We start from the raw sequence: 115,343 nt of genomic DNA, 5'->3' as shown, positions 1-115,343 counted from the left end.
AAATGTCTTTATTATTTAATTATATAAATATTATAACAAACGATTTATTCTAGTTCAAGAAATTGAACTGGGAAATACAGACTTGCACTCACAAAGACAGCAGATCTTTCTTTGGTTAGATCCATACCTATTGTTCACTCATTTCTCGAACAGTTTTTTCTATATTTTTTGCATATGATATTGCTGAAATTATTGAAACGCCGTCAACATTGGTCTTCATAATGTCTTTAATATGTTTCGTCTGTATCCCACCAATTGCAACTAAGGGCAGTTGTGGCAATAGTTTTCTCATCAATTTAAGACCTTCATAACCTATAGCACCACCAGCATCATCCTTTGACTGGGTATCAAATACAGGACCAACACCAACATAATCTACATATTCAACTTTTGATTGTTGAAATTCTTCCTCGTTTTTTATAGAAAGACCAATTATTTTTTCTGGCATCAATTTTCTAATTTCATCAACTCCAAGGTCATCTTGTCCTACATGTACGCCATCAGCGTCAATTTCCATCGCCAAATCTATATCATCATTAACGATAAATGGAACATTGTATTTTTTACAAAGATTCTGTAGTTTAATTGCTAATTCGACTTTTTCTTTACCTTCTAAGGATCCCTCACCTTTTTCACGGAATTGAAATAAGGTTATCCCACCTTTTAAGGCTTCCTCAACGACTGTATATAGATCTTTTCCTTGGCAAGTAGTCGTTCCACAAATAAAATATAGTTTTAATAATTCCTTATGAAACATTTTACTTCACTCTTTTGAATTCCTTTACATCTTCATCTGTAATCTCATATAAGGCATTTATAAATTCCACTTTGAATGTTCCAGGAAGATGTCCATTTGGACATTTTTCTGCCATTTCTCCAGCGATATTATAAACCAACATTGCTGTTTCTAATGATTTCAATTCTTGACCTTTTTCTAGTCCGATAAAGCTTGCTACTACAGCACCTAACAAGCATCCTGTCCCAATAACTTTTGGCATCATGGCACTACCATTATGAATCGTTACCACTTCTCCATTTACCGCAATAGCATCCACTTCACCTGTTACTACTATTGGAATATGAAACTTAGCGTTTGCTGCTAGAGCAATTTCGTCAATATTATCTACGCCCGCACTATCTACTCCTTTAGATGCCACATTTATCCCTACTAAAGAGGCAATCTCTCCAGCATTTCCTCTAATCGCTGCTAGTTTGTAATTGTTAATTAGATCATCTGCTACTTTTTTTCTATATTCTCCTGCTCCACAGGCTACAGGATCTAAAACTGCTGGGACATTATATTTCTCTGCAATTTTCAGAGCAGCTTGGTATAATTTCCAATTTTCATCTGTCAATGTTCCTATGTTTATTAATAAACCTCCAGCATACTTTAACAAATCCTCTAAATCTGCAGGAAATTCACTCATGGCTGGTGATGCACCCAGTGCTACTAATCCATTTGCTGTGAAATTTTTTACTACATCATTGGTTATGCAAATGACCAAAGGTGCTTTTTCTTTTAATAATTTTAAACTTGTCATATTGAAATTCTTCCTTTTCCCTTTATACGATATACTGATTCCGATTTATTTCTATCTTTCGTTAAAAAATTTTTTTATTTACATTGAATGATTTATGCTCACTGAAAATCAAAGAGCAAACTAGGAATCTAGCCTCAGGTTGCTCAAAGCACTGCTTTGAGGTTGTAGATAAGACTGACGAAGTCAGTCACATATATAATCTAAGGTGAAGCTGACGTGGTTTGAAGAGATTTTCGAAGAGGATTATCTCATCAAATTTGTAAATATCCTAAACCTTCTCTATGCGTCATAACCAATATCAAAAAAGGCTAATTCTAAAGCGACCGCTTGATTCCAGCGTTCCTGAAGTTCTGTCAAATCTTCTCGACCTTTCCCAACACGATTGAGTTCGTCAACAAGAAATTGAACCCACTCTGCAAAGAAAGGACCTCTGTGGAGATTGATCCATTCCGAATGAATATAGGCTTCAGGTAGAGCCAAATCTTTAGAACCCCAGTCTAAATAGAGACCTTCTGCAATAACCAGCATGACCAAAAGATGGGCATAATCTGATGATGACACAGCAGAATACATAAGCTCCTGAAAGGCTTTTGTTACAGGATGCAAGGTCACTTCCAGATAGTCATTCTCAGATACTTTTAACTCTTTGAAAGCCTTTTGGAAATAACCATCTTCATCTGCTTCAAGAAAGCCTAGTTGCTTGGCAAAACGAAGCTTGGATTCAAGCTGGTCTGCGTGGGCTACGCAAGCACCCAGCATGGATAAGAAGGCATCAAAGAAGTGATAATCTTGAATCAGGTATTCTTTTAAGACCTTATTCTCAATTGTCCCCGCAAAAAGTTCCTGAACAAAACGATGATTGATTGCATCCTGCCAATCCTTCTGACTGCTTTTTAATAATTCTCCAACGGTCAAACCTGGCTCAAATGCATAGTCTTGTGTTTCCATATTTATTTTTCCTTTCTTTACTCCTTAGTAATCAATAAAATATCAATAGATACCAAGCAAAATCGTAATTCCACCTGATACTTTTAAAGAACATCGAGGGCATTTGCAGAGAGCTACCTAAACAAGCCTATCCAGTTTGTATAAACAAAAAAAACTCCAATTACAATCGAGAATTAGAGTTGACTTACAAGATCAGATCGTTCATTTCGCTATACGAAAAAAACTGTTCACATTTCCCTTCGCCAGTCTTAACTGTATCAGGTTCAATGGGTATCATCTCAGCTTAAAGCACCCCAAATGTCTTTATTATTTAATTACTGCACCAGTATAGCAAAAAATGAAAGCCCTAGCAAGATATTTGATTGAAAAATATATTTATATAGACTTTTATATGATTTTCCTTTATTCAAACGTTTAAAACACAAACAAAAACCTCCACATTCAGTGGAGGCAATATTTTTATCAATACAATTTTAAGTCGCGTGGGTCAACTGGGAAGGTTGGGTTGTATGGGTTGTGACGGAGTTTGAAGTGTTTGACATCTTCAATAGTCTGAGTTCCAGATAACTGCATAACTGTCTTCAATTCTGCATTCAAGTGTTCAAAGACTTGGCGTACACCGACACTACCACCAAGGGCCAAGCCATAGATAACAGGGCGACCAATAGCTACCAAGTCTGCTCCTGAAGCCAAGGCTTTAAAGACGTGTTGACCACGACGAATACCTGAGTCAAAGACAATTGGTACGCGTTTGTCAACTGCTTCTGCTACTTCTTGAAGTGAGTCAAAGGCAGCTGGTCCACCGTCGATTTGGCGACCACCATGGTTGGTTACCCAGATACCAGAAGCTCCCGCAGCAAGCGAACGTTCAACGTCCTCACGGCATTGTGGTCCCTTGACATACACAGGAAGTCCTGAGTATTCAGCAATAAATTCTACATCACGTGGAGACAAGCGTTGTTTAGCTGATTTGTAAACAAAGTCCATTGATTTACCAGCACCTTCTGGCAGGTATTCTTCAACAATCGGCATGCCAACTGGGAAGACAAAACCATTACGCTTGTCCACCTCACGATTGCCTCCTACAGTCGCATCTGCTGTCAAGACAATCGCTTTGTAGCCTTCAGCCTTCACACGGTCCATAATGTGGCGGTTAATGCCATCGTCCTTACTAAAGTAAAATTGGAACCAGTGAGGTGTCCCTTGAAGGGCTTCTGTAATTTCTGGAAGATCTACAGTAGAGTAAGAACTAGTTGTATAGAGGGACCCAAACTCATGCACGCCACGCGCAGTCGCCACTTCACCCTGTTCATTTGCCAATTTATGAGCCGCAACAGGCGCCATAATGATTGGTGAAGACAATTTTTCACCAGCAAATTCAATCTCTGTACTTGGATTTTCTACATTGCAAAGCGTATGCGGAACAATGAGCTTGTGGTTAAAGGCACGAATATTCTCACGTAAAGTGAAAGTATCTTCCGCCCCACTAGCGATATAGCCAAAGGCTGCTTTAGGAATAACTTGTTGCGCCATTGGCTCCAAATCATAGGTATTGATGAAATCTACATGACCTTCTGCATTGCTTGTTTTGTATGACATAAAATGTCCTCCTTAATAAGTAAGCGTTTACTTTGTATATTACAAAAATATCTTAACTCTTTTTTCAAAACTTTTCAAATATTTTGTTTGGAAATTTCAGAAATTTTATGTCTATGATAAAAAATCCTTATAACGGCAATAAAAAATAGATATTATCCAAAGAAGATTTTAAGTGCTACAATAACTGTATTATTTCTAGATGGGAGGTTCTATTTTTGGATTGGTCCATTGTTGAACAATATCTACCACTATATCAAAAGGCATTCTTTCTGACCTTGCATATTGCAGTTTGGGGAATTCTGGGATCCTTTCTGCTCGGTTTAATCGTTAGTATCATCCGACATTATCGAATCCCTGTTTTGGCGCAAGTAGCGACAGCCTACATTGAATTGTCACGTAATACGCCCCTTTTGATTCAACTCTTCTTTCTCTACTTCGGTCTTCCTAGAGTAGGGATTGTCCTATCTTCAGAAGTCTGTGCCACTTTAGGACTGGTCTTTTTAGGAGGCTCCTATATGGCAGAATCTTTCCGAAGTGGGCTGGAAGCCGTCAGTCAAACCCAGCAGGAGATTGGATTAGCAATTGGTCTGAGACCTGTACAGGTCTTTCGCTATGTGGTTCTGCCACAAGCAACAGCGGTGGCACTCCCCTCCTTTAGTGCCAATGTCATTTTCCTCATCAAGGAAACCTCTGTTTTCTCAGCAGTGACTTTGGCCGACCTCATGTACGTCGCCAAGGACTTGATTGGGCTCTATTATGAGACAGACATTGCGCTGGCTATGTTAGTAGTTGCTTACCTTATCATGTTGCTACCCATCTCTCTGCTCTTTAGTTGGATAGAAAGGAGGCTCCGCCATGCAGGATTCGGGAATCCAAGTACTCTTCCAGGGAAATAATCTCCTGAGAATCTTACAGGGATTAGGTGTCACAATTGGCATTTCTTTCCTGTCTGTCCTCTTATCCATGATGTTCGGAACAGTCATGGGAATCATCATGACCTCCCATTCTAGAATCATACGATTTTTAACACGATTGTATCTGGAATTTATCCGTATTATGCCCCAACTAGTGCTGCTCTTCATCGTTTATTTCGGCTTGGCTCGAAACTTTAATATCAATATCTCAGGTGAGACTTCAGCTATTATCGTTTTTACCCTCTGGGGAACAGCTGAAATGGGGGACTTGGTCCGTGGAGCCATCACTTCCCTCCCTAAGCATCAGTTTGAAAGTGGACAGGCGCTAGGTTTGACCAATGTTCAACTTTACTACCACATCATCATCCCACAGGTTTTGAGAAGATTACTTCCACAAGCCATCAATCTTGTCACTCGGATGATCAAAACCACTTCCTTGGTTGTTTTGATTGGGGTTGTTGAGGTTACCAAGGTTGGACAACAAATCATTGATAGCAATCGCCTGACCATCCCAACCGCTTCCTTCTGGATTTATGGAACCATTCTTGTCTTATATTTCGCAGTTTGCTTTCCTATTTCCAAACTATCCACTCACTTAGAAAAACATTGGAGGAACTAAATGTCTGAAACTATCTTAGAAATCAAGGAACTAAAAAAATCCTTCGGAGACAATCCCATCCTCCAAGGACTTTCTCTAGAAATCAAAAAAGGGGAAGTTGTCGTCATTCTAGGACCTTCTGGTTGTGGGAAAAGTACCCTGCTTCGTTGCCTCAATGGCTTAGAAAGTATTCAAGGAGGAGATATCCTGCTGGATGGTCAGTCTATCGTTGAAAATAAAAAAGACTTTCACCTAGTTCGCCAAAAGATTGGCATGGTCTTTCAAAGCTATGAACTCTTTCCCCATCTGGATGTCCTACAGAACCTCATCCTAGGTCCTATCAAGGCTCAGGGAAGAGACAAGAAGGAAGTAACGGAAGAAGCTTTGCAACTACTTGAACGTGTCGGTTTGCTAGATAAACAACATAGCTTTGCTCGTCAATTGTCTGGTGGACAGAAGCAACGGGTTGCAATTGTCCGTGCCCTACTCATGCATCCAGAAATTATCCTCTTTGACGAAGTGACGGCTTCACTGGACCCAGAAATGGTGCGTGAAGTTCTGGAACTGATCAATGATTTGGCCCAAGAAGGGCGCACCATGATTTTAGTAACTCACGAAATGCAGTTTGCCCAAGCCATTGCCGATCGGATTATCTTCCTCGACCAAGGGAAAATCGCTGAAGAAGGAACGGCTCAAGCCTTCTTTACCAATCCTCAAACCAAACGAGCCCAGGAATTTTTAAATGTCTTTGACTTTAGCCAATTTGGCTCATATCTATAAAGGAGATTTTTATGAAACTACTCAAACCACTCTTAACTGTTTTAGCACTTGCCTTTGCCCTTATCTTTGTCACAGCTTGTAGCTCAGGTGGAAACGCAGGTTCATCGTCTGGTAAAACCACTGCCAAGGCTCGCACAATCGATGAAATCAAAAAAAGCGGTGAGCTACGAATCGCCGTATTTGGAGACAAGAAACCGTTTGGTTACGTTGACAATGATGGTTCTTACCAAGGTTACGATATTGAGCTTGGGAACCAACTGGCACAAGACCTTGGTGTCAAGGTTAAATACGTTTCCGTCGATGCTGCTAACCGTGCTGAATACTTGATTTCAAACAAGGTAGATATTACTCTTGCCAACTTTACGGTAACTGACGAACGCAAGAAACAAGTTGATTTTGCCCTTCCTTACATGAAAGTTTCACTTGGTGTCGTATCGCCTAAGACTGGTCTCATTACAGATGTCAAACAATTAGAAGGTAAAACCTTGATTGTTACAAAAGGAACGACTGCTGAGACTTATTTTGAAAAGAATCATCCAGAAATCAAGCTCCAAAAATACGATCAATACAGTGACTCTTACCAAGCCCTTCTTGACGGACGTGGAGATGCCTTCTCTACTGACAATACTGAAGTCCTAGCTTGGGCGCTTGAAAATAAAGGATTTGAAGTCGGTATTACTTCCCTCGGTGATCCAGATACCATCGCAGCAGCAGTTCAAAAAGGAAACCAAGAATTGCTAGACTTCATCAATAAAGATATTGAAAAATTAGGCAAAGAAAACTTCTTCCATAAGGCCTATGAAAAAACACTTCACCCAACCTACGGTGACGCTGCTAAAGCAGATGACCTAGTTGTTGAAGGTGGAAAAGTCGACTAAGTTTTAAAAAGAAAAACGGACAAGACTAGAATTCTGATAATCAGAATCTTATCTTGTTCGTTTTTTATCTAGTCCATCATAGATGCAATCTCCATTATTGCAACAACGTTTGTTGGATTATCAGAAGTCAATGAATGATTTGCGAACCCAAGAGCAACACGGAATTGTACATTCTTGTTTGCTGGGCTATAACCATCTCCCATCATCATAGCTGCATAGTGACCTTTAGAGTGTTTCCATACAGTATAGAAGTAGTGAGCTAACGCTTTTTCATTTGTAAGACTTACAATATCCCAAACAGTTGTTGTTTCTGCTGTATTTTCAGTCATTGCATTTGTTTGTTTGTAGAATTCTGAATCATAAGCAGTTGACCAACGAGAACCATCAGGCCGTTTATGCTTACCTTCCTCCTTACCTTGGTAACGCAATGAACCGTGATCTGCCATTTCATTAGCACGAATATTGGCAACTCGAGTTAGTTCGCTATCATCTGCTGCGATGGTTGCAGGAGTCAAACCTTTACGAGTGCGTTCTTCATTAAGAAGCTCCATGAAGTGTTCATTAAGTTTACGATTATCTACAATTTGTTCAAGCTTATCAAGTTCTGCTTGAGAAAGGCGTGATACTTTCCAAACTGAGATAAGTCCCATGTCTCGAGGAAGTTCATCTCCGTCATCTGTTTCATCAACAGCTACACGGTCTTTATCAGCTTGAGAAAGATTGTCATGTAGATACTTAGCGCTACGGTGATCTTCATTGTTTGGATCCAAACCGTTTTCACCTAGACTCTTAATGTCTTTCCATGTACCATCAATGTCATAGTTATCATCAGTTGTTGGAACTACAACATCTGTTGGATCAGCGATACGTTTTTTCTTAGTACCATTATAGGTAATTGTGTCAACTGCATCCTTAGTTTCAACTAGCTCACGACTTTTAACAGTTCGTTCACCAGTTTTATTGTTTACTGAAATAATTTTGCGGTAACGCTTGAATCCGTCACGACCATTTTCAGTACGAGTTTCACCTTCGAAAAGGTTAGAATCATTTTCAGTACGAGAACCATGAGAAATTGTTTCAGTTTCTTCTTCAGTAACTTCAGACATCAATTTCTTAGTTCCATAATGAACAACTTTTTGTTTTGCTGGAACAGTGTTAATCAGTTCACGACTTACTTCCGTACGGTTTTGATTTTCATCATTGATGTACTTAACTTTATAAGTTTCCTTACCATTTACCGCATCTTCAACTCGCTCATCACCTTCAAAAAGTTCAGGATCAGCAACTCGTTTTTCACCTTCAGCAGTAATAACTTTGTCTTCATTAGCATAAGTGTAACGTTCTTTAGTTCCAACTTCGACTACTTCATCCACTGCTGGAACAGTTTCAGTATTGATTAGCTCACTCTTAACAAGTTTGCCATCTTCATAGTAGTCTTTGTAGTTTTCGATGATTTCACCGTTTTTACCTTTAGTTTTAACAACTCGTTGATCGTTGAAAAGTTTATCGCTTTTAACTTCAAGAGTATTGAAGTTTTCTCCAGCTTTGCGCTCAACTCGAGTTTTATTTTCTGTTAAAACTTTATGAGTTCCAACTCGAACAACCTCTTTAACCGGTTTTACTTCATCACTTTTAACCACAGATGAACGACCATTTCCGTAAACAATTGTAGTTTCAGTATAAGAACCTTTTTGACCCTTAGTTTCTACTACACGTTTTCCTTCATTTAATGTCTCATCTTTAACTTCTTCAGTTTCGTAATTTACTTCAACTGTTCGAGAAGTGCGACTTGTTTCCAAGTTTTCACCAGTTCCAATTTCTACAATTTCATCAACTGCTGGAACTTCATTTTCTCGTTTTTCATCACGAGAAACTTCCGTACCGTCTGGAGTGGTTACAACTGTAGTAACAAGTTCATAAGAACCATCTTTACCAGCTTGAATTACTTTTTTCTCACCTTTCGGAAGGTCTGGATTTGTGTTGCTAGTAACTTTATGTTCAACCTTGTGGTTTTCACGAGTTACAGTTTCAATATTTTTCTTAGCAACTTTTATTCCGACATGAACAACTCTATTTTTTGCCTCTTTTTGAGTAGATGAAACAAGAGTACGACCAGTTTCAACACCATCTTCAAGTGTTACAGTGAAAACTTCAAGTTTTTCACCATTTTGTCCGGTTTCTACCTCTTTTTCTACTCCAGCATCTAAGTTTTCATCTGGAACGTATTCTGTACCAGGAAGAATAGGAGTGCGAACCACCTCTTCTTTTGTAGTACGAACCACTTCTTTAGAAGTTTTAGTCCCAACATGGATAACTTTATCAACTGCAGGAGTTGTTTGAGTTCCTGTTGCTACACGACTAACTTCTACACCATTTTCAATGGTAATTGTGTAAGTTGTTTCTGTTTTTCCTGCAACACCTTCTTGAACAACTTGAGTTTCACCAACATTAAGATTTGCATCTGGGACATGTTGGACTCCAGGTTCAATTACAGAAGTTTCTACTTCAGTTCGAGTAGTTACAACTTTTTTAACTTCAGGCTGAGCTGGAATGGCTGGCTGAGTTTCTACAGCTGGTTTTCCATCTTCTGCTGGTTTAGCAGGCACTTCTGGTTTTGCTGGAGTAGCAGGTTTAATAACTTCTTCAGTTGTTTTTTCACCAACTACAGTATTAGTTTTACCAGTTTCAACTTGTTCTTTGTTTCCTGGTAAAGTTGCTTGGTTATTACCTTCAACCTTATCTTTTTTCTCTTCTAAAGTTTTTTCTTCTTTAGTTGGAGTACCAGTTGTTTGGTCTTTGTTTTCTGGAACAGTTGGAGTTGTAACTTTAGTTTCAACTTCTTTTTTCTCTTCCTTTTTATCTAAGACCTTATCTTTTTCTGGTTTAGCTTCAGGCAATGCAGGCTGAACTTCTGGAGTGCCTTTTTCGATAATTACCAATTCTGGCAGTTTAGGCTGAACTGCTGGGATGCCTTTATCATCTTTAACTTCAACCTTTTTAGTTAGGTTATCAGATTTTTTCAATATTTTATTATCTTTATTAGCTACTTCTAATCTAGAAACTTGCTCAACTGCGTCTTCACCCTCAGTTCTTACCTGTGACTTAAGCTTTTCCTCTACCTTCTTTATTTCTGATGATTTTTCATATGATTTATCGAGAGATTTAATCGAATCTTCAGAACCAACTTTTTTAGTAGCTACAAATGCTTTAGCCAATTCCTCTTTGGCATCTACTTTAGGTAGAAAACTCTTCTCTGTTTCTTTAATAGTATCAGTTGTTGTGTATTCTTTTTCTTTTGAAGAAGAGTCTGAAACGGTAACACTTTCACATTGTCCTTGATTTTGACTCGATTGATTTTGCAACACAACTGTTCCAACTGAAATTCCTAAAAGCGCTACAATTGCTGCTGAGATTACCCAACCTCTTCTACCTTTTTTCAAAGTCTTTTTTTCATTAGTATTTTGTCTATCCATCTTTATTTTCCTGACTTCTCAATGATTATACTTTTACATACTTACACTATCTAATATATTTTTTTGAAAAAAGATAATTTCTAACAGTACCTATAATGCCTCCTAGGCTACATGTAAATAAAATCAAAATAAAAATGGAAAAGCTATCGCCAATTACTTTAATACTATATAGATAATTAAAAATTAAAAATAAAGGTAGCGAAATCGGCAGTATAGTACAGCTCACAGCAGCTCGTCTCATTTCTTTGGTCTCTCCACTCATAAACCAAGTCAAAGGTAAAAATCGCATCCAGTTTAGATATTCTTTCTGTTGGACTTTTTCTTCAAACAAATGAGTAAATAAAGTATAAAACGGCAATGCGACATAGTAAGTTGCTTTGACTAAAAAGTACATTACAGTTATAAAAATGGCAAAACCCCACCACATATCTCTAACTGTTTGATCAATATCACTCTCATATTTCGGTTTTCCAAACATCTTATTTCTCCTAATCTATTATTTCATTAAATTTGTAAATGTATTAATTGTTGTCATTTTGTTATTGTAATCAACTTTTCTTTGTAATTCTTGAAACTGATAATTTAATTGCTCTGTCCTCATCATGTCTTCATACATATTTTGCGCTTGTCCTACGTCATAGGCTCTACCTTGATCAATTACATTAACCATATAAGCAAAAGCATCAAAATGAATATCTAACCCTGCTTGTTGCCTTGCATAAACAAATGGAATACTATTCAATTTCTCCATACAATAGTTTCTAGCTTGAGCAACTTCATCCTTATGTTTTTTTACTTGATCTGCTATTGGTTTTTCATGCTTCACTCGTTGATAAGCAAAATAAATTGGAGACCATAGCAGAACCCATGCTCCCACCCAAAGGGAGTATTCAAAAGGTTTACTTAAGATTCCTAAACCAGAACTAGAAAATTCACCAAGTCTATCTATATAGGCAACTAAGAACAATGAACCTAAAATTCTGAAAATCCATCCCAAAACACTTAATTTCGGGTTGATAAGAGAAACATGTTTTCCATCTACTATATAAAAATACTTAGTCAGATCTTCTACTCTTTTAGACCAAATAGCAGCTTCAACTATTAAGTTTCTACTACGTTTAGGCTCTTCTATTGTCGAAAGATATTCTTGTAAAACAGTCTGGTATGATTGCGGATTAACGATAGGATAATATTCATATTTTTTGCCTTCTGCAGTAATGACATCAAGAGAATGGTATGCACCATTATCAAAAACTTCAGACCAATGTTTATTTGGTAACCTCCCTTTTACATAGGCTTCCCAAATAGTCCATTCATCAAACAAATCTGACTTAGATTCATCCGGAATAATTCCTAAAAAATAATCTAACTCATTCTCCTCTTGAGAAATAATTTCACTCTTATTCATTTATAACTCTCCTTTCCTAGTTATTTTATCATATTGTGGATATATACACAATATGAAGTCAGATACTTTTTTCTTATAATTAAATAAAAGGAGTTGATGACGATAATCAGTTTTAACCCACTCTGGGCTACAATGAAGAAAAAAGAAGTTTCTCAATACAAGTTATTAAAATCTGGAGTTGATAACAAAACTCTTGACAGCTTAAAGAAAAATAAAAACATAACTTTACTAACTCTAGAAAAGCTATGTCACATTTTAGATTGTCTTCCAAATGATATCGTTGAATTTATCGAAGAAACTCCCGATTCTAATATTCGTAACACATTTACCTAGTTCTAATATTTATTCTTATGTCATAATATCTACGTTATCTACCCTCCCTACCATTGTTCACAATATAAAACAAGTAATACTCTTCAAACCACGTCAGCTTCGCCTTGGATTATATATGTGACTGACTTCGTCAGTCTTATCTACAACCTCAAAGCAGTGCTTTGAACAATCTGCGGCTAGCTTCCTAGTTTGCTTTTTGATTTTCATTGAGTATAAGATCCAATAACATCACAAAAAGAAATCAGGTAATCCTAGTGACTACCTGATTTTCTATGTCTTAAGCATTTTGCCAATTTTCTTGGTCTTCTTTAAAGCTTTTTAGAAGGTCGAGCCCTTCTGGTGTGATGTAACCTTCTTCTTGAGCTAGGTGAATGAGTTCACTGTAGTTAGAAAGTGTTAACAGCTTAACACCTGCGTCTGAGAAATTCTTATCTGCTTTTGGTAATTGGTAGCTGAAAATCGCGACCACTCCAAGAACGTCAGCTCCTTCTCGCTTGGCTGCTGCCACGGCATCGAGAACAGAACCACCTGTTGAAATAAGGTCTTCAACCACTACCATCTTTTGTCCCTCAGCTACGCGGCCTTCGATTTGATTACCAGCACCGTGGTCTTTTGGTTTGCTACGGATGTAGGCAAAAGGTAGATCCATCTTATCAGCAATAATAGCTCCGTGTGGAATCCCTGCTGTTGCAGTTCCTGCAATCACCTCAACCTCTGGAAAGGTCTCTTTGATAGCATCTACAAAGCCATTTTCAATTAGGCTACGAGTTTCTGGATAGGCAAGAGTCACACGATTATCAGTGTAAATCGGTGACTTGATACCAGATGCCCAAGTGAAAGGCTCCTCTGGTTTGAGGTAAACGGCTTGGATTTTCAAGAGGTGGCTAGCGATATCTTTAGCAAGTGTCATGGTATTCTCCTTTTATTTTTCTAATCTATTTCTTTAATTCCAGTCCTGTGTCCATTCATCCTTGATGGCATGATAAGCTGCAACAGGATCTTTAGCTTGGGTAATGGGACGTCCCACTACGATATAGTCACTACCGATTTGATAGGCATCAGCAGGGGTCATCACACGTTTTTGATCTCCAACTGCAGCTCCTGCTGGACGAATACCCGGTGTCAGACAGATAAAATCTAGTTTGGTAGCCTGTTTGATGACTTGCACTTCCTGAGCCGAGCAAACAACACCATCTAATCCCGCTTCAGCTGTCTTCTTAGCATAATGAATCACAGACTCTTGCAGGCTGGTTTGGATATTTTGAAACTCCTGCATCTGAGCTTCTGATGTTGATGTGAGCTGAGTGACAGCGATCAATTTGGCTTGACTTCCAAGACCTTCACGCGCAGCCTTCATCATCTCTACACCACCAGCCGCATGAACATTGGTCATGTCTACACCAAGCTGAGACAAGATCTTCATGGCTGACTTGACTGTATTGGGAATGTCATGAAGTTTAAGATCAAGAAAGACGCTATGTCCCAAGTTTTTTAAATAGGAAATAATCTCAGGCCCCGTTGCGTAATAAAGCTCCATCCCTACCTTTAGATAAAGGCTTTCTTCTACTGGGAAAAGAGCTAAAAATTCCTTGACCGCCTCAAAACTAGGAAAATCAAGAGCAATAACTGGACGATGTTCTCGCATAGGTTTCTCCTTTTACCTTTGCTAGTGAGAGAGTCTGGCCACAAGAAGCCACGAAAAAAGGAACCTGCCAACAGCAAGGTTCCACGAAAAATGGGTAGTCTCCACCCTTTCACCGTCTAACCTTAGCTGCCTCTCTGGACTGCTTTAAAGGTTTTTTACTATTCTATTATTTCTACTAGCACTTGTCAAGTAAAAACATGGTCACTAAAGAGCTATAGAAAAAAAGCTAAACCTAGCGACGCGATGAACGCTGACTTGTTTGATTTCGATTGCTCTCTTCCTCCAATTTTTTCTTCTCTTCTTCCAATTTATTCTGCTGTTCTTCCAGTCTTTTCTTCTCTTCCTCTTTTTGTTTCTTCTCAGCTTCCTTAGCCTCTTGTTTGGCTTTTTCTTCTGCCTCCATAATTAATTTATCCGCCACAGTGTAGCTGTAAATTCCAGCTTCCATGTCAATCACACTCGGTTCTGACAATTGTGGCTTAATCTTACTGTAATATGGCAGTTTCTTACTCATTTCAGAAAGGGGAACCAAGACTTCGTCCGAATCATTCATGGTCAATCGAATTAAATCGGAAGTCACCTTGCTTGGGGCTAATTCCACCTTTTGGATAGCCGCCTTGAGTTCTGGGCTAATTTGAGCAAGCTCTGACGTAAAGGTCTTGATTTGTTCGCTGTCATTAAAGAGAACTGATAAATAAGTTTCTGGCAGACTCACCAAACTCACCGCACTGCTCTCAAGCTGACCACTTGAAAGGATTGGATAATGACTTTCTCCAGAAACATAGTAGGCCACAATATCATATTCCTTGACCTTGATAGTAAACTTGGTTGGAAATTGATAGACAAGCTGAGCTGATTCAACCCAATAGTTAGACTTGATCTGCTCTTCATATTTTGCCTTATCTAGCAGAAGGTTAATTGTATAATCCGAATCCTGAATGCCTGAAGCCTGTCGAATATCATCAGCTGTAGTTTGCACTGTTCCCTCAACACGAATATCCTTCATGGTCGCATAAGGGCTGAGCAAGTAGGCAGAGATAACCAATAAAAGCAGACTGAGAAACAAAATCGAGATAGCCCGCCAGATATGAACTCCTGGAATTTTCGGTTTGACCGGTTTTTCCTTCACAGGCTTTTTCTCTATTTTTTTATCCCGTTTATCCTCTTTCTCTGTCTTTTTAGACTTTGGTTCTTCTTTGGATGCTTCTTTTTTGACGTCTTCTGACTCTTCTACTTTTTCCTTAGCATCTTCCTTAGCTGATTTTGGGTCTTTTGGATCAGATTCACTCTCTTGGTCCTCAGTTGCATCTGACTTTTCAGATTTTGAAGCCATTCGAGCTTGTCTTTCCTTTTCCTTCTTCTCAGCTAGGGCCGCCTCTTCTTCAGCCTTCTTTTTTAGATATTCTTGGTTTCGTTTCTGCCATTCTGATAACTCTTTAAATTCTTCGAGGATTTCTTTGCCCTCATTTTTCTTATCTTTTGACATTTACTTTCCTTATGATAAATCTTTTTTCAACAATTGGTAAAAATCTGCTAGAGATTTCAATTCCTTAGAAGCCTTCATCTTAGCCTGGTAATCTTCCTTGTGACTTAGTAAGTGAGAAAGCTTCTCTTCCAAACTATCCAAGGTCAAATCACTTTCTTGAAGCTCTTCTGCATATCCTTTCTTAACAAAGTAGGCTGCATTTTCAATTTGGTCACCACGACTTGCCTCACGACCAAGTGGCACTATGACATGTAATTTTGCCATCGCCAAGAGCTCAAAAATCGTATTAGCACCACCTCGTGTCACAACAATGTCAGCCAATTCCATCAAGGGTTGATAGAGATTGGTCACATAGTCAACACGAAAAAGATTTTGGCTCAACTCGTTCAGGCTAGAATCTCCAGTTAAATTGACAATATTGTATCGCTCTGTCAGTTCTTTCTTATGGTCTGTCACCAATTGGTTAAAGACACGAGCGCCTGCAGAACCGCCGACAAACAGCACTGTTGGCAATTTTGGATTAAAGTGGGTTTGGATATCCACCAATTCATCTGGTTCTGGAGTTTTTTGGTCTGAAACCTTGGTCACTGCCCCTACATGCTCGACCTTAGACAAACTTGAAGCTTGCTCAAATGTTGAATACATCTTCGTCGCAAATTTATAGGCTATTTTATTGGCCAAGCCCATAGATAGGTCCGATTCGTGAATAAAGACAGGCACTCCTGAAACACGTGCTGCGATAACTGGCGGCACTGAGACAAAACCTCCCTTTGAAAAAAGGGCCTGTGGACGAAGTCGCAACATGATAAAGAGCGATTGAACAATTCCCCAGCCAACTTTAAATACATCCAGCATATTTTGCCAAGAGAAATAACGACGCAATTTTCCAGTCGCAATGGAATGGAAGGTGACATCTAGACCCGACTTGAGGATTTCTTGGTGTTCGATACCACGTTTATCCCCAATATAGTGGACTTCCCAGCCATCTTCGATGAACTTGGGCATTAACAAAAGGTTGAGGGTCACGTGTCCAACCGTCCCCCCACCTGTAAAGACAATTTTTTTCATATTATTCCTTTAACTCCGCTACTGTGTCGATAAAGAGGTCGCCACGTACTTCAAAGTTAGCATACATATCCCAGCTGGCATTGGCAGGACTGAGAAGGACTACATCTCCTTGAGTCGCAAGTTCATAGGCCTTGCGGGTCGCATCTGCAATATCAGTCGCATCTACATAAGTCACACCAGCCTTATCTGCTGCCCGTTTGACACGTTCTGCTGACTGACCGAGGATGACCATCTTCTTAAGTCCAGTAATATCTGGAACCAATTCGTCAAACTCATTGCCACGGTCCAAACCACCTGCAATCAAGACTACCTTGCTGTTGTCAAATCCTGACAAGGCTTTTTGAGTAGCCAAGATATTGGTTGACTTGCTATCATTATAGAACTTGACACCCTTGATTTCATCCACAAATTGGAGACGGTGTTTAACACCACCGAAGGCTGAAAGAGTTTCCTTGATGGTTTGATTGTCTACACCACGAAGCTTAGCAACAGCAATCGTCGCAAGGGCATTTTCAACATTGTGGCTACCTGGAACACCGATTTCACTTGCGGCCATGACTACTTCCCCACGGAAGTAGAGCTGACCATCTTCCAGATAAGCTCCATCAACCTTTTCCTGTGTTGAGAATGGTACAACTGTAGCTTCTGTTTTAGTAGCCAATTCTTTTGCCAAGTCTTGGTTAAAGTTCAAGACAAGGAAATCAGCCGCTGTCATCTTGTTCTGGATATTCCACTTGGCTGCTACATATTCCTCAAAAGAACCATGATAATCAATATGAGTTGGCATGAGGTTGGTAATAACTGCAATCTCAGGATGGAATTCTTGAACGCCCATGAGTTGGAAAGAAGAAAGTTCCATGACAAGAGTGTCCTTGTCTGACGCAGTTTGGGCAACTTGACTAGCTGGATAGCCGATATTTCCTGATAAGAGACCATGTTGGCCAGCAACAGTCAAAACTTCCCCAATCATGGTCGTTGTGGTTGTTTTACCGTTCGAACCTGTGATACCGATAATTGGCGCTTCTGAAATCAAGTAAGCCAATTCCACCTCAGTCAAGACTGGAATTCCCTTGGCCAAAGCCTTTTCAATCATGGGATTGCTGTAAGGGATACCTGGATTTTTCACCATGAGGGCAAACTCTTCATCCAAGAGTTCCAAAGGATGGCCGCCTGTGATAACCTTGATCCCTTCTTCCAGCAAACTTTGCGCAGCTGGATTGTCCTCGAAAGGTTTTCCGTCATTTACCGTCACAATGGCACCCAGCTTATCCAACAAACGAGCTGCAGATTCACCAGACTTGGCCAAACCTAAAACAAGTACTTTCTTATTTTTAAATTGATCTATTACTTTCATGTCGCAAACTCCATTTCTACTCTTACTATTTTACCATTTTTATGGAAATAATTCTAAACGAAAATGCTCATATTCAGCATTCTAACAAGCAAAAAGAGAGCCGAAACTCTCTTTTATCTTCTTTTACTTTTACTGACCGACATGAGGGTAATATCTCGCAAGCTAAAGTATGCTAGGAAGAGCATAGCGATTGCGATAAAGAATTCTGTAGGTAGCTGAAAGATTTGCAGAACTGACAGCATAAGCAAAATCAAGAGTGCTACAAAAGCAAAGACGACAAGGACAATATTGACTGTCCCTTTAATGCTTTCTGGTGTCGCAAATACATAGAGTAGTAATAAGAGGAGTCCTATGATTAAATAAACCATCTTTATCTCTTTCTAGCTCTTATTCAGCTGATTTTTTCTTCTTGTTAGCTTTCTCACGCTCTGCCTTATTAAGGATTTGTTTACGCAAACGGATAGACTCAGGCGTTACTTCCATGTACTCATCGTCGTTCAAGAACTCAAGAGACTCTTCAAGTGTCAAGATACGAGGCGTCTTAATAACAGCTGTTTGGTCCTTAGTAGCTGAACGGACGTTGGTCATTTGTTTCGCCTTCGTGATGTTAACTGTCAAGTCGTTTTCACGAGAGTTTTCACCGATGATCATTCCTTCGTAAACTTCAGTACCTGGGTTGACAAAGATCGTACCACGTTCTTCGATAGACATGATTGAGTAAGTTGTAGCCTTACCAGCATCGATAGAAACAAGGGCACCACGGTGACGACCACCAATTTCCCCTGGAATCAATGGCAAGTATTGGTCGAAGGTATGGTTCATGATACCGTAACCACGAGTCATTGACAAGAACTCAGTTGAGTACCCAATCAAACCACGCGCAGGAACAAGGAAGACCAAACGAGTTTGACCGTTACCAGTTGAAATCATATCCAACATTTCACCCTTACGTTCAGAAAGGCTTTGGATAACAGACCCTTGGTATTCTTCTGGAGTGTCGATTTGTACACGCTCAAATGGCTCACATTTAACACCGTCGATTTCTTTTACGATAACTTCTGGACGAGATACTTGAAGTTCATATCCCTCACGACGCATTGTTTCGATAAGGATTGACAAGTGCAATTCTCCACGTCCTGAAACAGTCCATTTATCTGGTGAATCAGTTGGGTCAACACGAAGGGAAACGTCTGTTTGCAATTCTGCCTGCAAGCGTTCTTCTACCTTACGAGAAGTTACCCATTTACCTTCTTTACCAGCAAATGGTGAGTTGTTGACCAAGAATGTCATTTGAAGAGTTGGCTCATCGATGTGTAGGATTGGAAGAGCTTCAACTGCATCTGTTGGAGTGATGGTTTCACCGACAAAGATATCTTCCATACCTGAAACGGCAATCAAGTCACCTGCTTTTGCTTCTTGGATTTCACGACGTTCCAAACCAAAGAAACCGAAGAGTTTTGTAACACGGAAGTTTTTAGTTGTGCCGTCAAGTTTAGAAAGGGTAACTTGGTCCCCAACCTTAACAGTACCACGGAAGACACGACCGATACCGATACGTCCAACAAAGTCGTTGTAGTCCAAAAGTGATACTTGGAACTGTAAAGGCTCATCTGAGTTATCTACTGGAGCTGGGATGTGGTCGATAATCGTGTCAAAGATTGGTGCCATAGTAGCTTCTTGGTCAGCTGGGTCATCTGACAATGAAGAAGTTCCGTTGATCGCTGAAGCATACACCACTGGGAAGTCAAGCTGGTCGTCATCTGCACCAAGCTCGATGAAAAGTTCCAAGACTTCGTCCACTACTTCTGCTGGACGAGCTGATGGTTTATCGATTTTGTTAACAACAACGATTGGAACAAGATCTTGTTCCAAAGCTTTTTTCAATACGAAACGAGTCTGTGGCATTGTTCCTTCGTAGGCATCTACGACCAAGACAACACCGTCAACCATTTTCATGATACGCTCAACTTCTCCACCGAAGTCCGCGTGTCCTGGTGTGTCCATGATGTTGATACGAGTTCCGTTATAGGCAACGGCTGTATTTTTAGCAAGGATGGTAATTCCACGCTCTTTTTCGATATCGTTTGAGTCCATAGCACGCTCTGCCAATTCAGTACGTGCATCAAGCGTTTCTGATTGTTTCAATAATTCGTCAACGAGGGTTGTTTTACCGTGGTCAACGTGGGCGATAATCGCAATGTTACGGATATCTTCTCTAAGTTTTGTCATGATTTCCTCTATAATATTCAAAATTTATTTTCTAACTGAACGATTATACCATAATTTCAAGTAAATAACATAATTCAAGCAAGTGTAAATGTTTTCACTCTGCTTTTCTTTTCACGTCAAGCCTTTTCAAAGCAAGCGACTTATGATAAGATAGGCACAGTATGCGTTTAGATAATTTATTAGCCCAAGAAAAAATAAGCCGAAAGGCCATGAAACAAGCTTTACTCAAAGGGGACATTCTCGTCGATGGTTGCCCAGCCCGCTCCCTAGCTCAAAATATCGATACAGGACTACAAGAACTCCTTTTTCAGGACCGAATCATTCAAGGCTATGAGCACACCTATCTTATGCTTCATAAGCCTGCTGGTGTCGTTACAGCCAACAAAGACAGAGAACTTCAAACCGTCATGGACCTCCTTCCGCCTGACATCCAGTCTGACAAGCTCTATGCCGTCGGCCGACTAGACCGAGATACAACTGGACTCCTCCTCTTGACTGACAATGGCCCCTTGGGCTTTCAGCTCCTCCATCCCCAATATCATGTAGATAAGACTTACCAAGTTGAGGTTAATGGACTTCTAACACCTGACCATATCCAAGCATTTCAAAAGGGAATTGTCTTTTTAGATGGCACTGTCTGTAAACCTGCAAGACTAGAGATTCTATTTGCAAGTCTTTCCCACAGTCAAGCCTCTATTACCATCTCAGAAGGAAAATTTCATCAGGTTAAGAAAATGTTTCTATCTGTTGGTGTCAAGGTGACCTCACTCAAACGCACCCATTTTGGCCCTTGGAGTTTGGATGATAATCTTCAAGAGGGAGACTATCGCCTCCTCAACTCAGAAGAGCTGACAAGCATTCGTGAATTTCTCAGAAAAAGTGGTTAAAAAATGAGCTCGGAAACATCCAAGCTCGTTTTCTTATTTCTCAACTTTGACTTTCCCTTTCCAAGAATCCAATCCATAAGAAAGGATATAAATCTCAGAAAAACCTTGTTTTTTCAAGTAAAGGGCTGCATTTGTCACTCGTTGCGCACGTTGGTTTTCGTAGAGAAGGACAGGTTTATCCTTACGAAGGGCTGCAAGACTGGTCTTCAACTGACTTGAAGGAATATTGCGGGCACCAAGGATATGTTTTCTGTGGAATTCAGCTGGGTCGCGCAAATCAATCAATTGACCTGTACGAATCAAGGCTTCAAACTCCTCATTGTCCACGATTTTAGCCGCACGGCGAATACGAAGATAGTTAAAGCCCATCCACGCCAACATTGCCAGTATAAGTGCCCACAAAATCCAAGTAACCATTAGTTCATTTCTCCATTTTTCTCAATATAATCCAATTCTACCTTGTGCTCTCTGCGAAGAACTGCTTCTGCCTCTAGATAGTCTAATTTGTCCATCAACCCTGCATCGTAAATCCGAGAGAGTTCCAACTTCATCAGTTCAATATCATATAAGCGTTTTCCCATATAAACAATAATACCAAATCGTTTGAGGAATTGCTGCACATCATAGAATGTTTTCATAAGACTCATTCTAGCAAAATTTTGTGTTTTTTTCAAGAAGATACTCACACAAGAAGTAGCACAGAAATTAAAAAAGCTGCATCTTCTGCAACTTTTTAATCTGGTGGGAAATATCCCAACTGCTCAGCGATGTGAATCGCCTCCTGCCTGTTAGTCACTCCCAATTTTGAAAAGATATTGGCCAAGTGATTGGAAACTGTACGTTTACTCACATAGACCTTGTCACAGATATCATCAATGGTCAAGCCATTTCTAACCAGTTCTAGTATCTCGATTTCTCGTGGTGTTAACACCTCTACCATCACTTCAACTGAAAAGACCTTACCACCTAGATAAATCTTTTCCAGTTTTTTCACCAACTCATCTGGGTCCATACTTTTGTCCAAAAAGCCATAAGCCCCCATAACTTTAGCTCGGTGTTCATACATTTTTTTACTGTAACCTGTCAAAATCACAACCTTACTAGAACAACCATTGTCGATAATCTCTTGTGCCAAGGTCAGCCCATCATCTTGATACAGACTCGTCAGGTTGATATCAATCAAAATAATGTCGTAGTCATCAAAAGCAATCTCCGAAATAGTCGAAAAATTATCCACTAACTGGACCTTTTTAATGTTTTCCGATAACTCTAAAATCATCTTGATACTTTGGCTAAATAATTTATGATCATCAATTAACAAAATTTTCATAACACAACTCCTTATCAATCGGGAGAGTAATTTCTACACGAAATCTCTTATTATTTTCAAAAATCTGCATTTGACCACCTAAAACACTAATTTTATTAGACATATTTTTCAAGCCATAACCTAAGGATTTTTCTGTTTGAAGGCAGTCATTTTCAGAAATGATAAAAATAGTGTCATCATGCACATCAATCTTCAAAGAAATCGTTCCACCACTAGCGTACTTAACGGCATTGGTCGTCAATTCCTCAACCAGACGGTAGGCAATTTTATCGTAAGGAGATAAAAGTCTAAAGTGGACAGGAAACTGTGTGACAACTTCATTTTCTGCGTGATAGCGCTTGACAATCCGATTAATCAGCCCTTGATACTGGATGTCTAACTGCTCGTCTGTTTCTACCATTGGCTGATAATAATCCATCCGCTCGCGAATCCGCTGAACCAACTCCTCTGTCACCAGATTGATCTGTTCACCAAAAGCTTGATTACTACTATATTTATTGAAATTTTTTATTGCCATCACATTTTGCAGGATTTCATTGTGAAGAAATTCGGAGAACTGTTGTTCTGTATCTTCATTTGCCAGCAGACTTTTCACCATACGGTTACGCTTTAAAAAGAGAACTTTTACATAATCCCTAGCATCTAGCATTTCAGCAGAACGAAAAAGGCGAATCAATTCTTCCGAACAAATCCCGAACAATAGTAACATGATATTCAAGACCAAAAAGCTCATGTTTAAGTCTAGACGAAAGATGATGAAAATACCTACTAACAAAAACATAACCAGTAAAAACAAGCGTGAAAAAGCTTTTATATAGGACAATTTCAACTCTGATACCCTTTTTTGAAGAGAGCTGACAATCGTTTTGAAGTGTAAAAAAGCTAAGATACCAAGAATTTCTAGATACCAGACTAGGTTCATCACTCCTGAGCCCCTCGTATTGATATACAAAAAGAAATAAGAAAGAGGCAATATTAAAGCTAATATCCACAAATTTCGTCTCTGATACTTGAGTTTACTTTTCAACTCTTTATGATATAAAATCAGTAAAATCAAGGGAACAAGGTTTAAAAAGAAAGACGCAAACAAGGACAGAAAGAGAAAAATTGAAGGACTTAACAGATACGAACTAATGGTGATTAGTGTCAACACAAAGGACACACTCAACAGTTCTTCTCCTATTTTCTCTCCCAGAAAGATAATAGACAGAGAACTATACACCAATAAAAAAGAGTTGAGCGGATGAAGAATATCAAAAAAGTGCAACAGGGTGCTCGCAACTCCTTGATTAAATATGGATTGCCAGCTAATGAGAAACATCATCAGGAGCAACCAAAGTTTCAACTCACTATACCGAAAGGTCACAATATTACAAATATAGCTAAATACAATTAAAGCAATAATCAGCAATAAAACCATCTGCAAAGAAAAATCTGTCGAAAAGTCCAGAGGAATCCTATAATAAATATAAATCATCAAAGCTAGATGATTAAAAATCGTCAACCACCACAATAAAAGTGAGTTTTTCGAGAGCGATTTGACAAACTGTTTCATATGTATCTACTTCCTGAACTACTTTAATATCATTATAACACAATACCAGAATTGCAGGATAGGCAACTCTGGTATTTGACTTAATTTTCAATCATTTGCCAACTTACTCTGTAAGTCACTAGCAGGTAAAGGACAAATAGTAAGACCGCTACTCCCAGATAGGTGATATCAATAGAAATGCTGGTATTAGCGAAATTCTCAAAATAGCCCAAAAGAGCGGTACTCAAGGCAAATGCTAGCGGACCTGCGATGACCAGCGGAACCAAGAAATAACTTAGAATCTGTCGCAAAAGAATAGAGCGATTTTGCTTTCTCTTGTTCCCAAGAAGGTATAAGATTTGATAATCATTAACACTATCCAAAGCACTTGTAGAAGTTTGAAGAGACAAGATACTGAGGGAAATAATGATAAAAATAACACTGACAAAAATCATGACAAAGACAATGACGCCCATAAATCCAAGATAAATCTCAAAAATTCTTCCTTTGGTTTGATAGGCGAGCGGATTCAACTCTGCTCCATCACGAGTGAAGTAGTATTTTTCAATCCACTGACTCAAGAATGTTTCTACTTCCCGTTTGTCAATGTTTTCTTTGAAATTGGCAACATAGGTCGTGTGGTCTTCCGTCAATCCAACTACTACCTTATTTGGTACAATCAAGGTTCCTGCGTCATTTAGACCCACTGAAGATAAAAAGTAAACTGTTTCAAGTGGCTTTGAAGAGGCAAGCTTGAGAGAATGACCGTTAATCATGAGGGTTTTGGTCGTTGATAGAAAGTCCTGGATCTGCTTAGCAGTTCCTTTATAGTTGGCATTGACTAGAAATTGGTCTTCTGACAAGTCAACCTCTTTTTTCCCTTGCAGTTTGCGGAGATGATTGTAGGCAGAAATTCCTAAAATCGGTACTTTTGATTCAGGAAGTTTCTTATCATGATCCCAAAGATTGCTAGTATCAATCAAATCTTTATAGGTTAAATCACTAGAATAGATAGGATAGCTGTACTCCTCTTTGATGAGGTTAAAGTCAAATCCATCTGCTTTCAGCCTATCTTTTATAGAATCCTGAGCAAATTGGAACTCTTGAACACGATAAAGATTGACAGTTACGTCATAAGGTGAGTATTTGTTCAGCTCTCGATTCATAGTCGTATAGGCACTACCACTAAAAACGAGCAAGCTGAGTGCCAAGGTCAGAGTCAAGGATAAGACAGCCAACGTGACCGAATTACTATCAGCTTGTTTTGAAAATTGACGGATTTTAAAAGTGTTTAGTTTGTTATAGTAGGTTTGAGGCAGTTTTCTAAGGGAAATCAAGACAAAATGGCTTAAAGTGTTGTAAAATAAAATCACAAAAATCACGAAGATAGATACCAGCAAGATACCCCAGCTTTTCAAGAATGATAGATGGTGATAGTCTGAAAAATAGAGAGCACCAAAACCGATAACAGCTGTCGAAAGAATAAAGAGAAGTGCTTGAAGAACTGGCTTGCCTTTTGCCAAGACAGATTTCTTGACCCCATTCTCTTGAATAAGTGCAATGATATTTTGCTTTCTAAAGGTAAGAATGTCCATTACACCAACAATAAAACTGGTTACCAAATAGGAATAAACTAGTAAGATGACAGACTTGCTATCAAAGAAAAGCAGACTACCAAAGTAATTGGCCATAAAAAACTCAGATGCAACCTTAGATAGAATGACCAGTAAGATCAAACCAAGCAAGAAACCTAGAATCAAGGAAAAGATATTGACCAGCATGGTTTCAAAGAACAGGGTACGGATAATCTGCTTCTTCTTCATTCCCAGCGTTGCATAAAGTCCCAGCTCTTTCTTGCGCCGTCCCAGCACAAAATTTGTGGAGTAAACGATGAGAAAGGCAATCGCCGATAGAATCAGATAGGAAAGCAAGCCCATGTACTGGCTCATCACCGTCGTCAACGTTTCCTTTGCTCCTGATAAACTTTGCATCACTGGATGACTTGGTAAAGCATTAAAAGCGTAGAGCAAGCTATAAATTAATGTCAGACTGAAAAAATAGATGGTATAAGTCTGTAAATTTCGAAATACATTCCGTAAAATCAATTTTGGATACATACTCTCCCCCTCCTACCTGGTACGACTGTAAATCTCTTGCAAATACTGTTCATTAGATAAGCTGTTACGTTCCAAATCATCCATAATCTTTCCATCGCTAAGCAACACCATCCGTGAAGAGTACTTAGCTGCGGCAGGGTCGTGAGTGACTAATAAAATGGTGATGCCAAAACTTTTATTGATTTCCTGCAAAAGCGCCATCAGTTTTTCAGAATTGGCAGAGTCCAAGGCTCCTGTCGGCTCATCTGCGATAATCAGTTTAGAATCATCAATCAAGGCTCTAGCAGTTGCCACACGTTGTCGCTGACCACCTGATAACTGATTAGGAAACTTATCTTTTAAGTTTTGGATGGCCAACTTATCCAAAATTTCCTCAATCTTATCCTGATGTTTTTTGATATTTTTCCCCTGAATCTGGAGAGGTAGAACAATATTTTCATAAACTGTCAAGGTTTCCACTAAGTTGTAAGCTTGGAAAATATAGGAAATGTTTTTAGCACGATAGTCAGCTAGTTCGTTTTCCTTGGCATGGATGATGTCAAAACCTTCAAATCGAATCTCACCTGATGTTGGTTTATCAATCGTTGAAATACAGTTGAGGAGTGTTGTTTTTCCACTACCACTGGCCCCCATAATTGCCAGAAATTCACCTTTTTCAACGGACAAGTTCACATCTGATAAAGCATGAACGATATTATCCCCTTGACCAAATGTTTTCGTTAATGCTGTCACGATAAGTTGTTTCATCATTTCATTCCTCCGTTTCTTTATGACACTATCATTATACGGTTTCTTTCAAGGTTTGCCATGAGTATTTTGTGCAATATATTCATGTTATAAAAAAAGCCGATACTTTTTTAGGTATCGGTCGATATTGATTATTTGCGATCGTTTCTTTTTTTCATAAAGTAAACAATTCCTATGACAACAACTCCTAAGACCAGTACAGGTGCATAGAATTCTAGTGTTCCAATAATTCCGTCCATTTTATCCTCCTGTCAAAAAATAGAGAGTTTTATCCACAGCGCACGTTTGGCGAAGTACATTCATAAGAATATGTAAACCACAAACCACAGCGCCCCTGTGCTGTTAATCTAACAGTCTTACCATAACCCAGCAGCAGATTTACCATTCAACTCTTGGCTATTAATTGCATAATCCAAAGAATCAATCTCAAAGTTATCTTGTTTTATTTGTATTTCTCCCGTAAATATAACACCAAATCAAAATGTTGTCAATGTTTTGAAATAAAACACTAGAATCTTCCTTTTGTTTTATCTAACATCGAACATTATTTCTCGTACACTCATAGGAATAGGTAAAATACAATCCACAGAGACCTGCTACTGTCATTTTAAAAGCTGTATCCCACAAGCTTCTGATTTCCCGAAAAGTTCTTGGTTTTCAACCTCAAAACTTAGAGAATCAATTTCTAAACGATTTGTATTTTTAGCCATAAGGTTGCCTCCTTCCTTCTTTTGGATGATCATCTTTACAATAACCAGTATAAACTCTAGTATTGGATAAGTAATGAGTAAATCGTGCAAGTTTCTTATTTTCGAGTAAAATTTTTATAGTTCTCAGTAAAGAGACAACTGAACAATCTCTTGCTCAGCTACTTTTTTACACTATTTCTTAAATTATTTAGAAGTTTCTTCTTAACTACTTTACAGAGACTCACACAATCTCCCTGATTTTCCTATCTTCTTTGGCGATTATGACGCAAGTATGGTACAATAAAAACATGAGAATTCAACAATTACACTATATTATCAAAATCGTCGAAACTGGCTCCATGAATGAGGCAGCCAAGCAACTCTTTATCACTCAACCCAGTCTTTCCAACGCTGTGAGAGATTTGGAAAATGAGATGGGCATTGAGATCTTTATCCGCAATCCCAAGGGTATCACCTTGACCCGTGATGGGATGGAGTTTCTCTCCTATGCCCGTCAAGTTGTCGAGCAAACTCAGCTTCTAGAAGAACGCTATAAAAATCCTGTTGCCCACCGCGAACTATTTAGCGTTTCCTCCCAACACTATGCCTTTGTGGTCAATGCCTTTGTTTCTCTACTCAAGAAAAGTGATATGGAGAAATACGAGCTCTTCCTTCGTGAAACTCGTACTTGGGAAATTATCGACGACGTCAAGAACTTCCGTAGTGAGGTCGGTGTCCTATTTTTTAACAGCTACAACCGTGATGTTTTAACCAAAATGCTGGATGACAACCACCTGCTGGCTCACCATCTCTTTACAGCTCAGCCTCATATCTTTGTCAGCAAGAGCAATCCTCTGGCCAAGAAAGACAAGGTGAAACTGGAAGATTTAGAAAACTTCCCTTACCTCAGCTATGACCAAGGAACTCATAACTCCTTCTACTTTTCAGAAGAGATTCTCTCGCAGGAATACCACAAAAAATCTATCGTAGTCAGCGACCGTGCTACCCTCTTTAATCTCTTGATTGGTTTGGATGGTTATACCATTGCGACAGGGATTTTGAACAGCAACCTCAACGGAGACAATATCGTTTCTATCCCACTGGATATTGATGACCCAATTGAGTTGGTCTATATCCAACATGAAAAAACCAGCCTATCCAAGATGGGCGAACGCTTTATCGACTATCTACTAGAAGAAGTTCAGTTTGATAGTTGAGAAATCAGCAAGATTTTATTTTAATAAGCAAAAAAACAAAAGGAGTTTAATATGAAAAAGGTTTTACTTGCTAGTGCAGTTGCCTTATCTATTTTAGGATACACTCAAACAACTGCCCAAGCTCAAGAAAATAAAGCAGAGGTAGTACGAGAAAATGTGACAATTCCTCATTCAAGTACTTCAAAAATCGAAAACCAAGAAAAATCGAAAGAGAAGGTCGAAAAAACAGACAATTCTTCTAAAATTGATGATAAAGAAGAAAAAATAGAGAAAAAAAATCCTGCTACAGAAGAGAAGAAGTCTGAAGTAAAAAAAGAAGAAAAAGTTGAAAAAGTCAAAGAAGGTTGGCAGGAAGAAAATAATAACTGGCGCTTTTACGAACACAACAAACCTGTTACCAACTGGAAAAAAATCCAAGGAAAGTGGTACTACTTCAATAAAGATGGCCATCGACTAAGCAATACAACCTTTGATAGTTATGTTTTCAATAAAGATGGAGTGATGGCTGAAAACGGTTGGAACTTTATCAATGGAAAATGGTACTTCGCTAATTCTTCTGGAAAAATTTCTCAGAATAAATGGGAGAAAATTGGTGGTGCTTGGTATTACTTTGACAAAGATGGAATCATGCTTAGTAATACAACCATTAACAGCTACTTGCTGACAAATAGTGGAGCCATGGCTGAAAACAAATGGGTTCTCATTGATAAACATTGGTACTTCGCTAATTCTTCTGGAAAAATTTCTCAAAATAAATGGGAAAAAATTGCTGGGTCTTGGTATTACTTCGACAAAGATGGAATCATGCTCAGTAATACAACCATTGACAGCTACTTGCTGACAAATAGTGGAGCCATGGCTGAAAACAAATGGGTTCTCATTGATAAACATTGGTACTTCGCTAATTCTTCTGGAAAAATTTCTCAAAATAAATGGGAAAAAATTGCTGGGTCTTGGTATTACTTCGACAAAGATGGAATCATGCTCAGTAATACAACCATTAACAGCTACTTGCTGACAAATAGTGGAGCCATGGCTGAAAACAAATGGGTTCTCATTGATAAACATTGGTACTTCGCTAATTCTTCTGGAAAAATTTCTCAGAATAAATGGGAGAAAATTAATGGAGTTTGGTACTATTTTGACAAAATAGGTATTATGTCTAGTAACCAATGGCAAGGTAATTATTATTTAAAATCAAGTGGAGCCATGGCTGATAATGAATGGATATTTGATAAAAACTATAACAGCTGGTTCTTTTTGAAGCGTGGTGGAATGTATGCATCAAAAGAATGGATTGGAGCTTACTATCTCAAAGCTGGTGGTTATATGGCTAAAAAAGAGTGGATTTACGACGACACTTATAAGGCTCACTACTACTTAGATGATAATGGACATTATGTTTCCGGAACTTACAAAATTGACGGTAAAGACCATCTATTCCACAAAAATGGTCAATGGATTTCTGAGGTCTCAAAAGAAGTTGGTTTTGTAAAAGGCCAATACAGTAAAACCATCTTTTTAGATCCAGGACATGGTGGAAGAGACTCAGGTGCATACTATTACAATGTTGCTGAAAAAGACCTCAACATGCAGGTGTATCGTAAATTACGCAAAAAATTAGAAGAACTTGGCTACAAAGTTCTTACTTCACGTGATAGTGATATTGATGTAGATTTTGTTACAGAACGTTCTCGTATGGTTAACAAGACTAACTCTGATATCTTTATTAGTATTCATTTCAATGCGACTGGTAGCCCGTACTCTAGAGCTAGCGGTATTCAAACCTATTCCTATAGTGATGATCCTGATTATCCAAGTAAAATCAACCCATACTGGCATAACCATCCTGACCGTATGAGTGAGAGCAAGCGCCTCGCAGCAGCTATCCATTCTTCATTGTTAGCTGAGACTGGTGCTAAAGATGCTGGTTTATTGGAAAGAAGCTTTGCCGTTCTTCGAGAAACCGCTAAACCAGCCGTCCTCCTAGAGCTAGGTTATATAGATAATTTCGCTGAAAATCAACAGATTCGAGATAGCCACTATCAAGATAAGCTTGTAGCAGGTATCGTGAAAGGAATTCAAAAATATTACGCTGGTAAGTAAAAAAGGGTCTCGAGAAATCTCGAGGCCTTTTCTATTTGTCTTCTTTTGTATCTTTATCAGGAAAGAGGTATCCAATACCAATGCAAGCTAGTACGCCCGCTCCAATTACCAAGCCACTTGAAATTGGCAAAAGGTCTAAAATTGCATTTGCAATGATAAAAGCAATAATTAAACACATCAGACTAGCCTTGTAGTCTTTTTTCAAAAAATTCTCTAGAGTGAAAAAGAGGAACAGTCCTACCGGAATCAGTGACCAGAGGTTGACATCCAAACTTGGCCATCCAACAGAACCAAAATACAAAACCAAAGCTGAAACTAGCAAGAATCCAATACCTAATAATTTTTTCATTTTTATCTCCAATTTCTTTTTTAGGAACTTGAGTTATCTGATAGTGACGCCTCCCGTCCCTTACAAAAATCATTATAGCAGAGGTCAGTGTCAAGAACAAGTGCCTTTGCCTATCTGGTCTATATATCAGTCTAAGTGGTTGAAGTGTTAAGATAAAAGAAAAGAAGCCCTAATGAGCTTCTTCATTCTAGCGATTGCAACAGTATTTCTAAACTAAAACAATAGAAAGTTAGATTCTAAACTAGTTTTTTCTAGTTCGTATTTTTCTTTTCCTTAGATTCTAGAGAAGTTTTGATTGCTTCTCGTTCAGCCTGTAGTTGAGCTAAATGTTTCTCTTCTTCCTCAAGTTTACTAGTATCTGGTTTTACACGATAATAAACATCTTCTGGTCTCGACAACATCGCTTCATACTGCTGTCCTGCAAACAGTCTCTCCTCGTCATGATTGCTTTTATCTGTCAGTTTTCCATCATCACCAGGTTGCATGACAACTCCACTTGGTACAGCAACTACCACAAATCCTCCTGCGACAGAACCTTTAGTGTGTGCACTTAGACTTTCAACTTCTTTAAATTTGGAATCTGAACTTCGATTTTTCAGATGAGAGTAACTGTTGTCCAATTCAACAGTATATTCAAATTTTTGACCATCTCTATAGCCAATTGCATATATTTCACTAGACTCATTAATAGAGTCATTAATAACAAATTCTTTACCCGAAGCTGTACGCCATGTACCTTTCAAACTAGATAAATCGTTATTTCTTAGTGCTTCAATATCCAGTTTCGGAACAGCAGTTTCTTCTTTTAGCTTATCCACTAACTTCTCTGACTCAGCTACTTTGCTATCTAAACTAGCTAACTGTTCCTTGAGTTTTTGAATTTCCTCTTCTTTCTTCTTCTTAATCTCGGATGCTTTCGAAGCATCTGTCGCTTCTTGACTTGTGTTCTCTTTTTTGGCAACTGAAGAAATTGCTTCAGTTGACTCTCTCTTTGCGTTAGGTGAGAATAAGAAGAGGCTTGCTAGGATTGCAACGACCAAGAGACTAATGGCAATGCCAATATAGACTTTTATTTTAAAAAACTTGCCCCTAATCTTAGATGGAGAAGTTCCTTTCACTACCTTCGATACAGTTGATTTCGGACCATTTTTCTCTTCAAAATGTTTCTTAGTCATAGTATTCCTCCCATTTTTCACTATATTTCACCTATATCTTAAACAAATTCGTAAGATTTGTCAGTATCCATGAATGGATGGGTTTTCAAAAGAAAACCAATCAACTAACCCTTAAATATTGGCATCAATAGAATCATCCATTAAACTCTATATCGAATTTATTAACATAAATTATACCATAATTTTTAAGAATTTTATATATTTTTATAGTCTAACTATGATAATGAAAAGGAGCTATCCTTTCATATTATTCCCTTATCTTTATAAAAATTCTAATAGGTGTAGTTTCTTATCATACTTCATATAGACTGTACTTCATCAAATAAATCTTGAGTTTTTACTACAATTGTAAAAGCACAATTTTTAATATATAGTTCGATACCGTATTTTGTGAAATTGGTAAAATCCAAAAAATCTTCCTATCTGTAATAAGAAGATTTTTTGTTATCTAAATGAAGTTCATTAATACATTCTAAAAGAGTATAATTATCAACGTAATCTTAAGAATTAAGTATTAAATAGTAATTGTCAACAAACTGTTTAACCATCACAGTATCTAATCTCAACACATAAACATCTTTTCTATAGATTTTGTCTTAATCTTGATCTTTTTTCTTCAATCCAAGAAGTGCTCCTACTATAAACAATATTCCAGCAATGAATGGTGTAAGAACTGCTCTAACTGTTCCGGTTTTTGGCAACCTATCAGAATGGTTAGTATCCGACTTACTATCAATGTTAGTATGTTTATTAGCTATGTTCGCTTGTTTATTAAGATAGACTTCCTTCTTATTTTCAAAGTTTTTATCAAGAACTGTAGTTGTAACATCCTTAGTTGAATCAGATTTTTGTGAATGATTTGCTCTTTGTAAGTCCTCTCTTCTATGACTTTGATTTAATTGACTAGGATTTACCTGTGGCTTATCTTTCTTTTTGGATACATCAAAAGTAGGTTTATTTTCCTCCTCCTTTTTCTCCTCTATTTTCTTAAATACAGGTTTTATAAGGGTATCTTTTGATAAATTAAGAACATAGCCAGTGTCTTTTTTTCCTTCTAAACCAGAAATTTCCCAACCATCAAATTGATAGCCTTCTTCTAATTCACCCTTATAGACAGGTAAAATGAAATCTTCTTCCGCCACTATCGTTGAACTCATTTCTTTTCCATTTTGAATGGTTACAGTTACCATATGAGGATTTAGTTCGCTTACCTCTCCCGTATCTTTGTTTAAAATGAATTCTTTTACGGTTGTATTTCTTGCAAAATCTTTTACAACTATCTTAATGTTTAGTGTCTTATCTGCTATTTGTTTAATATCAGCAAATGATTTATATTCTTTTCCATTTACATAAATATGTTGTTCTTGAATCTCACCATCGAATCCATTATTTCTTTTATCATTGATATTAAAGACTACAGATTTTCCATCAGCATATTCGATACTAGTATTTCCCTTAGGATCAATCTTTACTTCTGGTTTAACATTATCATATAAAAATTGATAGTGTACTCCAACCGCTTTCGCATTCAAATCGCTATATCCAGTTCGAAGATAAACATTTCCATCCATGTCTGTTACCTTATCTGGAAATCCATTTGCTTTATAGTCTTTCATTCCCCAGTCCATGATGTCACCGTCTTTAACATTAAGCTTAATGTTAAAATCTCTAGTGTTATCAATGTGTAAATCTCCATAGATTAAATAATTATCTACAACTGATTCATTAACTCTCAACTCCCAGTTGAAACCACCCTTATCAGAAATCTTACCTCTTAAATAGAATTCTGGATTTCGTACATAAATTTTATTAGATTTAGATGGATTAAAGTAGTTCTTGTCCATTGAAAGATTTACTGGTTTTGCATCAATAAATAACGTAGAGCCATCTTCTTTTATAGCTTCTACATTGGATTTATCCTCTCCTGTGTACTCTTTATCATCTTTACCAAATAATACCAGTTTAGAAGAATCTGTTACAAGATTTCCATCTTTATCGATTGCCTCCCCTTTAGCGTTCATTTTAAATCTAAACACTTGATACCTTACAATGTTAAAGCCGTCCAAAGCCGACATTAATACGGATTGAGTACTTCTTCCATCTTCAACATTTCTACTATCAGTATAAATTATTTTTTCTGATAAAACTCTTAGATTAGGATTGGCCTTTTGGATTTTTGCTATATCTTCCTGGCTATAGACTCCATTTCCTTCTAACATGTCCGTTTTTCCAGGATTATAGGTAGTCACTTTTAGTGCATAGCCTTTTCTTAGAATGATGTTATCCTTTAACAGATATTGTTGTTTTTCTGAATCAGAATAGATCTTCCCTGTTTCCATTTCCGTTAAATTGGTTGGTTTATTTTTTGAAAGATCTCCTTCTCCTAATTCTATTACATTCCCATAACTTGATGCATAGGGATATTCCGTTTTAGTTTCCTTATTTTTTTCAGGCATTCTAATTTTAGTCTCAGCTTTTATCTGATCATCATCTTTAACAAAGAATCTCATATCTCCTGCAAAAGCTAAACCATCCACAATATCATTAACATTAGCGTATAAATCAAATGTCATCGTTTTTGAATGCGAATCATACTTGGTCGTTTTGATTTCTATCGATTTATAGTTATTTCCATAATATACCTTGGCATTTTTAGAAACATTACTTATCTTTCCAAGAATTTCAAAGTGTCCATCTTTAGACGGGCTTAGAACACCATAAATTTTTGATTTAATTTCGTCAAGTTTTTCAGTTTCGTATTCTAAGGCACTACCATCGTCATAAGCAATGATATTTCCCTTATCATCGTATTTATAATCGTATTCTTCTGTCCTCTTACCAGTTTCACTTGTAAAGTCATCAACTTCTCTAAATTTCTTTTTAATGAGTTTTTTTAAGTCTTTGCTTTCAAAATCTCTAATTGTTGAAATGGCTTTATTGATAGTAAAGCTAGATTTTTCTTCGATAGACTCTTCATTTCCTTGATGATTTTTTACCTCAGTTGTATCTTTTTTAAGACTATCCTCTTTTCTATTTTCTAAATTTTTAAATTTAGATTCAGAAATCTCCCCAAGTTTTTGGTATTTAGATGAATCTTGATCAGGATCTACTAGATAATAAGAAATCATCCCCTTTTCATCAGCATGATCAGCAAATTTAATTCTATGAATCTTTGTGAAATTGCTAGAGCCATCTAATGCAATGACTTCAATGATTTTTCCTCTTAAATCTCCTGCACCTTTAATTTCATAAATGGTATTTCCGTCTTTGTCAAGTTTTCTATTTCTTCCTTGACCCTCACCTGCATAAGTTACTTCAAGATTTTTCTCAACATCTCCATCTTCATTAACCAGAGCAGCTCCTGCATACCAAACTTCGTTGGCAATCTCGTCAAATTTTTCAGGATGTTCTTTCTGATCTCTTGCAAATAAAGTTTCATTCTTGTATTGCTCTTTTACCTTGTGATAAGTATCCTTTGTGATCAGCTTAATTTTTTCAGGATTTGAAAAATCAATCGAAACAATCTTAGGAGCTGTGTTATCAATTTTTACAGGAATATAGGAAACCTGCCATGGGTAATCTTTAGTTAATCTATATTTAAATTTATAGAAATATTGACCTTCTGCAATTGGTTCAAATTGACCTCTTATCTTAGTAGCAGGATCTTTGGTATCCTTGCTTTCTGGTGCATTTTCTTCTCTACCTCTAGGGTTATAAATGAGTCCATCCCATTTCAAGTCACCCCAAACTTTTAGTTTAGAAGATTTGATTCCCTTTGCATCATTTCTTTTAGAGTTTAAAATTCCTTTAATAAAGTGTTCTCTCGAAATGACTTTTAAGTCGATTTGATTTTCTCCCTCTTTATTTGTATTTACTATTGAAATCAATCCTTCTTCTGCACTTCTTAATACAAGGGGAGAAGGCGTTAATCCTCTCTCAAGTTGAGCATCTTGAGGATTTCCATTTGAATCTAAAGGATAAATTTTAGCAATCTTAGAACCACTTGATGATGGTGCGTTGATTCCTTCGTTATTGAAAGCAAATAATTCTGGATTTTGATCTAGGGATGTTGTATTTTTATCTTTTCTATTTTGTATAACTCCTGCTGGATTAAATTTATCTATACCATGTTCTCCACCAATCCCCTTATTTAAGGTTCCTGGAATTTTCGGTTTGCCATCATCATCATAACCTTCCATTGTTTTTGATTTTGACCCTTCTTCCCAGGCCCATTTATCAAGGATTGGCTCTTTGTTCCAATTCCCAGCAAATCCCATTAGAGGCATCGATAAAGAAGGTTGGAAATTTGTTTTCTTCCCATTGGAGTTTAGAGCTTCCATTTCTTCCACTGACTCAAAATGAATAAATGATTCTACAAATTTATTTTTATTTTTAGCTTCTCCAACGTTTATAACCGCATTTAAATCAAAGCTAGAATTTGGGCTTATGGTGAAAGTATCATGCTCAAATGTGATATTTGCTCCTTTGACTTTTTCTGGGTGAATTTCTGGAACAATTTGCTTCCCATCTGGAGATTTTTCATCTTTATATGTTTCATCCAGTTTGAGTCTGTCAGTTAGAGTATCTGTAGTTACGGTTGATGCTGAAACTTTAAAGGTCAAAGGTCTGTTTGATGTATTGTGAAGCTTAATTGTAAAATATTTTTTATCTCCTTTTATTTCTTTAAGAGAAATAGAACCATAAGAGTTTACTAAACCTTTAGAATCTGTGTTTTTGAAAGTCGCTACAACTTCATTTCTCAAAGCATTGGCAACATTAATTAAGCCTGCCCCCTGTTGTCTAGGTGATGCAAAGTATTGACTTTTTTCTTTCCAAGAAGTCGCATCCATCATAGGGCGTGCAGTATTTTGTAGGGCTATTTTTGTAAGACTTGTAAGATCTATTTTGTCATCTCCCTTAAGATTTTTCAATACGGGTCTTTCAAGCATTTCCTTTAACTTTGGTCTAATCAAAACAGTAGAAGCTGCTACGATTGGAGTTGCCATACTAGTCCCTGACATATAACCATAAGTTGATTTCCCATTAATGACATTGAGAGTGGATTTAATGTTTTTACCAGGTGCTGAAACATCGGGTTTTAAAAGTAAATCTGTTCTCGGTCCCCAAGATGTGGATCCTGCTGGAACTATGATATCTTCTTTATACAGTTCTTTGTCTGTGTCAGATGCAAACTTAAAGTCAATCTCTTTTTCGTCACCTACATTTGGTTTATTAGAATTATAGCTTGCCATATCAATTGGATAGTATTGCTCCAATTTATCTTTAAAATCTTCTTTATTATTTCTTTTGACTTTAGTTTTCTTATCAGGGTTAATCATGTTCCATAACTTTACACCATCATCACCTGAAATTGAGAAAACTTGACTAGTAGTTCCTTCATCCTCCTCATATCCCATAGCTGGAAGCTCTGTCCAATTATCTCTATTGTAGTAATTTACAGTATTTACAACCATAATGGCGCGTGCGCCCTTATCCGTTGCTCGTTTAAAAGCATTTTTTAAATCCTTTGTATAAATTCTATCCATTACTGCAATTTTGCCCTTAAGATCCAAACCGATCAAATCTTGGTCTTGACCTTTGCCTATATATACAAATTTCAATTTACTAGGAGCTTTTGAACCATCTTCGTTTGTTATGATTTTATTCTTATCGAAAAAGGCCCCTATATTTCTGTATTTAAAACTTTCTCCTCCAATCTTAACTTTATCAAACTCAACTGTTTGATTTTTAGCAGAAGCAACTGCTATCGCATCTTCATGTGCTGCAGTTCGTGTTACATTTCCAGTGTCGGTCATTTTCAGATTATTATTTGCCACTAAATCCCATGAAGAACTTGAAGCAGAAGTTGCATAGTTACCCGTAGCTACAACCATTGGAATGCCTGCTTTTCTTAATGCTCTAATAGCTTGCCAATATTTCTCACCTACAAGACCTGTTCCTGTAAAGCCAGATGATACCGAAACAACATCAACATTGTGTTTGATTGAATCTTCAATAGCATGAAACATTGTTTCATCCCCTGCGAAGCCAGATCCTGCGTCAGAGTACATTTTATAAGAGAAGATCTGTGCATTAGGAGCAATTCCATCTATTCCGTTAAAGTTTTTGATATCTTTTTCAGTATCATTTCCCGCAAGAATTCCTGCAATATGCATCCCATGTGGATCAAAATAATCGCTTCCATCATCAGATTTTTCTACAGTAATTTTACCACCATTATAATAATTGAAAGCATGAGGAATTTTATCGCTCAACCAGAAATTTTTATCAGTACCTTTTAAGTCTTCTTTTTTAAATTTCATTGAGGCTTTGGCATCATCATCGATTCTCATAGCCTTATGCCTATAATCTGTCCCTGTATCGATATTTGAAATGACCATACCTCTACCATCAAAGTTTTTCCCAAATGGTGCATTGATAGATTTTAGGTAATCGATTGCCTCTTCAACTCCAATTTCTTTTCTAGCATGATTCATCATAGGTTGGACTTTTTGTGACCTTTCAACCGATGAAATACCTTCTATTAGTTTAATTTTGTCCAGAGTATCTTTGGTTGTTTCAATAGCGCTACCGTTAAAAATTCTATCATAAGTATATAAAACTTTTGTATTCTTAAGATTTGATAGTTCCTTGATTGCTTTTTCTCCAGATTCTTTATCTTTAAATTCAGCAATATAGACAAGTCTATCTTCTTTTTTGGGACTTTCCGTGTCTTTACTTGCAGACGAGTCTGCATTATCTCCTTTGTATTGATTGGAATCTTCTTTTTTGATTGTTGCTTTTTCATTGTTAGTTTTATTGTTTACCACAGATTCTTTACTAACAACTTCTTTTTTCTCAATAACTGTTGTTTTCTTCTCTTCAGTATCCTTTGAAGTTTCTATAGCATTATGAATATCTTCATGTTTTTCTTTGTTTTCTTTTTGTTTATCTACTACTTTTTCTTTATCAGAGATACTTAAAGCATCTTCAGAACTAGATGTATCTGCTAAGACTACCTCATTAGGGACATATGCTGCTAAAATAACTGCAGCTGTGGTTAGTGACAATACTGTACTTTTTTTCATTTTAATTCCTTACATATTTATTTAACTTTCCAATAGATAGAAAACTTTAACTTTGCTAGCCTTTGTTATAAAAAGTTTTACTAAGTGTTATCTAGGAAATAGAGTAGTACATTTATATATAATTGTTAGCTCTCTGAAAAATAGTATATCAATTAAAAAAATTTAAGTCAAGAAAAATTAACATCTGTTAATTTTATTTTTAATGTGTGTTAAAATAGATATAAAAATTTCGTACTTAACTGAGATACATTATCAGCACATTCACACCATCAAAAATAATAGCAAGTAAGTTGAACCACTATCATAATTACAAAAATAGACATAATTGATGCAATAACAATGCTATTTAACAACATAAATAACCGATAAGAACTAGGCTTAACGGTTATTTTCTACATATCTAATTTTGCAAATCTTCAGTCATATATTCACCTGTGACCTAGGCTTTACGAGTGCCTTGCTCTAGCAACTAATACTCAATGAAAATCAAAGAACAAACTAGGAAGCTAGCCACAGGTTGCTAAAAGCACTGCTTTTAGGTTGTAGATAGAACTGACGAAGTCAGTAACATATATACGGCAAGGCGAAGCTGACGTGGTTTGAAGAGATTTTCGAAAAGTATAAGCTAAATCGGTGATTACACTTACAGTATAGCGCTCTGAGAATAGGTGTCAAGAAATTTTCATCTCTATTAGAAAAAGCCTGTCCTGAGACAAGGCTTTGATAACATCTATGCTAAGAACCTGCACTTTCGTAGGCATCCAAGCCCCTGTCCCAGAGTTTAAGGGAAATGACAAAGAAAACAAGGGAAATCAAAATCAAACCTCCGATGTTAAAGATTACATCCTTGTCCTGCAAAAAATAGCTGGCAGGATAGTAGGCTGTAAAGGCGAAAGGCACGATAAAGCTAATCAACCAACGAAGAGCTGAATTGTAAATGGAAATCGGATACTTGGCAAAGTCATTAAACATATAAAAAATGTAGATCATGGCGCCTGACTGCTTGGTCCAAAAAGCAATACTGGCTGTCGCAATTTTTAAAGAAGTATAAATCAAGGTCGCAAAGGGAATACAGACTAGGAAAAGTAGGAATTTTGGAAGGGTCCAAGCAATGCTGGTCACTGTTGTTCCCAGTAGAATGCCACCGACTAAGAGTTCCCCAAAAGCATCAATCTGAAAGGTCTCTACCAAAATATGGAAGAGAGGATTGATAGGACGTGTCAGGTACTTATCAAATTCTCCCTTTCTCACCAAGCGCTGTCCTAGAGCCCAGAGATTGTCAAAAAAGAGATGATCCAACCCCTTAGGAATCAAGGAAAATCCATAGATAAAAGCAATTTCTTGAAAAGTCCAACCTTCTAAGGATGGGATGTGTTGAAAGATGACATTGAGAAACAAGAGGTTCAAGCCTTGGGTCAGAAAAACTCCCAAGACACCAACCACAAAATCCACCTTGTACTCCATAATTTGCTTGATGTATTGTCCGATAAAAATCAGATGCATGCGTTGATATTTTTTCATACTAACCTCCTTGAATGGTAATGAAAGACTGGACCCGTTTCCAAATCAACTGAGACAAACCCACCATCACTAAGAGCCAGAAAAACTGTAGCAAAAGCGCCTGAAGAATCTGACTAGCATCGTATTTCCCAACGATAATCATGACCGGAGTATAAATCAAGGATGAAAAAGGCAAGAAGGACAGAATATCTGCAACAACCTCTGGAAAGAAAGCCAAGGGAATCAAACTTCCTGACATAAAGGCCACTATGGAAGTCTTAAGTAGATTGGAACCCCATAGATTTTTAAACACAAAGGCAGAAAATCCAAAGCAGATATTAAAGAAAAAGTTAATCAGATAGGCCAGCGTTAAGCTAAAAAGATAAAGGACAGTTAATCCCAGCACTTCTACAATGCCTTGCCCAGTTAAGATTTTCATCAAAACAATGACACTTAAAAATGGAAGGCCAACGCTGATAAAAATCAACCACTTGGAGCCAAGCTCGGTGAAAAGATATGAGGCCGCAAAATGCACCGGTCTCAACAAACGCATGATAATGGAACCATCCTTGACCTCCTCCCCAATCATAAAGGAAGAATCTGACCTAGTAAGAAGATTAGTCACAAAACTCATAATGATGTAGAGGGTGATATCTGCCATACTAAATCCCTGAATCAAAGACTCTTGTGAGGAATCAAAGACAGCCTTCCAGAGATAAAAGGCCACAAAAGCCCCCATGACATCGCCAATCCGATAGAGAATAAAGTTGACTCGATAGGTAATCAACTCCTGAACACCTGCATTGATAAAGGGTTTATAACGTCTCCACAATTTGATCATCCTAGAGCTCCTTTCGGTAGAAGCGACGGATAATATCCTCAATATCCGTATCCACCATCTTCAAATCGCGGATTTCAAAATCAGACAGGGTTTGCTTGATAATATCAGCTGACTGGTAGCGAGAACTATCGAATTCAATGTTGAGACTATTCCCTTGTCTATCAATAATCATATCAGGCAGGCCTTCATAGTGAGAGACGAGATGACTTTGACCTGGTAGCAGTTCAAAGGAGAGTGTCTTCATCTTTCCAAAGGTCTCCTTGAGTTGGCTCACCGTTCCATCAAAAATCTCTTGCCCCTTATCAATCATAAAAATCCGATCACAGAGTTGCTCAATATCGCTCAGATCGTGAGTGGTCAAGAGAATGGTGGTTTCTTCCTCCTGGTTAATCTGAGTAATAGCCCGACGAATATTATCCTTAACCGAAACGTCCAAACCAATGGTAGGCTCATCTAAAAAGAGAACCTTGGGATTGTGAAGCAAGGAAGCTGCAATATCCGCCCGCATGCGCTGCCCTAGTGAAAGAGTCCGCACGGGATCCTTGATAAAGTCTTTCAAATCCAAGACTTCATTCAAAAAGTCCATACGCTTATGAAAAAGCGATTCTGGCACATCGTAAATCTCTTTTAAGACCGTGTAGGTCTCTTGCAGTGCCAAATCCCACCATAGCTGGGTGCGTTGTCCAAAAACAACCCCAATATCCTTGACATAATCTTGGCGATTATCCTGGGGAATCTTGCCGTTAATCCGACAAAAACCAGATGTCGGTTTTAAAATCCCTGTCAGCATTTTAATGGTTGTCGACTTCCCAGCACCATTTGCCCCTATAAATCCTAAAATTTGTCCTTTTGGGACCTCAAAAGTCAAATCCTTGACCGCTTCAAAGGTCTGCTTTTCAGGATGAATAAAGGAGCGCAAAGCCCCCTTCAAACCTGGTTCCTTCACTGTCTTCACAAAATTTTTCTGAAGATGTTCCACTTCTATCATTGCCATATCTATCTCCCTAGCGCAAGGAATAGAAAATCGTATTTTCAAACACAAGTATTCTAAATCCTTACTTTCTACACCTTCTCAATATGATTACAGAAGGCTTTATACCAACCTATTATAGTCCAATAAAAACTAGAATGCAAGCGTTTGCCTAAAGTTTATGAAATTGAAAATTTTTCTCTTAAAATAATACTTTTAATCAAAAATTTATAGCTTAATAGTTTTCTGAAAACACGCAAAAAAACCCACCCAATGGGCAGGTTACGAATTATAAAAAGCAAACTATTTTGATCAATATGATTCACTATTTAATTAAAGCACTAATCTTTCATAAATCTTTTCACAATCCCATTTCTATCAATTAGAAAACAATCTTGAAAGGTCATCTGCTCCCATTTTTCATAATCAAAACTGGAATCAAAGTGATAAAGTAGTATTCCTATCAAATTCCCGTGTGAACTAAGTAAAATCGTTTTTCTAACAACATAGACATTCATTAGATGTTCATTGACTACGAATTGTTGACTGATAGATGTTAGTAATTCATTTTCCTTTTGTAAACTGATTTTGTGAAATACAAATGTGGAGACTAAAACACAAGAATGAAACTAAAAAGCCAATACTACATTATTTTAGTTTTTTTAGAATATTATTGTACAAAAAATAGGTTGTGTAGGTAAGATTCTAGTGACTTCTGAGATTAGCCTAGCACCTTACTTTCTATACTATAACAGTGGTTTGTTTAAAATACTTTCTAATGTCACCCTTTCTTCCAGTTGAGAATCTCTCCATCTATCATAGGCTTCAGCTTCATATAAAAAATCATCATATTTCCATTGCAAGTACTCTTTAAGATGGTATTTCAAATTTGAATAATCAAATTTTTCTATCACAATATCATCCCATTGAAAATCACCTGTTAACTTTTCAGTTAACTTTTCTTTAAACTCTGAAACTTGCCCTTTAACTTCCAAATCTATATCAAAACCATTAGGATCATTAATAAAGTCAACATCTTCTTCTTCCAAAGTATCTCTACTATCTAAATAATCTTGAAGCAATTCAATTTTTTCTGTCTAAAAATGGTATAACAATACATATCTCTTAACGAAGCATCTTGATAGTCTTCATCTTCTATACTCACTTCATCAATTATACTGTTTATTGTATCTAACATATCATCTAGTTCTTCTGAATCAAGATAAGGACTATTTATTAGTTTATTCACGACTCTTTTATCATTAAGAATAGTGAGGAACATCTTTTTGATTGCTTTATTATTAGAATAATAAATCTGAGTGATGATATTATTCCATCCATCCCTATAACTTTTTAAATTATTTCTTCCATCATATATTCTCAATAATTCTAAAAAGTTATCTTTAAATTTTGAAAATTTATTTAAACAAATAATAGCAAGGATTTTTTCTCCAATAAAATCATCTTTATCTTTAAAGTTTTCCCAATCATCTAGTAGTCTAGTGAAAAATAAAGCCTGTGAATTATTTAAGTTACTCAATCCGTAGCTGTTACAATCTTTACATAATTGGTGGAGGTAAATAGAATTCTGAGTTATTTTTTCAGTTATCTTTGGACTCTCTTTCAATTTATCATTTAAAAAGTCAATAATACTTGGGTTTAAAAAATCCACCTTACTTTTATCATCAAAACTTTCTTTCGTAAAGGTAAGCCATGAACCATCTAGCTTCCTTAACGATTTCTTAAAGTCAAATGTCGGATTAAGTTCCAAAGTATAAAGTGAATTTATTAACCACTCTTCCTCAACAGGATAAACATCGAATTGTAATAAAGAAAATAATAAAAATTTTTCTTCATCTTCCAGATTGCAAAATAAACTATTATAAAGTTGAATAGGATGATTAAGATAATATACTACATAGTCATAAAAATTTTCTTTAGATTCTTTAAAATTCTTTGCTATCAATTCTACTAACCTAGGAAAATAATTTCGATGACGTATAATTCTTTTCCAATCTCTTCCAATAAGACTATTATATTTTTCTACAAACTCTATTTTATCACCATCTTCAAGGTAGTGTACCTTTCGTTCAAATACTTTCCTAAAAATATAAGCTTTTTCTATATCAGAGTACTTATCCAAATCAATGATAAATCTTCTTTTCTCTGTAAATTTTTCATCAATTAGTTTTTGAAATTCAAAATTCATTAATGTTGCATCTTGAAGAATTTGAGTTCGAGAGTTTAAACAAATAAAAAGGTTATTAGTGTTAGTGGAGGCTGAATATAATTTTCTTATATCTTGCAATACCCTCTCTCCAACATCAAATTTATTACGACCCAAGAAATCATCAAAAACCACAAAAAGATTTCTATTTTCGTTACATCTATAGTTTCCATTATATAATTTGAGAACCTCGTTAATATCTTCTACTCTACGAACAATGACATCAAAAGTATTTTCATTATTATTTAGAAATAAATTTCCAAGCATTGAACAAGTTGTTGTTTTTCCAATTCCCGCTGGTCCTTGAATTAATACAATATGTTCCCTTTGTAAAGTATGATAGGCTTCCCCTAGAAAATGCGTTTCAACAAGGTATTTAGAATCCAAATCTAAAAAATAATCCTGAGATTCTGCTTCTACCCATTTCAATCTTTCACTCCTCAAGATATTGGAGATATCTTTTTCCAGTAATCCATAATTTATAAAAATATCTCTATATTCTTCCTGCTGAGAAAAAGTTGTTAACGTAGAAGAGAAAATAATATAATCGTCAGTCGGAATTGCATTGGGAATTATTTTATCTGCGTAATCACGAATCTCCTTTAAACCCGCAGGAGATAACCCCATACTTGTAACAATAACGTAATTGAAATCAGCTTCCCAACCATATTTTTCCTTAGTTTGAGCAATCTTATCAATTTCTTCTTTCAATAGTTTTACAGCTGTAGTATTATTTTTATTTACCTGCCAACGCTTAGCTTGAATAATAAGAGTAGGAGATTTGATATTATCGATTCCATCAATACCGCCATCTCTCCCTTCCTTAAATCCATGTAAACTCTTATTTTCAAATTTTTTCTTTACAATCTCAATGGCAAAATTTTCAAAGTCTGATGTAGTCATTCCATCAGCACGAATACCAATATCCATAGTTCTCCTAACTCTAAAATCCCTACAAATGTTTAATCACATATTATGCTTCAGACTATTCTATGTTCTTCTTATTCTTTCTTTAGTAAGACTAATAATATTTGGATACCTATCATTCAGTTCATCAAGATATCCTGCCTCTAAGCCGCATAAATCCTCAATTAAAAAATTAGGCAACAATTTATTGTATACTCTATAAATATCAGCAGATATGTCCATCACAATTCGATTTTCCACTAATAGCTCTACTGACTGTTTTAAGGATAGAGGATTGCTAATCAATTTTGTTGAATCTAAGGGCTCATTTTTTCTCCAACCTCTGTAACTAAGTTTCTTATACAAGTTTGTATACTCATTAGAATCTATGATATTCAATGACTTAGCACGCATTATCATCATACTAATTGAAACTTGCCAAATTCTTTTTAGATACCTGTAGTACTCTAGATCATTTTCATGCCCAATGATAGAAGCTTTAAACGAATCCATTGGCAATAGAAATTCAGCCGCAAACTCATTCGCTTCGTCTTCCATTTGCTTATATTCAATTGCTCCCATGTCTTGAGGTGACTTACAACTTTCATGCATTAACCAATGTCCTAATTCATGGGCTAAACTAAACTGCTGACGATAGAATGAATACTCTGTCCCCTCTAACATAACAACATAATACTCATTATTATTTACTTTGACAGCTGAACCAAAAGCATCAACTTTATCACTCTGAGTGTCTATTCTAGAAATAACAAAACCTTTTTCTTCCATCAACAACGACAAGTTATCAATTGGTCTATCTCCAAGTTCCCATTTCTCTCTTATGTAGCTTGCGTATTCTTGTGGAGTATAGTCTAAACCAGAAAGACTCCAGTCAAGATTTGGAAAATCAATAAATTCTCCCAAATAATCTCTTATTAAAGCAACATAGTTTTTATTTATTTCTGCAGGCATTTTTTCTGTTTGAGTCGCTGTGTAACGACTTCTAAAAAATGTGCCTGTAGAACTTAAGCTAAAATTATCATTTCCAAAAAAGAAATCTCTCGGAAACTTTAATTTCTTTTCCAATATTTCTAACGATTCTTCACTTGGCGTTGCTCGTCCTTTTTCATATTTAGAAACCATTTGTTTTGAAACGTTTAAAAACTCTGCAATCTGAGTAATACTTTTTTTGTTAAAAAGTCTTGCCTCTTTTAAGCGAGCACCATTAAAACTAATCTGAAGCATTATTTACTCCTATTTTATATAAAATATTATAATTTAGTATTCTCTTCCTTCTTTTCAACAGGAAGACTAACATACTTTTGTGACTCCAATTGTTTCTGTACGTCAGATTTCAATGCAACAAGAGGTTTTTCAGGATTATTTCCACGTCCATCTTCTTCAAGTTTTGTAAAATCAAATTCTGTGATATTTACAGCATCAATAAATTCACAAAAGGCATTTACCTGATTAACAATCACTTCTTTAGTTTTTTTATCAAAGGTAACAACCCTAATCTCATCAATCGAATTATAATGATCTCCCAATAATTTCTTCGCTTGTTCAATTTGTGAATCACTCAACCCATCATCATCCAGGTCATTAAATAATTCAATGGATAGTTTACCGTCTTCTTTTCCATTTAAATGAGAATTTTTCGCACGTGCTATACAAGTAAGATAGTGATGCTTTTCGTATTTATTAGTTACATCTTCAAATCTTTTCTTCATCATAAAAACATATAGGAAACCCTCAATAATTACTCCTCTTGCCGTCCACAGAGCGCCCATATACATAGTGGGTGATATTAAACCATTTACTTTGGCGGTGTTTACAATATCACGATAAATAAAATCCCAAGTTAAAATTGGTAGACTATTCTTAGTTTCAAACTCATTATCATAAAATATTTTCTCAATATCTCTCTTGTGACTTGTTGAAAATACTTGAGCAAACTTAAAGATTTGGGTTGGTAAATTTTCCATAGAGTACCTCGTTTAATTTTATAGTCTTATTTTAAGATTTTGTTTTAAAAAAGTCAACTATTATTGGTTTTTATTGTTATTTTTTATCTCCCTTATCTATTTGGATACTTTTAATACTTAGATCACGAAACTAGAAAAATCATATTGTTATTTTGAATGAAAGTTCTATCATTAATTTAGCTACTCTGTATTCCTAAAAATTAGGTGTTCCAATTTACTTTGGGAAAGGCAGTGATTTCCTTTGAAAACAGGTGTAAAGCTGTTATATTCGTTCGCTAAGGGTAATCTTAGAATCATTGTAAAAAATTACATTCGTTTAGCAACTTAATATTGGTTCTTCTACAATATATTCACACCAAAAAACCCACCCAATGGGCAGGTTTCATCTGTATTGTTAAGCTAGATTAAGCTTTACCTTCTGAACCGAATACGTCGATACGTTCTTCAACTGATGCTTGGATAGCTTTTACACCATCAGCCAAGAATTTACGTGGGTCGAAGAGTTTTTTCTTGTCGTATTCTGCTTCGTTTGCTTCGTAGTCACGAGCAAATTTACGAGTTGCGTTAGCGAATGCGATTTGGCATTCAGTGTTAACGTTAACTTTGGCAACACCAAGTTTGATAGCTGCTTGGATTTGCTCATCAGGAATACCTGATCCACCGTGCAATACGATTGGGAAGCCTGGAAGAGCTTCTGTCAATTTTTGCAAGTGATCAAGGTCAAGACCTTCCCAGTTTGCTGGGTAAGGACCGTGGATGTTACCGATACCAGCTGCCAAGAAGTCGATACCAGTTTCAACCATTGCTTTAGCGTCTTCGATTGGAGCCAATTCACCTTTACCGATGATTCCATCTTCTTCACCACCGATAGTACCAACTTCAGCTTCTACTGAGATACCTTTAGCGTGTGCTTTTTCAACAACTTCTTTAGCCAATTTAAGGTTTTCTTCAACTGGAAGGTGTGAACCGTCAAACATGATTGAAGTGTAACCAACTTCGATACACTCAAGTGCATCTTCATAGTGACCGTGGTCAAGGTGGATAGCTACTGGTACAGTGATACCCATTGATTCAACAAGGTTAGCGATCAAGTTGCGAGCAACTTTGTAACCACCCATGTATTTAGCAGCACCCATTGAAGTTTGGATCAAAACTGGAGCTTTTTTAGCTTCTGCTGCGCGCAAGATAGCTTGAGTCCACTCAAGGTTGTTTGTGTTAAATCCACCAACTGCATAACCGTTGTCACGAGCTGCTTGGACAAATTTTTCTGCTGAAACGATTGCCATTTTATCAGGCCTCCTGTATATTTTTATGGGACTTCCCATTTACATTGTTCATTTTATCACTTTTTGACAAAAAAATCTAGTTTTTCCCGCAGTTTCGATTGAATTTCTTCTAGCTTCATCTATGTAAACCCTTTCTCTCCCTAGTCTTTCGCGACTTTTGGAAAAGCTATTAAGAAGATTAATCGATTCTCCTCCATCTCGAAACGATAAGGTAATTTTTCATGTTCTAATAGACTCTTAACCACAAAGAGCCCCATCCCAGATCCCTTAGCCTGGCGACTAGCATTATCAGAGAAAGATTGGGCTAGTTTTTCTTGTTCCTCGGGACTGCAGCTATTTTCTATAAAGAGTTCTCCTTCTCTTTCTCCAATGCGAACTAAGCCACCCGGAACAGAGTGCTTGATAGCATTACTGATGAGGTTAGACAGAATCAATTTCATGACAGATGGGTTTAGATAGGCCTGCTGATGGGTCAAACTATTGTCTATCTGGAGCTCTCTTTCCTTGGCTAGCAAGGCATAATCCTTGACTAGACTTTGCGTCATCTGGAGCAAATCAATTTCTTCCCTATCATCTCGCAATTCCTGCACAGACGAGAGAGAAAGTATCTGGAGAACGTGGTGATTGAGCTCATCCACAATTCCTAAGGCTACTCCCAGATAGTGGTCTCTATCCTTATAACGTCCGACATTTTCTTTCATGTTTTCGATCAGGATTTTCAAACTAGCCAGAGGAGTTTTCAATTCATGGGAAGCACCACGTAGGAACTCAACCTTCATCTTTTCTAGCTGGAGAATAGCTTCATTCTTGTCATGCAAGTCCGCAATGACAGTCAAAAGATGCTGGTAGAGGCTATTGATTTGTTCTTTGAGATCACCAATCTCATCCTTAGAATCCACGCGCAATCGTACTTGGGCATCCAAATCCATCATCCGTCGGGTCACCCGCTTGATTTCCAAAATCGGGGCAACGATAGTCCGAGCATAGATATAGGCCACCAAGAGGGAAATCAGAAAGGATGCCAGCAAGGTATAGGGAAGAAACTGGAGACTGATTTGCTCTGCTTCCTTTTGCAAATCCATGGACGCTAGAAACTGGAGAGTCATAGTACCACCGTCTTGCGTTTTCACCTCGCGCTCCTCGATAAAAAGAGAGGTGGTCTGGCGGTCTGTATCCAGAGGAAGGCTGTCCTTGACTTCTAACTTGTCCTCGGTCATCTCGCCCTTAACGGCCCCCTTGATATCACTAGTTTGGGAATACAAGTCTAACACTTGCTCGATACTCTGCCTATCCTTTCCTTCTAGTGACTGGGCAATGGCTGTCGCTTTCTGACCAATGGTTTCCTGACGATGACTCAGATAAGTCGAAGGAAAAAGAAAATAAATAGCTAAATGAAGACAAATGACTAGAACACTAAAAATCGAGAAGGTGTAGATGAATATCTTTGTAAATAAACCTGTTCGTTTCATTTTCGCTCCAATTTATAACCAACATTGCGCACAGTGAGGATGCAATCCAAGTCTAACTTTTTCCGCAGTTCCTTGATATAGACATCAATGACACGGTCAAAGGGAACCTCATCTGTCGCTTTCCAGACGGCATCGATTATCTGAGAACGAGTCAAGGCCCGGCCTTCATTTTTCACCAGATAGTCCAGAATTTCCAACTCTTTGGCATTGATAGCCACTTCTTGACCTGCTAGGCTGGCACTGTAGCTTTCAAAGTCCACCTTGGCATCCTTATAGGAGAAGACTCGTCCCGTATCATAATAGCGCTTGAAAATCGCGTCCACCCTTACTTTTAAGAGGGACAGAGAAAAAGGTTTTTCCAGATAGCCATCTGCTAGCGAAGCAAAGGCACTCATCTTGTATTCCTCATCCTGAAAGGCGGTCAGCATCAGGACAGGAACCTGACTTGTTTTACGAATCTCAGCTAGAACTTCCAGGCCATTGAGCTTGGGCATCTGGATATCCAGTAAAACCAAGGCTACTTCATAGCTGGAAAATTTTTCTAAGGCTTCTTGCCCATCTGCCGCCTCAATGGTTTCATAACCACAATCCGTCAAATAATCACTGACCCCCTCACGGATCATCTCTTCATCTTCTACAATTAAAATTTTCATAGAAAAACGTTTCACATTCCTTTAAATTTCTTGTAAATTATCCCAGTTTCATCCAGATAAACAGAGGACTTATCAAGATGAAATAGATAAAAATGCTACCTATATTATACCCCATTTAGGAGAGAATAGGTAGCAAGTTTGTTATTCGCTATCCAGCAAGAGTTCTTTTGGTTGTTTTCTAAGGAGATTGCTTGAAGCAAGCGCCATAACGAGAACCACTAGAACCAAGGCAAGGACAAAGACGATGATAAAGTCCGATGTCTGAATAGAAATATCTAGGCTCGACAAGGTCTTGCTAAAGCCATCTACTTCTGCACCACCACCAAGGTTAGAGGCTTGAGCAGCCTTGCTTGCTTGCTTGGCAACACCTGAAGTGACATTGGCAAGAACAGTATTTCCAATCGCACGAGCTGTGTAGTTAGCTAAGAAATAAGCAGAAACAAGAGCAGGGATGGCAATCAAGATGGATTCTGTGATAAATTGACCCAAGATACTTGCCTGCTTAAGACCGATAGAGAGGAGAATTCCCACTTCCTTGCGACGGGCATTGATCCAAAGGCTGAGTAAGAGGGCAAGGAGAAGGACTGAGAAACTCAAGCTACCCCAGAAGAGGAGATTGGCCATCTTGTACATACCAGAGATGGATTGCTCAAGAGCTGGGTAGTTAGATGAGCTCTTAACGAGTGTATAGCTCTTCCAGTTGATACCACTGATGCCATTCAACTCTTTCATAACATCATCCAAGTTCTTGTCCGCTGTTACAAAGAAGGTTGCATCCCCATAAATAGCTGTGTCTTCTGTGTATCCATAAAGTTTTGCAGCAGTGTGAATGTCTGTGATAGCTGTATTTTCATAGAGTTCTTGTGAGTAGGTTACTGCTGACTTATTATGACCATCAAAGAGTCCCTTGATTGTCACTTCGACTGTTTCCTTGGCACCTTTTTCATTGTCTGCATCGTAGATATTAGAGTCTAGTTTGACCTTGTCCCCTACTTTCCAGCCGTGTTTGGCTGCCAAGTCCTTGTGCAGGAGGATCTTGTCCTTGTCGTCGTTTGTTAGATGCTCTCCTTCGACCAGCTTATAAGAACCAGAGACAAACTTGTCTTCTTTAGAGGAGTCATTGACACCTGTAATCATCAAGCTACTTCCAAAATGTTTAGCACGGTCAGGTGTCAGATTTTTCTTGGTATCTGGTGTTTCGATGAGTTCATAGCCAGTCAAATCTCCGATAGCGTTGATGCGTTTCACATAAGACTCAATAGCCTTGTTTTCGGTGATTTTTTTGATATCTTCACCTTTAATATTCCCAGCACCACGTGGCGTTCCTTGATTGACGCGACGATTGATTTGCATGGAGAAGCTGTTAGTGATATTTTTAAAGGTCTCCTGAGAAGCCTTGGCAGTAGCTCCCTTGATCGACAAGCCGACCAAACTCAAGCTCGCCATGAGGAGAATAATCAGGAAGATGACGATCGATTTGAAAAACTTCCTTGTAACATAGGCAAATGCGTTGTGTAACATAGGTTCCCTTTCTAGATTTTGTTCTATTTTATAGTTCTAAGAGAAAAAGCTCGTATTATTTCGTAGTATTGCGAGTTTCAGTCAGTTTCTTGTCCTTCAACTCAAGTGTAATATCTGACGCTTGTGCCACTTCTTTACTGTGGGTTACGACAATGACACATTTACCTGTTTTCTGGGCAAGTGATTTGAGCAGTTCGACAATATCTCCAGCAGTTTTAGGGTCCAGATTTCCTGTTGGCTCATCAGCTAGAATAACTGGAGCTTCTGATACCAAACTGCGAGCAATGGCAACACGTTGTTGTTGACCACCTGATAACTGGAGAACAGTCCGCTTGATCTGACTTTCATCTAAACCAAGCTCAAGCAGTGTATCCTTGCTTGCCTTTTTATTGACCAAGCGGATATTTTCCAGTGGAGAAAGATAATCTATCAAATTATAATTTTGAAAGACTAAGGAAATATGGTGCATGCGATGGTAAGAATAGCCCTTCTTACGAATGTCCTCTCCTTGGAAAAGGATAGAACCTTCAACAGGACTATCTAGACCAGCAAGCAGGGACAAGAGAGTGGATTTTCCTGCTCCTGATTCCCCAATAATACTGTAAAATTTCCCAGGTTCAAAATTATAATTGATCTGATATAGGACTGCTTCAGCAGTGTTCTTATAACGGTAGGTAACATCTTGTAATTGTAATAAAGTCATGATTTCTCCTTCTTAACTAATAGATGATAAAATTTCTTTCGGCGATTTTCTAAATAAGAATAGGAAACAAAGGGCTACAGATAAGCAACTAATCAACAACAGAAAAACATAGGATTCTGCAAACGATAGGATGCTGGTTGATAGACTGCTTGCTTTGGCTAGTGTATCTTGTAAGCTTGCCTGATCTCCACGGGCTAGGACAGTTTGGAGCAGATAGGATGTAATGGCATTTCCAGCGATAAAGGATGGAAGCAAAGCTCCGAGAGATACCAAAACTACCTCTAAACAGAATTGTAGGAAGATCGAGCTCTTTCCTTTTCCAAGTGCCAGTAAAATTCCCACTTCGTAGACCCTTTCTCTCAACCAGAGAGACAAAACAAGAATTAAGGCCCCTGCTCCTGCTATCAACATCCCATAAAGGAAGATGGTTAGGAAGGTTTGGAAAGTTGCAACTGAATCTTTGATTTGTTCAAAGGCCTTGTTTTCCTTCTCAACTTGATAGCCTTGATTTTCCAAGGCCAATTTTTCCACCTGCTTCATGAGTCCGTCCATTTCCTTAGGATTTTCTACATAGAAGCGTGCTGCACTGACTTGAGCTTCACTATTTCCCAAAAGAGTTTGGCTACTTTCATAGTCTGTAAAGACCTGGTTTTCACTGAAGTCGGAAGACAAACCTGTAAATTTCTCTTGTTTTTTACCAGAAAAGACTCCAACAATCTCAAACTCCACTGTTTGCCCTTTGCCAGATTCTGACTGACCGGCTTCTAAGGAAATCTTGTCATGAAGCGAAAGACTATTCTTCTTAGCCAAATCTTCGTGGATGATGATTTTCTTTGAATCCCCTTTTTGAAGGTGTCGACCTTCTTTTAGATTGAAAGCCGAACTGGTAAAGGTAACATCCTTGGATGAATCCTCAAGAGCAGTTAAGCTAACCAAGTTCTTGTCCGCAGCTGACAAATCATCACGCTCCACGCTCTGCTCGCCACTCACCGCTTCCTTGTCTTTTAGTTTTGCGACCGTCTCGAGTTCAGGAGAAACATTTTCCAGTCCCTTAATCTTGCTTACAGATGCTAACTCTGATAACTTGAAAGTCTGACCATTTTCTATCTTCTTAATAGAAAAAGAGGTATTGAGTGATTTGTAAAGATTGGTTTCCACTGTTTTGTTGGACTTCATCAGAGTCAAACAGGCTGAAATTCCGGCCAATAGGACCAACAAAATCAGAAATAAAATAAAACTTCTCAGTCGTTTTCTGCTGACATAAGCCCAAGCTCTTTGGATTGGATTCATTTGTCACCTCCATATTTGTAAGACTATTATAAAATCCAAATATGAAATGTTTATGAAATACAAAAAAAGAGCAACAATTTTTTGCTCTACTTGAATTAGATGAAAACAAAAGAGCTAGCCTCAGCTAACTCTTATCCTATGCGGAGAGAGGGACTTGAACCCTCACGACCTAAAGCGGTCACAGGATCCTTAGTCCTGCGCGTCTGCCAATTCCGCCATCCCCGCGTCGATTACTTTACTAGTATATCAACTTTTAGGATGCTTGTCAACACTTTTTTTCAATTTTTTTCATTTCATCAACCAAATTACTCAGAAAGTTCATTTAGATTTTCATCTACTAACTTAGCTCCAAGCGTGTTTTTGAAATGACCTAGGGCAAATTGATGATTTTCAGGCCAGATGGAAGCAACAGCTGGTTTAACAATCTCGATGTCATATCCTAGATTATAGGCATCTATAGCTGTATGCAGGACACAGATATCCGTCAAGACTCCGGTTAAAATAACTGTAGAAATTCGACGCTCTCTCAAACGGATATCCAGATCAGTCCCTGAAAAAGCTGAGTAATGGCGTTTATCCATCCAAAAGACACGACTGTCTGAACCATGCTCTTGATAAAAGGTCCCCAAATCTCCGTATAAATTGCGTCCACTAGTCCCAATCAAATTGTGAGGAGGAAATAGCTTGCTTTCTGGATGGAAACAATCGTTTTCTTCATGAGCATCAATAGTAAAGAAGATGTAGTCTCCTCGTTCAAAAGCTAATCGAGTCACCTTGCTAATGGCATCCGAAATCGCCTGAGCTGGAGCGCCTGCTGTCAATTTTCCACTATCTGCAACAAAATCTTCTGTATAATCAATCGAAATTAAAGCCTTTGCCATTAGTAATCTCTTTTCTTCACTTCTTCAAAAATATCTGAAATCAAGACCTTAAGATAGGTTCCCTTCATTCCAAGTGAGCGACTTTCAATAATCCCTGCCGACTCAAGTTTACGAAGAGCATTGACAATCACAGAACGGGTAATACCGATACGGTCTGCAATCACTGACGCAGTCAACTGCCCTTCATTTCCATTTAATTCCCCTAAAATAGCCGAAACAGCACGGAGTTCAGAGTAAGAAAGGGTATTAACCGCCATGGTAACAGCAGTACGGCGGCGGATATTTTTCTCATCTTCTTCACGCTGGAAGTTGAGGAGTTGAATTCCAACAACGGTACTCGCAATCTCAACAAGAATCAAATCCTCGTCTTCGAATTTTTTATCATTGCGCCAAATAATCAAAGAACCAAGGCGAATCCCTGATACATGAATCGGTGCAATGGTCGTCAAACCATCTGGAAAGTCGGCACGACTTTCCACAGGGAAAATACTCAAATCATGATCAACTGTCAGATTGGCTTCTGTATCGTAAATCATGTTCGCACCTTGAATATAGTCATCAGGGAAAATCTTAGTTTGGAAGAACTGCTCTACACGATCTGTATTGGTTTTGTAACGCATGAAATAACCAAGGAGACGTCCCTTGCTATTAACGATACAGGCGTTACAGTCAATAATATCTGCCAATTGACGGGTAATCGCATTGTAGGGAAGCTCTTCCTGCAACTGCTCGTCTGAGCGCTTCAGGATAGAAGTAATTTTTCTAGTTTTTTCTAATAAATGTGCCATTTTTCACCTCGAATTTAATCGCTATCATTATAACATAAACAGCTTGAATTTTCAATTATTATCTGAAAATTGCTTATTTAATTGCAATTTAAAAAAACAAGAATATTTTTAATTAAATTGCTTCTTTTCTATTGACAAGCCCCCTATTTTTGTGTATCATAATATTATAAGAAGATAATATATCTATTTTATTTATCTTTCTTTTCCATTCGGTCTCCTTATATAAAAAAGCGATTCATTTTGAACCGCTTTTTCTTATTTATCGCCCTTGTTACGAATCACAAAGCCTGTTTGCTTTTCACTTGAAGTATTGCGTGGTTTTTTATTATCCTTACGGTAACGTTTTTCCTTATCAAAACGATCATTGCCACGACTTCCTTTTTTGAAATCATCACGACGACCACCACGACGGTTGTCTCCACGGCGATTATCACGACGGTCATCTCCACGACGACCTCCCTTACCTTTACCACCGAAGCCATTACCTGATGGTTTAAATGGCAGTGGTTTTTCACGTGCAATCTCCACTTCAGGAAGACTATCTGGGTCTTGAACAGTCAGACTCAAGATATACATTGCCAATTCTTCTGGAGTAAATTCGGCAGCCAGCTTACGAGCATCCTTACCAAATTTCTCAAAGTTGGCACGGATAGTCTCATCTGCAAAATCACGCTCGATTTTCTTAAGAGCTACGTGTTTTTTTGCTTGGAAGGCTTCTTCTGCACTTGCAGGTTTAAGACCTTTCATGCGTTTTTTGGTTAAGTTTTCAATGATTTGGAGGTAGCCCATTTCATTTGGTGATACGAAAGTAATAGACTGACCTGACTTGCCAGCACGACCTGTACGACCGATACGGTGAACATAACTTTCAGGATCTTGTGGAATATCGTAGTTATAGACATGGGTCACACCTGAAATATCCAAGCCACGCGCCGCAACGTCTGTCGCAACCAAAACATCAAGATTGCCATTTTTAAAGTCACGAAGGACACGAAGACGTTTGTTTTGGTCTAGGTCTCCATGAATTCCTTCTGCACGGAAGCCACGGATTTTCAGTCCACGAGTCAATTCATCCACACGACGTTTTGTACGACCAAATACGATAGCAAGTTCTGGCTGTTCCACATCCATAAGACGGGTCATAGTATCAAATTTTTCTTGTTCCTTAACACGGATATAGTACTGGTCAACCAATTCTGTTGTCAATTCCTTAGCCGCAATCTTGACATGCTCAGGCTCTTTCATAAACTGAACACCAATACGTTTGATAGCATCCGGCATTGTTGCTGAGAAAAGTAAGGTTTGACGGCTTTCAGGGACACGGGAGATGATCGCTTCAATGTCTTCAAGGAAGCCCATGTTGAGCATTTCATCCGCTTCGTCAAGGATAAGGGTTTCAATGTCTTGTAATTTCAAGGCCTTGCGTTTAATCAAGTCCAAGAGACGACCAGGTGTTCCCACCACGATATGGGCACCAGATTTTAGAGCCTTAATTTGTTTTTCAATGCTTGATCCGCCATATACTGAACGGACTTTGACTCCCTTGCTACGACCAAAACGGAAGAGTTCTTCTTGACTTTGGACAGCAAGTTCACGTGTTGGAGCGATAACCAAAGCTTGAATGGTCGCTTCTTCTGTACGGATTTTTTCAAGGGTTGGCAAGCCAAAGGCTGCAGTTTTTCCTGTACCAGTCTGAGCTTGACCGATAACGTCCTTGCCTTCAAGGGCCAAGGGAATAGTTTGCTCTTGGATCGGACTGGCTTCTACAAAACCAGCTTTTTCAATCTCTGCTAGCAAATCAGCAGACAAGTTTAATTCATTAAATTTCACGTTATTCTTCTTTCTAAAGGTGGTGCGAAGCCACCCTATAGGGCTTAGTTTATACTTTTCTTTTTATGACGTATTTTCATATACTGGATATAAAATCGTGTTGCTTCTTTTCCACAAAAGAAAAGTACTGTTTTCTTTGCAACCTATCTAGTATAACACAAGAGAGAAGCAAAAGATAGTTAAATCCGTCGATAAAGTCATGTAAACGATTTTTCTGAGAAAGTAAGGCTGTAATTTCCACTATTTCATAAACTTTTTTAAAGCGTAGCAGAATTGTGCAAAAGTTTTTTTCTTGTGCTAGAATGAAATTCGAATAGGAGGAACTCTAAATGTTAACTTATGATTTAATCGTTATCGGATTTGGTAAAGCTGGTAAAACACTAGCTGGTAAATTGGCTTCAGCTGGCAAAAAAGTTGCCCTCATTGAACGTAGCAAAGCCATGTACGGTGGAACTTGTATCAACATTGGTTGTATCCCAACTAAGACTTTGCTAGTTGCTGCTGAAAAAGACTTGTCTTTTGAAGAAGTCATTGCTACCAAAAACACTATCACTGGTCGCCTCAACGGTAAAAACTATGCGACTGTTGCTGGTACTGGCGTCGATATCTTTGATGCGGAAGCTCACTTCCTTTCAAATAAAGTCATCGAAATCCAAGCTGGTGATGAAAAGAAAGAACTGACTGCTGAAACAATCGTCATCAATACTGGTGCTGTTTCAAACGTCTTGCCAATCCCAGGACTTGCTACAAGTAAGAACGTTTTTGACTCAACAGGTATCCAAAACTTGGACAAATTGCCTGAAAACCTTGGAGTCCTTGGTGGTGGAAATATCGGTCTTGAATTTGCCGGCCTTTACAATAAACTTGGAAGCAAGGTTACAGTTCTAGATGCCTTGGATACTTTCCTACCTCGTGCAGAACCTTCCATTGCAGCTCTTGCTAAGCAATACATGGAAGAAGACGGTATTGAATTGCTTCAAAACATCCGTACTACTGAAATCAAAAACGACGGTGACCAAGTGCTTGTCGTAACTGAAAATGAAACTTACCGTTTCGACGCCCTTCTCTACGCAACTGGACGCAAACCAAATGTAGAACCACTTCAACTTGAAAATACAGATATTGAACTAACTGAACGTGGTGCTATTAAAGTAGACAAACACTGTCAAACAAACGTTCCTGGTGTCTTTGCAGTTGGAGATGTCAATGGTGGCCTTCAATTTACTTACATTTCACTTGATGACTTCCGTGTTGTCTACAGCTACCTTGCTGGAGATGGCAGCTACACTCTTGAAGACCGTCTCAATGTTCCAAACACCATGTTTATCACACCTGCCCTTTCACAAGTTGGTTTGACTGAAAGCCAAGCAGCTGATTTGAAACTTCCATACGCCGTTAAGGAAATTCCTGTTGCAGCAATGCCTCGTGGTCACGTAAACGGAGACCTTCGCGGAGCTTTCAAAGCTGTTGTTAATACTGAAACAAAAGAAATTCTTGGAGCAAGCATCTTCTCAGAAGGTTCTCAAGAAATCATCAACATCATCACTGTTGCTATGGACAACAAGATTCCTTACACTTACTTCACAAAACAAATCTTCACTCACCCAACCTTGGCTGAGAACTTGAATGACTTGTTTGCGATTTAAGTTGAGATTTAATCGTATCGAACAGCCCTCTGAGGGCTGTTTTCATTTCTGCGAAATCTCATACTCTTCGAAAATCTCTTCAAACCACGTCAGCTTTATCTGCAACCTCAAAGCGGTACTTTGAGCAACCTGCGGCTAGCTTCCTAGTTTGCTCTTTGATTTTCATTGAGTATCAAATCTGTCTTTTCCCTCTTTTATGATATAATAGAAACATGAAATTAAAAACTACTTTGGGCCTTCTTGCTGGGCGTTCTTCCCACTTCGTTTTGAGCCATCTTGGCCGTGGAAGTACGCTCCCAGGAAAACTTGCCCTTCAATTTGATAAAGATATTTTACAAAACCTAGCTAAGAACTACGAGATTGTCGTGGTCACTGGAACCAACGGAAAAACCCTGACAACTGCCCTCACTGTCGGCATTTTAAAAGAGGTTTATGGTCAAGTTCTGACCAACCCAAGCGGTGCCAACATGATCACAGGGATTGCAACGACCTTCTTAACAGCCAAATCTTCTAAAACTGGGAAAAATATTGCCGTTCTAGAAATCGATGAAGCCAGTCTATCTCGTATCTGTGACTATATCCAGCCAAGCTTATTTGTTATCACCAATATCTTCCGTGACCAGATGGACCGCTATGGTGAGATTTACACAACTTACAAGATGATTTTGGATGCTATTCGTAAGGTGCCTACGGCTACTGTTCTCCTTAATGGAGACAGTCCACTTTTCTACAAGCCAGCTATTCCAAATCCTGTACAGTATTTTGGTTTTGACTTGGAGAAAGGCCCAGCCCAGCTGGCTCACTATAATACAGAAGGGATTCTCTGTCCTGACTGCCAAGGCATCCTCAAATATGAGCACAATACCTATGCAAACTTGGGTGCCTATATCTGTGAAGGCTGCGGATGTAAACGTCCTGATCTCGACTATCGCTTGACAGAACTAGTTGAGTTGACCAACAATCGCTCTCGCTTTGTTATTGACGGACAAGAATATGGTATCCAAATCGGTGGTCTCTACAATATCTACAACGCCCTAGCTGCGGTTGCTATCGCCCGTTTCCTCGGCGCAGATTCGCAACTCATCAAGCAGGGATTTGATAAGAGCCGTGCTGTCTTTGGACGTCAAGAAACCTTCCATATCGGTGACAAGGAATGTACCCTCGTCTTGATTAAAAATCCAGTCGGTGCAACCCAAGCTATCGAAATGATTAAACTAGCTCCTTATCCATTTAGCCTATCAGTCCTTCTTAACGCTAACTATGCAGATGGAATTGATACCAGTTGGATCTGGGATGCTGATTTTGAACAAATCACTGACATGGACATCCCTGAAATCAACGCTGGCGGTGTGCGTCATTCTGAAATTGCACGTCGTCTACGAGTAACAGGCTATCCAGCTGAGAAAATCACTGAAACAAGTAGTCTGGAACAAGTTCTTAAAACCATTGAAAACCAAGATTGTAAGCATGCTTATATTCTGGCTACCTATACTGCTATGCTGGAATTCCGCGAACTGCTGGCTAGTCGTCAGATTGTTAGAAAGGAGATGAACTAATGGTTTATACTTCACTTTCCTCAAAAGCTGGCAATTACCCCTATCAGCTCAACATTGCCCACCTCTATGGAAATCTCATGAATACCTATGGGGACAATGGAAACATCCTCATGCTTAAGTATGTGGCTGAAAAACTGGGAGCCCATGTGACGGTTGACATCGTTTCTCTCCATGATAACTTTGATGAAAATCACTACGACATTGCCTTTTTCGGTGGCGGTCAAGACTTTGAACAAAGTATTATTGCGGACGACCTACCTGCTAAAAAAGAGAGCATTGACAACTACATCCAAAATGACGGTGTGGTTCTGGCTATCTGCGGTGGTTTCCAACTATTGGGGCAATATTATGTTGAAGCTTCAGGCAAACGCATCGAAGGGCTAGGGGTCATGGGCCACTATACCCTCAACCAGACCAATAACCGTTTTATCGGGGACATCAAGATTCATAATGAAGATTTCGATGAAACCTACTACGGATTTGAGAATCATCAGGGCCGCACCTTCCTCTCAGATGATCAAAAACCACTGGGACAGGTTGTCTATGGAAATGGAAACAACGAGGAAAAAGTCGGTGAAGGGGTTCATTATAAGAATGTCTTTGGTTCCTACTTCCACGGGCCTATCCTATCTCGTAATGCCAATCTAGCTTATCGCCTAGTCACTACTGCCCTCAAGAAGAAATATGGTCAGGACATCCAACTCCCTGCCTATGAGGACATTCTCAGCCAAGAAATCGCTGAGGAATACAGCGACGTCAAAAGCAAGGCTGACTTTTCTTAAACAAAGTGAAACTATATCAAAGAACCCCGTTATCTTGTCGGAGTTCTTTTTGTCTTTTCTTTTACCCTTCTCCCTTGCATTTTCTCTCATTTTTTGCCAAAATAGAGGGGTAGAAAGAAGGTAGCATATGTCTAAATTACAACAAATCGTAGCATATCTTGAATCAGAAAAACTAGACGTCGCTGTCGTATCTGACCCCGTCACAATCAATTACCTCACTGGCTTTTACAGTGATCCCCATGAACGCCAAATGTTCCTTTTTGTCCTAGCAGATCAGGAACCCCTCCTCTTTGTCCCAGCCCTTGAGGTTGAGCGTGCAAGTAGCACTGTTTCCTTCCCAGTTGTGGGCTATGTGGATTCTGAAAATCCATGGCAAAAAATGAAACATGCTCTTCCACAACTTGACTTCAAACGTGTTGCAGTCGAGTTTGACAATCTCATCTTGACCAAATATCATGGTTTAAAAACCGTTTTTGAAACTGCTGAGTTTGAAAACCTCACTCCTCGTATCCAACGTATGCGCCTCATCAAATCAGCTGACGAAGTGCAAAAAATGATGGTTGCAGGTCTCTATGCGGACAGGGCTGTTAATGTTGGTTTTGAAAATATTTCTCTTGATAAGACTGAGACAGATATCATCGCTCAAATCGACTTTGCCATGAAACGTGAAGGCTATGAAATGAGTTTTGATACCATGGTCTTGACTGGTGATAATGCTGCAAATCCACACGGTATTCCAGCAGCTAACAAGGTTGAAAATGATGCTCTTCTCCTCTTTGACCTTGGTGTTCTGGTCAACGGTTACGCATCAGACATGACTCGTACAGTAGCAGTCGGCAAACCTGACCAATTCAAGAAAGACATTTACAACTTGACCCTTGAAGCCCAACAAGCTGCTCTTGACTTTATCAAGCCGGGTGTGACTGCTCATGAAGTGGACCGCGCTGCTCGTGAAGTCATTGAAAAAGCTGGTTACGGCGAGTACTTCAACCACCGTCTTGGTCACGGTATCGGTATGGATGTCCACGAATTCCCATCTATCATGGAAGGAAACGACATGGTCATCGAAGAAGGCATGTGCTTCTCTGTTGAACCAGGTATCTATATCCCTGGTAAAGTCGGTGTCCGTATTGAAGACTGCGGTGTTGTTACCAAGGATGGCTTCAACCTCTTTACAAGCACCAGCAAAGACTTGCTTTATTTTGATTAAAATTCTTCAAAAATCTTCCCACAATAAAACGCATAGTATCAATCTTTCAACACCTGATACTATGCGTTTTTCTTATTTGAAATACTTTTGACTCAGCCTCTTTACTTAATCTTCTTGATACTTTGACTAAGAATAAATCCTACAATCATCCCTACCATATTTTGCATGAAATTTGGTAGAATTTCTGGTAGGGCTGCAGCCCAGCCATTCATCAATGTAGAACCCAAGGCGTAACCCCCTACCATGGCAATCGTTGCTAAGATAAGGCCTAACCACTGAGTTTTTCCTTTAAATCCTGCGAAAAATCCCTGCAAGCCATGGTTGACCAAGCTAAAGAACATCCACTGAGGGTAGCCTGATAAGAGATCAATCAAGAAACCTGCTAGTCCTCCTACTACAGTCCCTTCACGGCTACCAAAGTAGAAGGCCGTAAAGAAGACACCCGCATCTAAAAGAGTTAGAATGCCTGTCGGTGTTGGAATTTTTAAGAAATAACCTAGAACCACAGAGAGGGCGGTTAATAGGGATACAAGGGCAATTTTAGTTGTTTTGGTTTGCTTCATATTGTCTTACTCCATACTGATCTGCTTGTGCAATGGCACGATAAACGAAAGCCTTAGAGCTTTCTACTGCTGGTAAAAGTTCATCACCTTTGACTAGGTGACTTGCAATGCTGGAGGCAAAGGTACAACCTGCACCAGCATTTTGCCCTTGGATGACAGGATTTTCTAGGACTGTAAAGTTTTGTCCATCATAAAAGACATCTACAGCCTTGTCCTGACTAAGGCGATTGCCTCCCTTGATAATGACTGCTGGCGCTCCTAAGTCATGTAATTTCTGAGCTGCAGTTTTCATATCTTCAAGGGTTTTAATCTCTTGATCTGCTAGTAATTCTGCTTCAGGAAGATTAGGCGTAATCACACTGACATGAGGGAAAAAGCGAATCAGCTCTTGGCAGAGTTCACTGACAGCTATATCGTGCGTTTCCTTGCAGACCAAGACAGGGTCCAATACCACAGGAACTCCTGGGCGTTGCTTGATAAAGTCCAAAGCCTTCTCAGCCACACTGACAGTTGGTAGAAGACCAATCTTAATCCCCCCAAACTCCACATCACGCAAGCTATCTAATTCATGTTGAAAAATGATATCGTCAGTTGGAAAGACTTCAAATCCTTTTTCTGTCAAGGCTGTCAAGCAAGTCACTGCTACAAAACCATGCAAGCCGTTCAAGGTATAGGTAGCCAGATCAGCTGACAGGCCACCACCACTAAAAATGTCATTTCCAGAAAGTGCTAAAATACGATTATTCTTCATAACGAATCTCCTTTAAATACAAACCATTTGGTGCTGCAGTGGGACCTGCAAGTTGCCTGTCCTTTTTCTCCAAGATGAGGTCAATCTGCTCCACTGGCATACGATTATTTCCGATTTTGAGCAGTGTCCCCACCATATTGCGAATCTGCTTATACAAGAAACCATTTCCTGAAAAGGTAAAGGTCAAAAACTGGCCTGTCTCATCAACCCTGAGACTAGCTTCTGTAATGGTGCGAACCTTATCCTCTACACTAGTCCCAGAGGCTGTAAAACCGGTAAAATCATGGGTTCCCTCTAGCTTTTTGATTGCCATCTGCATCCGTTCCACATCGAGTGGATAGGGAAAGTGAGTGGCATAGTAACGGCGCATAGGATTTTTGGGACGGCCCCTGTCTACGATAAACTCATAGGTCTTGCTATGCTTGGCATAACGACAATGAAAATCATCCGTCACGAGCTCAATTGAAATCACATCAATATCTTCAGGGGACTGAGTGTCTAGAGCAAAACGGAGCTTTTCCTCATCCATCTGATAAGGTAGGTCAAAATGAATAACCTGTCCCAAAGCATGAACCCCACTATCAGTCCTACCAGCACCGTGAACAGTAATGGCTTGCCCTTTATTTAACTTAGTCAAGGTTTTTTCAATTTCTTCCTGAACGCTACGTGAATGAGGCTGGCGCTGAAAACCAGTAAAGGCATAACCATCATAGGAAATAGTTGCTTTATATCTCGTCATAACTTCTATTTTATCAAGAAAATAATCTGTAAACAAGGTTCTAAAACAAATACTGTCTGGGTACAAAATTCACAAAAAGAAAAACTTAGGAAACCAATCCTAAGCTCTCTTTTGAAGTAAGTACATGACAAAGATAGAGGTGATAATCAACCAAGATCCTAAGATAGCAAAGACCAACACCCCATTTTGTGTTAGTAAGCCAATTGCACCTAGAACGAATGGAGTCGTAAAGGCTCCGAAACTACAGCCTAAAACTGCAAATGAAGTTGCTTGATTGAGGAGTTTAGCTGGAATTCGTTCAGAGACAAGTTGAAAAACCGTCGTCAAGGCTACACTGTAGGCAAAACCAGCAAGAATGCTTCCTGCCACTACCACCCACAAGGATGGAGACAGGGCAATCACGATTTGCCCTAAGCCGAAGGTAATACCAGACCAGAGGAGCAGTTTCTCTTTAAAGATAGAAATCAAGAAAGAAAAACTCACACCAGCCACAATCCCAATCAACTGCATGACACTAAGAACAAAACTAGATAACTGGACATCTCCCAGTCCTCTTTCCACCATCAAACTTGGAATACGAATAGTAATAGCCGTATTGGTACAAACTACAACTGCCGCTTCGATAGCTAGGATAAAAATCAAGCCTTTCATTTCCCGAGTTAAGCGACTTGCTTCCTTCTCCTTTTTCTTGACTTCTTTCTTTTCCTTTCCATAAGGGACAAAGAGCAGATAAAGGGTCAGCACCAAAAATCCAGCACTATAGGCTAGGAAGGTAGCTGTCCAACCAAAGGCCAACAACTGACCGACTGCCAAGGTAATGAGAGAAGCTCCGACAACCTCTGCAGAACCGCGTAGCCCCAACATCTGAATCCGCGTTTTTCCTTGATAGCGTTCACTGATAATAGAAATGGCCTTAGCATTGATCATCCCAACACCCAAACCAAAAAGAATCCGTGTTCCAAAGACAAAGGGATAGGCTTGATACCAAAAGGGTGCTGTTCCACTCAGTGATAAAATCAGCAAGCCCAAACTAATCTGTAAGCGCTCAGGAAATATTTTTTCTAAGATGCCATTTAGTAGTAACATAATCATGATCCCGAAGGAAGGCAAGCTCGCCAAGAGCTCAATTTGTTCCTTAGGGTAGCCTTGATAATAGTCAAACATAGCTGGCAGGGCACTCGAGATGGAAAAGGATGTAATCAAAACGAGGGAGAGAGCCAAAATACTGGCCCGTTCTAAAAATTGTTTCATGAAATTTCTTTCTATATTTCTCTCAATCTTCTACTTTTTTGATAGTTATCAAACAAGCAAGAAAAGAAGAAGCCTCTTTGGTGTACAGACTCCTTCTTAAACTCGAAAATGAATCCCTTGTATCTTAGGATGACTTTCTCTTGATTTGCTTGATAAAGTAGAAGATAAATCCTGCCACCATATAGGCAACAAAGATAATCAGACACCACTTGAACACGACATCCCACCCCTTGTTCACATTCAAAAAGAAGTAAGGGAAGGGACTGACCTTAGAATTAGGAACATCAAGTTTCAGTACCAAGCCATTAAAAAGAGCAAAAATCATATAAAGCAAGGGTAAAATCGTCCACACAACTGGATCCCAAATCTTGTATTGACCCTGTTTGTCAAAAAAGAGGGTATCTGCTAAAAACCAGAGGGGAACGATATAGTGGCAAAGGAAATTTTCTAGGGTATAGAAATTAGTTGCAATAGGCGCTAATAGGAAATGGTAAATCACACAGGTAATCATGATACTCATGGTGACTCCACCTTTTAAGCGCAAAAGACTTGGTCTTTGCCAGTCTTCACCTAAACGGCTCATAACCTTTAGGAGATAGAGCGTAAAAATCGCGACTAAAAGGTTGGACAGAACCGTATAGTAGAGAAGCATCCCAAAGCCACCATGCTTGGCGATTTCAAGATAAACTCCCGTAAAAGCCGCTAGAAACAAGAAGATACGGCTATAAAATACAAGTTTGTAGTGCTTTGACATGCTTAAATTTTCTTCACAAACTCAGATTTGAGTTTCATGGCACCAAAACCATCAATTTTACAATCGATATTGTGGTCGCCTTCTACGATGCGAATATTTTTCACGCGCGTCCCTTGTTTCAAATCTTTTGGCGCACCTTTTACTTTTAAGTCCTTGATGAGAGTGACTGTATCACCGTCAGCCAATTTATTTCCGTTGGCATCGATAGCAACAAGGCCCTCTTCTACATCTGCAACTTCAGCAGGATTCCACTCATAAGCACACTCTGGGCAAACCAGTAGGGCACCGTCTTCGTAGACATACTCTGAGTTACATTTTGGGCAATTTGGTAGCTTGTTCATGGTTTCTCCTTATCATCATTCACTATTCTTTGAAAATCAAAATTTCTCGAACAGCAACTATTATACCTTAAAATCAGCATTTTGACAAATGAGTCGCCGGAGAAGCAAAGAAAAAATCATGTAACTTTGTCTGCTACATGATTTTTAAAAGATAGTTTATCATGAGTAGTGATACAGAAACTCATGATAGAAAGGGATGCATTTATCTTACAAACCAGGTGCTTGTCCAAGTTCTGCGGCAAGCATCCAGATTGTTTTATCAGTTTCAGTTTTAGCATCTGAGAAGATACCGTTTGTCACATCATCACCCTCTTCATCAGTGACATCCAAACCTTTTTGGAAGAGTTCTGACAAGTAACGGTAGATAGCAAGAACACGTTCCAAGCTTTCTTCAACATTACGGTATTCACCAGCTTCTTCTTCGATTTCACTGTTTTGAAGGAATTCTGTCAAAGTAGAGAATGGGCTTCCACCAAGCGTGATCAAACGCTCACTGATTTCATCCAATTGGCCATCAAGAGCTTCCATATACTCATCCATTTTTGGATGCCATACAAGGAAACCACGACCACGCATGTACCAGTGCACTTGGTGCAAAGCAACGTGAGCTACATACAAATCAGCAACAGCTTGGTTCAAGACTTCCTTTGTTTTTGCCAATGCTACTGGCGCTGCTTTTGTTAATGATGTTACGTCTTTTACTGCTTCTTTTTTCAATTCTACCATTTTATTTTACCTCATTCATTATTATTTGTAACCACTTCTTAATGATTACTACCTTAGTATACTACTAAGGAAAACCAATAGCAAGCCAAATGACTCACATGAGAAAAGTTGCAATAGACTGATAATTTAAGAAAAGTTTAGTTAGTTCTGATTAGCTTACTTTATAAGATTTACTTGAAAATTGGCTATGGTAAAGATCATAATAAAAAACTTTCGCTTGGAGTACACTTTCGTGATTTCCCTGCTCAATAATCTATCCATCCTTAAGAACGAGAATCACATTTACTTCTTGAATGGTCGAGAGACAGCGGGCGATGACAAAACTGTTCCTTCCTTTCATCAAGCATTTCATAGCTTTTTGAATCAAGAGTTCCAAACGGGTATCAACAGAGGAAGTCGCTTCATCCAAAATGAGAATTTTAGGATTAGCTAAAATAGCAAGCGCGATGATCAACAGTTGTTTTTGCCCGAGGGAAATATTGCTGGAGTCTTGGTTCATCTCCATGTTATAAGCACCAGGAAGAGTTCGAATAAAATTGTCTACATTAGCCTCTTTAATAGCAAAAAAGAAAGGACGATATTTGTCCTTTCTCGATTTTAGCTTTTCTTCAACCAAATAATGTTAATAAAGAGTCGATTATTTTACAAAGTCAAGCAATGCCAAGAAGCTTTCAGCTTCAAGTGACGCACCACCAACAAGGGCACCGTCAACGTCTGGGCAAGCCATGTATGAAGCAACGTTTTCAGGTTTAACAGAACCACCGTATTGAACACGAACTTTGTCTGCAACTTCTTGACCGAAGTCAGCAGCTACAACGTCACGAACAACTTTACACATTTTTTGTGCGTCGTCTTGTGAAGCTGATTTACCAGTACCGATAGCCCAGATTGGCTCATAAGCGATAACTGATGCAGCAACTTGTTCAGCAGTCAATCCAGCCAATGCAGCCGATACTTGAGCACCTACAAACTCAGCAGCTTTACCAGCTTCGTAAGTTTCAAGTGACTCACCACAACAGATGATTGGAAGCATACCGTTTGCAAAGATTGCTTTTGCTTTTTTGTTGATGTCTTCGTCAGTTTCATGGAAGTAGTCACGGCGTTCTGAGTGACCGATAACAACGTAGTCTGTACCGATTTCTTTCAAAACTTGTGGGCTTGTTTCACCAGTGAAAGCACCTGCATTTTCAAAGTAGCAGTTTTGAGCAGCAACTTTAAGGTTTGAGCCTTTTGCAGCAGCAAGAACAGTTGTCAAATCAAGAGCTGGAGCCGCGATACCTGCTTCAACAAGATCTGATGAAGGAAGTTTTGATGCAACTGCTTCAACGAATGCTTTAGCTTCTTCTGGATTTTTGTTCATTTTCCAGTTACCAGCGATAAATGGTTTACGTGACATTTCACATACCTCTTTTTTCAATTTATTTTCTATTTATTTTATCACAATTAGACACAGCTTGCAAATCTTACTCGGATTTCAAGATTGCTTACATGGATTAATCCTTCCAGAGATCCATGGCATTTCGGAAATCTGCAGATACCTGTGTCAACTGAGGATTGCTTGCTTCTCTCTCTGCTCGCTTAGCCTCAATTTGAGCCACGCTTTTGATACCTTCATGGCGCCAATTTCTCAAAATCGCCTGAATGTACTTCCAGTTTGGTTTTCCATTCAAAACAGCTTCACGAAGGGCTTCCTTAATCAAGTCAGCACTGGTTCCATCTTCCTTTAGTGTCTTGGTCAAATCCTCAATCTCAAAAGGCGTCAACAAGCGTCCCAATTCCTGCTGGAAGGTTTCTACCAAATCCTTGAGCTGATTTTGAGGTGTCAACTGGTCTGAACTTGAATGAGTAGCTCCAAGCAAGTCATCCAAACGTTCCAGAGCCAAACTTGCATCAAAAAGCAATTCAATTTCACCATTCAATTCGATGGTTCGATACTGAAGCAGACCCCTTTCCGTCAGATTGGAAATGGCCTGATTGACATCCGAAATTTCCTTGCCAATCCTTTCAGCAATCTGGCTTGGCGACATTTCATCCAAACCTGTCGTATTTTGCAAATAGAAAAATTGCCAGACCAGAAAATCATCGCTAGACGGAAAGAGTTCCTTAAAATGCAAGAGAAGGGCACTCGGTAAAACCAAGTTCCCTGATTTAAAAGCGTCTAAATATGTCATAATTCCTCTTATAAATACCCAAATGCGGATGCATCATCTTCTATTTTTCTCCAGTCAAAAGGGGTTTCCTGATAGACCGCATAGTTCACCCAGTTACTGAAAAAGAGGGCTGCTGATGAAGACCAACAAAGACAAGGTGTCTGGTTGACATCATCATCCTTAAAGTAATTTTCTGGAATATGAGGATCCAAACCAGCATCACGATCTCGGAAATATTCATTTGCCAAGGTATCACGGTCATATTCCAAATGCCCAAAACTATAAATTTCTCGCAAATCACGACTGGCCAAAATCGAAACCCCAACCTGAGGTCCTTCTGATAAAATCTCAAGATTGGTTTTATTTAAGATCTCTTCCTTGGAAATCTCCGTGTGCCGTGAATGAGGGGATACATAGCTATCGTCAAAGCCTCTAAAAAGAAGATGGCCCTCTTTTAAGGTGTCCTGAGGATAGATACCCGATAACTTACTGTCCATCTGGTATTTTTCCACTCCATAACGCAGATAGAGTCCCGCCTGAGCACCCCAACAGATATGAAGGGTCGAATAGACATGGGTCTTGGACCACTCGATTACCTGACTGAATTCCTCCCAATAGTCCACTTCCTCAAATGGTAAATGCTCAACTGGAGCACCCGTGATAATCATCCCATCAAAATACTCGTCCTTAACTTCAGGAAAAGTTTTATAAAAGGTCTCCATGTGCTCTGAACGAGTTGTCTTAGAACGATGGCTTTCCATATAGAGAAAATCAATATCCAGTTGCAGGGGTGTATTGGCCAAATGGCGCAACAACTGGGTTTCTGTGACCATTTTCTGTGGCATGAGATTTAAAATTAAAATCTTCAAGGGACGGATATCTTGGTGGGCCGCACGTTGATCATCCATGACAAAGATATTCTCTGTCCGTAAAATCTCAACAGCTGGCAATTTTTTATCAATTCGAATCGGCATAACCCTCTCCTAACTGTACTCTTTCAGGAATCATTGCATATGTTTGAAACTCTTCGAAAATCTCTTCAAACCGCGTCAACGTTGCCTTTCCGTACTCAAGTACAGCCTACGGCTAGTTTCCTAGTTTGCTCTTTGATTTTCATTGAGTATGAAACTAAATCTCAAACACTTAGTCCTTTTATTATACTGCAAGAAGATATAGTTTTCAATTATACTTTTTCTCTAACTAGCTATAGTCTATTTTTATATCCTAATGTAGAGAAAACAGCCCTAGGGACTGTTTTTCATTAATAATGCATAAGAACTTTGTAATCGTAGTCACCGATTTTTTCACGGCCGTTCAATTCATCCAATTCAACAAGGAAGGCACAACCTGCTACAACACCACCAAGTTTTTCAATCATCTCGATGGTTGCCTTAACAGTTCCACCTGTTGCCAAGAGGTCATCCACAATAAGAACACGTTGACCTGGCTTGATGGCATCAGCATGCATAGTCAAGGTATCAACACCGTATTCTTTTTCGTAGTCAGCAGAAATAACTTCGCGTGGCAATTTACCTGGTTTACGAACAGGTGCAAAACCAATTCCCAACTCAAAGGCAACTGGACAGCCCACGATAAAACCACGAGCTTCAGGACCTACAATCATGTCAATTTTCTTGTCAGTCGCATACTGAACGATTTCACGAACAGCATAGCTGTAAGCATTCCCATCAGCCATCAAAGGACTGATATCACGGAAGGTAATCCCTTCCTTTGGATAATTTTCAATTGTTGCAATATAATCTTTTAAATTCATCTTTTTCTTTCTTTCAAAGTTTTTACTCTCTATTATAGCATATTTTTTAAGAAAGAAAAAAGGAAAAGTTAACTTCAATAATTATCTAACGATTTGACGATTTATGACCAGCCATAGCAATAAATCCCAAGTTCTTTTTATTCTTATCAAACATTTTATACATAGTTAAAAACTGCTTTCTATTCTCCTTTTTACAAGCATTTACGCAAATTTTCAAAGTTCCTAGCCAACCTTCGTCATAAATCATACCTGATAATTTCATTAATGTCATTTCACCAGTCAATACTTTCACATCACGATAACCTGATTCTATCATCACCTCTTCCCAACCATCTTGAGTTAAAGGACCTACATTTACATGAATTGCTTGCGACAATTCCTGTCTGACAGACTCTTTAGCTTCCTTAAGAAGCACATCATGTGTCAAAAGAAGACCTCCTGGTTTTAAAACCCTTAGATATTCCATTACACATTTTTTCTTAGCTTGATCGGCTTGCATAGTCAGCATAGCTTCATTTATAACAATATCAAAACTAGCATCTTCATAAGGAAGTTTCATTGCATTTGCTCTTTCAAACCTAATCAAATGACCAACACCTGCCGTTTCAGCAGATTTTTTAGCCACTTCTAAAGCTTGTCCATCCATATCAACAGCAGTTATCTTACAACCAAAACGCTGTGCCAACTCAATTGCTGTAGTTCCCCTATTGCACGCAACTTCTAGTATTCTCTTTTCTTTTGAAAATCCTCCTTCTGCAATTAACCAATCTGTGGCACGTTTTCCACCTGGACGTAAGCGTTTTTTCCCCAATTTTGCTAAAAACTTATGACCTGCTTCTGACATTTGAACACCTCTGTTTTTTCTTCATTATAACATAAAATGATATTATCTAACAATTCTAATCTAGTTTTTGATGAACTATAATCAAACGCATACAGTCTGCCATGATTATAGCATAAATCTATTAATTAACTCTCTAGTTCGAATTCAATTGCTCACGTAGTTTACGCATATAGGTTACGACAACATATTTGTACTTTAGAGTTGCTGGCCTCCTTATCCGCTATCTACGCTTTACTATTACGTGCCTATTCGTATAGCCAAGATTTCTCTATCTCTTTCTCTGCCGATTATTATTTCCAACGTCAAACTTAAATAGTCTATCCTAATGCCGTTCGATCAGCTACTCACAATAGTCAGGCTTGGGAATCACTTTTGGGTTTACTAGTATATGGTACCCACAGAGGACTTACACCTCAGATGAACGAAATGTCCGTCGTACCTAAAAAAACGAGCACTTTCGTACTCGTTCTCTGATATAAACTACTGATTAAAGTGAGTTTACGTCAACTTTGATACCAACACCTTGAGTAGTTGTGATAGTCAAGTTTGTTACGTAAGTTCCTTTAGCTGTAGCTGGTTTTGCTTTTTGGATTGTTTCGTTGAAAGCTTTGAAGTTTTCAACCAATTTTTCAGCTTCAAATGATACTTTACCGATGATTGCTTGAACGTTACCTGCACGGTCAGCACGGTAAGTAATTTTACCACCTTTAGACTCTTCAACTGCTTTAGCAACATCCATAGTTACAGTACCAGTTTTAGGGTTTGGCATCAAGTTACGTGGCCCAAGGACACGTCCAAGACGTCCAACAAGAGCCATCATATCAGGTGTAGCGATAACTACGTCGAAGTCCAACCAACCGTCGTTGATTTTAGCAACAAGGTCATCTTCACCAACAAAGTCTGCACCAGCAGCTTTTGCTTCTTCAGCTTTTGCACCACGTGCGAAAACAAGAACGCGTGAAGTTTTACCAGTACCGTTTGGCAATACCATTGCTCCACGGATTTGTTGGTCAGCTTTTTTAACGTCGATGTTCAAGTTGTAAGCAACTTCTACAGTTGCGTCAAATTTTGCAAAGTTAGTTTCTTTTGCAAGTGCTACAGCTTCTTCTACGCTGTATGCTTTTGTGCTGTCGATTTTCTCAAGAGCAGCACGAAGTTGTTTGCTTTTTTTAGCCATTTTCTATTCTCCTTGTAAGTGGTTCAATCGATTTTCATCTCCCACGTCACTTCTCGAAATGATGAAGTCTTGCGGGTTTTCAGTCTATTATTTTTCTTTTCCTACTTCGTTAAGCTCCCTTGCTGTACTCAAGTACAAGCATCAGTCACTTGCCTAGTATGAAAAGCAACTAATAGACTGCTGTGAGATTTTCTACCGTGTTATTGATTAGTCAACAACAGTGAATCCCATAGAACGAGCAGTACCTTCGATCATACGCATTGCAGACTCTACGTTTGCTGCGTTCAAATCTGGCATCTTAGTTTCTGCAATTTCTTGTACTTGTGCACGAGTAACTGTAGCAACTTTAGTTTTGTTAGGTGTACCTGATCCTTTTTCAACACCTGCAGCTTTTTTCAAAAGAACAGCAGCTGGTGGTGTTTTAGTGATGAAAGTAAATGATTTATCTTCGTAAACTGAGATAACAACTGGAATGATCATACCAGCTTGGTCAGCTGTACGAGCGTTGAACTCTTTTGTGAATCCCATGATGTTGATACCAGCTTGACCAAGAGCAGGTCCAACCGGTGGAGCTGGTGTAGCTTTACCAGCAGGGATTTGCAATTTTACAAGTTTTTCGACTTTTTTAGCCATTTTTAAATCCTCCTTTGTGGTTTTGGCGGTAATTAAAGATTTTTACCTCCCACAAGTATGCTTTACACATACTCATCTATTATACACTATTTATCTGGAATTGCAAGAGAAAAGTTTATTTTTTAATCGACGTAATCTCCACCTTCAAAGCCGAAATACTCTTCCAAACTGAGGCCACTAGCTGCAATCTCTTTAGCCTCTTTTCCGACATAACGAAGGTGCCATTCCTCAGCCATATAGCCTGTTTCCTTTTCCTTACCTTTAAGATAACGGACAACAAAACCATAATCAGCCGCATGGTCCAAGAGCCATTGGGCCGCTTTTTCTTCTGTCACCAAATCACCATTTGTCCCAATCACATCAAAGGCCAAGCCTGTCTGGTGCTCGCTATAGCCAGGGCGGGCAGAGTAACGGTCTGCTGCAGCCTTTCCATCTTTATTGACATAATCTTGATAGAGCTTAGTCTGAGTCTCGTAACTTCTAAAACCACTGTATTGATCACTAATTGGGAAGCCTGCCTCTTGCATCGCTTTGATGAGTTTGACCAACTCAGCCTTGGCTGTTGGATTTTCCCCTGGATTGTAGTCTTTAGATAATGGATAGTGTTTATTTGCTACGATAATTTCATCGTATTTCCCTTGAATACTGTAGTAGTCACCTTTATTAACCACTTCTGCTTTTTTCTGGGTGGCTTCTTGAGTCTTATTTCCGACTGTTCCATCAGCTTTAGCTGTTTGTTCTGTCTTAGCTGCTCCATCTTCATTTTTTGCTTTTTCTTGTGAACAAGCTGCTAGACTCAAGGCTAGCAAGGCTGTCAAGACAAGGTATCTTTTTTTCATTTCTACTCCTTTATTTCTAATAGGTTGTCTACTTCTGGCGATAAACGTTTGACTAATTGTTTAATCTCATCAGGTTTTACTTGGCAGGTTTCTGCTGTCATTTCTTCAAAGGGAACCCACCAGACTGGACCACGTCCCTTGAGACCGTGACCATTCATATCACCTCTTCGTCTAGGAAACAGATGCCAATGAAGATGGGCATCACCATTTCCTAGCAGTTCGATATTCATTTTCTCGGCAGTAAAGGCCTTGGCAACTGCCTCTTGGACTAAACTCATTTCCTCTAGAAAACGGATTCTAGTTTCCTTCTCTAAATGATGCAATTCGGTGACGTGTTCCTTGGCTAGAAAGAGACTATAGCCTGCAAAATACTGGTGATCTCCAATCACAAGATAGCCTGTTTCTAGTTCTCTCACAAAGTAGGGATTTTCCCCAGCTTTAATGAGCTCAATTCTCTGGCAAATCAAACACATATTAGTCTACCAATATGCTCTTAAGATAAGCATCAACCATACGTTCCGTTGCGACCACCGAGTCAATATGAGTGCGCTCATATGAGTGGCTAGACTCGATACCAGCACCGAGAAGGGCGTGTTTGACTTCTGCCCCTGCAGACATAGCTGCTGAAGCGTCCGAACCATAAAATGGATAGATATCCAGCTTAAATGGAATATCTTGCTCTTTAGCCAAAGCAACCAAGTGTTGACGGAAGTCGTAGTGATAAGGTCCAGAAGCATCCTTGACACAGATAGACACTGTATATTCGTCTGTTTGCTGGTCATCTCCCATAGCTCCCATATCCACAGCCAGATATTCTACTACCTGAGCAGGAATGTTAGAATTAGCACCATGCCCCACTTCTTCAAAGACTGAAAAATCAAAATGAGTTGTTACGGGCAATTCAATCTTCTCTTCCTTATAAATACGAAGCAGGTTAAGCAAGATCGCTGCGCTGACCTTATCATCCAAATGACGAGACTTGATAAAACCTGTCTCTGTCACGACAGTTCGTGGATCAAAGCTGATAAAATCACCGACCTCAATCCCCAAGGCACGAGTTTCTTTTTCATTGGTCACTTTTACATCCAAACGCACTTCCATATTGTCCTGCGTGCGTTCTGCAGTTCCTGCATCCTTATAGACATGGCAAGAAGTCTGGTGGATGAGGATGGTTCCTGATACTTTTTCACCTGTGCTAGCCACATGAACGGTACAGTTTTCTCCTTCAATCATGTTCCAAGGGAAACCACCGATACGGTCCATTTTGAGACGGCCATCTGATTTGACAGCACGGACAATAGCACCCAGCGTATCCACATGGGCAGTCACATAGCGATGCTCCTTATCATTTTGACCTTTGATGGTCACATTGACACCACCCTTAGCTGTGCGAACCGGCTGGTAACCAAAACCTTCTAGAGTCTTGACTAAATAGTCCGAAACCTCCCGAGTGAAGCCTGTTGGCGACGCAATGGCTGTCAGTTCTTTAATATATTCTACTGTTTGATTCATTTCTTCACCTCTTTTGCTACCTATTATAACACATTTATCATCGGACTAAAAAAGAAAATCACTCCTGTAGACTTGACTACAAAAGTGATTTTAGTGATTATTCCATTTCAAAAACATCGCTTTCTTGCTTATTTGGTAGAACCAATGAGAGCAAGATTCCGACAACGGCTGGTACTAACCATGGGAGTGATGCCTTGGCAAAAGGAAGAGCGTTGACAAGATTCGCAAGAAACTCAACCTTAAACGAGCTTCCTAATACGCTTGCAATAGCAATAGCTGTAACCACAGCAATTGTCAACTGCATACCTGGTTTTGAAAGAGCTACAAATTTGTTGACAATGACAATCATAACGATAGCAATCGTGATTGGGTACAAGATAACCAGTACTGGAATGGAGTACTTGATAATCGCATCAAGACCCAAATTAGCAATGGCAAATCCAATCAAGGTAAAGGCTGTCGCATAAACCTTGTAGCTGATTTGTGGGAAGCGTTCATTAAAGAACTCAGCTGTTGACACAATCAAACCAACTGTTGTTGTGAAGCAGGTTACGGTAACCATAGCTGCAAGGAAGAGTTGAGCTGTTGAACCAAAGATTTCTTGAGTCGCTTGTGACAAGATGTAAACACCTGGTGTTCCACCCTTCATCGCCTCAGCTGGTACTGGGAAATGATTTCCAAGGAAACCTAAACCGATGTAAAGAGCACTGAAAGCAAGGGCAACAACGATCCCAACCACCCAAATAGTTGAAATGTATTCTTTCTTACTTGAAAATCCAAGTTGTTTCAAGGTTTGAACTGCGATTACGCTAAAGGCAACTGAAGCAAGGGCATCCAAGGTATTGTAACCTTCTAGGAAACCTGTCCCAAAGGCAGAAGCTTGATAAGCAGCTGAAGCAGCTTGAGGACTTGTTCCACCATATTTGAAAGCTCCTAAAACAACCAAGATAACGATCAAAATCGCAAAGACTGGCGTTAAGATACGGCCGATACGGTCCAAGATTTTTGATGGATTAAGCGAGATTAAATACGCCGCTGCAAAGTAAAGCACGGTAAAGACAATCAAGCCAAGCCCTTTATTTGCATCCGACAAAAGGGGGCTAATCCCTACTTCGTAAGCTGTTGTAGCTGTACGTGGGATAGCAAAGAATGGACCGATTGACAAGTAAAGAACTGAGAGGTAAAGAGTCGCAAACCAAGGCGCTATCTTTGTTGAAATCTCGTAGATATATCCTTTAGGATTTAGCGTTCCAATAATAAGGGTCAAGACGGCGATACCGACGCCTGAAAAGACAAAACCTGCGATGGCAGGAAGAAAATGTTCTCCAGATAGAGCACCCAGAGAAGGCGGAAAAATCAAGTTTCCCGCACCAAAAAATATTCCAAACAGGAGTAAACCTGTTAGGGCACCTTTTTTAGCCATGTAAATCTCCTTCATATTTATAAAATACTGACCTAGTATATCATGAATAGGAGTATGAAAAAAGCTTCACGAAGTAAATATTGAATGTTTTCAAGATTCTTAAAAATGAGAATTATCTAAAAATAAAATTCTCCTACCTAGTCCACACCAAGTAGGAGAATTGAAAATTTTTAAAGTTCTTCAAAGGCCATCATGCCACCTTGAACATTGATAACCTCATAACCTTGTTCAGCTAGGAATTGACAAGCACGCGCCGATCTCATTCCAGATTTACAAATAACATAATGTAACTGATCCTTGTCCAATTGATCATAAGTATCAGCTAATTGACTCAGCGGTAGGTTGTGGGCACCTTCTAAATGAAGAGATTCAAACTCATCCACTTCTCTCACGTCTACTAGAGAAAGTTGGTCGTTTTGGTAAAGCTGGTAAAATGCGTCAAAGGAAATTTCTTTCATTCTTTTTCTCCTAAAATAGTTTTAATTCTTTTTTTCAAATCTGGCACCACTTCTGACTCAAACCAAGGATTTTTGGCCATCCAGATTTGATTTCGCGGCGAGGGGTGAACTAGTGGAAAATAGGTTGGCAAGTAGTTCTGGTAATGTTTTACCCGTTCTGTCACCTTGCCACTAATTTTTTCCTGTAAATAGTAGGCTTGAGCATATTGTCCAATCAAGAGGGTTAGCTGAATATCAGGCAATTCTTTCAAGAGCTGAGGATGCCATTTTTCAGCAAAACCCGCTCGCGGTGGCAGGTCACCTGAATTGCCATGGCCTGGAAAGTAGAAATCCATAGGCAAAACAGCAAAATAACCTGAATTGTAAAAGGTATCTTCATCCACACCTAGCCAGTCCCGCAAGCGGTCACCACTTTTGTCCTTCCAGTAAAGGCCTGCTTCTTGGGTTTTAAGTCCCGGTGCCTGACCGATGATATTGATGCGAGCTGTCTTTGGCACTGCAAAGAGAGGCTCAATGCCACGCTTTGTATAGCTGGCATTTTGTGGATCTGACATAATAGCCTGCTTGATTCTTTCAATTTGAGACATCTACTTTCCCTCCAAAAAGAAGTCTAAGCATACAATCTCAGACTTCTATCGTTTTATTTGATCAATTCGTAAATAGCTTCGGCATAGATTGCTGCTGCTCGGAAAAGATCGTCCAAGGCGATAAATTCATTGGCTTGGTGCATGGTGTCAATTGAGTCTGGGAACATGGCACCGTAGGCAACTCCGCGTTCGAGCAAGCGACCAAAAGTACCACCACCGATGACTTGCTCGTGACCTTTAAGACCAGTTTGTTTTTCATAGACATTCAACAAGGTTTGCACAAGCGGATCTTCCATTGGTACATAGTGAGGCGTGTGACCGTGTTCAGAGAGGCTAACAGAAGCAACTGGCAAGTTTTCAAGAATTGACTTGATTTGCTCTGGGTTGGTTCCTTTTGGATAGCGGATGTTAAGGGCAATCGTATTGTCAGCACTTGTTTCATCAAAGCGGAAGACGCCTGCATTCATAGAAAGGGCACCCATCTTTTCGTCCACATGAGCAATCTTGAGACTTTCACCCTCATGGTCGTTCAAAAGAATTTTTCCAGCGATGTCAAGGTAGTCTTTTGCAGGTCCAGCAAAGTCAAACTGGCTGAGGAAGAGGGCAAGGTAAGTCGCACCATTAACACCTGAAGCAGGCATAGCACCATGGGCTGATTTACCAATGATGGTCACCTTGTATTGACCAGTCTCTTCGTAAATTTCTCCTCTGAGTTTGTGTTCTGCAACAAAGGCATCTAATTTAGCGTGCAAGTCAGCCAAGTCGCCTGAAACAACTGCTGTTGCTGATTCAGGCACCATGTTTTCACGCAAACCACCTGTAAAGCTATGAAGACGGGCAGCACCTGTATTTTCGCCTGCAAAGTGGAGGTATTCAGTAATGTTTCCTTTTTCACCGTTGATGATAGGGAATTCAGCGTCTGGAGAGAAACCGAAGTCTGGTTTTGCAAGTCCTACGTGCTCGAAGTAGTAGTCCATGTCTGCCCAGCCTGATTCTTCGTCTGTTCCCACGATGAAGCGGACTTTCTTAGAAGTTGGAAGGCCCAATTCTTTGATGATTTTCAAGCCATAGTAACAAGCTGTTGTAGGTCCCTTATCATCAGAAGCACCACGCGCATAAAGGCGACCATCTTTGATAGTTGGTGTATATGGATCTGTGTCCCAACCGCTACCAGCAGGCACCACATCCATATGGGCAAAGATTCCGAGAACTTCTTCTCCATCACCAAACTCAAAATGTCCTGCATAGTTATCAACATTCTTAGTTGGATAGCCATCACGGTCTGCGATTTCAAGGAATTTCTCCAAGGCTTTTACTGGACCAGGTCCAAATGGATGCTGGGCATCAGCCTTGCTGTCATCACGTTCTGAGTTGATTTCCAAAAGGCTAAACAAGTCAGCCAAGAGGTCTTCTTTGCGTTTTTCTACTTCTGCTGTAAAATCAATTACTGTCATTTTTTTCTTCTTTCTATCTTTTATCGATGATTTCATCTACTGGCAAGCGGTAGCTTGGTTCCAATTTTTCGTCTGTGTAACCCACTGTAATCAAGAGTTCTGGGCGGAAACGGTCTTCGATGTCCAAAACTTCATTGATTTTTGATTTGTCAAAACCAAGAATCAGATTTGATCCGATTCCTTGGTCTGTAAGAGCGAGAACCAAGTTCATAGCAACCAAACCTGCATTGAGGGCTAGGTAGTCGCTGACCTGTTGTTCATTGTAACGTGCAAATTCAGCAGGCAAATTTTTCATGAAGTATTGAAGTTGTTCTTCTGAAAAATTCTTTGCACCACCGACACGAGCAATCTTGCGAGCACGTTTGGCTAAGTCCGTATCTGTAAAGAGGGCAATGGTTACAGGCGCTGATGATACCTGCTCAAAGTTCGAGCCATAAGCCAACTTTGCCAATTCAGCATTTTTCTCACGAACAACCACAAATTTCCAAGGCTGGCTGTTGTGGGCACTTGGAGCCAAGGTTGCAATTTCGATAGCCGTACGCACATCTTTTGGATCAACCGGCTTATCAGTGAAATGCTTAGTCGCATGACGTTTTTTATTTAATTCAAGAAATTTCATAATCGATTTCCTTTTCTAATTCTACTGCTTCCATTCTACCATAATTTGAAAGAGCTTGCAGGGATTTTTCATAGGAAAAGTAATAGCAAAAAAACTGCTCTATGCAGTTTGTAGCAATTATTCTAGTTACTCACTATAAAATTAGCAAATGGAATCATACTGAGATAGCTTCTCCGTTGTCACTTCTTCCAACTTTTTCTTTACCTGGCCTTTTATAGCCGTATCCATCTGTGATTTTATTTTCCCAATAGCGACTTTTGTCTCCTCCGCACTTTCTCTCACTTTTTCTTTATAATCTGTTTGCAAAGAATTTTTTTCTTTTAAGATTACTGTCGCCATTGTATAGATTCTATTCTTCTCCATCATACGATACATCTGACGTAAAGCAAATTCATATTCTTCATCTGTATAATATTCATTTAATGGTGCGAGCATATGACCTCCTTAAATCTCCGATTGTCTGTTCTAACTCATCTTGCTTTTTACGATAATCTCTGTTTAACAAATCCTCTTGATACTGCAATTCATCTTCTCTACGCCTACACGCAAACTGAGAATCCTCCATCAATTGTTGTAAACTCCTATAAAACTGTTCTCCATCTTGGTAACTATATTGTCCTTTTTGAAGAAAAGCAGTCATCTTGCTAGCTTCGTCATCGACGATTCGGGCAAGGCGGTCTCGACGTTCATAGAGTTCGTTGCGTTGATTTGTAAAAGTTGCTTTCTGCCTTAAATACTCATCTTCCAAATCATAATACTCTTTTTCTTTTGCTTTTAACTTTTGGAAGACTAAATCCGACTGTTCCATTTTCTAAATTCTCCTGCCAATTCCTTATCTGTGGCTAGTTTATTCTCAATGACTTGGATAATCTGTTGGTTAAGGGTATCAAACTCTGTGGCTAGTTTTTCAGCTTTTTGATTCATTTGCTCAAAATCTTGCTCAACTGAACCGACAATCGTAGCCTGAGTCACACCCGCAGACGCAAAAGTCGATAGGACTTCATCATAACTCAGGTATCGGAAACTACTAAAGTCAAGCTGATTCCATAGTTCTTGTGCTTTTGACACCACCTCCTCTTGAAGGTGCTTGACGTCGTCTGCACCAGCTCGAGCTGCATTAGCCATTCCTTCCCCTAGAGCCATTCCCTGCAAGCTATCCAAGTATATCTCTTCCCTACTTGACAAACCATCTACCGAGAGGTAGCTTTTGATTTTTTGGTAGCGGTACATACCTGCTGTTGCTGCTGCTAGCGCTGTTACTTTGAGATTTGTGACACGTTTTCCATCCAAATCAACTAACTGGCCATTCTCATCAAATCGCCACTGGGACAAGTTATGATATTCTAACTTGTTACCCCAGTTATCTTTTGCAGGGTAGATGTAGGGAAATATAGCTGTTTGAGTCGTATTTCCCGTAATATTGCCAATAACATCATACTTATGACGGTAATTGCGAAATTGTTCTGGATGTTCTTGCATGTACTTGATTTCTTCTTTCGAAATCAAGTTATGAATATCTGGCCCATTATACCCAACATTAGCATAACCTCTCTTTAAAGCGACATACATAGCCAGAGACTCTCCAAGCGAATGCCCCGCAGTTGTGATTTTTGCAGAGGGGTAAGTTTTTTCGATTTCTTCCGCAAAACTCAGAGCCGTTTGAAATTGAGATTTTCTCAATGTCTTCGTTTTCAAATCCGACAGCACCTGTCTATCACCAAATCCTATTGATTGGATATCTGTTTGAATGTCAAGCCGATCATCTTTATTCGTCCCTGCATAGGCGATCACTATGTGGCTATAATCCACATTCCCATTTTTATCCACAGGAGCAACCGCCATCGCCTGCATACCGTTGGAAGTGTTGTCTATGGGATTGGTGATTACTTTAAACCGGTCGTTTGCAACTAATCGTCCCTCCTGAATAGGACTACTCACCTTACCAGAGTCAACATCGTAAACATCGTCTACTATATATCTATAATCTTCTTCTGTAATCATATAATTATCTCTCCTCTAAGTAGATAATTTTTACTGCTATATCATACCCAGCTTCTTCTTTGTGTTCTCTCTTTATAAATTCTATCGGTGAGTAATTAGAACTTCTTATTTTCCCATTCTCATTTAAAGAATCTGTTTTGAAAGATATATCATATTGATTATTTACTTTAGCAGTAATCCTCCAACTCCCTGTACTTTCATTTCTTTGAAATTCAACAAACTCCACTCTCTCAATCTTTTGTCCATCAGCCAAATCATAGTTACTAACTAAAAACTTTGCTACCCTCTCCTGTTCAATTCTCATTTTCTCTTCCAACGTTTTTTCTTTTTGGTGATTCAAACTAAACATTACAATTCCTCCTATAATACAAATTACTAAAGCAACAATACCCCATTTTTTACCCTTATTCATGGACAAACCTCCTTATATTATTCTATAAAACAACTTAGTCTTAATTACCTTATAGTATAACATAAACAGCTATTTTAATTAACATTGGCATAATCCAGCGCCGTCACAAACTGAGAATCTACTACTTTCGCAGAATTTAGTCCTGAACGAGACTGTAGTTTATCCCTCCCAAGCCATAAAGACTGAACATCCGTACCAAGATCCTTTATGTCATCTTTATTCGTCCCTGCATAGGAAATCACTACATGGCTATAATCCACATTCCCATTTTTATCCACAGGAGCAACCGCCATTGCCTGCATACCATTGGAGGTGTTGTCTTTTACTTCTACAACTTTAAAATTCCCTAAATCTCTCTTTTTTGGATTAAATGGATATATTTTATTTGCCTCAGGTGTATAATCCTTATCAGTCTTCAATTTATCAACCCAATACACTTGCTCAGCTAACCAATTATATTGTTCTTCTTTTACTTTCACCTTTTATTATTCTCCCAAGTATTGTACTTGTATATTATCTATAGAAACATTTTCCTTCTCTGCTATCACATGATTTTTTTCAATCGCTCTAAATTTTTCAATCGGACCAAGGACTACAGATTTTTCTTCGTCGTTAAATTCATCTATTTCTCGAGTAGTCAGTCCTGTATGATACTCGTCATCTAATTCAAACAATAAATGATATGAACCTGTTTTTTTATCTTTGTTAAATTTATTAAATTTAATTTTATTAAAATCATAATTTCTTGCTATCCACTTTACCACATTATCCTGTTGCGTTTTTGTCAAAGTTAATTTATTCTCAAAAATTTTACCATTTGGATGATTTAAACTAAACATCACGATTCCTCCTATAATACAGATTACTAAAGCAATAATACCCCATTTTTTGTGCCTATTCATTGACACACCTCCTTATATTATTCTATAAAACAACTAACCTCAATTACCTTATAGTATAACATAAACAGCTATTTTATTTAACCTTGGTATAATCCAGCGCCATCACAAACTGAGAATCTACTACTTTCGCAGAATTTAGTCCTGAACGAGACTGTAGTTTATCCCTCCCAAGCCCTAAAGACTGTACATCCGTATCAAGATCCTTTATGTCATCTTTATTCGTCCCTGCATAGGCAATCACTACATGGCTATAATCCACATTCCCATTTTTATCCACAGGAGCAACTGCCATAGCTTGCATACCGTTAGAGGTGTTGTCTTTTGTACTCAGAACTCGAAAAGTTTGAGAATCCTTTCTTAACTCATCTCCTGCTTTCCATGGAGTTGGATTTTTATTTTTATCAACTTCATATACTTGGTCAACTAAGTAATTAAAACTTTTATCCGTAATCATATTATCTCACCCAATAAATAACTGTTATATTTGACATAAGTGAATCGCTATTTATTACTTCCGGATTATCTCTTTCTATTAATTTATTCCCATTACTTTGACTAATATGCTGTCCAAAACCTATTTCATCCTCTGTCATCAAGTTTTGAACAGAAAAAGTGACAAATATTTCGTCATTGACAATGGCATTAGAATTCCAAGTTCCTGTTAATTTATTCTGTTGAAAACTTGTAAACTCAATCTTCTCAACCTTTTCATAATGACTAACTAAGTATAACGCCATCCTATCCTGTTCGATTCTCATTTTCTCTTCCAGCGTTTTTTCTTTTTGGTGATTCAAACTAAACATTACAATTCCTCCTATAATACAGATTACTAAAGCAATAATACCCCATTTTTTGTGCTTATTCATTGACACACCTCCTTATATCATTCTATAAAGCAACTTGGTCTGAATTACCTTATAGTATAGGACCAATAGTCGCTCTGGTCTTGTGCATTGAATTCAAGATTAGCATAGTTCACTCGCGATTTCCTTTTCTAATTCTACTGCTTCCATTCTACCATATTTTGAAAGAGCTTACAGATGTTTTTTATGTTTAAGATTTTTTATTACAGTCATAAAAAATATATATTGGTTCATCAGGAACATTTCTGATAAACTAGCAAGTACTTTACATTTGAATGGAGATATTATGAAAAAATTTAGCCTATTATTAGCCATCCTCCCATTTTTGGTTGCCTGTGGAAATCAAACTACACCCAAAGAGACTAGTTTTCAAAAGACAATCGTCGTTGCTACAGCTGGTGATGTGCCACCATTTGACTACGAAGACAAGGGCAATCTGACAGGCTTCGATATCGAAGTTCTAAAAGCAGTAGATGAAAAACTCAGCGACTACGAGATTCAATTCCAAAGAACTGCTTGGGAGAGCATCTTCCCAGGACTGGATTCTGGTCACTATCAAGCTGCAGCCAATAACTTGAGTTACACAAAAGAGCGTGCTGAAAAATACCTCTACTCACTTCCAATTTCGAACAATCCCCTCGTCCTTGTCAGCAACAAGAAAAATCCTCTGACTTCACTTGACCAAATCGCTGGCAAAACAACGCAAGAGGATACTGGAACTTCAAACGCTCAATTCATCAATAACTGGAATCAAAAACACACTGACAATCCCGCTACTATCGATTTTTCTGGTGAAGATATCGGTAAACGAATTTTAGACCTTGCTAACGGAGAGTTTGATTTCCTAGTCTTTGACAAAGTATCCGTTCAAAAGATTATCAAGGACCGTGGATTAGACCTTTCAGTTGTTGATTTACCTTCTGCCGATAGCCCCAACAACTATATCGTTTTCTCAAGCGACCAAAAAGAGTTTAAAAAGCAATTTGATAAAGCGCTCAAAGAACTCTATCAAGATGGAACCCTTGAAAAGCTCAGCAATACCTATCTAGGTGGTTCTTACCTTCCAGATCAATCTCAATTACAATAATACTCTTCGAAAATCTCTTCAAACCACGTCAGATTTATCTGCAACCTCAAAGCTGTGCTTTGAGCAACCTACGGCTAACTTCCTAGTTTGCTCTTTGATTTTCATTGAGTATAAGATATACTAAAAGCGATTGGACCAGCCAATCGCTTGTTTAGTTTGCATTGGTTATTTTAGGAAACTCTTACAAAAAATCAAAAAAATTCTTCACATCTTCTACATACCCATGCTTTTCTATTAAGCTTGCTAATAGTTCCAGATTGTGCCCCTGATAGTTGTCTTCTCTTCGTAGTTCTTCATACATTTCGATAAAGGGAAGTCCCTTGGACTTGGCCAATTCTAACTCAGCTTCGTAATCATAAGCAACTTTACGAAATTGGATATTGAGTAATTCCCCATCTTCAACTTCTATCACGGAATACTGGGCACGGTGATTTTTTAACGCCTCCCAATTAAAATAGGGCATACCAATCGACCCTGGATTGATGATTTGTTGCCCTTGACTGCCATAACGAAGCAACTGCTTGTGAACATGACCATAGACTGCCACGTCAACTTCATCATCTAGGAGTTTGTCAAATTTCTCTGTATCATTCTCAACTAGCAAGTCACCACCATAGTTCTTATTTGGCAAATTATGAGAGATAGAAAAGCGCAATCCTTCAATTTCTTTCTTTTCCAGCAAAGGCAAGCTTCGTAGCCAGACAATCGTTGCAGGATCCATTCGCTCCATCAAAAACTGGGTCATGCGCATTGACTGGATTTCTTGTGGATTTTTCAAACCATATTCACCATCCAAGGCCTCAAGGACACAATCATCCCAATTGCCTCGAACACTGGCTGTGATAGGAAGGTCCTTTAACAGAGCGACCAAGTCATGAGCTCCTGGACCGGGAAGAAAAATATCTCCCAGAAGCCAGTATTCACTGACTCCTTGATTTTTAGCATCTGCAATCACTGCTTCTAAGGCTGTTGCATTGCCATGAATATCTGATAAAATTGCGATTTTATGGTTCATGATGTTTTTCCTTCCGTTTAGTAATCTACTCTTTCTTCCGCCACTTGAGCCAACTCAACTTCTTCCTGCGGGTTCAACTTCCTCTGCACAGCCTCTGCAACAGCTCTAGGTACTCCAACTTCGACAATCTCATCCACACTGACTTCCTTGATTTTGGTGAGAGACTTGAAATGCTTCATGAGATTCTGCTTGCGTTTAGGTCCCAGCCCTTCAATTCCATCCAATTGTGATGAAAAGGAATTTTTGGAGCGCAGTTGGCGGTGGAAAGTAATGGCAAAGCGGTGCACCTCATCCTGAATACGTTGGAGGAGGAAAAATTCCTGAGAATTGCGAGACAACTCCACCACCTCAAGCGGATCTCCAAAGAGCAATTCATGGGTTTGGTGCTTATCATTCTTTTGCAGACCTGCAATGGGGATATCCAAGCCCAGCTCCTCTTGAATGACTTGCTTGGCAATATTGACTTGACCTTGTCCCCCATCAATGACAATCAAATCTGGCGGAGTCAAGCCATCACGCTGTACTCGACCATAGCGCCTGCGAATGACTTCTCTCATACTGGCATAGTCGTCTGGCCCGACTACGGTTTTTATCTTGTACTTACGGTAATCCTTCTTACTAGGTTTTCCGTTGACAAAGACAACCATGGCTGAAACAGGACTGGTCCCCATGATATTAGAGTTATCAAAGGATTCGATACGGACTGGAGTCCGAATTTGGAGTAAGCGACCAAGATTTTCAATAGCCCCTTGTGTCTTTTCGACAGATTTTTCTAACAGATTGAACTTCTGCTCTAGACTGACTCGAGCATTTTTTATGGCTAAATTGACCAGTTGTTTTTTCTCACCACGCTGGGGTTTGAGAATCTTGGTATCTACCAAGGCCTTAACGGCTTCTTCATCGATATCCTGCGGAATCAGTACCTCATTGGGAACCAGGTGAGATTTTTCTTGATAAAATTGTCCTACATAGGTCAAGAAATCCTCATCCGGATCATTATAATAGGGGAAAAGATTGACATCGCGTTCAATGAGCTTGCCTTGACGGACAAAGAAAACCTGAACACACATCCAGCCCTTGTCCACATAGTAGCCAAAGACATCCCGATTTTGGAGATCCTTAGCCATGACCCGTTGCTTGGTTCGAAGCGTTCCAATAGCCTGAATTAGGTCACGGTATTCCGCCGCACGTTCAAATTCCATAGTCTGGGCTGCAGTTTCCATCTTTTTCTTGAGTTCATCGATGATTTTATCATCCTGCCCTTTTAGGAAATCAGAAACCTCCTGAGCCATGGACTTGAAATAGGCCTCATCTTTATTACATATGGTGTGGGCCATACACTGGCCGATATGGTAATAAAAGCAAACCTTAGACGGTGGATTGGTACACTTGCGAAAAGGGAAAATCCGATCCAGCAATCGCTTGATTTCATTGGCCGCCCCCACGTCTGGATACGGTCCAAAGTAGAGACCTCCGTCCTTTTTAACCTGACGGGTGATAATCAAACGAGGATAGCGCTCATTAGTGATTTTGATGAAAGGATAAGACTTGTCATCCTTGAGCATGATATTGTATTTAGGCTTATTTTCCTTGATCAGATTAATTTCTAGGAGAAGTGCCTCAATATTAGACTCCGTAACGATAAATTCAAAATCCACAATTTCAGACACCAGAGCCTCTGTTTTGGTATCATGACTTCCACGGAAATAAGACCGCACGCGGTTACGCAGATTTTTAGCCTTTCCTACATAGATAATGGTGCCGTTTTTATCCTTGTGAATGTAACAACCAGGGCTGGTCGGCAAGAGCTCTAGTTTTGATTTAATCAAGTTATTCATAGTTCCATTATAGCAAAAAGTAGGGAAAGATTGTTCCCTACTCACTAGTCTCATATATTTTTCGGAGGTTTGCAACATCCTCTTCCTGGATACCATAAAAAGAACCTGCTGGTTGCATGACAGACTGCTCATCTGTATGGTCCAAGCCAATCGCATGACCCAACTCATGTTCTGCCGTGTGGACAATGCGCTCATAAGAATAGCCATAGTTAGGATTGGACAGATAATAGTGATTCAACCGCACTGTTACAGACAAGAATTGCCTCGTTAAGAGATTGGTCTGACTTTCCGCTTCTCCTGCCACAGGAGTACCTCCGTCATTCATCTCAGTAGCCATAATATCTGCCTTGCTGGCCTCAGTCACAATTTCAAAGTTAAAAGCACCCGTTTGATTCCAGTTCTGAATTGCTTCTAAATACGCCTCTTGAAAGCGTGAATCCATCTGGGGATCCAGATAAATACGAGCAGAAGCCTGCGGCCACCTTCCTTCAGAGTGTTGGTGGCTATCTGTCTTGTTCAACTTAGGCAGTTGCCCTGTTTTTTCCCATTGGTCGATACTTTGTTGACCAATTTTTACTGACCGCTCTGCTTGCTTTAGCGCTCCTTGAAAATCACCGTTCAGATACCAGAGAAGTCCAAAAGCAAAAGCACACAAAAGAAAAGCTATCCAAACTAGACGCCAAAACAAACGCCACACAAAAGAAAAGAAAGCTCCTATCAAACGAAAAAGCCAGCGCATGTCCCTCCACCTTTCTAGAAAATAAAGACTATTTTACTAAAACAAGCTGAAAGAAAACTAAATTATGATAATCTCTCTTCTAATTTGAAGTCAATTGGTAGGGTTGCTAAAAAGACTTCCAATTGTTTTTCCCAATAATACCACTCATGCGTTCCAGCGCTATGGCTATAGGTCACATCAAAACCTAGTTTTTTGAGATTTTTCACTGCTAGATTATTGGCTTCATACAAGAAATCCTGCTCGCCACACCAAGCCCACAGCTTGGTCTTTTTATCCGATTTTTTAGCCAGACTTTCAAGCGAATAGGGACTAGTTGTCCAGTCTTTAATCTCCCCAAAAACACCTCTCCAGTATGCTGGCGTTCCCAGATCTTGGCTTTCAGGAGAAAAATCTTGAAAGCTAAGGGCGCCTGAGAAGCTAGCTGCATGAGAAAAACGATTTGTAGCAAGAGCCAGTTTGAAACAGCCGTAGCCACCCATAGAGAGACCAGCGATAAAGGTCTTTTCACGTTTACTAGTCATATTAGGGAAGAAACGTTTCAAAACCTGTGGTAATTCCTCTGCTAGAGCTGTGTAATAGTCAAAACCATACTGGGTATCGGTGTACCAACCGTTGCTGGTATTGGGCATGACGACGATGAGATTGGTTCCTCGAAGCAAGCGTTCTACATTGGTCCGCTTGAGCCAACTATTATGATTGCCAGACATCCCGTGCAAGAGGTACAAGACAGGGATATCTGTACACTCTGGTTCTTCCACTCGATTGACATCGGGGTAAAGAACATTCACTCCCCACTCCATATCCAAGACTTGTGAGTAATACTCAATTTTCATTACTGCCATAATTTTTCCTCTATTTTTCTATAAGAAAAAGCCGAAATTCGACTTTCTCTCCGTTTATTTCAACGATTATTTTGCTTCCATGACTACTGGTAGAATAGCTGGACGACGCTTGGTTTGATCAAAGAGATACTTGGTCAGATTATCCCGAACCTTCCCTTTAAGGTCTGCCCAGTCAAAGTCATCCCCTTGAAGATAGTCTTCTACCGTTTGGTTAATCAATTCTGAACTTTCACGGAGAATATCGCGACTCTTCTTGAGATAAACAAATCCACGCGTGTGAACACGAGCCTTGGCCACAATTTTCTTCTCACGACGGTTAACGGTGATTGCTACGATGAAAATACCATCCTCTGACAAGACCTTACGGTCACGAAGGACTACATTACCAACATCACCGATGGCATTTCCATCAATCAAGACATCGCCTGCCGAAACCGCGCCAGCTGGGACAAAGTCCCCATTCTCATAAGCCATGCTGGTTCCCTTTTTAGGAATGAAAATGCGTTCTGGCAACATCCCGACCGCCATAGCAGCCTTAGCATGGGCATCTAACTCACGGTATTCCCCTTGAATTGGGAAGAGATACTTAGGTTGCAAGAGATTAATCATCAACTGCAAATCACGCGCATTTCCGTGCCCTGACACACGCAAGCTTTGGGTGATCAATTTGACAACACCTCCAGCTTGGTAAATCATATTTTCCACACGCGCCATAACTGCTTCTTTAGCAATAGACGGAGTGGTTACGATATAGACCAAATCACCGTCCTTGATTTCCACATAACGGTGGCGACCAATCGACATTTTACGAAGACCATTGATTGGCTCACCCATACGACCTGTCTCAAGGATAATCAACTCATGGTCTTCAAAGCGAGACATATCTTTTGGCTTAATCAAAAGACTTTCGTTAGCTAGGGATAATTTCTTGAGGCGAATAGCAGTACGGACGATATTTTCAATATCAAATCCTGTCAAAACCACACGACGACCTGTTGCATCCGCAGCGTCAAACACCTGCTGGATACGAGAGAGGTTGCTAGCTACTGCTGCAACGATAATACGTCCATCCCAGTCCGAAATGGTTTGAGTGATTTCGTCCCCAACTTCACTTTCGCTAGCCACTTGGATATTGCTATCTGCATTGGCTGAATCGCTAAGCAGAGCTAGAACTCCATCACGACCGATTTCTGCCAAACGAGCGAAGTCTGTCGCATAGGATTCACTAGCTGTCTGGTCAAATTTGAAGTCACCTGTATAAACGATGCTACCTTCAGCTGTCTTCAAGACAACACCCAGACTTTCTGGAATAGAGTGAGTTGTACGGAAGAAGGACACCACAGTTCCTCCAAAATCAATCTCCGTATCCTCATCGATAACATGGAAATCATTAAATTTCTTAACTGTGTCATTTCCTTTGACAAAGAGTTTGGCCAACTCAATGGTCAGCTCAGACCCAAATACAGGCACCTTGGCTTCAGCCAAAAGATAAGGTAGAGCACCAATAGCATCCGCATGTCCATGGGTCAAGAAGACCCCTGCGATACGGTCACTATTTTCAAAAAGGTAGTCCATATTTGGAATGACGACATCCACCCCTAGTTGTTCATTTTCAGGGTATTTCAGACCTGCATCCAAAACGAAAATAGATCCATCGATTTCAGCGATATACATATTTTTCCCGTTTTCACGTACACCACCAAGTGTTGTTAAACTGATATTACTCATTTTTCCTCCGAAAGCTTAATTTATCTTGATTATAGGGTTGCTTGCCCTCTTATTCTAAAAGCACTACTTTTAGCCGAATCTTTTCCTACCATTATACCATTTTTTTGATGATTTTCAAAATGAAGATTTGTTTTCAAAAAAGAGCTGGTTGCCCAACTCTTTCCTATCTGCTATTCTTTTTTCATTAAAAAGTCATAAATTTCTTGCACGGTACCCAACGCCATCATTTCTTGGTCTTTAACGGTTTGTTTGAGATTTTGGTAAATCTGACTTTCTCCGATTTCTCTCTTTGGCGCTTCTTTATTGACTGTCATAACCCCATCTTTGATTACCACAAAACCTAATTCTTCAAATATTTGAATCATTTTGACCAGCAAGATTTGCTGAATATTAAGATAAGCTGCCAAATCTTTCAGCTTGTAGCGAATATCAAACTCTGGAAACTGGTAGATGGTCTTGTACAATTTGGCAAACTGCTCTCTAGTCCCATAGCCTGTCAGATAGTAGGCCTTGTCAATGTCATTTTTGAAATAGACAGCAGAGAAATTCTGTTCCTGAAAAATGGTCTTCAACAGAGTAATATCCTCAGGAATGGTTTTTACAACAACTGCGTCACTAGCTACTAAATCTGGTAATTCTCCAGCAAAATCCAAGACTGGAACTCCCTCTGGCAAGACTGCATTCTTCCCACGGATGTTAAAAAGTTGAACACCCTCCACACGCGCATCCACCATCATCAACTGGAGGGCAGTTTGGCCATTCCATTGGTTGACAGACAATTTGACTGCCAGTTCTAGATTCTTGGTTTGAGAAAACTCTGTTGCCCATTTTCCTTGACCAAAGGCTACCACTTCAAAACTCGCTTCACCCTTAGAGATTTTCAACTTGAGATGAGCATTGCCTGCCCCCATGGTACGGGCACTTTCGACCTGAAAATCTTTGATATAAAAGACAGGTTTCTGATTGTCCATTCCAAAGGGAGCTAAACGTTCAAAACTTTTGACCGTTTCCAAGCTAAGTCCCTCCAAATCCAGTTCTTCATCTAGATTTAACTTGTTCTTGCCAGCAGCATCCGCTCCTTTTTCACGGACATAGTCTTCCAAGACCTGAGATAAATCTGAGAGTTTCTCAACTTCTAGCGTCATCCCTGCTGCACCAGCATGGCCTCCAAAGGCTATGAAGAGATCTCGATGGGAATCCAGAGCCTCAAAAATATCGACCGCTCCCACACTACGAGCACTACCCTTGGCACGACCGTCTTCTATATTAAGAACGATGACTGTCTGCCCTAGTTCTTCCAACAAACGCCCAGCCACGATTCCCAAAACCCCAGGATTCCAGCCTTCCTTAGCCAAAACCTGGACCTTCTTCGCAGGATCCACCATAGTCTTGGCTTCTTCATAGATTGACTGGACGATTTCCTTGCGCTCTTCGTTTTTCTGATGAATCATGAGGGCAATCTCATGGGCTTCCTCATCGTCAAACCCAGTCAGCAAATCAATGGCAGGATTGGGATCATCCAAGCGACCCAAGGCATTCAAACGAGGGGCAATCTGAAAACCAACCGTTTCTTCTGTTACTTCATTTGCGGCAATTCCAGCCATGTCCAACATTTCTTGTAAACCAATGCGCTGAGTATGACCCAACATTTCCAGACCATATTGAACCAAGATACGGTTTTCATCCGTCAAACTCACCATATCTGCAATAGTTCCGATAGTGACCAAATCAAGCAATTCCACTTGTACTTCTTCTAAAAGGGCACAAGCTAACTTGAAGGCCACTCCGCATCCAGCCAAATATTTAAAAGGATAGTCCGCATCTGGATGCTCAGGATGGACAATAGCATAGGCATCTGGCAAAGTTTCAGGCATAGAATGGTGGTCGGTCACAATGACATCCACTCCCATAGACTGAGCCAGTTCAATAGCCTCGTGACCAGCAACTCCATTATCCACCGTCACAATCAAGGAAATTCCTTCTTGCTCAATAAAGTATTTGTAGACACTGGCATTAGGTCCATAACCGTCTGTAAAACGATTGGGCAAGTAAACACGGCACTCAGCACCAAGCTGTTCCAAACTTTCCTTAACAATAGAAGCCGAGGTCATGCCATCCGCATCGTAGTCTCCGTATATGAGGATATTTTCCCCTTCTTCAATGGCCTGACGAATCCGTTCCACTGCCTTGTCCATATCATGGAGCAGATAAGGGTCGTGCAAGTCCTCCAAGGAAGGTTCTAAAAACTTCTTCAGACTTTCTTGGTCCTGAATCCCTCTCTCAAATAATAACCGAGCCACCTCAGGACCCAGTCCAGCCTTCTTGGCTATCTTTGTAAAATCCGCATCTTCTACCTGCGGGGCAAACTGCCATTCATAAGTAGGTGTTATCAAAAAGACATCCACTCTTTCTAAGAATTCTATTGCTTCATTATAACATGATTTAGGCTTTTTCTCTATCCTGATTGCTTTCTACAAAAATTTTACTAACTTTTTTCTGATATGATTTGACAAGACAAATCTTTTGGTGTAGAATCATGTTATAAAACCTAACACAAAGGAGATTCCTTATGGCTTTAGTAGAATTTGAACACGTCGAAAAATATTACGGAAATTACCATGCACTCCGCGACATCAATCTCCGTTTTGAAAAAGGGCAAGTTGTTGTACTCCTAGGCCCTTCTGGTTCTGGGAAGTCCACTCTTATCCGCACCATCAATGGTTTGGAGGCTGTAGACAAGGGAAGTCTTCTAGTAAATGGTCACCAAGTTGCTGGTGCCAGCCAGAAAGATTTAGTACCGCTTCGCAAGGAAGTCGGCATGGTTTTCCAACATTTCAACCTCTATCCACACAAAACAGTGTTAGAAAACGTAACACTTGCGCCCATAAAAGTTCTAGGAATTGATAAAAAAGAAGCTGAAAAGACAGCCCAAAAATATCTGGAATTTGTAAATATGTGGGACAAGAAAGATTCTTATCCAGCCATGCTTTCTGGTGGACAAAAACAACGAATCGCCATCGCACGTGGACTCGCTATGCATCCGGAGCTCCTCCTCTTCGATGAACCAACATCTGCCCTTGACCCTGAAACCATCGGTGACGTTCTGGCAGTTATGCAAAAATTGGCCCACGAGGGTATGAATATGATTGTCGTTACCCATGAAATGGGCTTCGCCCGTGAAGTTGCTGACCGAATCATCTTTATGGCTGACGGAGAGGTTTTAGTAGATACGACCGATGTCGATGACTTTTTCGACAATCCAAGCGAACCTCGTGCTCAACAATTCCTCAGCAAAATTATCAACCACGAAAGTGACAAAGTCAAATAAGGAGGCGCCTATGAAAAAGAAATTCTTTTTATCAGCAATATTGATTAGCCTTTTCGGCCTTGCTGCTGCAAAACCAGTCCTGGCTGATACCAGTGTCGCAGACATTCAAAAGAGAGGCGAGCTAGTTGTCGGTGTGAAACAAGACGTTCCCAATTTTGGTTACAAGGATCCCAAGACAGGAACCTATTCTGGTATCGAAACTGACTTGGCCAAGATGGTAGCTGATGAGCTCAAGGTTAAGGTTCGTTATGTGCCTGTTACCGCTCAAACCCGTGGACCCCTTCTAGACAATGAACAGGTCGATATGGATATCGCAACCTTCACCATCACAGACGAACGCAAAAAACTCTACAACTTCACAAGCCCCTACTACACGGACGCTTCTGGCTTTTTGGTCAATAAGTCTGCCAAAATCAAAAAGATTGAGGACCTAAACGGAAAAACCATCGGTGTTGCCCAAGGTTCCATTACTCAACGCTTGATTACCGAACTAGGTAAAAAGAAAGGCTTGACCTTTAAATTCGTCGAACTTGGTTCCTACCCAGAATTGATCACTTCCCTACACGCTCACCGTATTGATGCCTTTTCCGTTGACCGTTCTATCCTATCTGGCTACATCAGTAAACGGACAGAACTACTAGATGATAGTTTCAAGCCATCTGACTACGGTATCGTTACCAAGAAATCAAATACAGAGCTCAACGACTATCTCGATAACTTGGTCACCAAATGGAGCAAAGATGGCAGTTTGCAAAAACTTTATGACCGTTACAAGCTCAAACCATCTAGCCATACTGCAGATTAAGGAGGATACCACATGACAGATTTATCATCTTGGACAGCCTATTTTCAGGATTTTGGACAATTTTTCAATGGTTTCCTCTTCACCCTTGCCCTAGCAATTGGATCCTTTATCCTCGCCATGGTTTTGGGCATCTTCTTCGGAGCCATGTCAACCAGTAAACGTCCGATATTGAGAATTTTGGCTCGCATATTTGTGGAGTTTTACCAAAACACTCCCCTCTTGGTGCAGTTTGTTATCGTCTTTTATGGTCTACCTCTTATCAGTGACCACACCATCATGATTCCGATTTATTGGACAGCCGTTCTCTGCGTGGGACTCTATCACGGTGCCTATATTGCTGAGGTTATTCGCTCAGGCATTCAGTCTATTCCTATCGGTCAGATGGAAGCCGCCTTGTCGCAAGGGTTTACCTATATCAGTGCCATGCGCTTGATTATCTTGCCTCAAGCCTTCCGTATCATTCTCCCTCCTTTGACCAACCAAATTGTTAACCTCATCAAGAATACCTCCACAGTCGCTATCATTTCTGGTGTAGACTTGATGTTTGTGACCAAGTCTTGGTCGGCACTTAACGGAAACTACATTCCAGCATTTTTAGGCGCTGCCCTTCTCTACTTTTCTCTTTGCTTCCCTGTTGCCCAGTTTGGTCGCAAGATGGAGCAAGCCAACAAAAAAGCCTATTCACTTTAGGAGGTTACTATGGAATCTATTTTAGAAGTTTTGACCCCAGATAACCTAGTCTTTATCTTTAAAGGATTTGGCTTGACCCTCTACATTTCTCTGATTGCCATCATCCTCTCTACCCTCATTGGTACGGTGCTAGCCGTCATGAGAAATGGCAAAAATCCTGTCTTACGAATCATCTCCAGCATTTACATCGAGTTTGTGCGTAACGTTCCCAACCTCCTCTGGATTTTCACCATCTTTTTGGTTTTCAAGATGAAGTCAACACCAGCAGGAATCACTGCCTTCACCCTCTTTACATCAGCAGCCCTAGCTGAGATTATCCGAGGCGGTCTCAATGCTGTGGACAAGGGACAATACGAAGCAGGAATGTCTCAGGGATTTACTTCTGCGCAAATCCTCTACTACATTATTCTCCCACAAGCAATCCGTAAAATGTTGCCAGCCATCATTTCTCAGTTTGTAACCGTAATTAAGGATACCAGCCTCCTCTACTCTGTTATCGCCCTACAAGAACTCTTTGGAGCTAGCCAAATTCTCATGGGCCGTTATTTCGAACCAGAGCAAGTGTTTAGTCTTTATATCCTGATTGCCCTCATCTACTTCAGCTTTAACCTAGCCATTTCTAGCCTGTCTCATATGTTAGCCAAACGTTGGCAACAAGCTGCAGAATAATACTCTTCGAAAATCAAATTCAAACCACGTCAGCTTCACCTTGCCGTACTCAAGTACAGCCTGCGTCTAGCTTCCTAGTTTGCTCTTTGATTTTCATTGAGTATAAACAGCCACTCTCCAGTTCAATTGGAGAGTTTTTTTATGATAGTAAACATTTATAGATCTCAATTTGACACCATACTTTTTCTATGATAAAATGTAACAAATTTGTTTACAACAAATCAAAATCTAAATGAAATGGAATTTTCTATGAAATCAATCAAAGGACTACTCTTTATCATAGCTAGTTTTATCTTGACTCTTTTTGCTTGGATGAACACTTCTCCCCAATTCATGATTCCAGGACTAGCTTTAACAAGCCTATCTCTGACTTTTATCCTAGCCACTCGTCTCCCCCTACTAGAAAGCTGGTTTCACGGTTTGGAGAAGGTCTACACCGTCCACAAATTCACAGCCTTTCTATCCGTCATCCTACTCATCTTTCATAACTTTAGTATGGGCGGTTTGTGGGGCTCTCGTTTAGCTGCTCAGTTTGGCAATCTTGCCATCTATATCTTTATCAGTATCATCCTTGTCGCCTATTTAGGCAAATACATCCAATACGAAGCTTGGCGATGGATTCACCGCCTGGTTTACCTAGCCTATATTTTTGGACTCTTTCACGTCTACATGATGATGGGCAATCGTCTTCTCACATTTAATCTTCTAAGTTTTCTTGTTGGTAGCTATGCCCTTTTAGGCTTACTAGCTGGTTTTTATATCATTTTTCTATATCAAAAGATTGGCTTCCCCTATCTAGGGAAAATTACCAATCTCAAACGCTTAAATCACGATACTATAGAAATTCAAATCCATCTTAGCAGACCTTTCAACTATCAAGCAGGACAATTTGCCTTCCTAAAGATTTTCCAAGAAGGTTTTGAAAGTGCTCCGCATCCCTTTTCTATCTCAGGAGGTCACGGTCAAACTATTTACTTTACTGTCAAAAATTCAGGCGACCATACCAAGAATATCTATGACAATCTTCAAGTCGGCAGCAAAGTAAGCGTAGACAGAGCTTACGGACACATGATCATAGAAGAAGGACGAGAAAATCAAGTTTGGATTGCTGGAGGCATTGGGATTACTCCCTTCATCTCTTACATCCGTGAACATCCTATTTTAGATAAACAGGTTCACTTCTTCTATAGCTTCCGTGGAGAGGAAAATGCAGTCTATCTAGATTTACTCCGTGACTATGCTCAGAAAAATCCTAATTTTGAACTCTATCTAGTAGACAGTAGGAAAGACGGCTATCTTAATTTTGATCAAGAAGAAGTGCCCGAACATGCAAGCGTCTATATGTGTGGTCCTCTTTCTATGATGAAGTCACTTGCCAAACAGATTAAGAAACAAAATCCAAAAGCAGAGCTTATATACGAAGGATTCAAGTTTAAATAACCACTCATACTCTCCTGGAATTTCCCAGGAGTTTTTTCTACGCAATCTCAAAAAACACTGCCAGATTTCTCTAGCAGTGTTTTGACATTTCATTTGCAGGCATCTATCCCTCTTAATCCTTCATTTGACTCTCTGCATCGGCCACAACTTGCTCTAAACTGGTCTGACCAAGTTCAGCCTCCATAGCCAACTGAATTCTCTCCAATTTTTGATCCAAAACATCATGAATATGAGCTCCTACAGGGCAATTTGGATTGGGATTGTCATGAAAACTAAAGAGTTGACCTGTCTTACCAAGACACTCGACCGCTTGATAAACATCTAAAAGACTAATGTCCTTGAGATCCTTAACAATCTCTGTTCCCCCTGTTCCACGCGCTACTGAAATCAGCTCTGCCTTCTTCAACTGGGACAAGGTCTTTCTGATAATGACTGGATTGACCCCGACACTAGCAGCCAGAAAATCACTGGTCACCTTGCTTTCCTTCCCCTTGAGGGCAATGATTATCAGCATATGAGTCGCAATGGTAAATCTACTTGGAATTTGCATCCTCTTCTCCTTTTTACGAGGCTACCCTGCCTCTACTCTTCTTTTTCTATTATTATACCCTTTTTAGTTGTAATGTCAATCATTACCACTTTTCAACCAGGCATCTAACTCCCTATCGTAGCCCTCTTTCTGAGCTAATTTTCTCAAAAATTCCTGATTGTGAGTATGATGGATACCATTGACCAGACTTTCATAGTAAACCTCAAAATAGGGAAGTTTGAGGTCTTTAGCCAACTGCAATTCAGCTGCCACATCGTAGTCTACCCGTCGAAAGTCCATATCTACCAAGCCCTTGTCATCAAACTCCAAAATCATATACTGGGCACGCAAGTCCTTCCGCAACTGGGCATCTAGAAAGAAAGGCTGGCCAACTGAACCCGGATTGACAATCAATTGCCCACCAGTCCCGTAACGAAGCAACTGCTGGTGAATATGACCATAAACAGCAATATCACAAGGGGGATTGGTCACCAAGCGGTCAAAATCCTCTTGCGCTCCAGTATGAATCAACTCTCGCCCCCAGTTCTTATCAGGAAGATGGTGGCTAATTCCCACCGTCAAATCCCCAAACTGACGATGAAGCTGGAGAGGTTGATTATGGAGCGTTTCGATTTCTTCTAGGGATATTTCCTCTAAAACATACTGACACTGGCGCAAGAGATAGCGTTGACTGGGACGAGTACTATCCAATTCCTTGCGGACACCATGCCAAAGACTATCTTCCCAGTTTCCCAAAACTCTAGCTGTAATCGGTAGTTGAGCCAACAAGTCCAAAATCCTTCTACGCCCTGTCCCTGGCATGAGAACGTCTCCCAAAAGCCAGTATTCATCCACTCCTAGCCGCCGAGCATCTGCCAAAACAGCCTCCAAGGCGGTGGTATTTCCATGAATATCTGAAAGAAGAGCTATTTTTGTCATTCTTTCTCCTCATTTCCTCTTATATATCTTTTTAATATTATAACAAAAAATACTGTATAAGAGTGACATCTAACCCACTCTTACTCAATCCAGAACACTACTTTTATCAAGGTAAAGACTTATCAAAAAGATGATTTCACATTACTCCTAACAGAGCATAGCAGGCACTCTTTCAATGAAGAAAATTCAAAAAAATCTACAAATATCTTGAAAAATCTCACAATCATGCTATAATAATCCATAGAGACAAGTCACTTAGTCCCTTTCTACTAGAGAGTGCGTGGTTGCTGGAAACGCATAGGAGGCCTAAACTGATACTACTCTTGAGTTTTTTATGAAAACATAAAACGGTGGCTACGTTAGAGCCAATCAGAGGTGTCCCTCTCTTTTGAGGTACATAAATGAAGGTGGAACCACGTTGCGACGTCCTTTCGAGGAGGTCGCTTTTTGTTTTTCTAGCTTTTACAATCCTCTGTCCCTGTTTTCAGAATAGGGTTAACATATTCGTAAATAATATAAGTAAGGAGAACATCATGATTAACATTACTTTCCCAGATGGCGCTGTTCGTGAATTCGAATCTGGCGTTACTACTTTTGAAATTGCCCAATCTATCAGCAATTCCCTAGCTAAAAAGGCCTTGGCTGGTAAATTCAACGGCAAACTTATCGACACTACTCGTGCTATCACTGAAGATGGAAGCATCGAAATTGTGACACCTGATCACGAAGATGCCCTTCCAATCTTGCGTCACTCAGCCGCTCACTTGTTCGCCCAAGCAGCTCGTCGTCTGTTCCCAGACATTCACTTGGGAGTTGGTCCAGCCATCGAAGATGGTTTCTACTACGATACTGACAACACAGCTGGTCAAATCTCTAACGAAGACCTTCCTCGTATCGAAGAAGAAATGCAAAAAATCGTCAAAGAAAACTTCCCATCTATTCGTGAAGAAGTGACCAAAGATGAAGCCCGTGAAATCTTCAAAAATGACCCTTACAAGTTGGAATTGATTGAAGAACACTCTGAAGACGAAGGTGGTTTGACTATCTATCGTCAGGGTGAATATGTAGACCTTTGCCGTGGCCCTCACGTCCCATCAACAGGCCGCATCCAAATCTTCCACCTTCTCCATGTAGCCGGTGCTTACTGGCGTGGAAATAGCGACAACGCTATGATGCAACGTATCTACGGTACAGCTTGGTTTGACAAGAAAGACTTGAAAAACTACCTCCAAATGCGTGAAGAAGCCAAAGAACGTGACCACCGTAAACTTGGTAAAGAGCTTGACCTCTTCATGATTTCACAAGAGGTTGGTCAAGGACTTCCATTCTGGTTGCCAAATGGTGCGACTATCCGTCGTGAATTGGAACGCTACATTGTCGACAAGGAGTTGACTTCTGGCTACCAACACGTTTACACTCCACCACTTGCTTCTGTTGAACTTTACAAGACTTCTGGTCACTGGGATCATTATCAAGAAGACATGTTCCCAACTATGGATATGGGTGACGGGGAAGAATTTGTCCTTCGTCCAATGAACTGCCCACACCACATCCAAGTCTTCAAACACCATGTTCACTCTTACCGTGAATTGCCAATCCGTATCGCCGAAATCGGTATGATGCACCGTTATGAAAAATCTGGTGCCCTGACTGGTCTTCAACGTGTACGTGAAATGTCCCTCAACGACGGTCACCTCTTTGTGACTCCAGAACAAATTCAAGAAGAATTCCAACGTGCTCTTCAGTTGATTATCGATGTTTATGAAGACTTCAACTTGACTGAATACCGCTTCCGCCTCTCTCTTCGCGACCCTCAAGATACTCACAAGTACTTTGACAACGATGAGATGTGGGAAAATGCCCAAACTATGCTTCGTGCAGCTCTTGATGAAATGGGTGTGGACTACTTTGAAGCCGAAGGCGAAGCAGCCTTCTACGGACCAAAATTGGATATCCAGGTTAAAACTGCCCTTGGTAAAGAAGAAACACTTTCTACTATCCAGCTTGACTTCTTGCTTCCAGAACGCTTCGACCTCAAATACATCGGAGCTGATGGTGAAGAGCACCGTCCAGTTATGATCCACCGTGGGGTTATCTCAACTATGGAACGCTTCACAGCGATCTTGATTGAGAACTACAAGGGTGCCTTCCCAACATGGCTTGCACCACACCAAGTAACCCTCATCCCAGTATCTAACGAAAAACACGTAGACTACGCTTGGGAAGTAGCTAAGAAACTCCGTGACCGTGGGGTCCGTGCTGATGTGGATGAGCGCAATGAAAAAATGCAGTTCAAGATCCGTGCTTCACAAACCAGCAAGATTCCTTACCAATTGATTGTTGGGGACAAGGAAATGGAAGACGGAACAGTCAATGTTCGCCGCTACGGCCAAAAAGAAACACAAACTGTCTCAGTTGATGACTTTGTTCAAGCTATCCTAGCTGATATCGCCAACAAATCACGAGTTGAGAAATAAGAGATAAAATCCTAGCTAGCTAAAAAGCAACAACTGAAACAGCTGTTGCTTTTTATATTTTATACTCAATGAAAATCAAAAAGCAAACTAGGAAGCTAGCCGCAAGCTGTACTTGAGTACGGTAAGGCGACACTGACGTGGTTTGAAGAGATTTTCGAAGAGTATTATTTAACCTGAGCTAGTAGTGATTGGTCAAACCACCACACAAGATTTGCTTTCATGAGTTAGACAAGGTCAATATCCTCATTCCTTGTCTGCTTCATTTTCTTTTACGAGATCGTTTTGTGAATCTTTTTCAGAGAGTTTTTGATCGATATACTTGTTAATGGTTTCATAAAATTCCTTGGTCGCTTCACTGTCTAATTTTGTCGAATTATGAACTTGGTTGACTTTCAATTGAACAGATTGAATACCGTAAGAGGCTTGTTTTTGGTGGAGCGTTTCCAATTCTTCTTCTGAAATCGGATCTCCAACAACCGTCAAGACCAATTCATTGTCCCTTGACTTGTAGACTTGATTAATGACCGTGTGATTGGTGAACTCTTTTCCTACAAACTGTTTGATTCCTTCTTTTCGTGCTTGATCTATCGTCAGCGTGACTGCTGAATAGCTGGCTGGAAGAATCAATAATACAATCAAGGATGTCAACCCTATTCTCATTTTAATATTTAGCTCTTTAAATGAACTTAAGGGAGATTTTCTCATCATAATTCTTGTTCCAACAATGTTGGTTAGCATGATAAAGACACAGTTGATCAAGAAAAGATAGAGAGCCCCCAATAAAAATCGTACATTCCCATTAGCTAAACCATAGCCAGCAGTACAGATAGGCGGCATCAAAGCTGTAGCAATGGCTACTCCTGGCACGATATTGTTTGCTTCTTTTTTCCTTGAACCGATCACACCAGCAATCCCACCAGCAATAGCAATGAGAACATCCCAAATGGTTGGAGAGGTTCGTGCGATCAACTCGCTACTTGCATAAGACAAGGGAGAAATCCAGAAATACAGAGTCGAGACAAGCAAACTGACCAACACTTGAGTCAATAAAACCTCTAGAGATTGCTTGATTAAACGCGTATCAAAAATAGCTAAACCGAATCCCAGTCCAACAATCGGTGTCATGAGAGGTGAAATTAACATGGCTCCAATAATAACAGCTGTTGAATTCATATTTAGACCGATAGAGGCAATAAAAATTGCACACATCAAAATCGCTGTATCTCTCAATCGAACATGAAGGTCATCGTATAATTTCTCACGGTATTCCCGTGTTGAATAATTGGCAGTCATTTGTCCTCTCCTCTTTCCTTATTTAAATCGGTATAATAATTAATAATAACAGCTGATAAACAGCCAAAAAATATGAGCCCATAAATCGTCAAGAAGACACTGGTAATCCTTCCAATCAAGGTCACAGCTAGGAGATCCCCGTAGCCGACAGTCGTCGAAGTCACAAAAGCATACCAAAGACCGTCTCCGTAATTTGTGATAGCAGGTTCAACTAGGAAAAGCACGCCTCCTGACCCAAAAACAAAGGTCACAAAACTCAGAGCAAACCGAGTAAAACCCGTAACCTGTATAATATGCCATAACATTTTTAAACGTCTCATTTGTTCTCCTTATTCATACTAGCTCCTGACCGAGCCGTTTTTTCCAATAATCAAAGTGAAGATAGGACATGATCTCCATCAGAGAAAGATAGACAAACTGATAGATCTGATTTAAGCTGATTATCAACTGATATTGTTTGAAAAATGACTGGAAGAAAGACCAGATATGACTGTCTTGAATCAGTCCCTTCTTAACATCAGACAGGATATTAGCTAAAGCTCCCAAGGACTGAAACGGTAAATCCTTGACATTTATATAGATCCGGTCCACCACATCATTCAGACTGGTATCTTGGATGGCATGAAATTCTCCAAAGAGAACTCCTGCCGCTCCAAGAGTAGAAACAAATTCCACCAAATAATTTCTGAGGAAATTTTCTCAACCTTTTCCCATAATGTGTTTAGTGCCATCCATAACGATCCCAACCAGAAAAAGGAAAGAAAACAAGCAAAGAAATTTTGCCGTAAATCCCAAAAAGCTTCAAGACTTGGTGTTGTTGGTTTTTCTAACTCTTTTCCTTGAACCGATCACACCAGCAATCCCACCAGCAATAGCAATGAGAACATCCCAAATGGTTGGAGAGGTTCGTGCGATCAACTCGCTACTTGCATAAGACAAGGGAGAAATCCAGAAATACAGAGTCGAGACAAGCAAACTGACCAACACTTGAGTCAATAAAACCTCTAGAGATTGCTTGATTAAACGCGTATCAAAAATAGCTAAACCGAATCCCAGTCCAACAATCGGTGTCATGAGAGGTGAAATTAACATGGCTCCAATAATAACAGCTGTTGAATTCATATTTAGACCGATAGAGGCAATAAAAATCGCACACATCAAAATCGCTGTATCTCTCGATCTAACATGAAGATCATCGTATAATTTTTCACGGTATTCACGTGTTGAATAATTTCCGTTCATTGGTTACTCCTTTTATTTCATATAATCTTGTTTCTGCATGGATGATGGTAGAGAGACTTCTGTCCCGTCTTACATATTTTTCTTCTCATCTGTTATTCTTTTGAGAATTATCTTTTAAGTATCCGTCAGTCCATCCTCCATATTATATCAAAAATTTTACAGTTTTTCTCTGAAGAAATCTCTCAATTGAATAGATAGATGCAGCAAGAAATTTTTGTTTCCTTATCCGAAGAAGGAAAAACGGTATCTCCTGAACCTTGATACTATGCGTTTTATTCTTTATAATTTAGCTATTTCAAAATTACAAGTTCTCCATTCTTAATTTCCCAAACTTGGTCAAACTTACTTAATAATTCGTTTTGGCGATGTAAAGTAACAATGACGGCACTTGGTAGTTCCAGAACTCTTTCCAATTCCATTTTAAACTGATTAGTATCCAGGGCAGAGAAAGGTTCGTCTAGGATAAGCAATGGATTTTTACGATTTTTCTCACGATTTAAATACATTCGTTGTTGCTGACCACCTGACAGGGATTGTGGTGGAATTTTTTCAAAATCTTCTTCTCTGAATTTTTCATTGAAACTATTGAATAGCGTTACATTATTTTCATAACTCGAAATAAATGTATGTTCTTGTTGCAGAATCATACCGAATCTTCCCCAAAGATGGTCCAAAACAAGCCCATCTAGCACAATTTGTCCTTCAAAATCTTCATCTGTTCCATTTAAAATGTTGAGAAGACTACTTTTTCCAGACCCATTCTTACCAATAAGCGCAATTTTATCCCCTTTTTGAATCGTAGCGGAAGTAATTATCAATTTTGATTCTCCCAGTTGTTTGGAAATGTTTTTCAAAGTAATCGTATCAAAAGAATGTTGAGGTGCTTGAACTGAAACGGGTCTCCCAACAATGTTTTGAAAACTCTTGATTACAGGCTTTACGGACTCTAACATTTGTAAATCATAAAGGATTTCCTGTATTGGTTCAGAAAAAGCATTAATATATCCGAAACTCGCCACCACCTCAGGAATACCGAGTTGCTGGTGAGATAGAGAGTAGGCTAAATAAATAAACAGAACAAGACTAATGAATTCAAAAGAAACACCTGTCAATAAGATGCCTGTAATTTTTGTCAAACCATACTTAAAATACTTATCCTGCAAATTCTTTAGAGAGCTCTTTTGTTGATTCAAAAAATGCGACATAGTTAGTTTATTTACCAAATGATGTCCCATGAGCAAATCCTCCAAGGTTCGATAGTAATCTCCTTGTTTTTTCAAGTAAACCTGTCTACGATTAGCGATCAACTTCCCAACGATTTTAGGAATTTGAATACTAATTCCAGTGGAAAAGATTAAAATCAGTGATACAATAGGATTAATTGTTCTGCTAATAATGAAAGCGTAAATGATGATACGTAAAATTTGTTTGATAAAACTCATCAATGGAGGAAGGTAATCCTTTTCCAACGAATCTAGGTCATTAGATTGATAGGAAATATACTCTGCTACTGTTTTCTGCTTGAAATCGTGGTGACTGAGTCCCAGAAGTGAACGAAACCACTCATTTTTCAAAGTAGTCGAAAAGATAATCCCCTGCTTCCAATCAAGTATCATTTGGATATAGTTACAACTCAAATAGCCTGCCACTGACATAGAGTAACCATATAGAGCTACTTGATAATCTCCTTTGATTAATGCCTGCGTGAAATACGGTAACAAAGCTGTGCAGATATTCGATACTACACCAAAAAGAAAATTAAAGAATAAATACCATCTAATAGTTTTAAGATATGGAAGCATATACGATACTCCTTGCTAATGCGTTTTTTTACATATCGCAGAACAATCTCTACTATTCCCTATTTCAGATAGTGCGATACTCGGACATTGAGTGCAATAATTGTAAATCACACAAGTACTGCAGTTTTTACTATCATTCAAAATATAATTTGCTATTTTGTAAAATATAGGTCTATCCCATGTTTCTTTGATAGATGTAAAATGAATATTTCCAATACTTCTATTGAAAGTAAGCTTTTTCAGTTTTTCTAACGATTTAGGCTATTTCGTGACACACCCACAATCCGTGAAAATTCTGGTTATATCAGATTATGTGATTTTCGTAAGAATTTTATATTGTCTCCAATCATGGCAGTCTCCTTTTACTTGATAAAACTATTATAACATTTAGAAATTAAAAACTGGTTCAAAATCAATAGAATGTGTGTATTCGATACATTCAATAAATTCTTGGAAACAGTTCTACACCAGTTACACAAATCTATATACACCTATCTCATTCAAAATAAAAAGAAAGCTGTAGTTCTTTTAATCCTGTATCAACGATTCATTCTGAAATCGAATAGGAGACATTTCCCAAGTCTACAATTCACTTCATCTCAAATTAATTTTTGTAATTCACCCTTAGTTTATAGATTTTATACTCAACAAAAGTATAAAGCATACAAAACTTCACTTTGAACCAGTATTTATACTATATCCCGTATCAAGAACTCTATTATTATTTTTCTAAAATACAATTTTCAAATATCCTGAAATATAGGAAAAAGAGATTGTGTAAAAACTCAATCCCTGTAAAAAATGGTTTTCCCCCAGTCTCTTTTCGTCTATGCTCACTCAATTATTAGATTCATGTCAGCAAACTGAATCCGTACTATCGTTCCTTTTCCGACCTCAGACTCGATACGAATCTGGTGCCCCAGTTCTTCAGAAATTTTCTTAGATAGGTAAAGTCCAAGTCCAGATGACTGCTGGGTTAGGCGGCCATTATATCCTGAAAATCCACGTTCAAAGACTCGGAGGACATCACTGTTTTTTATCCCTATTCCTGTATCCTTGATACAGAGTTCTTGCCCTTCCATATAAATCTCCAGACCACCTTCCTTGGTGTACTTGAGACTGTTTGAAATAATTTGCTCAATGACAACTAGCAGCCACTTCTTATCCGTCACGATTTCTTTATCAAGGTCATGTAGATTGACATTTAGTCCTTTTTGAATAAAGAAAAGAGCGTATTTACGAATTATTTCCTTGACCAAATCCTCAATTTGAACCTGCTTTAAGACCAAATCATCATGGAAACTTTCTAAACGCAGGTACTGTAAAACTAGATTAGTATAGGAGTCAATCTTGAAAATTTCCTGTTCTAATTGCTGCTTCAGTTGTCGGTCGGCTACTTCTGCAACTAAGAGCTGACTGGCTGCAATGGGGGTCTTAATCTGATGGACCCACAAGGTATAGTAATCCAGCAAATCCGTCAGTTTTCTTTCGGCATCTGACCTTTGCTGATAGAGTTCCATCTCACGCGCTTCTAATTTTTCTGCTAAAGCTATTTCTAAAGGAGATTTGGCTTCCCTCTCTCCGTAGAGAAGTTCCTTGCGATAGACCTGCATCTCCACCAATATGTCCCAAGTGAAAAATAAGATGGTTACAAAGCAGCACAAGAGGAAAAAGTAGAGAAAGTAAGTTCCCAAACTGGCAAATAAAAACTGAAAGAGCAAAACCAGAAATGCCAAAGAAAGCAGATAGACAAACAGACGACTACGGGAGCGCAGATAGGCTAGAAAAAATTGTTTCCAATCAAGCATGCTTCAGTCCGTACCCTATCCCTTTCTTGGTCACGATAAATCCTACCAAGCCCTGCTCTTCCAATTTTTTACGTAAACGAGCCACATTAACTGAGAGGGTATTATCATCAATGAAAAAGTCACTGTTCCAAAGTTCTCGCATCAGATCGTCACGCGCTACGATATTGCCCGCGTGTTCAAATAAAACACGTAAAATCTGGAATTCGTTCTTAGTCAAATTCAAGGTTCGACCTTGATAATGTAAATCCATGGATTTGGTATTGAGGATAACACCGGCATATTCCAGTAAACTCTCGTCACGCCCAAACTCATAGGAACGACGCAACAAGCCCTGAACCTTGGCTAGAAGAACCTGCTGGTCAAAAGGCTTGGTCACAAAGTCATCCGCCCCCATATTGATTGCCATGACAATATCCATAGCCTGGTCTCTCGAAGACAGAAACATGATGGGGACCTTGGAAATCTTGCGAATTTCCTGACACCAGTGATAACCATTAAACAAGGGCAAACCAATATCCATGAGGACCAGATGAGGCTCCGACTGGACAAAAAGACTCAAAACTTCCATAAAGTCTTCTACCAGAACCACTTCAAATCCCCATTCAGAGAGCATTTTCCCGACCTGTTGACGAATGACCTGATCATCTTCTACTAATAAAATCTTGTGCATCTGATTCTCCTTTGCTAATTCTAGGAGTCTTAAATCCTTTATTATAAATAAAGGGGCTGGTATCTAATACTTTTTTGACATTTCCTTGTCACAACAGCTCAAAAACAAATAGCGAATAACCCCATTGATATCATACCTTATTTTCATACATAGTGCCAGCCCTACCCTTTTATTTTTTATCTTTAATTTTTTCAACCTTCATTACAGTTCTTTTATCCATCCCCTTAACCAAAATTTATATCTATTCTTCCAAACCTTGAGTGTAGTTAAAACGACACTCTATACTCTTCTAACATTGAAAAGCTCCTTATCGAGTGGTATCCGTAAAAAATTCTAGCTTTCAGATTGACAATCTGAAAAAGATTTGTTAAGATATGAATGAATAGGATTTAATATTCATTCAGAAAAGAGGTGAATCAAATTGGACAAAAAACAGGCTTTGAAATCCGCAGCTTATGAAGTTTTTTCAAAAAAAGGATACAAGGCGACAGGAATTTCAGAAATTGCTAGACAAGCTCATATGGCAGTCGGATCTTTTTATAACTATTACGAGAGTAAAGAAGCCATTTTTCTAGACATCTACATAGATGAAAACAACCGTGTTCGCCAAGCTATGATTGAAGAACTGGATTGGGAAATTGATATGATTGATCTTATTAGTCAACTCTTTGCTCAGTCCAGAGCACTCGTTTCTTCTAATAAAATCCTTGCAGAATGGTACAATCCTGCCATAGCCGATGAGTTGCATAGCTACTATTCCTCAGAAAAGGGCAAAGTCGCAAATCCATTTCATCAGTTTCTTGTTAAAACTTTTACAAATCGTATGCAGGCTGAGGGGTATTCTCCAGAAAAAATTCAAGAGATTTTACAAGTTTACAACCTATTTTACTACATGGATATGCATATCACGGAAAAAGATTTTCCAGATATTGGCAAAACTGTCGAAATACTTGCAACCAACTTCATAAAAGGAGTTCTAAAATAAAGAAAATGGTTTTCTTTATTTTTTGATAATATGTGAATGAATTTTATTTTTGGTTCATTCAAAAAATAAGAACAGGAGTCATAAAAAATGAAAAGAGGTAAAAAAATGTTTATTATCATTCTATCAACACTTGGATTACTAGCTCTTATAACTTGGGGTGCCATCGCCTATCTTGGACGAAGTCAGACATTATCAATAAAATCCATCGAAAACCCCAGAGGAGATCTGTATTTAATTCATATCACAAAGCCGAGTCATCAAACCTGGAAAGCTGGAGCTTTTGCTAAGTTTACACTCCCTGATACGTCGTCCGCTGCTATGAAAAACGAAGCTAAGGGAGAGCAGACCAGTCGATGGCTAACCCTTGCTTCCACTCCTGATGAGGATGAAATTCTTATTGTAACCCATAATAGTGGTAGCGTGTTTAAGGAAACCTTAACACATTTACCAGCTGGTAGTAAAATTGAGATGAGTTGGCTGGAGTCATCTTTATCTGTTAAAGACAATGACCAAGCACTGGTTTGTTTTGCCTCTGATGTCGGTATTTCTACTCTACGTCCAGTTGTGAAAGAGTGGGCTGGTAAGCGCTCCATCATTCTTAATCATTTAGACAAAGGAGTAAACATTTTTGATAATGAGTTAAGAGAGCTTAGTAAGAATAATCCGAATCTAACTTATAAAACTAGCGAAACCTTTTCTCAAAGCCAAGCATTTTTAAAAAATGCGGTTGTGAAATACGGTAACCAAGCTATTTATCTCTTAACCGGCCAACCTGATGATATAAATGAGATGAAGAATTTCTTAAAAGAGAATGGGATTGACGCCAAACAGATACAAACAAGTATGTTTAGAGGTTTGAAATAAAAGCAAACTGTCTTCTATGTGTCTGAATCATACCATTATAGGTCAGTATGTAGAGAGCTCGTACAAACCAACTAGTAAATTATATGTGATTGTGATAAGATAAATAAAAAGAAAGGAGTTCTTATGACCAATATTTTTGACTACCTGAAAGATGTCGCACACGATTCCTTTTACGATCTTCCTTTAAATGAGTTAGACATTCTAGCCTTAACAGAAATCACCTACCTCTCCTTTGATAATTTGGTCTCCACAACTCCTATGCGACTTTTAGACCTGGCACCTCAGGTTCCAAGAGAGCCTAACATGTTGACCAGCAAAAATCGCCTCCAGCTATTGGATGAATTAGCTCGACACAAACGCTTCAAAAATTGCAAACTCTCCCATTTTATCAATGACATCAATCCTGAATTGCAAAAACAATTTGCAGCTATGACCTACCACCTCAATCTCGATACCTATCTGATTGTCTTTCGTGGGACTGATGACAGTATCATTGGCTGGAAGGAAGATTTCCACCTGACTTATATGAAGGAAATTCCTGCTCAAAAGCATGCCCTCCGCTATTTAAAGAACTTTTTTGCCCACCATCCTAAGCAAAAGGTCATTCTGGCTGGACATTCCAAGGGAGGAAATTTAGCCATCTATGCTGCTAGTCAAATTGAGCAAAACTTGCAAGATCAGATCACAGCAGTTTATACCTTTGATGCGCCTGGTCTCCACACAGAATTGACACAAACCGAGGGCTATCAAAGGATAATGGATAAAACCAAGGTCTTCATTCCACAAGGTTCCATCATCGGTATGATGCTAGAAATCCCTAACCAGCAAATCATCGTGCACAGTACTGCCTTAGGTGGTATCGCCCAGCACGATACCTTTAGTTGGCAGATTGAAGACAAGCACTTCGTCCAACTAGATAAAACCAACAGTGATAGCCAACAAGTTGACACAACCATCAAGGAGTGGGTGGCCACAGTCTCTGACGAAGAACTCCAGCTCTACTTCGATCTCTTCTTTGGCACCATTCTTGATTCTGGTATTACATCTATCAATGACTTGTCTTCCTTAAAGGCTATCGAACACATTCGTCATCTCTTCGTCCAAGCTCAATCTCTCACTCCAGAAGAAAGGGAAACCATGGGACGCCTCACCCAGTTATTGATTGATACCCGTTACCAAGCATGGAAAAATAGATAATCCACATAAAAAACCCAACTAATCACTTGATTAGTTGGGTTTTCATTTATGAAATTGAATTCCTTTGTTTAATCTTTAATGATTAAAACATTAGTCTTCTTTTTTCTTGCGTGCCACAAGACCAAATCCGCTCAATACTCCAAGAAGTCCAAGAGCTGCTAGGCTTGAGTGATCTTCTGTACCAGTATTAGGCAATTCCTTAGCTGGTTTAGCTGGAGCTGGTTTTGATGGTTTCGCAGGTTCTGGTTTCACAGAAGGAATGATTTTTTCATAAACATGAACTGTGTCACCATTTGGAAGTTTCTTAGTCTCTACGAAGCGGTAGCCTGGAATATCTTTCTTAGGTTGCTTGCCATCTTCACTTGGATTACCTGGAATCTCGTTTCCTTCTTTATCCTTGAATGATGTCTTAACTTTTTCGTAGACGTGCTCGATGTCGCCATTTGGAAGTTTCTTAGTTTCTACGAAGCGGTAGCCTGGAATATCTTTCTTAGGTTGTTCGCCATCTTCACTTGGATTTCCTGGAATCTCGTTTCCTTCTTTATCCTTGAATGATGTCTTAACTTTTTCGTAGACGTGCTCTGTATCTCCATTTGGAAGTTTCTTAGTTTCTACGAAGCGGTAACCTGGAATATCTTTCTTAGGTTGTTCGCCATCTTCACTTGGATTTCCTGGAATTTCGTTTCCTTCTTTATCCTTGAATGATGTCTTAACTTTTTCGTAGACGTGCTCTGTATCTCCATTTGGAAGTTTCTTAGTTTCTACGAAGCGGTAACCTGGAATATCTTTCTTAGGTTGTTCGCCATCTTCACTTGGATTTCCTGGAATCTCATTTCCTTCTTTATCCTTGAATGATGTCTTAACTTTTTCGTAGACGTGCTCTGTATCTCCATTTGGAAGTTTCTTAGTTTCTACGAAGCGGTAGCCTGGAATATCTTTCTTAGGTTGTTCGCCATCTTCACTTGGATTACCTGGAATTTCGTTTCCTTCTTTATCCTTGAATGATGTCTTAACTTTTTCGTAGACGTGCTCTGTATCTCCATTTG

Annotated in this window: 108 protein-coding genes, 1 tRNA gene, 4 pseudogenes and 2 riboswitches (2 of these 115 only partly in view); of the genes and pseudogenes, 24 read left to right on the top strand and 89 right to left on the bottom strand. The window is 39.1% G+C overall.

All coding sequences use genetic code 11. From position 1 onward, the window contains the following. A riboswitch (TPP riboswitch) is annotated at positions 1 to 11 on the bottom strand (it extends 78 nt beyond the left edge of the window). Between the two features lie 116 nt (positions 12 to 127). The 4 genes from thiE to lctO form a co-directional block, all read right to left on the bottom strand. Continuing rightward, positions 128 to 757, bottom strand: coding sequence for a thiamine phosphate synthase (gene thiE, locus D7D53_RS01860; RefSeq protein ID WP_049551889.1), 630 nt, complete (start codon positions 755 to 757; stop codon positions 128 to 130). Between the two features lies 1 nt (position 758). Further along, complete coding sequence (thiM, locus tag D7D53_RS01855; protein WP_120769948.1) at positions 759 to 1,541, bottom strand: hydroxyethylthiazole kinase; 783 nt, start codon at positions 1,539 to 1,541, stop codon at positions 759 to 761. 279 nt (positions 1,542 to 1,820) lie between these two features. Beyond that, the gene (locus tag D7D53_RS01850; protein ID WP_120769947.1) at positions 1,821 to 2,489 is read right to left on the bottom strand and encodes a TenA family protein; all 669 of its coding nucleotides are present in this window, start codon (positions 2,487 to 2,489) and stop codon (positions 1,821 to 1,823) included. Positions 2,490 to 2,706: 217 nt separating this feature from the next. Beyond that, a riboswitch (TPP riboswitch) is annotated at positions 2,707 to 2,795 on the bottom strand. 156 nt (positions 2,796 to 2,951) lie between these two features. Further along, entirely contained in the window at positions 2,952 to 4,088 is a 1,137-nt protein-coding gene (gene lctO, locus D7D53_RS01845; protein ID WP_000120723.1) for an L-lactate oxidase, read from the bottom strand. A 215-nt stretch (positions 4,089 to 4,303) separates the two neighbouring features. On the opposite strand from lctO, the gene D7D53_RS01840 reads away from it, so the two are divergent. From D7D53_RS01840 to D7D53_RS01825, 4 genes are read left to right on the top strand one after another with little or no spacing between them, the layout of a single operon-like run. Continuing rightward, positions 4,304 to 4,984 carry an amino acid ABC transporter permease gene (locus D7D53_RS01840; protein WP_120769946.1) on the top strand — a complete coding sequence of 227 codons (681 nt, stop codon included), beginning with the start codon at positions 4,304 to 4,306 and terminating at the stop codon, positions 4,982 to 4,984. Continuing rightward, positions 4,944 to 5,621, top strand: coding sequence for an amino acid ABC transporter permease (locus tag D7D53_RS01835; protein WP_120769945.1), 678 nt, complete (start codon positions 4,944 to 4,946; stop codon positions 5,619 to 5,621). Before D7D53_RS01840 ends, D7D53_RS01835 begins: the two co-directional genes overlap by 41 nt. Then, positions 5,622 to 6,380: an amino acid ABC transporter ATP-binding protein gene (locus D7D53_RS01830; protein WP_000005009.1), complete on the top strand. Its 759-nt coding sequence runs from the start codon at positions 5,622 to 5,624 to the stop codon at positions 6,378 to 6,380. It begins immediately after the preceding gene. An 11-nt stretch (positions 6,381 to 6,391) separates the two neighbouring features. Continuing rightward, positions 6,392 to 7,258 (top strand): cysteine ABC transporter substrate-binding protein, encoded by an 867-nt coding sequence (locus tag D7D53_RS01825; RefSeq protein ID WP_120769944.1) that lies wholly within the window; start codon positions 6,392 to 6,394, stop codon positions 7,256 to 7,258. Between the two features lie 68 nt (positions 7,259 to 7,326). Here the strand turns inward: D7D53_RS01825 and D7D53_RS01820 are convergent, their stop codons facing one another. From D7D53_RS01820 to D7D53_RS01810, 3 genes are read right to left on the bottom strand one after another with little or no spacing between them, the layout of a single operon-like run. After that, positions 7,327 to 10,731 carry a G5 domain-containing protein gene (locus D7D53_RS01820; RefSeq protein WP_120769943.1) on the bottom strand — a complete coding sequence of 1,135 codons (3,405 nt, stop codon included), beginning with the start codon at positions 10,729 to 10,731 and terminating at the stop codon, positions 7,327 to 7,329. 46 nt (positions 10,732 to 10,777) lie between these two features. Continuing rightward, positions 10,778 to 11,209, bottom strand: a complete 432-nt coding sequence (locus D7D53_RS01815) for a hypothetical protein (protein ID WP_120769942.1) — start codon at positions 11,207 to 11,209, stop codon at positions 10,778 to 10,780. A gap of 18 nt (positions 11,210 to 11,227) precedes the next feature. Beyond that, positions 11,228 to 12,139: a hypothetical protein gene (locus D7D53_RS01810; protein WP_120769941.1), complete on the bottom strand. Its 912-nt coding sequence runs from the start codon at positions 12,137 to 12,139 to the stop codon at positions 11,228 to 11,230. Positions 12,140 to 12,235: 96 nt separating this feature from the next. Here D7D53_RS01810 and D7D53_RS01805 point away from each other — a divergent pair, with 96 nt between their 5' ends. Beyond that, entirely contained in the window at positions 12,236 to 12,472 is a 237-nt protein-coding gene (locus D7D53_RS01805; RefSeq protein WP_245941803.1) for a helix-turn-helix domain-containing protein, read from the top strand. 277 nt (positions 12,473 to 12,749) lie between these two features. Here D7D53_RS01805 and pyrE read toward each other — a convergent pair whose 3' ends face one another. The 7 genes from pyrE to typA all read right to left on the bottom strand — a co-directional run bounded on the left by pyrE (position 12,750) and on the right by typA (position 20,254). After that, a complete protein-coding gene (gene pyrE, locus D7D53_RS01800) occupies positions 12,750 to 13,382 on the bottom strand; it encodes an orotate phosphoribosyltransferase (RefSeq protein WP_120769940.1) in 633 nt (210 codons plus the stop codon). Positions 13,383 to 13,415: 33 nt separating this feature from the next. Beyond that, positions 13,416 to 14,117 (bottom strand): orotidine-5'-phosphate decarboxylase, encoded by a 702-nt coding sequence (gene pyrF, locus D7D53_RS01795; RefSeq protein ID WP_120769939.1) that lies wholly within the window; start codon positions 14,115 to 14,117, stop codon positions 13,416 to 13,418. A 232-nt stretch (positions 14,118 to 14,349) separates the two neighbouring features. After that, positions 14,350 to 15,603 (bottom strand): cell division protein FtsQ/DivIB, encoded by a 1,254-nt coding sequence (locus D7D53_RS01790; protein ID WP_120769938.1) that lies wholly within the window; start codon positions 15,601 to 15,603, stop codon positions 14,350 to 14,352. A 9-nt stretch (positions 15,604 to 15,612) separates the two neighbouring features. Continuing rightward, the gene (locus D7D53_RS01785; protein ID WP_120769937.1) at positions 15,613 to 16,671 is read right to left on the bottom strand and encodes a UDP-N-acetylglucosamine--N-acetylmuramyl-(pentapeptide) pyrophosphoryl-undecaprenol N-acetylglucosamine transferase; all 1,059 of its coding nucleotides are present in this window, start codon (positions 16,669 to 16,671) and stop codon (positions 15,613 to 15,615) included. Position 16,672: 1 nt separating this feature from the next. Beyond that, positions 16,673 to 18,025 (bottom strand): UDP-N-acetylmuramoyl-L-alanine--D-glutamate ligase, encoded by a 1,353-nt coding sequence (gene murD / locus D7D53_RS01780; RefSeq protein ID WP_120769936.1) that lies wholly within the window; start codon positions 18,023 to 18,025, stop codon positions 16,673 to 16,675. 113 nt (positions 18,026 to 18,138) lie between these two features. Next, entirely contained in the window at positions 18,139 to 18,393 is a 255-nt protein-coding gene (locus D7D53_RS01775) for a DUF3165 family protein (protein ID WP_000262673.1), read from the bottom strand. A gap of 19 nt (positions 18,394 to 18,412) precedes the next feature. Beyond that, on the bottom strand, positions 18,413 to 20,254 hold the full coding sequence (gene typA, locus D7D53_RS01770) for a translational GTPase TypA (protein WP_000164111.1): 1,842 nt from the start codon (positions 20,252 to 20,254) through the stop codon (positions 18,413 to 18,415). Positions 20,255 to 20,415: 161 nt separating this feature from the next. On the opposite strand from typA, the gene D7D53_RS01765 reads away from it, so the two are divergent. Beyond that, the gene (locus D7D53_RS01765; RefSeq protein ID WP_120769935.1) at positions 20,416 to 21,141 is read left to right on the top strand and encodes a 16S rRNA pseudouridine(516) synthase; all 726 of its coding nucleotides are present in this window, start codon (positions 20,416 to 20,418) and stop codon (positions 21,139 to 21,141) included. Positions 21,142 to 21,174: 33 nt separating this feature from the next. On the opposite strand, the gene D7D53_RS01760 is transcribed toward D7D53_RS01765, so the two are convergent. From D7D53_RS01760 to D7D53_RS10130, 4 genes are read right to left on the bottom strand one after another with little or no spacing between them, the layout of a single operon-like run. After that, entirely contained in the window at positions 21,175 to 21,558 is a 384-nt protein-coding gene (locus tag D7D53_RS01760; protein WP_000259257.1) for a rhodanese-like domain-containing protein, read from the bottom strand. Continuing rightward, positions 21,558 to 21,827, bottom strand: coding sequence for a YqgQ family protein (locus D7D53_RS01755; RefSeq protein WP_049550684.1), 270 nt, complete (start codon positions 21,825 to 21,827; stop codon positions 21,558 to 21,560). Before D7D53_RS01755 ends, D7D53_RS01760 begins: the two co-directional genes overlap by 1 nt. 47 nt (positions 21,828 to 21,874) lie before the next feature. Further along, the gene (locus D7D53_RS01750; RefSeq protein WP_120769934.1) at positions 21,875 to 22,471 is read right to left on the bottom strand and encodes a response regulator transcription factor; all 597 of its coding nucleotides are present in this window, start codon (positions 22,469 to 22,471) and stop codon (positions 21,875 to 21,877) included. Further along, positions 22,452 to 23,393 (bottom strand): sensor histidine kinase, encoded by a 942-nt coding sequence (locus tag D7D53_RS10130; RefSeq protein ID WP_245941811.1) that lies wholly within the window; start codon positions 23,391 to 23,393, stop codon positions 22,452 to 22,454. Before D7D53_RS10130 ends, D7D53_RS01750 begins: the two co-directional genes overlap by 20 nt. 321 nt (positions 23,394 to 23,714) lie before the next feature. Here D7D53_RS10130 and D7D53_RS10125 point away from each other — a divergent pair, with 321 nt between their 5' ends. Further along, complete coding sequence (locus D7D53_RS10125) at positions 23,715 to 23,867, top strand: hypothetical protein (protein WP_020901949.1); 153 nt, start codon at positions 23,715 to 23,717, stop codon at positions 23,865 to 23,867. Positions 23,868 to 24,106: 239 nt separating this feature from the next. Here D7D53_RS10125 and D7D53_RS01740 read toward each other — a convergent pair whose 3' ends face one another. From D7D53_RS01740 to D7D53_RS01730, 3 genes are all read right to left on the bottom strand, one after another. Next, complete coding sequence (locus D7D53_RS01740; protein WP_120769932.1) at positions 24,107 to 26,122, bottom strand: FtsX-like permease family protein; 2,016 nt, start codon at positions 26,120 to 26,122, stop codon at positions 24,107 to 24,109. Positions 26,123 to 26,134: 12 nt separating this feature from the next. Next, positions 26,135 to 26,869, bottom strand: coding sequence for an ABC transporter ATP-binding protein (locus tag D7D53_RS01735; RefSeq protein WP_084951042.1), 735 nt, complete (start codon positions 26,867 to 26,869; stop codon positions 26,135 to 26,137). 131 nt (positions 26,870 to 27,000) lie between these two features. Continuing rightward, a complete protein-coding gene (locus D7D53_RS01730) occupies positions 27,001 to 27,108 on the bottom strand; it encodes a QVPTGV class sortase B protein-sorting domain-containing protein (protein ID WP_120769931.1) in 108 nt (35 codons plus the stop codon). Positions 27,109 to 27,866: 758 nt separating this feature from the next. Between D7D53_RS01730 and D7D53_RS01715 the strand changes: the two genes are divergently transcribed. Together D7D53_RS01715 and D7D53_RS01710 are read left to right on the top strand one after the other, a co-directional pair. Beyond that, on the top strand, positions 27,867 to 28,775 hold the full coding sequence (locus D7D53_RS01715) for a LysR family transcriptional regulator (protein WP_120769930.1): 909 nt from the start codon (positions 27,867 to 27,869) through the stop codon (positions 28,773 to 28,775). Positions 28,776 to 28,826: 51 nt separating this feature from the next. Continuing rightward, the gene (locus tag D7D53_RS01710) at positions 28,827 to 30,881 is read left to right on the top strand and encodes an N-acetylmuramoyl-L-alanine amidase (protein WP_120769929.1); all 2,055 of its coding nucleotides are present in this window, start codon (positions 28,827 to 28,829) and stop codon (positions 30,879 to 30,881) included. A gap of 31 nt (positions 30,882 to 30,912) precedes the next feature. Here D7D53_RS01710 and D7D53_RS01705 read toward each other — a convergent pair whose 3' ends face one another. The 20 genes from D7D53_RS01705 to cshA all read right to left on the bottom strand — a co-directional run bounded on the left by D7D53_RS01705 (position 30,913) and on the right by cshA (position 58,343). After that, positions 30,913 to 31,230 (bottom strand): hypothetical protein, encoded by a 318-nt coding sequence (locus tag D7D53_RS01705; protein ID WP_004269832.1) that lies wholly within the window; start codon positions 31,228 to 31,230, stop codon positions 30,913 to 30,915. 251 nt (positions 31,231 to 31,481) lie between these two features. Continuing rightward, the gene (locus D7D53_RS01700) at positions 31,482 to 32,405 is read right to left on the bottom strand and encodes a DUF6287 domain-containing protein (RefSeq protein WP_162927862.1); all 924 of its coding nucleotides are present in this window, start codon (positions 32,403 to 32,405) and stop codon (positions 31,482 to 31,484) included. Between the two features lie 596 nt (positions 32,406 to 33,001). Continuing rightward, positions 33,002 to 39,493 carry a S8 family serine peptidase gene (locus D7D53_RS01695; RefSeq protein ID WP_120769928.1) on the bottom strand — a complete coding sequence of 2,164 codons (6,492 nt, stop codon included), beginning with the start codon at positions 39,491 to 39,493 and terminating at the stop codon, positions 33,002 to 33,004. 735 nt (positions 39,494 to 40,228) lie between these two features. Beyond that, the gene (locus D7D53_RS01690) at positions 40,229 to 41,014 is read right to left on the bottom strand and encodes an ABC transporter permease (RefSeq protein ID WP_120769927.1); all 786 of its coding nucleotides are present in this window, start codon (positions 41,012 to 41,014) and stop codon (positions 40,229 to 40,231) included. A 1-nt stretch (position 41,015) separates the two neighbouring features. Further along, on the bottom strand, positions 41,016 to 41,834 hold the full coding sequence (locus D7D53_RS01685) for an ABC transporter permease (protein ID WP_120769926.1): 819 nt from the start codon (positions 41,832 to 41,834) through the stop codon (positions 41,016 to 41,018). A 1-nt stretch (position 41,835) separates the two neighbouring features. Then, complete coding sequence (locus D7D53_RS01680) at positions 41,836 to 42,828, bottom strand: ABC transporter ATP-binding protein (protein ID WP_120769925.1); 993 nt, start codon at positions 42,826 to 42,828, stop codon at positions 41,836 to 41,838. Positions 42,829 to 43,550: 722 nt separating this feature from the next. Further along, positions 43,551 to 43,886, bottom strand: a complete 336-nt coding sequence (locus D7D53_RS10115) for a hypothetical protein (protein ID WP_245941802.1) — start codon at positions 43,884 to 43,886, stop codon at positions 43,551 to 43,553. After that, positions 43,868 to 45,961 carry an nSTAND3 domain-containing NTPase gene (locus D7D53_RS01670; RefSeq protein WP_245941801.1) on the bottom strand — a complete coding sequence of 698 codons (2,094 nt, stop codon included), beginning with the start codon at positions 45,959 to 45,961 and terminating at the stop codon, positions 43,868 to 43,870. The genes D7D53_RS10115 and D7D53_RS01670 overlap by 19 nt, the downstream gene beginning before the upstream one ends. 60 nt (positions 45,962 to 46,021) lie before the next feature. After that, on the bottom strand, positions 46,022 to 47,182 hold the full coding sequence (locus D7D53_RS01665; RefSeq protein ID WP_070535591.1) for an XRE family transcriptional regulator: 1,161 nt from the start codon (positions 47,180 to 47,182) through the stop codon (positions 46,022 to 46,024). Positions 47,183 to 47,208: 26 nt separating this feature from the next. Beyond that, positions 47,209 to 47,922, bottom strand: coding sequence for a DUF5986 family protein (locus tag D7D53_RS01660; protein WP_120769923.1), 714 nt, complete (start codon positions 47,920 to 47,922; stop codon positions 47,209 to 47,211). 404 nt (positions 47,923 to 48,326) lie between these two features. Then, a complete protein-coding gene (locus D7D53_RS01655; protein WP_001019001.1) occupies positions 48,327 to 49,208 on the bottom strand; it encodes a class II fructose-bisphosphate aldolase in 882 nt (293 codons plus the stop codon). A 140-nt stretch (positions 49,209 to 49,348) separates the two neighbouring features. Further along, the gene (gene vncS / locus D7D53_RS01650; protein WP_120769922.1) at positions 49,349 to 50,677 is read right to left on the bottom strand and encodes a sensor histidine kinase VncS; all 1,329 of its coding nucleotides are present in this window, start codon (positions 50,675 to 50,677) and stop codon (positions 49,349 to 49,351) included. After that, positions 50,674 to 51,330, bottom strand: coding sequence for a response regulator transcription factor VncR (vncR, locus tag D7D53_RS01645; protein WP_120769921.1), 657 nt, complete (start codon positions 51,328 to 51,330; stop codon positions 50,674 to 50,676). Before vncR ends, vncS begins: the two co-directional genes overlap by 4 nt. 141 nt (positions 51,331 to 51,471) lie before the next feature. Then, complete coding sequence (gene vex3 / locus D7D53_RS01640; protein ID WP_049510652.1) at positions 51,472 to 52,851, bottom strand: ABC transporter permease subunit Vex3; 1,380 nt, start codon at positions 52,849 to 52,851, stop codon at positions 51,472 to 51,474. A 55-nt stretch (positions 52,852 to 52,906) separates the two neighbouring features. Next, positions 52,907 to 53,554, bottom strand: coding sequence for an ABC transporter ATP-binding subunit Vex2 (gene vex2 / locus D7D53_RS01635; protein ID WP_120769920.1), 648 nt, complete (start codon positions 53,552 to 53,554; stop codon positions 52,907 to 52,909). A gap of 12 nt (positions 53,555 to 53,566) precedes the next feature. After that, positions 53,567 to 54,844 carry an ABC transporter permease gene (locus D7D53_RS01630; protein ID WP_120769919.1) on the bottom strand — a complete coding sequence of 426 codons (1,278 nt, stop codon included), beginning with the start codon at positions 54,842 to 54,844 and terminating at the stop codon, positions 53,567 to 53,569. Between the two features lie 139 nt (positions 54,845 to 54,983). Further along, positions 54,984 to 55,069: transfer RNA gene (locus tag D7D53_RS01625), tRNA-Leu, on the bottom strand. 80 nt (positions 55,070 to 55,149) lie between these two features. Continuing rightward, on the bottom strand, positions 55,150 to 55,725 hold the full coding sequence (locus D7D53_RS01620) for a cysteine hydrolase family protein (protein WP_050390880.1): 576 nt from the start codon (positions 55,723 to 55,725) through the stop codon (positions 55,150 to 55,152). Continuing rightward, positions 55,725 to 56,513 (bottom strand): GTP-sensing pleiotropic transcriptional regulator CodY, encoded by a 789-nt coding sequence (gene codY, locus D7D53_RS01615; protein WP_000940721.1) that lies wholly within the window; start codon positions 56,511 to 56,513, stop codon positions 55,725 to 55,727. Before codY ends, D7D53_RS01620 begins: the two co-directional genes overlap by 1 nt. Positions 56,514 to 56,768: 255 nt before the next feature. Further along, a complete protein-coding gene (gene cshA / locus D7D53_RS01605; protein WP_061589876.1) occupies positions 56,769 to 58,343 on the bottom strand; it encodes a degradosome RNA helicase CshA in 1,575 nt (524 codons plus the stop codon). Between the two features lie 329 nt (positions 58,344 to 58,672). Here cshA and D7D53_RS01600 point away from each other — a divergent pair, with 329 nt between their 5' ends. The 4 genes from D7D53_RS01600 (at position 58,673) to D7D53_RS01580 (ending at position 63,537) form a co-directional block, all read left to right on the top strand. Next, positions 58,673 to 59,989: an FAD-containing oxidoreductase gene (locus D7D53_RS01600; RefSeq protein ID WP_084889397.1), complete on the top strand. Its 1,317-nt coding sequence runs from the start codon at positions 58,673 to 58,675 to the stop codon at positions 59,987 to 59,989. A 212-nt stretch (positions 59,990 to 60,201) separates the two neighbouring features. Then, positions 60,202 to 61,545, top strand: a complete 1,344-nt coding sequence (murT, locus tag D7D53_RS01590; RefSeq protein ID WP_120769918.1) for a lipid II isoglutaminyl synthase subunit MurT — start codon at positions 60,202 to 60,204, stop codon at positions 61,543 to 61,545. After that, positions 61,545 to 62,327: a lipid II isoglutaminyl synthase subunit GatD gene (gene gatD / locus D7D53_RS01585; RefSeq protein WP_020902082.1), complete on the top strand. Its 783-nt coding sequence runs from the start codon at positions 61,545 to 61,547 to the stop codon at positions 62,325 to 62,327. Before murT ends, gatD begins: the two co-directional genes overlap by 1 nt. A gap of 127 nt (positions 62,328 to 62,454) precedes the next feature. Further along, positions 62,455 to 63,537 (top strand): M24 family metallopeptidase, encoded by a 1,083-nt coding sequence (locus D7D53_RS01580; protein WP_120769917.1) that lies wholly within the window; start codon positions 62,455 to 62,457, stop codon positions 63,535 to 63,537. A gap of 101 nt (positions 63,538 to 63,638) precedes the next feature. Here D7D53_RS01580 and D7D53_RS01575 read toward each other — a convergent pair whose 3' ends face one another. The 31 genes and pseudogenes from D7D53_RS01575 to D7D53_RS01420 form a co-directional block, all read right to left on the bottom strand. Continuing rightward, entirely contained in the window at positions 63,639 to 64,100 is a 462-nt protein-coding gene (locus D7D53_RS01575) for an ECF transporter S component (RefSeq protein WP_120769916.1), read from the bottom strand. Next, positions 64,078 to 64,851, bottom strand: coding sequence for a bifunctional hydroxymethylpyrimidine kinase/phosphomethylpyrimidine kinase (locus D7D53_RS01570; RefSeq protein WP_120769915.1), 774 nt, complete (start codon positions 64,849 to 64,851; stop codon positions 64,078 to 64,080). Before D7D53_RS01570 ends, D7D53_RS01575 begins: the two co-directional genes overlap by 23 nt. After that, a complete protein-coding gene (truA, locus tag D7D53_RS01565; RefSeq protein ID WP_120769914.1) occupies positions 64,841 to 65,590 on the bottom strand; it encodes a tRNA pseudouridine(38-40) synthase TruA in 750 nt (249 codons plus the stop codon). The genes D7D53_RS01570 and truA overlap by 11 nt, the downstream gene beginning before the upstream one ends. Positions 65,591 to 65,689: 99 nt before the next feature. After that, positions 65,690 to 66,841 (bottom strand): MFS transporter, encoded by a 1,152-nt coding sequence (locus tag D7D53_RS01560; RefSeq protein ID WP_120769913.1) that lies wholly within the window; start codon positions 66,839 to 66,841, stop codon positions 65,690 to 65,692. Between the two features lie 124 nt (positions 66,842 to 66,965). Further along, positions 66,966 to 67,595, bottom strand: a complete 630-nt coding sequence (locus D7D53_RS01555) for a Pr6Pr family membrane protein (protein WP_049492375.1) — start codon at positions 67,593 to 67,595, stop codon at positions 66,966 to 66,968. A 2-nt stretch (positions 67,596 to 67,597) separates the two neighbouring features. Further along, positions 67,598 to 67,936, bottom strand: coding sequence for a zinc ribbon domain-containing protein YjdM (locus D7D53_RS01550; RefSeq protein ID WP_120769912.1), 339 nt, complete (start codon positions 67,934 to 67,936; stop codon positions 67,598 to 67,600). A gap of 207 nt (positions 67,937 to 68,143) precedes the next feature. After that, a complete protein-coding gene (locus tag D7D53_RS01540) occupies positions 68,144 to 68,662 on the bottom strand; it encodes a Dps family protein (protein ID WP_004237560.1) in 519 nt (172 codons plus the stop codon). Between the two features lie 151 nt (positions 68,663 to 68,813). After that, positions 68,814 to 69,224 (bottom strand): annotated as a pseudogene (locus D7D53_RS01535) (ATP-binding cassette domain-containing protein); the annotation flags it as partial. A 75-nt stretch (positions 69,225 to 69,299) separates the two neighbouring features. Continuing rightward, positions 69,300 to 70,058 carry a triose-phosphate isomerase gene (tpiA, locus tag D7D53_RS01530; RefSeq protein ID WP_000087893.1) on the bottom strand — a complete coding sequence of 253 codons (759 nt, stop codon included), beginning with the start codon at positions 70,056 to 70,058 and terminating at the stop codon, positions 69,300 to 69,302. A gap of 97 nt (positions 70,059 to 70,155) precedes the next feature. Beyond that, positions 70,156 to 70,833: a DnaD domain-containing protein gene (locus D7D53_RS01525; protein ID WP_120769911.1), complete on the bottom strand. Its 678-nt coding sequence runs from the start codon at positions 70,831 to 70,833 to the stop codon at positions 70,156 to 70,158. Between the two features lie 8 nt (positions 70,834 to 70,841). Then, positions 70,842 to 71,786 carry a homoserine O-acetyltransferase MetA gene (metA, locus tag D7D53_RS01520; protein WP_120769910.1) on the bottom strand — a complete coding sequence of 315 codons (945 nt, stop codon included), beginning with the start codon at positions 71,784 to 71,786 and terminating at the stop codon, positions 70,842 to 70,844. 287 nt (positions 71,787 to 72,073) lie between these two features. Continuing rightward, complete coding sequence (locus D7D53_RS01515; protein WP_001049318.1) at positions 72,074 to 72,586, bottom strand: adenine phosphoribosyltransferase; 513 nt, start codon at positions 72,584 to 72,586, stop codon at positions 72,074 to 72,076. A gap of 85 nt (positions 72,587 to 72,671) precedes the next feature. After that, positions 72,672 to 73,430: a class I SAM-dependent methyltransferase gene (locus D7D53_RS01510; RefSeq protein WP_120769909.1), complete on the bottom strand. Its 759-nt coding sequence runs from the start codon at positions 73,428 to 73,430 to the stop codon at positions 72,672 to 72,674. A 487-nt stretch (positions 73,431 to 73,917) separates the two neighbouring features. Further along, positions 73,918 to 74,607, bottom strand: coding sequence for a 50S ribosomal protein L1 (gene rplA / locus D7D53_RS01505; RefSeq protein WP_001085675.1), 690 nt, complete (start codon positions 74,605 to 74,607; stop codon positions 73,918 to 73,920). 207 nt (positions 74,608 to 74,814) lie between these two features. Next, positions 74,815 to 75,240 carry a 50S ribosomal protein L11 gene (rplK, locus tag D7D53_RS01500; protein WP_001085807.1) on the bottom strand — a complete coding sequence of 142 codons (426 nt, stop codon included), beginning with the start codon at positions 75,238 to 75,240 and terminating at the stop codon, positions 74,815 to 74,817. A gap of 122 nt (positions 75,241 to 75,362) precedes the next feature. Next, positions 75,363 to 76,079 carry an LD-carboxypeptidase LdcB/DacB gene (gene ldcB / locus D7D53_RS01495; protein WP_042750442.1) on the bottom strand — a complete coding sequence of 239 codons (717 nt, stop codon included), beginning with the start codon at positions 76,077 to 76,079 and terminating at the stop codon, positions 75,363 to 75,365. Positions 76,080 to 76,081: 2 nt separating this feature from the next. Continuing rightward, positions 76,082 to 76,552 (bottom strand): HIT family protein, encoded by a 471-nt coding sequence (locus D7D53_RS01490; RefSeq protein ID WP_042750444.1) that lies wholly within the window; start codon positions 76,550 to 76,552, stop codon positions 76,082 to 76,084. Position 76,553: 1 nt separating this feature from the next. Further along, positions 76,554 to 77,591 (bottom strand): M42 family metallopeptidase, encoded by a 1,038-nt coding sequence (locus D7D53_RS01485; protein WP_049551994.1) that lies wholly within the window; start codon positions 77,589 to 77,591, stop codon positions 76,554 to 76,556. 97 nt (positions 77,592 to 77,688) lie between these two features. Beyond that, positions 77,689 to 79,014 carry a branched-chain amino acid transport system II carrier protein gene (gene brnQ, locus D7D53_RS01480; protein WP_033685412.1) on the bottom strand — a complete coding sequence of 442 codons (1,326 nt, stop codon included), beginning with the start codon at positions 79,012 to 79,014 and terminating at the stop codon, positions 77,689 to 77,691. Between the two features lie 170 nt (positions 79,015 to 79,184). Then, positions 79,185 to 79,472: a rhodanese-like domain-containing protein gene (locus D7D53_RS01475; RefSeq protein ID WP_120769908.1), complete on the bottom strand. Its 288-nt coding sequence runs from the start codon at positions 79,470 to 79,472 to the stop codon at positions 79,185 to 79,187. Further along, a complete protein-coding gene (locus D7D53_RS01470; RefSeq protein ID WP_120769907.1) occupies positions 79,469 to 80,059 on the bottom strand; it encodes a uracil-DNA glycosylase family protein in 591 nt (196 codons plus the stop codon). The genes D7D53_RS01475 and D7D53_RS01470 overlap by 4 nt, the downstream gene beginning before the upstream one ends. A 53-nt stretch (positions 80,060 to 80,112) precedes the next feature. Next, a complete protein-coding gene (gene pepV / locus D7D53_RS01465; protein WP_120769906.1) occupies positions 80,113 to 81,513 on the bottom strand; it encodes a dipeptidase PepV in 1,401 nt (466 codons plus the stop codon). A gap of 13 nt (positions 81,514 to 81,526) precedes the next feature. Continuing rightward, the gene (locus D7D53_RS01460; RefSeq protein WP_120769905.1) at positions 81,527 to 82,132 is read right to left on the bottom strand and encodes a nitroreductase family protein; all 606 of its coding nucleotides are present in this window, start codon (positions 82,130 to 82,132) and stop codon (positions 81,527 to 81,529) included. Positions 82,133 to 82,273: 141 nt separating this feature from the next. Next, positions 82,274 to 82,567, bottom strand: a complete 294-nt coding sequence (locus tag D7D53_RS01455; RefSeq protein WP_120769904.1) for a hypothetical protein — start codon at positions 82,565 to 82,567, stop codon at positions 82,274 to 82,276. Then, a complete protein-coding gene (locus D7D53_RS01450) occupies positions 82,548 to 82,940 on the bottom strand; it encodes a hypothetical protein (protein WP_120769903.1) in 393 nt (130 codons plus the stop codon). The genes D7D53_RS01455 and D7D53_RS01450 overlap by 20 nt, the downstream gene beginning before the upstream one ends. After that, positions 82,922 to 84,133, bottom strand: coding sequence for a triacylglycerol lipase (locus D7D53_RS01445; protein ID WP_120769902.1), 1,212 nt, complete (start codon positions 84,131 to 84,133; stop codon positions 82,922 to 82,924). Before D7D53_RS01445 ends, D7D53_RS01450 begins: the two co-directional genes overlap by 19 nt. 4 nt (positions 84,134 to 84,137) lie before the next feature. Further along, complete coding sequence (locus D7D53_RS01440; RefSeq protein WP_120769901.1) at positions 84,138 to 84,545, bottom strand: hypothetical protein; 408 nt, start codon at positions 84,543 to 84,545, stop codon at positions 84,138 to 84,140. A 74-nt stretch (positions 84,546 to 84,619) separates the two neighbouring features. Next, positions 84,620 to 85,024 carry a hypothetical protein gene (locus tag D7D53_RS10070; protein WP_174705270.1) on the bottom strand — a complete coding sequence of 135 codons (405 nt, stop codon included), beginning with the start codon at positions 85,022 to 85,024 and terminating at the stop codon, positions 84,620 to 84,622. Positions 85,025 to 85,030: 6 nt separating this feature from the next. After that, positions 85,031 to 85,447 (bottom strand): hypothetical protein, encoded by a 417-nt coding sequence (locus D7D53_RS01430; protein ID WP_245941800.1) that lies wholly within the window; start codon positions 85,445 to 85,447, stop codon positions 85,031 to 85,033. Between the two features lie 73 nt (positions 85,448 to 85,520). Beyond that, complete coding sequence (locus D7D53_RS10065; RefSeq protein WP_174705269.1) at positions 85,521 to 85,901, bottom strand: hypothetical protein; 381 nt, start codon at positions 85,899 to 85,901, stop codon at positions 85,521 to 85,523. Position 85,902: 1 nt separating this feature from the next. After that, positions 85,903 to 86,313: a hypothetical protein gene (locus D7D53_RS01420; protein ID WP_120769900.1), complete on the bottom strand. Its 411-nt coding sequence runs from the start codon at positions 86,311 to 86,313 to the stop codon at positions 85,903 to 85,905. 283 nt (positions 86,314 to 86,596) lie between these two features. Here D7D53_RS01420 and D7D53_RS01415 point away from each other — a divergent pair, with 283 nt between their 5' ends. Continuing rightward, the gene (locus D7D53_RS01415) at positions 86,597 to 87,397 is read left to right on the top strand and encodes an amino acid ABC transporter substrate-binding protein (protein ID WP_120769899.1); all 801 of its coding nucleotides are present in this window, start codon (positions 86,597 to 86,599) and stop codon (positions 87,395 to 87,397) included. Between the two features lie 181 nt (positions 87,398 to 87,578). Here D7D53_RS01415 and D7D53_RS01410 read toward each other — a convergent pair whose 3' ends face one another. From D7D53_RS01410 to recJ, 6 genes are all read right to left on the bottom strand, one after another. Next, the gene (locus tag D7D53_RS01410) at positions 87,579 to 88,412 is read right to left on the bottom strand and encodes a metallophosphoesterase family protein (protein ID WP_120769898.1); all 834 of its coding nucleotides are present in this window, start codon (positions 88,410 to 88,412) and stop codon (positions 87,579 to 87,581) included. A 17-nt stretch (positions 88,413 to 88,429) separates the two neighbouring features. Further along, on the bottom strand, positions 88,430 to 90,250 hold the full coding sequence (gene uvrC, locus D7D53_RS01405) for an excinuclease ABC subunit UvrC (protein WP_120769897.1): 1,821 nt from the start codon (positions 90,248 to 90,250) through the stop codon (positions 88,430 to 88,432). A 37-nt stretch (positions 90,251 to 90,287) separates the two neighbouring features. Continuing rightward, complete coding sequence (locus tag D7D53_RS01400; protein WP_120769896.1) at positions 90,288 to 90,989, bottom strand: M57 family metalloprotease; 702 nt, start codon at positions 90,987 to 90,989, stop codon at positions 90,288 to 90,290. A gap of 62 nt (positions 90,990 to 91,051) precedes the next feature. Beyond that, on the bottom strand, positions 91,052 to 91,831 hold the full coding sequence (locus D7D53_RS01395; protein WP_120769895.1) for an alpha/beta hydrolase: 780 nt from the start codon (positions 91,829 to 91,831) through the stop codon (positions 91,052 to 91,054). 66 nt (positions 91,832 to 91,897) lie between these two features. Continuing rightward, positions 91,898 to 93,559, bottom strand: coding sequence for a ribonuclease J (locus D7D53_RS01390; RefSeq protein ID WP_000065614.1), 1,662 nt, complete (start codon positions 93,557 to 93,559; stop codon positions 91,898 to 91,900). Between the two features lie 170 nt (positions 93,560 to 93,729). Continuing rightward, complete coding sequence (recJ, locus tag D7D53_RS01385) at positions 93,730 to 95,952, bottom strand: single-stranded-DNA-specific exonuclease RecJ (RefSeq protein ID WP_162927861.1); 2,223 nt, start codon at positions 95,950 to 95,952, stop codon at positions 93,730 to 93,732. Between the two features lie 176 nt (positions 95,953 to 96,128). Between recJ and D7D53_RS01380 the strand changes: the two genes are divergently transcribed. The 5 genes from D7D53_RS01380 (at position 96,129) to D7D53_RS01360 (ending at position 100,491) form a co-directional block, all read left to right on the top strand. Continuing rightward, entirely contained in the window at positions 96,129 to 96,887 is a 759-nt protein-coding gene (locus D7D53_RS01380; RefSeq protein WP_120769893.1) for an amino acid ABC transporter ATP-binding protein, read from the top strand. A 10-nt stretch (positions 96,888 to 96,897) separates the two neighbouring features. Further along, on the top strand, positions 96,898 to 97,692 hold the full coding sequence (locus D7D53_RS01375; RefSeq protein WP_120769892.1) for a transporter substrate-binding domain-containing protein: 795 nt from the start codon (positions 96,898 to 96,900) through the stop codon (positions 97,690 to 97,692). Between the two features lie 12 nt (positions 97,693 to 97,704). Then, complete coding sequence (locus D7D53_RS01370) at positions 97,705 to 98,382, top strand: amino acid ABC transporter permease (protein ID WP_120769891.1); 678 nt, start codon at positions 97,705 to 97,707, stop codon at positions 98,380 to 98,382. A 9-nt stretch (positions 98,383 to 98,391) separates the two neighbouring features. Then, positions 98,392 to 99,051, top strand: coding sequence for an amino acid ABC transporter permease (locus D7D53_RS01365; RefSeq protein ID WP_120769890.1), 660 nt, complete (start codon positions 98,392 to 98,394; stop codon positions 99,049 to 99,051). Between the two features lie 249 nt (positions 99,052 to 99,300). Further along, entirely contained in the window at positions 99,301 to 100,491 is a 1,191-nt protein-coding gene (locus D7D53_RS01360) for a ferredoxin reductase family protein (RefSeq protein ID WP_162927860.1), read from the top strand. A 112-nt stretch (positions 100,492 to 100,603) separates the two neighbouring features. Here the strand turns inward: D7D53_RS01360 and D7D53_RS01355 are convergent, their stop codons facing one another. Then, positions 100,604 to 101,041, bottom strand: coding sequence for an Rrf2 family transcriptional regulator (locus D7D53_RS01355; protein WP_001166795.1), 438 nt, complete (start codon positions 101,039 to 101,041; stop codon positions 100,604 to 100,606). Positions 101,042 to 101,116: 75 nt separating this feature from the next. Next, positions 101,117 to 101,959 carry a metallophosphoesterase family protein gene (locus D7D53_RS01350; protein ID WP_120769888.1) on the bottom strand — a complete coding sequence of 281 codons (843 nt, stop codon included), beginning with the start codon at positions 101,957 to 101,959 and terminating at the stop codon, positions 101,117 to 101,119. Positions 101,960 to 102,243: 284 nt separating this feature from the next. Here D7D53_RS01350 and D7D53_RS10300 point away from each other — a divergent pair. Continuing rightward, positions 102,244 to 102,452: pseudogene (locus tag D7D53_RS10300) on the top strand (hypothetical protein). 40 nt (positions 102,453 to 102,492) lie between these two features. Then, a complete protein-coding gene (thrS, locus tag D7D53_RS01340; RefSeq protein ID WP_120769887.1) occupies positions 102,493 to 104,436 on the top strand; it encodes a threonine--tRNA ligase in 1,944 nt (647 codons plus the stop codon). Between the two features lie 243 nt (positions 104,437 to 104,679). On the opposite strand, the gene D7D53_RS01335 is transcribed toward thrS, so the two are convergent. From D7D53_RS01335 to D7D53_RS01300, 8 genes and pseudogenes are all read right to left on the bottom strand, one after another. Then, on the bottom strand, positions 104,680 to 105,729 hold the full coding sequence (locus tag D7D53_RS01335; protein WP_120769886.1) for a DUF389 domain-containing protein: 1,050 nt from the start codon (positions 105,727 to 105,729) through the stop codon (positions 104,680 to 104,682). Next, on the bottom strand, positions 105,726 to 106,049 hold the full coding sequence (locus D7D53_RS01330; RefSeq protein WP_001253404.1) for a potassium channel family protein: 324 nt from the start codon (positions 106,047 to 106,049) through the stop codon (positions 105,726 to 105,728). The genes D7D53_RS01335 and D7D53_RS01330 overlap by 4 nt, the downstream gene beginning before the upstream one ends. A 13-nt stretch (positions 106,050 to 106,062) precedes the next feature. Then, on the bottom strand, positions 106,063 to 106,404 hold the full coding sequence (locus D7D53_RS01325; protein WP_000397556.1) for a hypothetical protein: 342 nt from the start codon (positions 106,402 to 106,404) through the stop codon (positions 106,063 to 106,065). Next, positions 106,329 to 106,562, bottom strand: a pseudogene (locus D7D53_RS01320) (TMEM175 family protein); the annotation flags it as partial. The pseudogene D7D53_RS01320 and the gene D7D53_RS01325, both read right to left, overlap by 76 nt. Then, positions 106,561 to 106,971, bottom strand: a pseudogene (locus D7D53_RS01315) (DUF389 domain-containing protein); the annotation flags it as partial. The pseudogenes D7D53_RS01320 and D7D53_RS01315, both read right to left, overlap by 2 nt. A gap of 290 nt (positions 106,972 to 107,261) precedes the next feature. Beyond that, positions 107,262 to 108,773 carry an ATP-binding cassette domain-containing protein gene (locus tag D7D53_RS01310; protein WP_061589905.1) on the bottom strand — a complete coding sequence of 504 codons (1,512 nt, stop codon included), beginning with the start codon at positions 108,771 to 108,773 and terminating at the stop codon, positions 107,262 to 107,264. A gap of 833 nt (positions 108,774 to 109,606) precedes the next feature. Further along, positions 109,607 to 110,581: a sensor histidine kinase gene (locus D7D53_RS01305; RefSeq protein ID WP_120769884.1), complete on the bottom strand. Its 975-nt coding sequence runs from the start codon at positions 110,579 to 110,581 to the stop codon at positions 109,607 to 109,609. After that, on the bottom strand, positions 110,574 to 111,251 hold the full coding sequence (locus D7D53_RS01300; RefSeq protein WP_120769883.1) for a response regulator transcription factor: 678 nt from the start codon (positions 111,249 to 111,251) through the stop codon (positions 110,574 to 110,576). Before D7D53_RS01300 ends, D7D53_RS01305 begins: the two co-directional genes overlap by 8 nt. Positions 111,252 to 111,666: 415 nt before the next feature. Here D7D53_RS01300 and D7D53_RS01295 point away from each other — a divergent pair, with 415 nt between their 5' ends. From D7D53_RS01295 to D7D53_RS01285, 3 genes are all read left to right on the top strand, one after another. Continuing rightward, complete coding sequence (locus D7D53_RS01295) at positions 111,667 to 112,236, top strand: TetR/AcrR family transcriptional regulator (RefSeq protein ID WP_120769882.1); 570 nt, start codon at positions 111,667 to 111,669, stop codon at positions 112,234 to 112,236. 87 nt (positions 112,237 to 112,323) lie between these two features. Then, positions 112,324 to 113,100 (top strand): ferredoxin reductase domain-containing protein, encoded by a 777-nt coding sequence (locus tag D7D53_RS01290; protein WP_120769881.1) that lies wholly within the window; start codon positions 112,324 to 112,326, stop codon positions 113,098 to 113,100. A gap of 123 nt (positions 113,101 to 113,223) precedes the next feature. Next, positions 113,224 to 114,297, top strand: a complete 1,074-nt coding sequence (locus tag D7D53_RS01285) for a DUF2974 domain-containing protein (protein ID WP_120769880.1) — start codon at positions 113,224 to 113,226, stop codon at positions 114,295 to 114,297. A 90-nt stretch (positions 114,298 to 114,387) separates the two neighbouring features. Here D7D53_RS01285 and D7D53_RS01280 read toward each other — a convergent pair whose 3' ends face one another. Beyond that, positions 114,388 to 115,343 carry the 3' portion of an Ig-like domain-containing protein gene (locus D7D53_RS01280; protein ID WP_120769879.1) on the bottom strand. The gene runs 7,162 nt beyond the window's last position, so 956 of the gene's 8,118 nt are visible here — the last part of the coding sequence; its start codon lies beyond the right edge, outside the window; it ends in the stop codon at positions 114,388 to 114,390.

The sequence above is a fragment of the Streptococcus gwangjuense genome (genome assembly GCF_003627155.1).
Lineage (GTDB): Bacteria > Bacillota > Bacilli > Lactobacillales > Streptococcaceae > Streptococcus > Streptococcus gwangjuensis.
Note: the sequence above shows the minus strand (reverse complement) of the source record. Positions and strands in the feature narration are given on the sequence as shown.

Excerpts from the sequence above, each read along its gene's own strand:
- thiE (WP_049551889.1), bottom strand. The coding sequence starts at position 757 with ATGTTTCATAAGGAATTATTAAAACTATATTTTATTTGTGGAACGACT.
- thiM (WP_120769948.1), bottom strand. The coding sequence starts at position 1,541 with ATGACAAGTTTAAAATTATTAAAAGAAAAAGCACCTTTGGTCATTTGC.
- D7D53_RS01850 (WP_120769947.1), bottom strand. The coding sequence starts at position 2,489 with ATGGAAACACAAGACTATGCATTTGAGCCAGGTTTGACCGTTGGAGAA.
- lctO (WP_000120723.1), bottom strand. The coding sequence starts at position 4,088 with ATGTCATACAAAACAAGCAATGCAGAAGGTCATGTAGATTTCATCAAT.
- D7D53_RS01835 (WP_120769945.1), top strand. The coding sequence starts at position 4,944 with ATGCAGGATTCGGGAATCCAAGTACTCTTCCAGGGAAATAATCTCCTG.
- D7D53_RS01830 (WP_000005009.1), top strand. The coding sequence starts at position 5,622 with ATGTCTGAAACTATCTTAGAAATCAAGGAACTAAAAAAATCCTTCGGA.
- D7D53_RS01825 (WP_120769944.1), top strand. The coding sequence starts at position 6,392 with ATGAAACTACTCAAACCACTCTTAACTGTTTTAGCACTTGCCTTTGCC.
- D7D53_RS01820 (WP_120769943.1), bottom strand. The coding sequence starts at position 10,731 with ATGGATAGACAAAATACTAATGAAAAAAAGACTTTGAAAAAAGGTAGA.
- D7D53_RS01815 (WP_120769942.1), bottom strand. The coding sequence starts at position 11,209 with ATGTTTGGAAAACCGAAATATGAGAGTGATATTGATCAAACAGTTAGA.
- D7D53_RS01810 (WP_120769941.1), bottom strand. The coding sequence starts at position 12,139 with ATGAATAAGAGTGAAATTATTTCTCAAGAGGAGAATGAGTTAGATTAT.
- D7D53_RS01805 (WP_245941803.1), top strand. The coding sequence starts at position 12,236 with ATGACGATAATCAGTTTTAACCCACTCTGGGCTACAATGAAGAAAAAA.
- pyrE (WP_120769940.1), bottom strand. The coding sequence starts at position 13,382 with ATGACACTTGCTAAAGATATCGCTAGCCACCTCTTGAAAATCCAAGCC.
- pyrF (WP_120769939.1), bottom strand. The coding sequence starts at position 14,117 with ATGCGAGAACATCGTCCAGTTATTGCTCTTGATTTTCCTAGTTTTGAG.
- D7D53_RS01790 (WP_120769938.1), bottom strand. The coding sequence starts at position 15,603 with ATGTCAAAAGATAAGAAAAATGAGGGCAAAGAAATCCTCGAAGAATTT.
- D7D53_RS01785 (WP_120769937.1), bottom strand. The coding sequence starts at position 16,671 with ATGAAAAAAATTGTCTTTACAGGTGGGGGGACGGTTGGACACGTGACC.
- murD (WP_120769936.1), bottom strand. The coding sequence starts at position 18,025 with ATGAAAGTAATAGATCAATTTAAAAATAAGAAAGTACTTGTTTTAGGT.
- D7D53_RS01775 (WP_000262673.1), bottom strand. The coding sequence starts at position 18,393 with ATGGTTTATTTAATCATAGGACTCCTCTTATTACTACTCTATGTATTT.
- typA (WP_000164111.1), bottom strand. The coding sequence starts at position 20,254 with ATGACAAAACTTAGAGAAGATATCCGTAACATTGCGATTATCGCCCAC.
- D7D53_RS01765 (WP_120769935.1), top strand. The coding sequence starts at position 20,416 with ATGCGTTTAGATAATTTATTAGCCCAAGAAAAAATAAGCCGAAAGGCC.
- D7D53_RS01760 (WP_000259257.1), bottom strand. The coding sequence starts at position 21,558 with ATGGTTACTTGGATTTTGTGGGCACTTATACTGGCAATGTTGGCGTGG.
- D7D53_RS01750 (WP_120769934.1), bottom strand. The coding sequence starts at position 22,471 with ATGAAAATTTTGTTAATTGATGATCATAAATTATTTAGCCAAAGTATC.
- D7D53_RS10130 (WP_245941811.1), bottom strand. The coding sequence starts at position 23,393 with ATGAACCTAGTCTGGTATCTAGAAATTCTTGGTATCTTAGCTTTTTTA.
- D7D53_RS10125 (WP_020901949.1), top strand. The coding sequence starts at position 23,715 with ATGAAGAATATCAAAAAAGTGCAACAGGGTGCTCGCAACTCCTTGATT.
- D7D53_RS01740 (WP_120769932.1), bottom strand. The coding sequence starts at position 26,122 with ATGTATCCAAAATTGATTTTACGGAATGTATTTCGAAATTTACAGACT.
- D7D53_RS01735 (WP_084951042.1), bottom strand. The coding sequence starts at position 26,869 with ATGAAACAACTTATCGTGACAGCATTAACGAAAACATTTGGTCAAGGG.
- D7D53_RS01730 (WP_120769931.1), bottom strand. The coding sequence starts at position 27,108 with ATGGACGGAATTATTGGAACACTAGAATTCTATGCACCTGTACTGGTC.
- D7D53_RS01715 (WP_120769930.1), top strand. The coding sequence starts at position 27,867 with ATGAGAATTCAACAATTACACTATATTATCAAAATCGTCGAAACTGGC.
- D7D53_RS01710 (WP_120769929.1), top strand. The coding sequence starts at position 28,827 with ATGAAAAAGGTTTTACTTGCTAGTGCAGTTGCCTTATCTATTTTAGGA.
- D7D53_RS01705 (WP_004269832.1), bottom strand. The coding sequence starts at position 31,230 with ATGAAAAAATTATTAGGTATTGGATTCTTGCTAGTTTCAGCTTTGGTT.
- D7D53_RS01700 (WP_162927862.1), bottom strand. The coding sequence starts at position 32,405 with ATGACTAAGAAACATTTTGAAGAGAAAAATGGTCCGAAATCAACTGTA.
- D7D53_RS01695 (WP_120769928.1), bottom strand. The coding sequence starts at position 39,493 with ATGAAAAAAAGTACAGTATTGTCACTAACCACAGCTGCAGTTATTTTA.
- D7D53_RS01690 (WP_120769927.1), bottom strand. The coding sequence starts at position 41,014 with ATGAAAAAATATCAACGCATGCATCTGATTTTTATCGGACAATACATC.
- D7D53_RS01685 (WP_120769926.1), bottom strand. The coding sequence starts at position 41,834 with ATGATCAAATTGTGGAGACGTTATAAACCCTTTATCAATGCAGGTGTT.
- D7D53_RS01680 (WP_120769925.1), bottom strand. The coding sequence starts at position 42,828 with ATGGCAATGATAGAAGTGGAACATCTTCAGAAAAATTTTGTGAAGACA.
- D7D53_RS01670 (WP_245941801.1), bottom strand. The coding sequence starts at position 45,961 with ATGGATATTGGTATTCGTGCTGATGGAATGACTACATCAGACTTTGAA.
- D7D53_RS01665 (WP_070535591.1), bottom strand. The coding sequence starts at position 47,182 with ATGCTTCAGATTAGTTTTAATGGTGCTCGCTTAAAAGAGGCAAGACTT.
- D7D53_RS01660 (WP_120769923.1), bottom strand. The coding sequence starts at position 47,922 with ATGGAAAATTTACCAACCCAAATCTTTAAGTTTGCTCAAGTATTTTCA.
- D7D53_RS01655 (WP_001019001.1), bottom strand. The coding sequence starts at position 49,208 with ATGGCAATCGTTTCAGCAGAAAAATTTGTCCAAGCAGCTCGTGACAAC.
- vncS (WP_120769922.1), bottom strand. The coding sequence starts at position 50,677 with ATGAAACGAACAGGTTTATTTACAAAGATATTCATCTACACCTTCTCG.
- vncR (WP_120769921.1), bottom strand. The coding sequence starts at position 51,330 with ATGAAAATTTTAATTGTAGAAGATGAAGAGATGATCCGTGAGGGGGTC.
- vex3 (WP_049510652.1), bottom strand. The coding sequence starts at position 52,851 with ATGTTACACAACGCATTTGCCTATGTTACAAGGAAGTTTTTCAAATCG.
- vex2 (WP_120769920.1), bottom strand. The coding sequence starts at position 53,554 with ATGACTTTATTACAATTACAAGATGTTACCTACCGTTATAAGAACACT.
- D7D53_RS01630 (WP_120769919.1), bottom strand. The coding sequence starts at position 54,844 with ATGAATCCAATCCAAAGAGCTTGGGCTTATGTCAGCAGAAAACGACTG.
- D7D53_RS01620 (WP_050390880.1), bottom strand. The coding sequence starts at position 55,725 with ATGGCAAAGGCTTTAATTTCGATTGATTATACAGAAGATTTTGTTGCA.
- codY (WP_000940721.1), bottom strand. The coding sequence starts at position 56,513 with ATGGCACATTTATTAGAAAAAACTAGAAAAATTACTTCTATCCTGAAG.
- D7D53_RS01600 (WP_084889397.1), top strand. The coding sequence starts at position 58,673 with ATGTTAACTTATGATTTAATCGTTATCGGATTTGGTAAAGCTGGTAAA.
- murT (WP_120769918.1), top strand. The coding sequence starts at position 60,202 with ATGAAATTAAAAACTACTTTGGGCCTTCTTGCTGGGCGTTCTTCCCAC.
- gatD (WP_020902082.1), top strand. The coding sequence starts at position 61,545 with ATGGTTTATACTTCACTTTCCTCAAAAGCTGGCAATTACCCCTATCAG.
- D7D53_RS01580 (WP_120769917.1), top strand. The coding sequence starts at position 62,455 with ATGTCTAAATTACAACAAATCGTAGCATATCTTGAATCAGAAAAACTA.
- D7D53_RS01575 (WP_120769916.1), bottom strand. The coding sequence starts at position 64,100 with ATGAAGCAAACCAAAACAACTAAAATTGCCCTTGTATCCCTATTAACC.
- D7D53_RS01570 (WP_120769915.1), bottom strand. The coding sequence starts at position 64,851 with ATGAAGAATAATCGTATTTTAGCACTTTCTGGAAATGACATTTTTAGT.
- truA (WP_120769914.1), bottom strand. The coding sequence starts at position 65,590 with ATGACGAGATATAAAGCAACTATTTCCTATGATGGTTATGCCTTTACT.
- D7D53_RS01560 (WP_120769913.1), bottom strand. The coding sequence starts at position 66,841 with ATGAAACAATTTTTAGAACGGGCCAGTATTTTGGCTCTCTCCCTCGTT.
- D7D53_RS01555 (WP_049492375.1), bottom strand. The coding sequence starts at position 67,595 with ATGTCAAAGCACTACAAACTTGTATTTTATAGCCGTATCTTCTTGTTT.
- D7D53_RS01550 (WP_120769912.1), bottom strand. The coding sequence starts at position 67,936 with ATGAACAAGCTACCAAATTGCCCAAAATGTAACTCAGAGTATGTCTAC.
- D7D53_RS01540 (WP_004237560.1), bottom strand. The coding sequence starts at position 68,662 with ATGGTAGAATTGAAAAAAGAAGCAGTAAAAGACGTAACATCATTAACA.
- tpiA (WP_000087893.1), bottom strand. The coding sequence starts at position 70,058 with ATGTCACGTAAACCATTTATCGCTGGTAACTGGAAAATGAACAAAAAT.
- D7D53_RS01525 (WP_120769911.1), bottom strand. The coding sequence starts at position 70,833 with ATGACATATTTAGACGCTTTTAAATCAGGGAACTTGGTTTTACCGAGT.
- metA (WP_120769910.1), bottom strand. The coding sequence starts at position 71,786 with ATGCCGATTCGAATTGATAAAAAATTGCCAGCTGTTGAGATTTTACGG.
- D7D53_RS01515 (WP_001049318.1), bottom strand. The coding sequence starts at position 72,586 with ATGAATTTAAAAGATTATATTGCAACAATTGAAAATTATCCAAAGGAA.
- D7D53_RS01510 (WP_120769909.1), bottom strand. The coding sequence starts at position 73,430 with ATGTCAGAAGCAGGTCATAAGTTTTTAGCAAAATTGGGGAAAAAACGC.
- rplA (WP_001085675.1), bottom strand. The coding sequence starts at position 74,607 with ATGGCTAAAAAAAGCAAACAACTTCGTGCTGCTCTTGAGAAAATCGAC.
- rplK (WP_001085807.1), bottom strand. The coding sequence starts at position 75,240 with ATGGCTAAAAAAGTCGAAAAACTTGTAAAATTGCAAATCCCTGCTGGT.
- ldcB (WP_042750442.1), bottom strand. The coding sequence starts at position 76,079 with ATGAAAAAAAGATACCTTGTCTTGACAGCCTTGCTAGCCTTGAGTCTA.
- D7D53_RS01490 (WP_042750444.1), bottom strand. The coding sequence starts at position 76,552 with ATGTGTTTGATTTGCCAGAGAATTGAGCTCATTAAAGCTGGGGAAAAT.
- D7D53_RS01485 (WP_049551994.1), bottom strand. The coding sequence starts at position 77,591 with ATGAATCAAACAGTAGAATATATTAAAGAACTGACAGCCATTGCGTCG.
- brnQ (WP_033685412.1), bottom strand. The coding sequence starts at position 79,014 with ATGGCTAAAAAAGGTGCCCTAACAGGTTTACTCCTGTTTGGAATATTT.
- D7D53_RS01475 (WP_120769908.1), bottom strand. The coding sequence starts at position 79,472 with ATGAAAGAAATTTCCTTTGACGCATTTTACCAGCTTTACCAAAACGAC.
- D7D53_RS01470 (WP_120769907.1), bottom strand. The coding sequence starts at position 80,059 with ATGTCTCAAATTGAAAGAATCAAGCAGGCTATTATGTCAGATCCACAA.
- pepV (WP_120769906.1), bottom strand. The coding sequence starts at position 81,513 with ATGACAGTAATTGATTTTACAGCAGAAGTAGAAAAACGCAAAGAAGAC.
- D7D53_RS01460 (WP_120769905.1), bottom strand. The coding sequence starts at position 82,132 with ATGAAATTTCTTGAATTAAATAAAAAACGTCATGCGACTAAGCATTTC.
- D7D53_RS01455 (WP_120769904.1), bottom strand. The coding sequence starts at position 82,567 with ATGCTCGCACCATTAAATGAATATTATACAGATGAAGAATATGAATTT.
- D7D53_RS01450 (WP_120769903.1), bottom strand. The coding sequence starts at position 82,940 with ATGGAACAGTCGGATTTAGTCTTCCAAAAGTTAAAAGCAAAAGAAAAA.
- D7D53_RS01445 (WP_120769902.1), bottom strand. The coding sequence starts at position 84,133 with ATGATTACAGAAGAAGATTATAGATATATAGTAGACGATGTTTACGAT.
- D7D53_RS01440 (WP_120769901.1), bottom strand. The coding sequence starts at position 84,545 with ATGAATAAGGGTAAAAAATGGGGTATTGTTGCTTTAGTAATTTGTATT.
- D7D53_RS01430 (WP_245941800.1), bottom strand. The coding sequence starts at position 85,447 with ATGAATAGGCACAAAAAATGGGGTATTATTGCTTTAGTAATCTGTATT.
- D7D53_RS10065 (WP_174705269.1), bottom strand. The coding sequence starts at position 85,901 with ATGATTACGGATAAAAGTTTTAATTACTTAGTTGACCAAGTATATGAA.
- D7D53_RS01420 (WP_120769900.1), bottom strand. The coding sequence starts at position 86,313 with ATGAATAAGCACAAAAAATGGGGTATTATTGCTTTAGTAATCTGTATT.
- D7D53_RS01415 (WP_120769899.1), top strand. The coding sequence starts at position 86,597 with ATGAAAAAATTTAGCCTATTATTAGCCATCCTCCCATTTTTGGTTGCC.
- D7D53_RS01410 (WP_120769898.1), bottom strand. The coding sequence starts at position 88,412 with ATGAACCATAAAATCGCAATTTTATCAGATATTCATGGCAATGCAACA.
- uvrC (WP_120769897.1), bottom strand. The coding sequence starts at position 90,250 with ATGAATAACTTGATTAAATCAAAACTAGAGCTCTTGCCGACCAGCCCT.
- D7D53_RS01400 (WP_120769896.1), bottom strand. The coding sequence starts at position 90,989 with ATGCGCTGGCTTTTTCGTTTGATAGGAGCTTTCTTTTCTTTTGTGTGG.
- D7D53_RS01395 (WP_120769895.1), bottom strand. The coding sequence starts at position 91,831 with ATGGCAGTAATGAAAATTGAGTATTACTCACAAGTCTTGGATATGGAG.
- D7D53_RS01390 (WP_000065614.1), bottom strand. The coding sequence starts at position 93,559 with ATGAGTAATATCAGTTTAACAACACTTGGTGGTGTACGTGAAAACGGG.
- D7D53_RS01380 (WP_120769893.1), top strand. The coding sequence starts at position 96,129 with ATGGCTTTAGTAGAATTTGAACACGTCGAAAAATATTACGGAAATTAC.
- D7D53_RS01375 (WP_120769892.1), top strand. The coding sequence starts at position 96,898 with ATGAAAAAGAAATTCTTTTTATCAGCAATATTGATTAGCCTTTTCGGC.
- D7D53_RS01370 (WP_120769891.1), top strand. The coding sequence starts at position 97,705 with ATGACAGATTTATCATCTTGGACAGCCTATTTTCAGGATTTTGGACAA.
- D7D53_RS01365 (WP_120769890.1), top strand. The coding sequence starts at position 98,392 with ATGGAATCTATTTTAGAAGTTTTGACCCCAGATAACCTAGTCTTTATC.
- D7D53_RS01360 (WP_162927860.1), top strand. The coding sequence starts at position 99,301 with ATGAAATCAATCAAAGGACTACTCTTTATCATAGCTAGTTTTATCTTG.
- D7D53_RS01355 (WP_001166795.1), bottom strand. The coding sequence starts at position 101,041 with ATGCAAATTCCAAGTAGATTTACCATTGCGACTCATATGCTGATAATC.
- D7D53_RS01350 (WP_120769888.1), bottom strand. The coding sequence starts at position 101,959 with ATGACAAAAATAGCTCTTCTTTCAGATATTCATGGAAATACCACCGCC.
- thrS (WP_120769887.1), top strand. The coding sequence starts at position 102,493 with ATGATTAACATTACTTTCCCAGATGGCGCTGTTCGTGAATTCGAATCT.
- D7D53_RS01335 (WP_120769886.1), bottom strand. The coding sequence starts at position 105,729 with ATGACTGCCAATTATTCAACACGGGAATACCGTGAGAAATTATACGAT.
- D7D53_RS01330 (WP_001253404.1), bottom strand. The coding sequence starts at position 106,049 with ATGAGACGTTTAAAAATGTTATGGCATATTATACAGGTTACGGGTTTT.
- D7D53_RS01310 (WP_061589905.1), bottom strand. The coding sequence starts at position 108,773 with ATGCTTCCATATCTTAAAACTATTAGATGGTATTTATTCTTTAATTTT.
- D7D53_RS01305 (WP_120769884.1), bottom strand. The coding sequence starts at position 110,581 with ATGCTTGATTGGAAACAATTTTTTCTAGCCTATCTGCGCTCCCGTAGT.
- D7D53_RS01300 (WP_120769883.1), bottom strand. The coding sequence starts at position 111,251 with ATGCACAAGATTTTATTAGTAGAAGATGATCAGGTCATTCGTCAACAG.
- D7D53_RS01290 (WP_120769881.1), top strand. The coding sequence starts at position 112,324 with ATGAAAAGAGGTAAAAAAATGTTTATTATCATTCTATCAACACTTGGA.
- D7D53_RS01285 (WP_120769880.1), top strand. The coding sequence starts at position 113,224 with ATGACCAATATTTTTGACTACCTGAAAGATGTCGCACACGATTCCTTT.